Below are 115343 nucleotides of genomic sequence, written 5' to 3' on the forward strand. Positions count from 1 at the left end.
TACGCCAACCCCCCCCACCGCTCCCATCCTCGGTCATCAGCGCCTTGGCAGCCGCCCACGCGGCTTCGACGCCCGCGTGTCCGCCGCCGATGACGATGACGTCGTACGACTGCCGCATGGACGGGTACGATAGGCGAATCCGGCCGATTTCACCCGAAAACCGAGCGGTTCGAGGGTGACGCGATGGCCCGCACCGGGCCGATGGATCGCGCTCGGCGGAATGAGCCGGTCGCCGCGCCATGCCGGGCGATCTTCCCTCAGGGCCTGCATCGGGAGGCGTGCGCCACGGTTGGCCGGGATTCACCCATCGCATGAGTGAAGCCCGGCGTCCTGACCGCTACAACCGCTCGCCCCCTGCTTCACTCTCCGGCTTCGTGGCCCTGGGCTTGCCGCCCGCCACGGGGGCGACGGGCGTCGGCTCGGGCCGATCCACGGTCAGATGGCCATCGCGAGCGTCGCGGTTGACCCGGCCCAGCATGGCGGGCAGTTCGATGCCCGCCTGCTGCGCCAGTTCGTGCAGGCGCGGCAGCGAGCCGATCATGCCCGCGAGGAAGTCGCTGGTGGCGTTGCGCCCGTTGCCGCCCGTACCCTGGTCCCAGACGGTGATCTTGTCGATCTTGAGGTTCTGGATGGCCTTGACCTGCTCGGCGACGAGTTCGGGCAGCTGCTCGATGAGCAGCAGCGTGGGGCCGACCTGCGGGTTGCTGCCGCACGCCTCGATGAGCTTTCGGTAGCCCTCGGCCTTGGCCTCGAGCACCTTCTGCGTGCCGGCGGCCTCGGCCTCGAACTTGAGCAGGATGGCGTCGGCCTCACCCTTGGCCTCGATGCGTCGCTTCTCGGCCTCGGCGGCGGCGGCGATTTCGATGCGCTTCTTCTCCACTTCCTGCGGGGCGATTTCTTCCTTCGCCAGACGCGCCAACTCGCGGTCGCGTTCGGCCAGCAGGATGGCCTCATGCGCCTTGGCGGCGGCGACCTCGGCGCGGCGGCGGGCCTCGGCCTGCACTTCGCCCAGCTTGGCGTTGGACTCCGCCATGGTGGCGCGGCTGGTGTTCTCGCCCGTCACGGCGGCGGCCTCCGCCTCGGCCACGCGCACGCGCTGCTCCTGCTCCGCCTTCTTCTTGGCGGCGACGGTCTCGGCCTCGCGTTCGGCGATGGTGATCTCCCGGTCGCGCTTGGCCGCCGCCTCGCCCTTCACGGCTTCGGCCTCCAGCGCCGCCACCGCCACGCGCTGCTGCTGCTCGGCCTTCTTCTGACCTTGCACCGCCGTGGCGGTTTCGTTGGCCACGCCGATGGTCTTTTCGCGGACCGCGATGGCCTCGCCGGTGGCGCCGTCACGCTCCTGCTGGGCCACCTCGACCTTGGCGCGATTGATGGCCTCCGCCGCGGCGCGCTTGCCGATCGCCACGATGTAGCCCGACTCGTCGGTGATGTCGCGCACGTTGACGTTGATCAGCTCCAGCCCGATCTTGTTCACTTCCTGGGCTACGTTCTCGTTGATCAGGGCCATGAACTTCTCGCGGTCCTTGTTGATCTCCTCGATCGACAGGGTCGCGATGACCAGGCGCAGCTGGCCCAGAATGATGTCCTGCGCCTGGTCGCGGATCTTCCGCTCATCCAGCCCCAGCAGACGCTCGGCGGCGTTGTTCATCAGCACCGGGTCGGTGGAGATGCCCACCGTGAACGTGGACGGCACGTTGACGCGGATGTTGTTGAGCGACAGCGCGCCTTCCAGCGGAATGTCGATGACCATGGGATCCAGCGACAGGTAGGCGTAGTCCTGGATGAGCGGCCACACGAACGTGCCGCCGCCGTGCAGGCACTTGGCGGCCTTCTGACCGCCCACGCGACCGTACACCACCAGGATCCGGTTGCTGGGGCAGCGCCGGTAGCGGCTGGCGACCATGGCGACCACCAGGAAGACCACCAGCAGCACGGCCACGATGCCGCCCAGCCACCACAGTGCGTTGCCGCCGCCCGTCAGAGTCGCCAGCGTGAGATGCATGACCGTCCTCCCATCGTTCTCGTTCGTGACTTCCGCATTGATCGTGATCGCCCGCGCCGCTCAGACCCGCATCACCGTCAGCGTGTGATCCTCGTTCACTTTCACGATGCGCACGCGCGTCCTGCTGGGCAGCGGCTCACCCTCGGAGAAGGCGTTGTAGATGCGCTGCCTGTCCGAGAGAACCACCTTCACCTGCCCCGTCCCTTCGCGGTTGCCGGGGATGGAGGCGTAGACCTCGCCTTCAACCCCGACGGCGTCCTGCAGGTTCACGTTGCCGCTGCTCTGAAGGTCGTAGACCAGCTTCAGCAGCCAGGTGAGCAGCCACACCATGCCCACGCCACCGGCCACCGCGACCAGGATGCTGCTGGTCATCTCCCACCCCGCGCCGAGCAGGGCCCCGACCCCCCCCCAGCCGAATCCCATCACGAACGCCGCGATCGACTGAACCGACAGAAACTTGAAGACCTGCGTCGAGTCGTGGGCGTGGCCCGGATCGATCCCGTCCGCGCCATCGGCGTCGAGCTCGTCGCCACCGATGCCGGCGAACATCAGCACCAGCCGGAAGGCGAAGAACAGCGTGCCCGCGACAGCGGGAACGGAGAACAGCAGTGCGTTTCCGCTGAAGAGCTGGTCGAGCATGATGACGACCCCCTTTCCTTCACAACGGCGGATCGCCCCAGGGGTGGGTCAACCGACGGCGGGACCGATCCCGCAGTCGGTATGTTATAAGGGATTTTGCGGCCCCTCGCATGTCCCGACCGGGCGTTTCGGGGACGGGCGAGGGAGAAGGAGTGCTGGGTGCTGGGTGCTGGGTGCTGGGTGCTGGGTGCTGGGTGCTGGGTGCTGGGTGCTGGGTGCTGGGTGCTGGGTTCCGGGTTCCGGGTGCCGGGTGCCGAGTCCAACTCCACCATCCTCTTCATCCGTGTCCATCTGTGGACTTTTCGGTCACGCCAAGCCATTGCGCGAAGAACGCCGTCTGCTTCTGCTTGGCATCCGCCGCCTTACGGCCGAACCCGATGTGCTCGTAGGGCGCGCCGGTGTGTTCGTAGATGATGGTCTCGATCAGGCCCGGATTGCGGTACCGCGCCCGCAGGACGTCGAGGAACGCCGCCTGCCGCTCGTACTTCACCCATTCGTCGCCACGGGCGTGGATCGCCTGCAAGGGAATCTCGCGCCAGCGGTCAAGGTTGCGGATGGGCTCCAGTTGGCGGATGGTTGCCGGCACGCGATGCTCGAACTGCGCCCGCGTGGAATCGTCGGCCCACATGCCCGTGGTCGCCTCCACGCCGGCGCAGCAGCAGGGATGATCCCGCGTCAGCCGCGCCAGCGCGACCATTCCACCCAGGGACATGCCGCCGATGCCCAGGCGCGACAGGTCGAAGGCGTCGAACTTTCTCAGGGCGTCCACTACCTCGTCGAACTCCTCGACCATCTGGTGGATGACCTCCCATGCCGTTTCCGGCCCCTGGAGCCGCTGCTCGAAGCGCTCGCCGTGACCCGGCAGGTCGATGGCGCACGCGGCGATGCCCGCCCGCATCCACCGCAGATAGCGCCCGGGGTCGAGTTCCTTGTTCACGGTTCGGCCGTGGAACCACAACACGAGCGGCGGCGGCGCCTCGGCGCTGTCAGACCACGCGGGATGCACCAGCAGCGCGGGTACGCGGGAGGCGCCCAGCCGCTCCCACCGCGCATGGGGACGAAGGGATGATGGCAGGATCTCGCCGAGTTCGGGCATTCCCAAGTCTACCCGGTGACCGGGGCAGCATGGATCAGTCGACTCCATCCTCCACAACCACACTCTGCTGGAATCAGATCATCGCCTCGCGACGATCGGAAGAGGGCAACTATCATTTCCGCTCGGATGCGGCATCAAGACGCCGCTGGTGAAGCAGCTCACGCCATGTTGCCACTCTCTTTCGAATCACAACGCCCTGCGTTCCGTCGAACAGGTCGACTTCCTCGAGGTACCGCTCAAGATCAGGGCGATATGCGAATCGCGCCTGAAAGAACTCGAACTCGCGGTGCGGCTGATAGGTTCCCATGCCGCCCGCGATGAGCGGCGGCTTCGTCTTGCGGAATGCGCTGAGACGTGGACCGTCGTCCGCGTGCCAGATCACCGGAAGAGCCAAGGCAGGCGAATCCTGGTGCACCCCCGCCTCCAATCCCTCGGCACCGGTCGCATCCCATCCAAAGAGACCGGCAACGTAGACTTGACTCCGATTCATCTCCGCCTGCAGTGACTCGCGGTCGACATCCGAGGGGATCTCGAACATCACTCGCAGCAGGAGCAGCGGCTTCGTATAGGGGTGTTTCACGGGTTCGCCGAGCCCGAGCCCGGGGAACTGATTCATGTACACCACAAGCGTCCGGCTGACGTCCTCTGGCGGCAGTTGCTGGAATGCAGCTGCGAGTCGGATGATCGTCTGCCACTCCGCGCGCTCAGAGGGTCCGGTGTCCGTCCACGCGGGAAGATCCGCAATGAGTGACGCAAGCTGCCGATACTCTTCCCACGTCCGAGGGCGCAGTGATTCCGTTCTGTTCGTATCCTGAGAGTTCACATGCTGCTCCTCGTGGGTGAGCGGCGCCGGTGGCGGCGCCGCAATTGCGTGATCCCCGCTATGCCCCGACTCGTTCTCACACGCCCCAAGCGGGAGGAATGCTGTGACGGCAACCATCGTTGCCAGAAACCGGCATTCGCGGCCATCCGTTAGGCAGTGCATGTGCATGACCTCGTCCACAGACTCGGATCGACGCCGCAGCAATTCCACGACGCAGTCGCTGTCCGCGTTCTCGTCGCACGGTAGTTGGCCCACCAGGTTGGGACGCTTGCGTAAACACGATGCGGAAACGTGCCCGAAGACACACCGTGGGAAGAGACGCAAGGACAATTCGTAAACGACTGCGGGATCGGGATGTTGCCTGTCGGCGCTCCGTCGAAAGGGTTCTTGCTGTTCGGAAAGTCATCGAGACAGAATTATCTCAAGACTGCGGTTCGTGACACGACACCTCGAGTACCAACTCCACAGATCGGGCTGATGAAACAGTCGCACTGCGTCCAGCGATTGATGACGGTTGGGTCATTGAGCACTTGCTCGAAGAAGGTCATGGAGGAAGGAGACGGCAGCGGTTCATCAGCCGGACAATCGTCGCAGGACGCATCAAGCGTGACCTTCTGCACCCAAATGCCTTCAAGGTCCGGGCAGGGGTCGGTTCCGATCAGATATGCCTGCCGGCAGCACTTCTGATACCCGCACGCGCTGCACTCGTCGGGAACGTCCTGACCGGATTCGTCAACACAAGGGATCAGGGCAATGGATAGGGTCATCTCACAATCCTCGCAGACTGATCGTATGCAACGCTGGCGCGGATCGACGCCACGCCGCTGCGTAGCATGAAATCCTCCAGCGGGGGAACGCGCATGGCCGGCGGACCGATCGGACCGATTCTTCTCCTGACCGCGTTGTGCCTCGTCGGAGGCGCGGTGCTGTTCGTGCTGGGCTTCCGTGGGCGGCGGCTGAACGACCATCCCGTCTGCCGCAAGTGCAGGTTCGACCTGTTCGGGCTTCCCAACGACGCCGCACGCTGCCCGGAGTGCGGGCGCGACATCACAACGCGACGGTCGACTCGCGTCGGCGTGCGGAAACGCCGCCCCGTGATGCTGACGCTGGGCGTGCTGCTGCTCGTTGTCGGACTCGGCCTCGGCGGCGTGTTCACATGGAGCCGCGCGCGGAACGTGGACTGGAACCCATACAAGCCCACGTGGCTGCTGCTGTGGGAGACTGGCACGAGCAACGCGGCACGGCTGGATGGCGTCATCAACGAACTTCACGCCCGCTGGTCGCGCGGCGAACTGAGCGACGGCGCGGTGCGCACGCTCATCGCCGACGGGCTGGCGCGGCAGGGCGACCCCAATGCCGCGTGGCCCGTCCAGTGGAGCAATCTGATCGAAGACGCGATCCTGCAGGGCAAGGTGTCGAAGGAGGACACGTTGCTTTACTTCCAGCAGGCGGTGAAAGCGACCATCGACTGGCGGCAGCGTCTTTACTCGGGCACATCATGGCCGGTGCGAGTGTCGATGAGCGAAGACCGGGCGGGCGACGGCTCCAGCAGTCAGAGTCAGTTATGGCTGCGGCGGCAGATCAAGACCCTCCGGGTCGGCGACGTGGACCTGGCCTCCGCCATGCGCGGCAGCATCAGCGGCGGAACCTTCAGCCGCGGTGGACGTTCCGCCTCGTCCATCGCGATGCCGCTGTCGCTTCCCGACGGCACGTACGAAGTGGACGCGAGGTGGACGCTCACGATCGTGCTGCGCGGGAATGATCTGGCCTCGGCGCCCGTCATCGCCGAGTGGGAGGTGCATCAGACCGGTCTGCTGGAGATCGTCCCGCCGGACGTACCACTGATCGCTCTGAGCACCAATGACCGTGATCGACAGATCATGTCTTCATCCATCGAGCGGATTCGACTGCGCCTCATCACCTCACCAAGCGGGCGGACGGGATTGTCCGGCACGCTCGAAATGAGGCCCTGCCCCGTGGCCATCGCGGCTGATGTGGTCGCGCGCATCGGCGATCGCGAATGGGTGATCGGGCGAATCGCACACACCGGCGTGACGAGCCATCAGTTCTTGCTGGGCCAGGCGAACCGGCTGACCGACTTCCCCGATGACGCCACGCACGTCACGATCATCCTGCGCCCCAGCATCGAGGCCGCCATGACCGACCCGGTCATCAACACCATCTGGGCCGAACCGATCGACGTTCCCACTGTCGAAATCGAACGGATCAGGACACGCGACCCGGGCGAAGGCGGCTGAACGACCGGGATGATCCACCGATCAGCGCCGAGCCGCGCGAAGCGGGCCAGTTGCTCCGCCAGTCGCGGTCAATCCGCACGCGGGCATTGGACAACCGCCCGTACATTGTGAAAGATTGCACGGATTGACCCGCCGCCTCCCCCCAGCGGTTGCAGGGGGGTGGAGGCGGGCCTATCTTCTCCGCCAGCACGCTCGACGTACCGACCCCGACTGCCCGTTCCCGGCTTCCGTTCGAACCCTCGCCCGATCAACCCCTCTGGATGGTGTGGATGGACCACCTGCTCGTGTTTCTTGGCTGCGGCATCGGCGCGGCGGGCACGTACCTGATGCTCGCCCGCCAGGAGCGGGCCGCGCGGGTCACGGGCGGGCTGGTGGCGGCCGGGGGCCTGGCGTGGCTGCTGAGCATGATCCTCGGACTGGCGGCGTCTGGCGAACAGCGCCCCGCCGTGGTGTTCTACGTCTTCGCGTTCATCGCGGTGGCGGCGGCCGGGCGGATGATCACCCACCACCGGCCTGTCTATTCCGCCCTGTACTTCGTGCTGGTGGTCATCAGTTCCGCGGCCATCTTCCTGCTGCTCGAGGCCGAGTTCATGGCCTTCGCGCTGGTGATCGTGTACGCCGGAGCCATCCTCATCACCTACCTCTTCGTCATCATGCTGGCCCAGCAGGCCCCCACCGAGGGCCAGTCTCGCGAGCAGGCGGCGGAGTACGACCGTCTGCCCCGCGAACCGCTGGCGGCGGTGGGCGTGGGCTTTCTGATGATGGCCCTCATCGGGCAGGTGATCTTCGACCGGGGCAACTTCGAGCCGGGGGCGTCCGCTCTCCCGCCCCCCGCCTCCCGGGCCAGCCGGCTCGCCGAGATGGTGGACGAGGTGACGCTCATGCCCGCCAAGCAGGAGCGCTTCGTCGAGGCGTTTCGCGCCGCACTGCCCGATCTGCCCGCGGGGACGCGCCTGGGGCGCATCGACCTCGAATCGGTCGAGTTCATCCAGCCGCCCAGCGACCGCGTGCGGCGGGTGACCTTTGAAGAAGCAGGGCTGTCGCTGGCGGATGTTGAATCGCTGCTCACGACCAACCTCGAACGTGTGGGCCTGGCGCTGGTGCATCGCTTCCCCGTCTCGCTGGAGCTGGCGGGCGTGATCCTGCTCATGGCCATGTTCGGCGCCGTGGTGCTGGCCCGCAAGCAGATCGAACTTGGAGAGGACGAGAAGCGCGAGGCCGCCGGCATGAGGCGGCTGACCGTGGACCCCGATGACGTCCGGCCCGGTCCGGCGGGAGGTGGGGCATGATCCACCCGCTGCTGGCGGACGGCGCGTTCGGGCCTTCGACGCTCGGGGCGTACCTGATCCTCGCCGCCGCGCTCTTCGCGCTGGGGCTGATCGGCTTCCTAGTCCGCCGCAACATGATCATCATGTTCCTCTGCACGGAACTGATGTTCCAGGCGGCGGCGATTGCGTTTATCGCGTTCGACCGCTACCACGGCGGGGTGTCGGGGCAGGTGTTCGTGATCTTCATCCTCACCATCGCCGCGGCGGAGGCGGCGCTGGCCCTGGCGCTCGTCGTCCTGCTCTATCGCCGTAAACCCACGCTCGACGCCGACGCGTGGGCGGAGTTGAGCGGGTAGGCGAGGCATCAGGCAGTCGGCGCGAGACACTCGACCCACCCTACGACTCTGCACCCAGCACTCAGCACTCCTCCCTTGACGCACGCACTTCTCCAACCTGAACTCGCCTCCTTGCTGCTCTGCACGCTCTCCGAGCAGGAAGTGGGCGCGCCGGCGGCGGGTCCGTGGTGGGCGCGGCTCATCATCTACCTGCCCGCCGCGTCAGCCCTGCTGTGCGGCCTGTGCGCGGCGGTGAAGGTGCGCAACAAGCTGCCCGCGATCATCACGTCCCTGTTCCTCGGGGCGTCGTTCGTGCTGACGTTCCTGCTGTTCCGGCAATACCAGCCGGGGCAGCCGATGCCGATCCACCTGTTCGACTGGTTCGACCTGCGCTGGGCCGAGGGTCCGGGCGGTTCGTTCACGGCCAACTTCGCGCTCTATGTCGATTCGCTCACGCTGCTGTGGATGCTGTTCGTGACGGGGCTGGGCACGCTGATCGCCATCTACGCCAGCGAGTACATGGAGCCGGACGTGAAGGGCGCGGGCTATGCGCGCTTCTTCGCGGGCGTGAGCGTGTTTCTCTTCGCCATGTCCTGCCTGGTGATGGGCGACAACCTCGTCCTGCTCTACCTGGGATGGGAAGGCGTGGGGCTCGCGTCGTACCTGCTGATCGGCTACTACTACCAGAAGCCCAGCGCGGTGGCCGCCGCCAAGAAGGCGTTCATCATGAACCGCATCGGCGACCTGGGGCTGGCGCTGGCGGTGTATTTCATCTGGTTCAACTTCGGCACGGTGGAGTACGCGGCGCTCTTCGAGATCATCGAGCGGGGCGGGTTCGACGCGGGCAAGGGCGGCTGGTCGGTCCACGTGATCCCCTATCTGCTCATGCTGGGCGCCTTCGGCAAGAGTGCGCAGCTGCCGCTCTACGTCTGGCTGCCCGACGCCATGGAAGGCCCCACCCCGGTTTCCGCGCTCATCCACGCGGCGACCATGGTGACGGCCGGCGTCTACCTGCTGGCCCGCATGTTCCCGGTGATGATGCTGGAGCCGCACTCGCTCACGGTGGTGGCCTGGGTGGGCGGACTGACCGCCCTGCTGGCGGCGACCATCGGCATGGCGCAGTACGACATCAAGCGCATCATGGCCTACTCCACGGTGTCGCAGCTGGGGTACATGTTCGTGGGCATCGGCGTGATGACCACGTTCGGGGCGGCGTATCACGTCTTCACGCACGCATTCTTCAAGGCGGTGCTGTTCCTCACCTGTGGTGCAATCATGCACGGCTTCGCGGGTCAGCTCGACCTGCGGAAACTGTCGGGTCTGCGACGCATGCCGGGGTGGAAGGTCACCTCCTACACCATGCTCATCGGGTGCCTATGCCTGGCGGGCTTCCCCTTCACCAGCGGGTTCTTCTCCAAGGACGCCATTCTCGCCGAGGCGTTCGTGAATCATCATGCCGCGCTCGGGTGGATTCTGCTCTTCACCGCCGGACTGACGGCGTACTACACCTTCCGCGTGTGGTTCAGGGTGTGCGCCGGGCCGGTCCACTACGAGATGGGTGATGAGCATCATGGCGATGACCACGGGCATGGCCATGATGGTGATCATCATGATGACCACCGGCGGGACGCCGGCGCCGCTGGACATGGGCTTGGGCATGGCCACGGACACGAACCGCATCCGCCACGTCTGGCCATCAACTCGGTGCTGCTGATCATCACCATCGGCGCGATTCTGGCCGCCATCCCCTACTACCTGCCCAACCAAGCCGAGGGCGTCAAGGGCGGCTGGGTGGCGGACATGATCCATGACTCCTCAGCCAGGGGCGGCCTGCCGGGCGGTGGGCACGCGCACGAGCCGTCGATCCACCACGGGCTGATCTTCGGCGCCGACCCGCATCAGGCCATGTACTTCGTGAGCGGGGCGATCGGCCTGGTCGGAATCGCCTTCGCCGCATGGTTCCACCTGATCAACCGCAAGGCGGCTGACTCCCTGCGAGCCAGATTGCTCGCCAGTCCGCTGCGCTGGCTGCCCAAGGCGATGGAGAACAAGTGGTATGTGGATGAGGTCTACATCGCCTTCATCCGGCTGCCGCTCTGGATTCTGGGTCACGCCCTCTCGCTCTTCGACAAAGTCATCATCGACACGCTGCTGGTGGATGGCATCGGCTCGATCCCCAGGCGGCTCGGCGAAATCTTCCGCCCGCTGCAGAACGGCGTGCTGCATGACTACGCCCGCACCATGGCCGGCGCGGCCGGGCTGGTGATCCTCTTCGTGTGGCTGATGAAGTCCGGGTTGCTGGGCTTCCTGACTCGAACCGCGGAAACCGCCGTGGCGCTGCTGCCGGGAGGGATCGGCTGATGCACTGGCTGCCCGGACTGCTGCTGATTCCGCTGGCCACCGCGATCGCGGTGGTGGTCGCCCCGGCGCGGCAGGCGAAGTGGATCGCCCTCGTCGGCACGCTGGTGACGTTCGTGTGGAATCTGCTGGCGGCGGTCGCCTTCCAGTGGGGCGGCACGGGACTGGATGGCAACCTCAACGTCAGCATCCCGTGGCTGCCGGAGTGGGGCATCACGCTCAACATGGGCGTCGATTCGGTGGCCATCCTGCTCATCCTGCTCACCACGCTGCTCATGCCGCTGTGCGTGTACGGCTCGTTTACCGCGGTCACCAGCCGCGAGAAGGAGTACTACGGGTGGCTCATGGCCATCGAGACGGCCATGATCGGCGTCTTCCTCGCCCGCGACCTGATCTTCTTCTACACGTGTTTCGAGTTCACGCTCGTCCCCATGTACTTCCTGATCGCCATCTACGGCGGCGGCAACCGGGCGGCGGCATGCACCAAGTTTTTCCTGTACACCTTCACGGGTTCGCTCATTACGCTGGCGGGCCTGATCTACGTGGCGTGGCATCACGCCCGTGCGGAAGGCGCGTGGACGTTCGACATCGCCGCGCTGACGGAAACGGCCCGATCGCTGGCGGATGTGCCGGTGACGATTCACTACGTGATCGGCTCGGTGGACACGACCGCCCAGCACCTGGTGCTCTTTGCGCTGCTGGCGGGCTTCGCGGTGAAGGTGCCGCTCTTCCCGGTGCATACCTGGCTGCCGCTGGCCCATACCGAGGCGCCGACGGCGGGATCGGTCATCCTGGCCGGCGTGCTGCTGAAGCTGGGCACGTACGGGCTGTACCGCTTCGCGCTTCCGATGGCGCCGACGGCGGTGGTTGAATGGGCGCCGTTCATCGCGGTGCTGTCGATCATCGGCATCCTCTACGCGGCGCTCATCTGCTGGGTGCAGGATGACGTGAAGAAACTCATCGCCTACTCCTCGGTGAGCCACCTGGGTTTCTGCGTGATGGGGCTGGTCGCACTCAACCCGCTCGGCGTGCAGGGGTCAGTGCTGTACATGATCAACCACGGGCTTTCAACGGGCGCGCTGTTCTTCTGCGTGGGCATGATCTACGAGCGCTTCCATACCCGCGACATGGACCAGATGTCCGGTCTGGCCCGCCGCATGCCGGTGTGGGGCTTCTTCATGGTGTTCTTCACGCTCGCCTCGGTGGGTCTGCCGGGGCTGAATGGTTTCGTGAGCGAGTTCCTGTGCCTGATCGCGGCCTTCGTCGCCACGCCGGAGAATCCGACCCACCCCGGCGTCCTCGGACCGTGGTACGCGGCGATCGCGGGCGTCGGCATGATCTTTGCCGCCATGTACCTGCTCATCATGCTGGGCAAGGTGGTGTTCGGGCAGGTTCGCGTGCCCGGAGGCGGTCACCATGGGCACCATGACGATGAGCACGCCCTGCCGACCGACCTGACCCCCCGAGAGATCGGCGTGCTGGCGCCGCTGGCGATTCTCTGCCTGGTGCTGGGGCTGTATCCGCGCCCGGTGACGGACGCCATCGCCGGTTCGGTCAACGAGACGCTCGCCGCCTACCCCATGACCGTGCGGGAACTGGCGGATCGGAACGACAACCCGGCGGCGGTTCTACCACCGACCGACCACCAGATCGCCAAGTCACCAGATCATCCAATTCCCGCGGAGTCGCCCGTCGATGGTTGAGAAACTCTGGTTCCTCATCCCGGAGATGGTGCTCTTCGCCGCGGCGGTGGTGGTGAGTGTGACCGGCCTGTCGCGCTCCAAGCGGGTGCGCGACCTGTCGCCCGCGATCGTCATCGCCGCGCTGGTTGCCGCGGGTGGGCTGGCGTGGTGGCTGTACGCCGACGCCCAGCGCCTGGGCGAGGCGGGCTTCCTGATGCCCATGCTGGGCCGGTCGGTGAAGACCATGGTCTGCGCGGTCGGTGTGCTGCTGGCGCTGCTTTCGATCGGGCTGGTTGATCGCAATCTTGAATCCGCCTTCGCCACGGGCCGGGCGGGGTTCGACCCCATTCGCGTCACGCGGGGCGAGTTTTACGCGTTCTTCCTGCTTTCGCTGACGGGCGTGATGCTCACGTCCGGCGCCAATGACCTGATCTGGCTCTTCCTGGCGCTCGAGCTGACCTCGCTGCCCACCTACGTCATGGTCGCCACGGCGCGCTCCGGGCGGCTGTCGCAGGAGGCCGCGGTCAAGTACTTCTTCCTCGGCGCCATGGCGGCGGCGATGATGCTCTTCGGCTTCGCCCTGCTCTACGGCTCCACCGGCTCGATCGTGCTGACCGACATCCGCGAGGCGTTCCTCGAGCAGGCGTTCCACGGCGACGTGAACGCCCTTGGGCTGATCGGCATGGTCATCGCGCTGCTGGGCGTGTGCTTCAAGATCGCCGCGGTGCCCATGCACTTCTACGCGGCCGACGTGTACGAGGGCGCGGCCTCTCCGGTGACCGCCTTCCTGGCCTTCGTGCCCAAGACCGCGGGTATGGTGACGTTCATCATGCTCGTGGCCACGCTGGGGCGCGAGTGGCACGTGGACGGGGCCGACGCGCTCCCCCCCACCATCGCCATGGCAATCTTCATGATCGCCGTGCTCACCATGACGATGGGCAACGTGCTGGCCCTGATGCAGCGCTCGGTGAAGCGCGTGCTCGCGTACTCCTCCGTCGCCCACACCGGCTACATGCTCATCGGCGTGCTGGCGGGGCCGACGTACGGCTACACCGCGGTGCTGTTCTACCTGCTGGTGTATGGCGTGATGAACACGGCGGCGTTCGCCGTGCTCGCGGCGCTGGAGCGCGGCGGCGAGGAAGTCAACGACATGGCCGACCTGGCCGGGCTGGCGCGGCGGCATCCGCTGCTCGCGGGCGTGCTGTGCGTGTCGTCGCTCTCGCTGCTGGGCTTCCCGCCCCTGTTCGGATTCGTGGGGAAACTCTACCTGTTCACCGCGGGCATTGAGGCCGGCCAGTTGTGGCTGGTCATCATCGCCTGCCTGAACAGCGCGGCCAGCGCGTGGTACTACCTGAAGATCGCGGGGCTGCCGATCCTGGCCCAGCCGACGCCTCAGTCCGAGGCCGTCACCCCCGGCCCGAGCCGCTGGCCGCTGGCGGCGGGCGTGATCGGCGGGGCGGCGATCGTGACGCTGTGGCTCGTCTCCAGCCGCCTGGCGGAGACCATGCACGGGGCGTTTGACGTGCGCGAGGCGGTTTCGGCGGCGATGACGCCGGGCGAGCATGTGAGCGGACTGTAGATTAACCGTCGTTCATTCGCTCCACCCGCATCAGCCACACCGCCAGCAGTTTCGCCCGCTCGACGAGTGATGGAATTTCCATGAACTCGTCAGTGCGGTGCAGGTTGCCGCCGCGCACGCCCAGCGTGTCGAGCGTGGGCAGCCCGGCGTCCTGCAGGATGTTGCCGTCGCAGACGCCGCCGGTTCTGGCGAAGGGGAGTTCCTGTCCGAGATCCGTCGCCGCGGCGCGCAGGTCGAGCGCCAGTTGCTCCACCTGCGGGGTGAAGGGCTTGGCGGGGCGAGCCCAGGCGCGTCGGACTTCGACGCGGGGCATGGCGTCCGGCGACGTGGCCAGCGCGTCGATCGCCTTGGCCAGCATCTCCCCCGCCTCGGGCGTGGCGAAACGCACGTTGCCCCAGCACGCGGCGTGATCGGCGACCACGTTGGTGGCCTTGCCGCCCTGCAGCGGACCGACGTTGACGATCATCCCCGCGTCGGGCCTGGAGAGTTTGTCGAGCTGTGCGATGATCTCCGCCAGCCGGTGCACCGCGCTCACGCCGTTGGCGAAGTCGCGCCCCACGTGGGCGGAGCGACCGAACACGTCGATGCGGAACTGGCCGGAGCCCATGCGCTCGATGGCCAGCGCCCCGCCGGGCAGGGCGGGCTCCAGGGCCACGCCGACGTCGTGCTTGCCCGCCAGGTCGCGCAGCGCGTGCTCGCTCTGAAACGAACCGGTCTCCTCATCGGAGTTGAGGATGAACGACCACGGCAGCTCGACGCCGCAATGATGCAGCGACTCCAGCGCGGCGACGCCGACCTCGATGCCGCCCTTCATATCCGCCGCGCCGGGGCCAGCGGCGCGCACGCCGTCGGGGAGAGGTGTGAGCCGCTGGAAATCGCCGTGCGGGTCGTGAACGGTGTCCAGATGACCGGCGAGCAGGATGCGGGGGTGCTGTCCGGCCTTGTCGCCGCGGCTGTCCCGATCGCCGGACGACTTCTTTCCGCCGCCCGGGGCGTGGGTGGCGATCAGGATCGGATGCACCGCGTTGCTCTCGTCGCGCGCCCCGGGCAGGCGCATCCAGTCGGGGCGCGCCTGTCCGGGCCGCTGCTCGATCTTCGCACCCAGCGCGGCGAGGCGCGTGGCGAGCATCTTGCGATACAGATCAAGACCGGCCACGTGATCGCGCCCGGTGGGAATCATCACGCAGGTGTCAAGGTTGGCGTAGATTTCGGCGGCGCGGGACTCGATGTGCTCGCAGACGCGGCGTTCAAGGTCGTTCAGGGGCATGAAGCAAGTGTACGTTTCCGGACCGGGTCATGCATGGCTCCGTTCACCGCTCGGGCTTGCAATCATCCGGTCCGCGCCGCGGTCACCGCTTCACGCGATACATCACGTACACGCAGCCGTTGCGGAACGGTCGGCACTCGATCAGTTCCAGGTTGATCTGCCGCGACACGGAATGGAAGAGCGGGACGCCCAAGCCCAGCAGCACGGGATGGATGTTGAAGCCGATCTCGTCAATCAGGTCGGCCTCAAAGAGCGACCGGGCCAGTTGGCCGCCGCCCATGAGGCAGATGTCCTGCCCGGGCTGCTGCTTCAAGTCGCGGACGAAGGCGGCAGCGTCGGTGCGGATGACCTTGACGCCGTCCACCCCGGCTTCGGGCAGAGTGCTTGAGAAGACGAAGCAGGAGATCCCGGCATAGCCGCCGGCCTGACCGCTCTTCACCGCGACTTCCCAGGTCTTGCGGCCCATGATGACGGTGTCGATGGTCTTCCAGTAGGTCGCCATCACCTCGGCGGCCTCATCGCACCACATCAGCCAGTCCACGGCGTGATCCGGACGGGCGATGAAGTTGTCGAGCGAGTTCGCGCCGCCGAACGTGACCTTGCGCATGGGCATCCTCCCGCGTCGGCGGAGGATACCACGGGCAGCCCCGCGCCGACGTGGAACTCATGTCACGGCGCGGGCGGCGGATTGCCGGAGCCCATCACCCGAAGCAGAAATTCCTCGTACTTGCGGTAGCGGTTGAGGGTCTTCACGTCGCCGCCCAGTCCGTGCCCGCCGGTGGGGTCGAGGAAGAGCTCAACCAGCGTCTCCTTGCCGGCCCGCAGCAGTTCGCGGTACACGCGCACGGTGTCCTGGTAGAGGACGTTGGAGTCCTCCATGCCGTGGATGAGGAGCAACCGGCCCTTGAGGTTCTTGGCCAGCGGGAGCAGGGAGTATTTCTTCAGGTCCGCGGTGCCCTGGCCGGTCTCGCCGATGGTGCCCTGGGAGTACCACGAGTTGTAGTTCTCCCACTCCGTGGGGCCGGCCCCGGCGATGCCGCACGCAAAGACATCCGGCTCGGTGTACATGCACATCTGGGTCTGGAACCCGCCGAACGACCAGCCGTGCATGCCCACGCGCTTGGGGTCCACGCCATAGTTCTCGATGAGGAACTTGACGCCATCGACCAGATCCTCGACCTGCGGCTTGCCGACCTGCTCGAAGTTGGCCTTCTCGAAGACGCCCGCGTAGCCCGACACGCCGCGCGGGTCGATGGTGACGGTGAGGTAGCCGTGCTTCTTGGCCATGTACATGCCGAAGAAGTAGCCGGCGGAGTCGTATGAACCGTCGACCACCTGCTTGCGGGTGCCCAGCGGTCCGCCATACACGTAGATGAGCAGCGGGCGCTTGTCATCCCTGGTCCAGCCGTCGGGCTTGAACATGTGGCCGTGAATCTCGTGCCCGTGCCGGTTTCGGTAGGTGAAGAACTCGGGTGAGACGGCGGTCAGTTCGCGGGCCTTGTCCGGGTGCGACTCGGTGAGCTGCTTCTGCTCACCCTTGGCGGCGTCGAGGTAGTACAGCTCGCGAAGCGTGCCGTAGCGGTTGTAGGTGGCGAGCGCCTTGGCGCCGTCATTGCTGACGGCGGCGCCGGCGTACGTGCCGTTCTCCTTCGAGAGCCGCGTCATGACGCGCTCGTCGAGATCGACCACGTACACGTCCTCCTGCGTCGGGTGCTCCTTCGTGGCGGTCACGAAGAGTTTGCGGTGGTCCTTCGAGATGCCGAAGGGGTAGGTTTCGAATCGGCCGAAGGTGATCTGCTCCAACGACTCGTAGACGGGATCAAGGATGTGGAGCTGGCGGAAGCCCGACTGCTCCGTGAGGAACACCATGCGCTGGCTGTCCCACAGGTAGTAGGGATGGATCATGACGGGCGTGTTGGGTCCGCCGTTGTGGAAGAAGCGGTAGACCATTTTCGCGGGCGGAAACGTCACGGGCTGCGCCGGCGCGGCCTCGCCAGCCCCGCGACCGCGGCGCTGATCCTGCGGCTCACCGCCGTCACCGCTCTGCGCGGCGCTGGGCGCCTCCCCCTCGGACTTGGCGTTCGCGGGCTTCTTCTCCTCGACGGGGAAGGACGCCTCGAACACCTCGACCAGTCCGGTCTTCTGCGTGAACACTGCGAAGCCGACCTTGCTGGAATCCGGGGCCCATTCCGGCACCTGCAGGATGTCGCGCGGACCGGTGCCCGTGTGCGTGTACACCTTGCCCAGCCGCAGATCCTCGCGCACCACGTCGCGCATGTCGTAGAGGTAGATGCTCGTCTCCGTGGGCTGCAGCGGGTCATCCGACACATGGCGCGGCACCTGGCGCACTTCCGCGAAGCGGTCCCGGTAGGTGATGATGTTCACGGTGCGGCTGGGCGCCGGGCCGGTGCTGCGCCGCGTCAGGAAGACCATGCGCGTACCGTCCGGGCTGAGTTCGAACCCGCTCATGGTCTCGCCCCCCGGCAGCGCCGGGTCGAGCTGCTCAACGAAACTGCTGCCCCACACCACCTTCATGATGGCGTCCCCCGACATGTAGGCGTAGCCCGAGCCATCAGGCAGATACTGCACCGAGCGCTCGGACTGCTTGGTCTTGGTCAGCCGGGTGATCTGTTTCGTCGGCACGTCGTACCGGTAGAGGTCGCCGCCCGAGGTGAAGATGAACTCCGGCGCGGTGGGAGACCACACGAACGACTGGATGCCCGCGTAGCGCGGAGCGCGTTCATCCTCGGCGTCCTTCTCACCCACCCAGTCGCCGAGGATGATCTGCTTCTCCTCCTGCTTGCCTTCGGTCTTGCCGTCATCCCCGCTTGCACCGGACCTGGCGCTCCCGCCGGACCGACGCCCACCATCCTGCGGCTCGGGGCTGACGAGCAGCGCCGGCTCCAGGGGCGCCTGCTTGCGCGTGCCGGTCATTTCCAGCACCACGCCGATGCCGTCGATGGTGATCTTGCCCGAAATGCCGCCGTTCTGAATGGTCGCATCCAGTGCGGCGCCCATGCCTGTCTCGGCGTTGGAGAAGCGGCCTGTCAGTTTGCCGGTGGCGGCGTCGAACTTGCCGCCCACCAGGTCGTGCGACTGCCCCATCACCGCGATCGAGCCGCTGACCTCGCCCCCGGCGCGCAGTTGAACGGAAAGCGTGTATGTGACGCCTTCCGGCGGAAGGCCCATGTCGGCCCCGCCGGTGATGCGACCCTCCCACGTGCCGGTCACGGGGTCCGGTCCGGTCGCCGCGCCGGTGTCGCCGCTCTTCGCATCGACCTTCGTTTCACCCTTGGCGTCCCCCTCGGTCTTCTTCTGGCCGACGCCCTCCTTCTTCGCCTTCTCCTCTCGGTCGGCCTTGACCTTGCGCGTCTCCTCCTGGAACTCGGCCATCACCGAGACGGACGTAAGCCGGGTCACCTCGCCGGTGGTGGTGTCAAGCAGCCACAGGTCGCTGCCGTGCCGTCGCTCGATGTACGGCCGGTAGAGATAGGCCGCATATCGCCCGTCGGCGGAAAAGGCCATGTTCGAGGCGCTGGGGCCGAAGAAACTTCGCTCGGGGAACAGATCCTCGAGCTTCAGTTCCTTCTTCTCCTCCTTCTTCTCCTGGGTCGCCGCCTGGACGGTCTTGGCGGCGTCATCCTGAGCCATCAGAACCGTGGGCGACAGAATCGACAGGGTCAGCACAAGCAGGGGCAGCGTTCGACGTACCACGCGTCTCTCTCCGTTCCGATGTTCCGATGATCATGCAGGCAACCACCCCAGGTCGCCCACACCACGCACACAGCGTAACGCACGTGGTACCGGCGACGAAGGGCTTCGTTTCTCTTTCGGACGGTTTGGCACGCCGGTGAAGGGAAATGTCCGGTAAACACCCTGTAGACGACCCTTCGAGCCCCTCGAGTGTCCCACGTCTCTGAGAGCCCCTGCGTGTGCCACGGCTCTGAGAGCCGTGCGCGCGGCCCGTGATGCCCGATCGTTCGTGCCCCCACGACCGAACGCACGACTGTCGTCGTCATCTCCAGGGTTGTTAGGTTCCGGAGTGCGTGATCTCACGGCCGACACGGCCGTGGCACACCCGACGCACGGCCGTGGCACACGGGTTATCGCGGCCAGACACCCTCGAACACCGTTACCGCCGGGCCGGTCTTGAAGACGTGGTTCGACCCCTCATCCCAGCGCAACCGCAGATCACCCCCCGGAAGATGGGCAAGAAGCTCCCGATCGGTCCGACCCGTCAGCACACCCGCCACGCATACCGCGCACGCCCCTGTGCCGCATGCCTGGGTGATTCCGCTCCCCCGCTCCCACGTGCGCATGGTGACTTCCGCGGGTGTGTGAACCTGGACAAAGTGGACGTTGACCCGCCTGGGAAAGACCGTCGCGTGCTCAATCACCGGCCCGATCGACGCCAGCGGCACGGCGGCCGCGTCGTCGCAGTAGAAAACGACGTGCGGATTGCCCATCGACACCGTCGTCATGCGCGGATCGAGTCCGCACGTGCGAACCCACGCATCGCCCCCGTCGATGGACCACGACCACAGCCCATCGGACGAGTGGTTGACCACCTTCGACGCACCCCGCACATCAACGGGCACTCGCGACGGCTCCAGGATCGGCTCACCCATGTCCACCGTGGCGGCGATCACCCGATCGCTCGCATCGGTGGTGAAATCGATCGACAGCACCCCCGCCCCGGTCTGCACGCGGATGGGTTTCGCCTTCGTCAGTCCCCGGTCATGCGCGAACTTGGCGACGCAGCGGATGCCATTGCCGCACATCTCCGACTCGCTGCCGTCGGCGTTGAACATGCGCATGCGCACGTGGGCGTCCACGCCGCCATCGGGCGGCATGATGACGATCAGCCCGTCCGCCCCGATGCCGGTGTGTCGATGGCTGATCTCGCGCGACAGGGCGGGCAGGTCATACGCCGCCATCTCGCGCTGCTGTGCGAATCCATCGACATAGATGTAGTCGTTGGCCGCGCCATGCATCTTGACGAAGCGGAAGGACATGCTCGATTCTCACCAGGGAAGGGCGTCATCGTAGCCCCGGGTTGATCGTTCGCTTGCGTTGTCAAACCCGCCCGAAGGCCCGTTGCGCCAGGTGTCGTACGCCGCCACGGCGATCGACGCCGCCAGCACGATGGCGGCCGCCAGCTTGATGCGCCGCACCACGCGGTCGATGGGCGGCGAGCGCAGAGGCGAACCGGCCAGACGGCGCAGGTTCCGCTGACGCCAGGCGATCGATCCGTGCCGCCAGCTGGATCGCCTGGGATTGATGCCGTGCAGCAGCGACACGGTGCGCAGCGCCTGAGCCATCACGGTCACGGCTTCGGAGGTGATGACGGCGCCTTCATCATGTTCGCCCCGCGCCTCGCGCAGGCCGCTCAGGTGCTGGGCGGCGAAGGCGTCGGCCTGTCCCTCGAAGCGGCGGCTGATCCAGCCGAATCCCACAAAGGCCAGCAGCACGACGCCCGCCATCACGCCGTGCAGCAGCCAGCCGCCGTTTGACGCGTCCACCGCCCGCAGCGCAAAGTCCAGCACCAGCGACGGGGCCAGAATGAGCGCGAAGAGGCAGGCGATGAGCCAGGGCAGGTGGTGACGACGCGCGTGGCCCACCTCGTGGGCCATCACCGCGATCACCTCGGCGGGGCGCATGGCCTGCAGAAGGGCGTCGGTGAGAATGACGTACCGCAACGGACCGATCAGCCCCATCACCGCGCCGTTGATCATCGAGCCGTGCGTGTCCCACAGCAGCACATCGCGCACGCCCACTCGATGGTCGCGGCAGACCTGCAGCAGGGCCTGCCGCACATCGGGGTCGGGCATGGGCCTGAGCCCCAGCACCACGCGGGCCAGCAGCGGGGCGAAAAGGAACACGACCGCCGCGCCCCCCAGCGTGAGCACGTCGCGCTGCCATTGATGGCGGCTGGAATCCGGTCCCACGCCGTAGAGCGCATCCACCACGTCGCCGATGGTGATGATGATGAGCAGCGGAACGAGGATGAACAGGATGTTGACGCGCCACTGAAGGAGCAGGTAATCCCATCGGCTTCGTGGGCGTGGAACGGCCCGCCCGGACGCCGCGGCGTCGAGCGTGATGGCGTCGCGCAGACGCCGCGCCATCGGTTCGTGCAGCAGCCAGAGGAGCGTCAGCCCCGCGAGAGGCGGAAGAATCGCCAGCACAAGGTCGAGGAGAATGACATTCCCGCCGAAGCAGTCCTGTGCGGCGCCCATCCATCCGAACACCTGCACCGACGCCCCGTGAACGATGAGCACCCCCCACTGCCCGCCCGCGAGGGCGCGGTCGGCCAGGTCCACCCATTTCAGCCGTCCCTCCTGGTCGAAGCGGGCGGCGCAGCGCCGCATCACCAGCGCGAACCACGCCGCCACCAGCGCCATACCGCCCCAGGCGAACGCCGCCGCCCCCCACCCCCGCGCCAGCGCGGCGGTATCGGGGTCCAGCACATATCCCGCCTCCGCCGCGTGCGCCAGACCGACAATCAGAATGGCGTACAACTGCAGCATCAGCCAGGATCAGAAGAACGGCCCCGGTCCGGTTGTCCTCAATCGGCCCGCTTGATCTCGCCCAGGTCAACGACCACGCGATCATGCCTGTAGAAGTCCACGTTCATGGTCCGGCGATCGACCGATGTGAACACCAGGCAGTTGGCCCGCACGTTCTGCGCGTAGTCGAGGTCGCCCAGCCCCGGCCCGGCGTACTGCGCGTTGTCGTGACGCTGCACGTGGAAGTGGAAGTGGAACACGGCGCCGTAGCCCGCCTCGATCATCGCGGGCGAAGACTCAAAGCGGTTGTCGTGGTAACGCACCCGCGGGATGAACTCGATCACCTCGAAGCGGTGCTTCTCGTCCAGCCGGATCAGGCCGCCGTACTCGGTGGACTTGTCCGCCCGATCACGCTCGGCGTAGTCGAACAGGTGGTTCACCACCTCCGGCACGCTGAGGGCGCGCATGGCCAGCAGCATCGCGGCCAGATCACCCCACGTGAGCTTGTCGCGATGATCGTTGAGATACTGATCGTTGGTGCCGATGTACCCCTCGTACGCGCCCGGACGGTTGCCACCCATGTGCCGCTTGCGGCCTCGTAGGACGCCGTCCACGCGCTGGTACAGATCGTCGCGCGAGGCGGTGAGCAGCTCCGGCTCGTGCTTCGACGCGGCGACCAGAATCGGCAGGTCGCGGAGCTCGATCGTCGCCCGCGACGCGGGCGGCAGCGCGCGGATGACCGAGGCCGCCTCGGTCCAGAACGTCGCCCACGCCGGCTGGCGCAGCGTGCGCACCCACAGTATCTCCTCGTAGTTGGCGGGCACGATGCCCAGCTCCGTCGCGCCGGCCTTCAGGTCGATGAGCATCGCGTCCTGGCTCGATTCATCCACCGACTGAAGCAGCTGCGTCAGCCGCTCGCGCTGGCCCAGTCGATGAAGCAGCGTCCACGCCGCGCGGCGGAAGCCCTGCAGCGCCACCGTGTTGCTCTCCACCAGCATCTGGAAGACCTGGTCGATGACGCGGTCGCGTCCATACAGGCGCGCCAGCGCCAGGTACTCGGGTCGGTCGGTCTCGCTGTCCACCCAGCCGGGCATGGGGATGGCCCAGGCCCGCACCAGCGCCTGGGAGAGATCGGTCCAGCCGCGCTCCGCGATGATTTCGCAGAGGCGACGCCGCCACTGCAGAGCGTCCAGACGGGGCAACCGCAATCCGATCGTCTCGAAGAGGCCCGCCTTGTCACGCTGCTCCAGCAGGTTGAGGGCCGCCTCGCGCACTTCCGGGGTGTAGCCGGGACGGTACATCATCCCGCGCAGCACCTGACGCTCCTCCTCGGTCAGGTCGCGGCCCTTGAGCGACTCAATGGCGCCCATGTACCGACGGGGCGTCTGCTCGGGCGTGTTGAGTTCCTTGACCGGGTCGTCCACCGCCAGCGGGGTGGAGCACCCGGCGCAGCACGCGAGCATGAGGACAAGCGGAAGGAGCGCCGCACGAAACGGAGAAACGAATCGCATGGGGAGCAAGTGTAGGTGACTGGCTTCGCCGGGTCCGACGAAGCGCCCACGTGGGCTATCATTGATCGAGGCGGTCCGCAACCCATTCGTGGGATTCACACGCCGGGAGCTCGACATGGCCAAGGCGATCGACATGCAGACAGGCACGCTCGAGGATCGAGTGGCGGCCGTCATCGACCTAATCCGACCGGCGGTCCAGGCCGACGGGGGCGATGTCGAATTCGTGGGCGTCACCCCGGAACGGATGGTGCAGGTGCGGTTCCACGGGGCATGCGTGGGCTGCCCTTCAAGCACGCTGACCCTCCAGTCAGGGATCGAGCGGTCGCTCCGGGATCGAATCCCCGAAGTTCGTGGCGTGCAAGCCGTTGACTGACAACAAGTTGCGCCAGAATTGTTTTTGTTCGTGCTCTCCCAAGGACGCTCAACGTCGGGCCCCTTGGTGGGGAGTGACCCGTGAATGCGGCGCGGATGAACCCCGCCATCGCTTTCGGCATCCAATCGGCGAGGGGTCGTTCTTCGCCCCCGTGGCCGTTTGCCCTGATGGGCGGCTTTTTTCTCGCCAGCGATCACGCCGATCGGTTACAATCCCTCGGGCTTGAGTCTGGTGGGCCGTGCGCGGTCGCGCACGGAAACGGACAGGAGGTCCGCGATGCTGGTGGTGTCACGCAAAGAAGGGGAAGAGGTCGTGATCGGCGATCCGAGCAATCCGCTCGGCATCGTGCGCGTGGCGTCGGTGAAAGGCGAACGGGTGCGCCTGGCGTTCAGTTTTCCAAGGCACGTTCAGGTCTTTCGACGTGAACTGGCCGACGAAATCCTGAGCGGCACGCATGTGAACCCGGTTGTCGGCACGATCAAGCCGAACACGAGCGCTGGTGCTGGTTGATTGATCGCGGACGCGTGCTTCTCGCGCGAGGGTGATCGTGCGCGCCGAGCGACGGACGCCGACGTAAAAAGCCCGCGCCGCCTGGTGGCGGGCGACGCGGGCGATGCGGGAAGTGGTCGAAAGGCCTTCGGCTCGCGGCAACGAGCCGAAGGACAGCTTGGAGTCCGTGGAGCGGGGCCCCGATCCACGTTTCCTGGAGGTGTGGGCCATCCCTGCCCGCCTCCACCCCGCGAACTACCGGGTCATCCCTGACCCACGAATGCCCGGTCGCTGAGCGTCTTCCGGCGTTGCGCGCTCCGGCTGGCTGCCCGCCCGTCCCTGGGCGATCTTCGTCCGTGATGGGCCATCCACCCTTCCCTGAGCGGCGCCCGGCAACCAACGCTCACCGACCGACCCAAAGGCAGGTGATCCGAGCCCGGATCACGTGCCGTCTTTCCCTCCTCCGTTCATGTGCCGCCGCTCCCGCATCGCCATGCGGGCGCGGAGCATGACTTCCGCCTGTCTGGCGCGGCGCTCCGCCCGGTCGCGCTGCCACGACTCGGGGTCGCGCAGCTCCAGGTGATCGCGCATCCCGATGATCATCACGCTCGAACCCAGCCCCGCGTCCGCCAGCAACTCCTCCGGCACGCGCACGCGACCCGCGCTGTCGATCTCGACCAGGCGCGCCAGGGGAAACGTGGCTTCCGCGAAGGCCAACTCGTCCTCGCCGGGCACCAGCGACTGCTCCAGATCCGCCGCCATCGTCTCGAAGGTCTTCTCCGGCCAGAGCCAGAGCGAGCCGTTCGGACCGGGCACCACGTAGAACGTGGGCGGGAGTTTCTCGCGCTCCAGACGCGAACGCACCTCGGCGGGAATCGCCAGACGCTGCTTCGAGTCGATGGTGTGGAGGAACTCGCCGGTGAAGAGCACGCATGGACGCCCCAAGAGGTGACGAGCCACACTTTACCCCACTATGCCCCACAATGCAACACCATCGCCCAATCAACACCTCAGATTCGACACATTTCCTCATGTCCGTCATGGCGATCGACCGAAAACCCGCATCCCAGGCCCGTTGCAGCGCGGTTTGATCGCCGCCCCAATCGGGCGAGATTGGGTCTCTTCAGAACTCATCCACAGGTTGTCAACAGTCAGAATCGTCCTGACAACTGGGTTGCGCCTCACCGCGACGCTGTCAGGCATGGTGGCACAACGCCATCACCTGTTCGGTAAGACGTTGGTCAAACACCGATTCGCTGAATCGCTCTGCTGACTGGCGACAGGCCGCGGACTCCCATGAGCGCGCCTCGAACTGCCGAAGCGCCCCGCCGAGCGCCTCGACCGTCTGCGACTCGAAGAACACGCCGCACTCCTCCGCCACTGTTTCGAGCGCGCCCCCCGCCGCGTAGGCGATCACCGGGCAGCCGCACGCCTGCGCTTCCACCGCGATGATGCCGAAGTCCTCCATCTGCGGCTGGATCAGGGCGCGGGCCCGGCGATACAAGTCGCGCAGCGAGGCGTCATCGACGCGCCCCAGAAACTCGATCGTTCCAGGCGGCGCGCCGTGCTCACGCATCGTTCGCCGCGCCAGCCGCTCGAGCGCGCCGCGCTGAGATCCGCTTCCCGCGATTCGCAGGCGTGCCCGCCGTGCTGTGCAGGCGCGAATCGCCAGGTCCACGCGCTTGTAGGGCTCCAGGGCGCCGACGAGCAGATGCCAATCCTCTCGCGGGACGGCGGGGTCGGGCGTGAAGAACGTCGTCCGCACCGGCGGAGGCGCCACGACCGCCTCGCGCTCCCAGCAGCGCTCGATGCGTTTCGCCGTGTGCTGGCTGTTGGCGAGAAACCGCGTGACGCGCGAGCAGACGGCGCGATCCCACCGCTGAAAGCGCCGCCTGATCATCCGCAGCCCGGCGGCGCGCAGACCGCCCAGGGCCCCGTGGCGATAGTCTTCCAGCTGATCCCATGCGTAGCGTGCGGGCGAGTGGCAGTAGCACAGGTGAGGAATCGGCTCGCCATCCGGTCGCGTCGGCGGAATGATCGCCTTCATCACCGCGGAGCTGGTGGAGATGAGCAGGTCGCACCCGTCTGGGTGCTCCGGTCCGCGCACGCGCAGCCGCTCAACCGCCCACGGCATGATCGGGAAGCACCACCGCCGCAGCCGCCCCGACGCCCCCGGAATCCGCTGCAGCGGCGACGTGATGACGCGGCAGGCGGCGATCGCGTCCGTGAGAAACCGACCATCGTTGACCAGCGTGTAGAGGGTGGTCGGTCCGTACAGGCGCGCCAGGGCGTCAAGCACCCACTCCCCGCCGCGCAGACCGACGAGCCAGTCGTGGGCGAGATGGATGCGGGGGCCGGGCACGCCGGGAGCGTAGCACACCCACTCGTGAGTACGGGTATCGCGCCGCGTCTCGATGCATCTCTGCAACGTGGTCCACCACGTCCGACCCCGCCCCTACCATCCCCCGCCATGACCTCCCTCTCACCACGAGCGGCGGACGCATCCGCTTCGCGCCCGGGCGATGCCCCGCGGTCGCCGGTTTCCGTCAGCCCGGCTCCCGGCGTCCGCCCCGTCAACGCCTCCAACCGTTTCGGCTGGGACTACCAGCGCGAGGCCGCGTCGTTCGGCCCGCCGGTGGCGCCGATCATCGACATCCACTCGCACGTCAACGGTCGCCGGGCCGCCGCGCTGTTGCTGCGGGCCTGCGACCTGTACGGCGTGCAGACCGTCTACTCGATGACGATGTACGAGGAGGCGGACGTGGTGCGCGAGGTGTTCGGCGATCGCATCCGCTTCATTGCCGTACCCGACTACTGGGCCAAGGAGAACCGACGCCACGCCCTGGCCGATGGATATATCCGCCGCATCGAGGAATGGCACGCCAAGGGCGCGCGGGTCGCCAAGCTGTGGGCCGCGCCCCGGTCGATCGACACCGCCCGCGAGCTGGGCGACCCCACGCTCTTCCGGCTCGACGCCCCATCGCGGATTGCCGCCGTGGAGACCGCCGTGGGGCTGGGCATGTCAATCATGGTTCACGTGGCCGACCCGGACACCTGGTTCGCCACCAAGTACGCCGATGCGTCGATCTACGGCACGAAGGAGTCGCAGTACGATCCCTTCGAGCGGCTGCTGGATCGCTTCCGCTCCACCACGTTCATCGCCGCTCACATGGCCGGCACGCCGGAGAATCTGGCGTTTCTCTCAGCGCTGCTGGATCGCCACCCCAACCTCGTCATTGACACCAGCGCCTGCAAGTGGCAGGTGCGCGAATGGTCAAAGCACCGGCAGGAGGAGATGCTGGGGTTCCTGCTGCGATACCGCACGCGCATTCTGTACGGGTCCGACATCGTGACCACTGACGACCATCTCACCAGCGAGGGCGACAAGAGCAACGAAATGCAGCGCAAGGCAGGCAGCGAGCAGGAGGCCTTCGACCTCTACGCCAGCCGCTACTGGTGCTACCGCGCCATGCTGGAGACGGACTACGAAGGCGAGTCGCCCGTGGCCGACCCGGACCTGGCGATGGTGGAGCCGGATCGCTTCAGCAACATGAGCGCGCCCCGGCTGGTGGGCCGGGCGCTGCCGCCCGAGCTGCTGCGCCAGATCTACCACGACAACGCACGCCGTCTGTTCGGCTGACGCAGTCGAATCACGCTCACGCATCGAGAACCTCGCGGCATGATCCGATGGATCGACGGACATCTCGACCTGGCGTACCTGGCGGCCCAGGGACGCGACCTGACCCGCCCCTGCCGCGACGCCGCCACGGGGTGCGTGTCACTGCCCGACCTGCGCGAGGGGAGCGTCGAACTCTGCTTCGGGACCATCTTCCTCGACGTGGCGCGGGGGGGCCGCCCCGGATGCCTGGCCAGCGAAGACGTGGACGCCGTGGAGCGCGAGGCCCTGCGGCAGATCGTCATCTACGAGGAACTCGAACGTCAGGGCCACCTCCGGATCGTGCGTGACGCCGCCGACCTGCCCGCCATCACCCCTCCGACGGCTGACGCGTCGCCCCTTTCAGACGACGCACCGCTCCGCATGGTCATCCTGATGGAAGGCGCCGACCCGATTCGATCACCGGAGCACGTGCCGCACTGGCACGAGCGCGGCGTGCGCCTGGTGGGGATGACCTGGGCTTTCGGTTCACGGTACGCGGGCGGCAACGCGGCGCCAGGGCCGCTCACCGGGGCGGGGCGGGAACTGGTTCACGCCCTGGATGACGCGGGCATCATTCACGATCTCTCGCACCTGGCCGACGAAGCGATGGACGAGGTTCTCGACCTGGCGCGAGGCGCGGTGGCGGCGTCGCATTCCAACGCACGGGCGCTGATGCACGTGGAGAATCAGCCCCCCAACCAGCGGCACCTGCGCGATGAGTCAATCCGGGCCATCGCCTCGCGCGGCGGGGTGATTGGGCTCAACCTGTTCTCAAAGTTCCTGGCCAACGACCGCCGTGCAACGGTCGATGACGCCGTCGCCCACGTGGAGCACATCGCCGAAGTCATGGGCACAAGGCGGGGCGTCGCGCTGGGCTCCGACGCGGACGGCGGATTCCCCCCCACCGACCTGCCGATCGGGCTGGACCATCCACGCGCCTGGCGGGCCCTGCCCGCGGCGCTGGCGGCGCGGGGCTGGTCGCCCGACGATCTGCACGGCTTCCAGCGCGGCAACTGGGTGTGCTTTCTGCGCCGCGCCTGGCGGTGATTGAGCCATGACTGGCGATCGAAGGTCTACGCGAACAGACCGTCAAGCAGTTCGACGACGCCCTTGCCCTGCGTGGCGATGGTTTCGTGGATGGCGCGCCCGTCAGCGATGTCCAGCAGCTCGCGCTTGAGCTTGTTCTCGCCCGCGAAGTCCGCCTTGTTGATGACGAAGAGGTCGGCGATCTCCAGCAGACCCGCCTTGTCCATCTGCACCGAGTCGCCCATGCCGGGCACCACCACCACCGCGGTGCGATCCACGTAGTTGCGGATGGCCACATCGTTCTGCCCGGCGCCCACGGTTTCAATGATGAGCTTGTCGAAACCCGCGCCGCCGATCAGCTCCACGATGTCCGGCAGCGTGCGGTAGTCCTCGCCCACGATGGCCAGCGAGCGGTAGAAGATCTTCTCGTCCACGGTGTTGAAGTCCACGCGGAGACGATCGCCCAGCAGGGCGCCGCCCGTGATGGGGCTCATGGGGTCGAAGGCGACGACGGCCACGCGCTCGCCCCGGCGCACCGCCTCGGTGGCCATGGAAGCCACCAGGGTGCTCTTGCCCGCGCCGGGCGCGCCGGTGAGGCCGACCACCTGCCCGGGGCGGCGACGCGGGACATCGCCGGGCGCCTTGCCCGCGTGGGCGAAGGAGATCGCCCGCGCCAGCGTCGCGTGAGGATGGTCCGACTTCAGCGCGCCGTAGGGCTTCGTCGCCTCACGCACGCTCTGGATGATCTCATCCATCGACGTGCCGGTATGGAACACCTGGTTGACGCCGGACTCGAGCAGCGGCTGCACGTCCTCCTGGGGAATGATCCCCCCCACGTTGACCACCATGTCAGGCCGGCCCACCCTGCGGCACTCGTCCAGCAGGCGCGGCACCAGCACCATGTGCGAGTTGCTCATCATCGAGCAGGCGATCAGGTCGCAGTCCTCGTCGCGGGCTGAAATGGCCAGCGAACGGGGCGTCTGCCACAGCCCGGAATAAATGACGTGGACGCCCGAATCGCGCATGGCGCGGGCGATGAGCTTCACGCCCCGGTCGTGCCCATCCAGACCCATCTTGCCCAGCAGCACGCGCGGACGATGGGGCAGATCGGCGCAGCGATCCTTCTTCTCGATCGAAGTGGTCGGTTCGGTGGTGGGAACTGGCATGAACGGATTGATCCGGGCTGAAAAAGGGCTCGACCCGACATTCGCCGGCCCGAGCAGAAGCGGCGTCAATGGTAGACGACTGGGCGTGAAATGCGCCGAACGATCGTGGGGACAATGCGACCGAGACGCGATTCACGCGACTCGCCCGGCACGAGCGCGAACACACCCTCGGCGAACGCCCGGTCGGCGCCGGTTAGAATCGCCACCCCGAACCCACTCGCGGCGATTCCCCATGCAGCCATCCGGTCTCTGGCAAGTTTTCATCGATACCGGCGGCACCTTCACCGACTGCGTAGCGATCGATCCATCGGGGGAGACCCATCGGGCCAAGGTGCTCAGCTCGGGCGAGCTGCGCGCCGCCGTGTCGCGGGTGCTGACGAGCAACCGTGTTCGATTGAGCGAGCACGCCCCGTGGCCCGATGACTTCATCACCGGCTTCGAGGTGCGGCGGACCTCTTCGGGGCGCTCACCAGCGCATGGCGTCGACGGTTCCACCGCCAACGGCGATCCCCCACCGCGCGTCCTGACGTACCGCGCCGTCGATCAGGAGGTGACATTCGACCGGCCTCCCGTTCCGCCCCTCAGCCCCGGGGAGGTGATCGCCCTTGCGTCCGATGAGGAAACGCCCGTGCTGGCGGCGCGCCTGGTGACTGGAACGTCAGCGCGGAGCGCCTTGCCGCCCATCGAGCTGCGTCTGGCCACCACGCGGGCCACCAACGCCCTGCTGCAGCGGATCGGTCCTCCGGTGGCGTTCTTCGTGACGCGCGGGTTCGCCGACCTGCTCATCATCCGCGATCAGACGCGACCGGACCTGTTCGCCCGGCGCATCGAGCGTCCGCCCCCGCTGTATTCCCGCGTGATCGAGGTGGATGAGCGGCTGGACGCCTCCGGTCGGGTGATCGATCCGCTGGACGCCGCGTCGCTGGAGAACGCGGCGCGACAGGTGCTGGACCGCGGCGTGCGCCACGCGGCGGTGGCGCTCCTCCACGCCTACCTCCATCCCGCGCACGAGCGGCAGGCCGCGTCGATCCTGCGGCGGATGGGCTTCGAGCACGTGTCCACGTCCGCCGAGCTGTCGCCGCTCATCCGCATCGTGCCTCGGGCGGAGACCGCCGTGGTCAACGCCTTCACGTCACCGGCGATCGATGCATACCTGGAGCGCCTCTGGGCCGCCATGCCGGGGGCGACGATCCGCGTGATGACCAGCGCGGGCGGACTGGCGCGGGCTTCAGGCATCCGCGCCAAGGACTGCCTGCTCAGTGGACCCGCCGGGGGCGTGCTCGGCGCCGCCGAAGCGGGACGGCGCTCCGGATTCCGGCGCGTGATCGGGTTCGACATGGGCGGGACCAGCACCGACGTCTGCCGCGTCGATGAATCGCCGGAGTACCGTTTCGAGCACCAGGTCGGCGCGGGGCGCATCCAGGCCCCGGCGCTGGCGATCGAAACGGTCGCCGCGGGCGGAGGGTCGGTCTGCGCCTTCCGGCACGGGCGCCTGGAAGTCGGACCCCGCAGTGCCGGGGCTTCGCCGGGACCGGCGTGCTACGGACGGGGCGGACCACTCACCATCACCGACGTGAATCTGCTGCTGGGCCGGATCGTCCCCGAACGATTCGAGATTCCGCTCGATCCGAGCGCGGCGAAGCACGCCCTGTCGGACGTGCTGGCCGCGATCGAACGCGAAACCGGCCGACGCCCGGACCGTGACGTGGTGCTGGAGGCGTTTCTGGCCCTGGCGGACCAGCGGATGGCGGACGCCATGGCGCGTATCTCCATCCGCCGGGGGTTCGACGTTTCTGATTACGCGCTCGTGTCCTTCGGCGGCGCCGGGGGACAGCATTGCTGCCGTGTGGCCGAGCGGCTGGGCATCTCGACGGTGCTCATGCCGCGCGACGCCTCGCTGCTCAGCGCGGTGGGGCTGGGGGCGGCGTCCATCGAGCGCTTCGCCCAGCGGCAGGTGCTCCAGCCGCTCTCCGAGTTCCTCGGTCGCTTCGACGCGCTGCGCCACGAACTGGCGCGCGAGTGTTGCGCCCTGCTGACCGAGGAACTCGGCGCCGAGCCCGAGCGCGACGACATCTCCGAGCAGCGCCTCGTGGACGTTCGGCTGCTGGGGCAGGAGGCGACCATCACGCTGGAAGCAACCGAGGCCGCAGAAATTCAGCCACGGTTCGAGCGGGCGTATCACGCGCTGTACGGCCACGCGCCGGAGGGCAAGCCGATCGAAGTGGAGTCGATGCGCGTGATCATGCGAGTGCGTCGAAGGGCAGGCCAGACGCCTGCCCCACCAGCACCGAGGCGAACAGGCGAGTCGCCTGGGCCGGCGGCGGCTCCAGCGAGCCGCGACCGTGAGGGGGTGGCGCCCGCCACGCACAGGCATCGCGTCTGGGTCGGCGGCGCGTGGCGCGAGTCAGCGCGGCATGAGCGCGAAGCACTGATCCCGGGGACCATGCTACGTGGTCCCGCGGTCATTACCGGCGCCTCCAGCACGTTCATCATCGAGCCGGGCTGGTCGGCATTCGTCGATCCGTCGGACTGCCTGGTGCTGCGGCGTGAAGCGGACCATGACGCACCAACCCGACGCGCGGAGTCCGGGACGTCACCGCCGCCCGCGCGCCACGAACTGGCCGAGCGCGACCTGTTCATCAACCGGCTCACCTCCATCGCGGGCGAGATGGGCGATCTGCTGGAGCGCACCGCGATCTCGGTGAACGTGAAGGAGCGCCGCGACTTCTCCTGCGCCCTGCTGGATGGCGAAGGTCGTCTGCTGGTCAACGCGCCGCACATTCCCGTGCATCTTGGCGCGCTGGGGCTGTGCGTGCGGGCCGTCCGAGCCGCCCTGCCGATCGGGGCGGGCGACGTCATCATCACCAACCACCCCGCGTTCGGCGGTTCGCACCTGCCTGACGTGAGCATCATCACGCCGGTGTACGCGCCGGATCATCAACTCATCGGCTTCGCGGCGGCGCGGGCGCATCACGCGGAGATCGGCGGATCACGCCCCGGCTCGATGCCGCCCGACGCGCGAACGCTCGCGGAGGAGGGAGTCGTCATTCCCCCCATGCACCTCGTGAAGGGCGGCGAGCCCCGCTTCGACCGCGTCGAGCGGCTGCTTCGCGCCGACCCGTTCCCCAGCCGCGCGGTCTCCGACAATCTCGCCGACCTGCGCGCCCAGGTGGCGGCGACGCGTCGAGGCGCCGACGCCCTGGCCGCGCTGGTTCGGGAGCGCGGCGTCGACTTCGTCCGCCGGCAGATGGACGCCCTGCGCCGTCACGCATCCGAGCAGGCCCGCAAGGCCATCGCCACGCTGCCCGCGGCGCGGTTTGAGGCGGAGGAGTCGCTGGATGACGGATCACCTCTGCGCGTGGTCATCGACCGCGACGAGGATCGGCTCCGCATCGACTTCTCCGGCTCCGCCGCGGTGCATCCCGGCAATCTCAACGCCACGCCGGCCATTGTTCACAGCGTGGTGCTCTACGTGCTGCGCCTGCTGGTCGGCGAGGCCCTGCCGCTCAACGAGGGCATGCTGGAAACGGTGTCGATTCACGTCCCGCCGGGGCTGCTGAATCCGCCGTTCGATCTTTCCGATGCGACCCGTTGCCCGGCGGTCGTGGGCGGAAACACGGAAGTCAGCCAGCGGCTCACCGATACGCTCATCAAGGCGCTGGGGCTGATGGCCGCCGGACAGGGCACCATGAACAACCTGCTTTTCGGCGACGATCGCGTGTCGTACTATGAAACGATCTGCGGCGGCTCCGGCGCCGGGCCTGGATGGGATGGCGCCGACGCCGTGCAGACACACATGACCAACACCCGGCTGACCGACCCGGAAGTGCTGGAGCATCGCTTCCCGGTCATGCTGGAGCGATTCGTCATCCGGCGCGGCTCCGGCGGACGCGGCCGATGGCGCGGCGGGGACGGCGTGGTCCGGGAACTGCGCTTCCTGCGGCCCATGGCGGTCTCGGTGCTCACCCAGCGACGGGCCAGCGGACCCTTCGGAATGGAAGGCGGTTCACGCGGAGCGCCGGGGTTTCAGCGGATTGTGCGGTCCGATGGCGACGTGGTCGAACTCCGCTCCGTCGATGGCGCATCGGTGGACGCCGGTGATCGCCTCATCATCGAGACGCCGGGAGGCGGCGGGTGGGGACGGGCGACGGATGGGTGAATCCCCGATGCCGCGTGGAATCCAGTGACGCCCGACGTGTCCTTCCGTCAAGCAGGGGGAGAGTTGTCGTACGCGCGGGAAAACAACATGGAATCTCGGCAACTGCCCTTGCTTGCGTGCGTATCCGTGTCAGGGTAGGGTTGGAGACAACCGGAGAAAGGATCATGTCACGGCTGACACACGCCCCGGCCGCCGATTCGCGGTTTTCAACCGTCCGGCTGGCCGCGCCGCAGGACGCGACGCTCTCGAGCGGCCTGCTGCACCTGCTGAACGACGCCCGTGCCGCGCTGGCGCGGCGCGTGTCGGGCATTCAGATCGATCTTTCAGGCGTGCGCGTCATGAACGGTCGCCTGCTCGCCACCATCATGCTGATCGTGCGCGAATCCCGTGCCGCCGGAGCGCTGCTGCGGCTGTCCGGCGCGACGGCGCAGTTCAGACGCTGGGCCTCGACCTTCGGCTTGCTGGAGACGCTGGAACGCCAGGGGCTGATCGAGGCGTGATCGTTCAGGTCCGGAACGGCGGGCTGGCGTAATCGGCCCGATACTCGATCCGATCAATCGACAACGCTCGCCCCGACGACTCCGATACGCGCACCACGGCGCCGCACATCATGGCGCCATGCTCCGCGACGCCGTAGGGCATGTGGAGCGCGGTGGTCATGTGCCGAAGAACCGCATCGGTCTCCCGTCCGATAATGGAGTCGTAGGGTCCGCACATCCCGACGTCGGTGATGAACGCCGTCCCCCCCGGCAGCACCCGTGCGTCGGCGGTGGGCACGTGCGTGTGCGTTCCCAGCACGGCGGCCGCGCGACCCTTCAGATAGGCGGCGAGCGCAACCTTCTCGCTGGTCGTCTCCATGTGGGCCTCAACCAGGACGATCGGATTCGGCTCGGGCAACTCGGCGAGCACCTCGTCCACGCACTGAAACGGGTCATTGGCGGGAAGCGGCATGTAGATGCGCCCCAGCACGGTCATCACGTACACCGAACGGGAGAAACCGGGCGGCGGCGCCAGGCGAATCCAGCGCTTTCCCGGCGATTTCCGGGCCAGATTGGCGGGGCGAAGCACGGGCGCGTCCGGCTGCTCCAGCAGCGGCACGATGCTGTGATCGCGGTAGCAGTGGTCGCCCAGCGTGACGGCGTGGATGCCCGCGGCCCGCAGATGACCGAGGATCGAAGGTGAAAGCCCCGATCCGCTGCGGGCGTTCTCGCCGTTGGCGATGATGAGGTGCGGCGCATGATCCCGCTTCAGCGAAGCCATCTGCTGCTCCACCACCCGGCGCCCGGGACGCCCCACGATGTCGCCCAGGAACGCGATGCACAGGTCGGCCATGAAGGGAAACTCCTGATTTCGCAACCGACCCGGTGAAATGAGCGGATGAATTCCTGACGGGGAGAGGTTATACTCTTCACGGGATGGCGGGCCGATGAGCCCGCGCGAGTCCGCCTCGAAGCGGACGCTTGAGGAATCCCGTCCAACACGCCCGGCACGCACCGACACGGTCGCCCGCGATCGTCGGGGCGTCGGTGCATGGGGCCGAAGGACGCCGACTGATCGAGCGGAATGATCCGCGCCGCGCGCGGGCCCACGGCCCCTCAGCGTCGGGATGGAGACCAGAATGCAGGGAACGATCTCGTTCAAGGCCGGCGATCGCGTCCGCCATGAGAATCGCCCGGAATGGGGCATCGGCGTGGTGCAGCAGGTCGCCCCGGTGTCGGTGGGCGGCAAGCCGTCGCAGCGACTGGTGATCCGCTTCGGCAACGCCGGCCTCAAGACGCTCTCCACCATCGGCGCCGCCCTGGCGCCCGTGGACGCCCCGTCGGAGAACGGCACGCCGGTCGCCAGCCCCTCCGGGGCCGCCGCTGCGACATCCGCCGCCCCCGCCTCGACCGAGTCGCCCGCGGAGGGCGGCTGGCTCGCCTCGATCAGCAAGCGGAAGCCGGAGGAGGCCTTCATGGGCATTCCCGCTTCGGCGAACGATCCATTCCTGCCGCTCGGGGCCCGGCTCAAGGCCACGCTCAACCTGTGGCGCTTCGAGCCGGTGGGACGCAGTCTCATTGACTGGGCGGTGGCGCAGACCGGACTGAGCGATCCGCTCAGCCGACACACAAGGCACGAACTGGAGCAGTACTTCGACCGCTGGGCGTTCGTGCGGCAGAAACACCTGGCCCGGCTGCTGGAGGAGGCGAGGTTCGATCACGGCCTCGTGGAGGCGGCGCTGGCGTCGGCTCCTCCCGCGGCGCGCAAGGCGGTGGCGCGCTTCAACGCCTCGCGTTGATTTTCTGCAACATCCCGCATGGTTGGAACGAACGGCTGTGAGTGCGTGTCCCAGAAAATGGGCACGCGGGGCGTCGACGGCGCGTTCATCGCGTCGCCGGCACGCCAACGCACTTCGGGGCGCGACGATTGTTCCTCTTCCCTCCGGTCAACCCCACACATGCGTCCTCGGACGCCAAGACACGGAGACGGGACATGGACGAGCAGCTCTTCCAGACGAAGTTCGCCGAACTCATGGGACGCATCAAGGAACTGCCGGAGGCCGACCGCGCCCGACTGGAGCGGCTCGCCGCCGAGACCCAGCAGCGCCGCGAGCGACTCCACGCCTCGATCAACGAACTGCAGGAATCGCTCGATCACCTGCGGCTGACCGTGAAGTACCTCGTCTTCGACCTCGAAGCCACGCGCCGCGAGAACACCTATCTGCGCCGGATGCTCGAGCAGGCCAACCGCGACGCCAACCGGGGCCGGCGTCACGCCGACGACGGCGCCGCCGAGGACGCCGACTGAAGATCTCCTTGAGTTCCAGACCGAACGCCATCGGCAGCCCACCCTCCGATCAACGCCCGGAGGGTGGGGTGTTTTTGGACGGTGGTTGACGGCTGCCAGCCGACGGCAGCGCCGGCGCCCGCCTCACCCTGCCTACCGTTTCGCCATGCCTGCCGAGCGTCCCCGCACCATCCTGCTGCTGGATTCCAACCGATCCGAGGTGCGCGACCGCGTGCAGGAGGTGCGCGGCCTCATCGACCCGCACGCCGACGTGCTGGGCGTCTACGACACCGCACGGGGATCGGATCAGTCGCTGCCCGAGACGGCCCGGCTGGCCGTGGTGCTGGGAGGCGACGGCACCCTGCTCTCCCAGGCGAGGCGGCTTCTTGACCGCGGCCTGCCCCTGGTGGGCGTGAACTTCGGACGGCTCGGCTTCCTGGCGGAGTTCGACCTCGACTCGCTGCGCGAGCACGTCGGAATGATCTTCGGCCCCTCGCCTCCCACGCGCGAGTGCATGGTGCTGCGCGCCACAGTGCGGGACCGATCCGGCGCCGTCAAGTCTGTGCGCACCGCCATCAACGACTGCATCGTCACCGCCGGACCGCCCTACCGGATGATCGAACTGGGGCTGTCGATCAACGGCGACGAAGGCCCCGTGCTCACCGGCGACGTCGTGATGGTGTCCACGCCGACGGGCTCGACGGCGTACAACGTCTCCTCCGGCGGACCGATCGTCGAGCCGGGCGTGGAGGCGATGATCATCACGCCGCTCTCGCCCCACTCGCTGGCGTTCCGCCCGATCGTGCTCAGCGCCGCGACGCGGCTGCGGGTGGAGATCCGCCGCCCCAACCCCGGCACGCCGCTGGTGCTGGACGGGCAGGAGCAGGTGCCGCTGAGCGCCGGCGACGTGGTGACGATCGACCGTCATGAACGACGCGCGCGGTTCATCACCAACCCTTCGATGAGCTACTGGCGCATCCTGCTGGACAAGATGCGCTGGGCCGCGCCGCCCTCATACCGCGACCGCGGCGCGTGAGCCGCGCGGCGGGGCGTCAGGCCGGCAGTACGTCGCCGAAGCACGTCTTCACCGCCCGGGCCGCGTCGATGAGCGGATCGTCGGGCGACACCAGCCGCTGTTTGTGCGCCGCGGTGAGCAGGTCCACGTCGTCCAGTTCGCCGCCGCGCATCACCACCATGCGCCCGGTCGCCCCGCGCATGAGCAGCTGCATGGCGTGAACGCCGAAGCGGGTGGCCAGCACGCGGTCGGCGGGGATGGGCGGCCCGCCCCGCTGCGTGTGGCCCAGGACGGTGACGCGCGTCTCGATGCCGGTGCGCTGCTCGATGGCGTCCGCCGTCCACTTGCCGATTCCGCCCAGGCGGATGGGATCGTGGCTGCGGGCGTCGACGCGCTGCACCACCACCTCCCCCCCGCGTGGCCTGGCGCCTTCGGCGCAGGCCACGATCGAGAACCCGCGCCCGCGCTGGCGCCGCGACTGCACGAATGCGCAGATGACATCCAGATCGAAGGGAATCTCGGGCAGCAGGATCACGTCCGACCCCGAAGCCACGCCCGCATGCAGCGTGAGCCACCCCGCGTTGCGACCCATGAGTTCGCACACCATGACGCGATGATGACTGGCGGCGGTGGAATGGAGCCGGTCCAGCGCCTCGGCCGCCGTGTCCACCGCGGTCATGAAGCCGAACGTGATGTCGGTTCCGACGATGTCGTTGTCGATGGTCTTGGGCACGCCGACGACGTTGACGCCCGCCTCGACGAATGGCGCGGCGCAGCTCATGGTGCCGTCCCCTCCGATGACGACCAGAGCGTCGATGGCGTGCCGCCGGATGGTGTCGAGGCAGACCGCCACCTTGTTCTCGAATCGCGGTGCTCCGGAGGCGTCCTCGCCCACGTGGACTCGGGACGGATTGCACCGGTTGTTGGTGCCGAGAATGGTGCCGCCCCGTCCGAGAATGCCCGACACGTGCAGCGCGGAGAGCTCGCCCAGGCGATCCTCCAGCAGTCCCTGGAACCCATCCTCGATGCCGAAGACGCGCAGCCCATGGCGGTAGATGGCCGTCTTGGCGACGGCCCGGATCACGGCGTTGAGTCCCGGACAGTCACCCCCGCCGGTCAGAATCCCGATTCGTTTCATGCGAGTCGAATCCGTCAGGCGATGATGCGGGAACACTCAGCCGCGCGCCGCGGCGGAGCTAGGCGGCGCGCCACGTCTCCCCCGGTTTGAGTCGCACGACCTGCGTTCCCCTGGGCGCGAACTTCGACGGGTCGATCTCGATGATCGGAAACGTGTTGTAATGGATCGGGATCGTCACCTTCGGCTGAATGAACCGCTCCACCGCGATCGTGGCCAGCTCCGGTCCCATCGTGAACCGATCGCCGATGGGGATGCACAGGACGTCCGGCTTGTAGATTTCCGCCAGCAGCTTCATGTCGCTGAAGAGCCCCGTGTCGCCGGTGTGGTAGATGGTGTGTCCGCCCAGGTGGATCATCGCGCCCATCGGCATGCCGAAGTAGCGACCCTCGTTGGATGAGGAGTGGAACGCCTGGGTGAAGGCGATCCAGCCCGCGCCGTTGGGCAGCGCCAGTCGCCCGCCGATGTTCATGGGCTCGCAGGTCACGCCCTGGGGTCCGGCCCACTCGTAGAACTCCCACGAGGCATACACCGTGGCCTTGGTGCGCTTGGCGATCGCCACCGAATCACCGATGTGGTCGCCGTGCCCGTGCGTGATCACGACGGCCTGACAGGTCACCTGCTCCGGCTTCATGGTGGCGACGGGGTTGCCGGTCAGGAACGGGTCCACCGCGACAGTGGTCGTGCCGTCGGACATCAAAAAGCCGGAGTGGCCCAGGAACGTGAGTGAAACTGACATGACGTGCTCCGTGCGGGCGGCCTGATGGATGATGCACGCATCGTAGCGTGCGGCGCCGGGGATGGGCGACCTCGACCGGCGCCGGCGGCGCGGGCGTCTCGCCTGTGATCGTGCGATGGACCCGCGGAACGCGATTCCATTCAGCCCCGCGCCGGCTCCCGCATCGCGACGGAGCCCGTCGCCGGGTCCGCCTGAGCCGCTGCCGCGTCCGGTTCCGATCCCGCGCCTTCATTCTTCTTCACCGGGTTCTTCTTCACGCCGGGGATTCGCAGCTCCTTCGCCTGCGGCAGGTCATCCAGGGATGAGAGTCCGAAGACGCGCAGGAACTCGCGCGTGGTGCCGTAGAGCATGGGACGGCCGATCTCCTCGGCCCGGCCCACGATCGTCACCAGGCGCCGCTCCATGAGCGTGCGGACCACCTCGCCTGACGCCACGCCGCGGATGGCCTCGATCTCCGTGCGCAGCACCGGCTGGCGGTAGGCGATGATGGCGAGCGTCTCCATCGCGGCGGGGGTGAGCCGCGACTGCAGGCGCGACTGATGCAGCCGGTGCAGCACCGGGCCGAACTGCGGCTGCGTCAGCATCTGCCGCCCGCCCGCCACGGCTTCGATGCGGAAGGTGCGGCCCGTTTCGACGTAGCTTGCATTGAGCGACTCGATCGCCTCGCGGATGGCCTTCGTCCCGCCCGCTTCGAGCGTGACGCCCAGCAGTTCGGCGATCTTGCCGTCCGTCAGCGGACGATCCGTGGACAGCAGCAGCGCCTCGACGCGCTGCGTCAGCGGGTACTCGGCGCAGGGTACGACGCCGCGCTCGAGAGCGGCGACCGGCTCCGCGGCGTCGCGCTCATCCGCCTCGCGTGGGTCATGCAGTTCAGCGGTGTTCATGCAATGGATAGGGTATCACCGACGCACCACCGATGGCAGTGGCGAGGGTTGAACCATTCGAGCGCGGGCGTCAGATGGTCGCCCCGGCCGGCGCGGCAGGACGGGCCAGATCGACGCCCTCGCGCGTGACGACGGACCTGGGCGTGATGGTGTAGTCCGTGAGCAGGTTGGCGCCGTCGGGCATGACCTGCACGCCGCGCACCCGCATGATGAGCAGGGTGTCGGGGTTGACGAAGACCTCGTACATGGCGCGGAAGTCCCCGCTCAGTCCGTCGCCGGAGCGCAGTTCGAGCCGGATGAGTTCTTCGTCGCGCACGGTGACCGTCTCGGCCTTGACGGGCGTGAAGCCCTCCTGCACGCCGGATCGGAAGCGTTCGAGCGGCTTGTCCTCGAATCGCAGCGTCAGGTGCGGCGCCATCCACAGATCGAGGCGGCGTTTGATCTCCTCCGCCGCCGGCGTGCCGCGCAGCAGATGGCCCAGTCCGCTGCCTCGGCGCACCTGCTCGCCCGGCGTGATCACGTGCAGCGCGCCCTGATCGGTGATGGCGCACTGTACGTGCGTCTCCTCACGAACCGCGGCGGCGCCGTCACGGGCCGTTACCTGCTCGATCAGCACGGAATCTTCGTACACGGAGATGTCGCGATACCGACGGACCACCTGATCGAAGAACAAGCCCGGATCGATCGCGGCCCGATCCTCGCCCTCGACCACCGCCAGATGGCGTGTAATGGGCCTGGGATCGTCGCCGGACCGCGACGAGGCGGAGCCGCAGACCAACGTCGAGCCGGTCAACAGGGCTGCGATGGCGGTCTGAACCATGAACACACTCCGGCGGCTGTTACCCCCATGAGGACGCGGTTGACGGGATCACCCGCCGCGTTGTCGCCCGACCAGGCAATCCTACCACGTCCGGGAGTGGTTCGGAACCGCTCGACCGGGATTGTTCGTGTCGCAATCGGGTTGATCGCCGTGACCGGCCGCCTGCCAGCTTGGCAGTCGATGGGATGGTCCGATGGCGACGTGTCAGACGCGGAGATCGGTCCGAAGGCGGCTTGGCATCCATAAGTCCAATCCATTTATGAGCTTGTACGAAATTCTGACACCTTGCGGAGTGGCGCGCCCTTTGTCTGTTGGAGAAACGATGCAGGTCTGTCTCCGCGCCGATGGGGCGCACGAGACCAAGGCCTGTTCCGAGTCATGAACCGCATTTCTCGTTCGAGAGCCGCGACCGGGGAAACTGGTCGATCCTGCAGGAGATGACGCATGGCGGTGAAGGAACTGGCGTTTGACGTGGAAGCCCGCAAGGCGCTGCTGGCGGGCGTGGAGAAGCTTGCCGCAGCCGTCAAGAGCACCCTTGGGCCCCGTGGGCGCAGTGCGGTGCTCGACAAGTCATGGGGCGGACCCACCGTGACCAAGGACGGCGTCACCGTGGCGGAGGAGATTGAACTCCGCGACAAGGTCGAGAACATGGGCGCCCAGCTGGTCAAGCAGGCGGCGACCAAGACCAGCGATGACGCCGGCGACGGCACCACCACCGCCACCGTGCTCGCCGAGGCCCTCTACAAGGCCGGACTGCGTCACATCACCGCCGGCGTGGAGGCCAACGCCCTGGTGCGAGGCATGCGCCTGGCCGTCGACGCCGTCGTCGAGGACATCCGAAAGCAGTCCAAGCCCATCAACGTCAGCAAGAAGGACGAGATCGCCAACGTCGCCTCGATCTCAGCCAACAACGATCAGGCGATCGGGTCGATCATGGCCGACGCCTTCATGAAGGTCGGCAAGGACGGGGTCATCACCGTCGAGGAAGGCAAGGGGCTGGAGACGATCGTGGAGGTGGTCGAGGGCATGCAGTTCGACCGCGGGTATCTCAGCCCCAACTTCGTCACCAACGCCGAGGCCATGAAGGTCGAGCTTGAGAAGTGCCTGGTGCTGGTGCATGAGGACAAGATCGACTCGCTCACCAAGCTGGTTCCCTTCCTGGAGAAGGTGCTGGAAGCCAAGAAGCCGGTGCTGGTCATCGCCGAGGACGTGACGGGCGAGGCCCTCTCGACGCTGGTGATCAACAAGCTGCGCGGCGCGATCAACGTCTGCGCCGTCAAGGCGCCGGGCTATGGCGATCGCCGCAAGGCCATGCTGCAGGACATCGCGGTGCTCACGGGCGGCACGGCGGTGATGAAGGACCTGGGCCTGGAACTGGACAAGATCACCATCAGCCAGCTGGGCATGGCCAAGAAGGTGGAGGTGACGGGAGATACCTGCACCATCATCGAGGGCGCGGGATCGACGAAGGAGATTCAGGCCCGCATCGAGCAGATCCGCCGCGAGATCGAGGTGACCGATTCCGACTACGACCGCGAGAAGCTGCAGGAACGGCTGGCCAAACTGGCCGGCGGCGTGGCCCAGATCAAGGTCGGCGCGGGCAGCGAGGCGGAACTGAAGGAGAAGAAGGCCCGCGTGGAGGACGCACTGCACGCCGTGCGCGCCGCGGTGGCAGAGGGCATCGTGCCGGGAGGCGGGGTGTCGTTCATCCGCGCCGCCGCCGCGCTCGACAAGGTGCGGGCCAGCGTGCGCGGCGATGAGAAGTTCGGCGTGGACGTGGTGGCGGACGCCCTCAAGGTGCCGCTGCAGACCATCGCCGACAACGCAGGTGAAAAGGGTTCCGTCGTCGTCGCCAGGGTCGCGGAGATGAAGGGCCCCAAGGGCTTCAACGCCCTGACGCTCGAATACAGCGACCTGCTCAAGGACGGCGTGATCACCCCCGCCAAGGTAGACCGCACCGCCCTGCAGAACGCCGCCAGCGTGGCCTCGCTGCTGCTGACCACCGACTGCATCATCACCGAGGCGCCGAAGGAGAAGGACGACGACCACGGTCATGACCATCACCATCACGGCGGCGGCGGAATGGGCGGCATGCCGGGCATGGGCGGGATGGGGTTCTGAGCGACGCTTCCCGCTCGGCGCGTCTGCTCGCATCACAAACTCACTGAACAGATCAACACCGAACAACGACTCACGGAGAGATTCACATGTCCGTCCGACCCCTTGAAGATCGCGTTCTCATCAAGCCCCTCGACCCCGAGACGAAGACCGCCTCGGGCATCTACCTGCCCGAAACCGCCAAGGAGCGGCCCGTCCAGGGTAAGGTTGTCGCCGTCGGCCCGGGCAAGCTGCTCGACAACGGCGAGCGCATCAAGCCCAGCGTCAAGAAGGGCGACACTGTCGTCTTCTCCAAGTACGGCGGGACCGAGATCGAAATCAAGGATGTCAAGCACCTGATCATGCGCGAGAGCGAACTGCTCGGGCTGATCGAGGGTTGACATCGGGCTGTCGGCTCTTGGCCGTCGGCTGGCGGCAACGCCGCAGCCGGCCCAGCGCCGCTCCCTGACATCGCGTCGCGCTCCGTCCCTTCGTTCGCCTGCTGTCTTCACGATCTTTCGCCGACAGCCGCTAGCCGAGAACACCACCATGTCCACCAAGCAGATGAAGTTCGATTCCGCCGCCCGCCTCGAGTTCAAGCGCGGCGTGGACCGCCTGGCTCTCGCCGTGGCCTCCACGCTCGGGCCGACCGGGCGCAACGTCGTGATCCAGAAGTCCTACGGCGGACCGGGCGTCACCAAGGACGGCGTCAGCGTCGCCAAGGAGATCGAGTTCCCCGAGCCGTTCGAGAACATGGGCGCCAAGATGGTCCACCAGGTCGCCAAGAAGACGGGCGACGTGGCGGGCGACGGCACGACCACGGCGACCATTCTCGCCGCCGCCATCTTCAACGACGGGCTCAAGCACGTCACCGTGGGCGCCAACGGCGTGGCGGTGCAGCGCGGCATCAATGAGGCCGCCAAGGTCGCGGCCGAGGCCATCAACGCCCTGGCGAAGAAGTGCAAGGGTCGGGCGGACTTGGAGAAGGTCGCCACCGTGAGCGCCAACCACGACCGAGAGATCGGCGCCATCATCGCCGAGGCCATCGACAAGGTCCGCGCGGACGGCGTGGTGGAGATCGAGGAAGGCAAGACCGCCGACACCACGCTGGAGTACGTCGAGGGCATGGCCTTCGACAAGGGGTTCCTTTCCCCCTACTTCATGACCGACCCCAAGAAGGCCGAGTGCGTGCTGGAGGACGTGCAGATCCTCATCCACGAGAAGAAAATCTCCAACCTGGCGGACCTGATCCCGCTGCTCAACAAGGTGGTGACGGGCGGCAAACCGCTGCTCATCATCGCCGAGGAAGTGGAGAACGAAGCCCTCACCGCGCTGGTGGTCAACCGCCTGCGCGGCGTGCTGCAGGTCTGCGCCGTGAAGGCCCCCGGATTCGGCGACCGTCGCAAGGCCATGCTGGGCGACATCGCGGTGCTCACGGGGGGCACGTTCTTCGCTGAGGATCTGGGACGCAACCTCGCCGACATCGATCCGAGCGAACTGGGCCGGGCCAAGAAGGTCATCGTCAACAAGGACAGCACCACGATCATCAACGGCGCGGGCAAGAAGAAGGACATCGAGGCCCGGGCCGCGCAGATCAAGGCCCAGCACGAGCGCTCCACCAGCGACTACGACCGCGAGAAGCTCATGGAGCGGCTGGCCAAGCTCACGGGCGGCGTCGCCATCGTCAACGTGGGCGCCGCCACCGAAACCGCCATGAAGGAGCGCAAGGATCGCGTGGAGGACGCCCTGCACGCCACCCGAGCCGCGGCCAAGGAGGGCTACGTGCCCGGCGGCGGCGTGACCTTCATCCGCGCCATCGACGCCGTTGAGAAGGCGAGCGCCAAGGCCAAGGGCGATGAGCGGATTGGCTACGGCATCGTGGCCCGGGCGCTGGAATCACCCCTGTGGTGGATCGCCCGCAACTCGGGCGTGGACGGCGACCTGGTGGTCGAGAAGGTCAAGTCCGCCAAGGGCGCGGTGGGCTACAACGCCGCGACGGGCGAGTACGTGGACCTGATCGACGCCGGCATCATCGACCCGGCGCTCGTGGCCCGCAACGCCCTGCTCAACGCGGCGTCGGTGGCGGGTCTGATGCTCACGACCGATGTCGTCATCACCGACCTGAAGGATGAGACCGAGCCGGTGGAAGGGGCCGTTGCGTGACGGCTCGCTCGTGCGACACTGACGTTTGAACCAGGAAAGCCCACGGGCACAGCGCCGTGGGCTTTCGTCCGAATGGGAGTGGACCCAACGTGCCCGCCACGCGCGACTACTACGAGATTCTCGGGCTGGAGAAGAACGCCTCCGCCGAGGATGTCAAGCGCGCCTATCGCCGGCTGGCGATGAAGCATCATCCGGATCGCAACCCCGGCGACAAGGAGGCCGAGGCCAGATTCAAGGAGGCCTCCGAGGCCTACGAGGTTCTTTCCGACCCTGAAAAACGCGCTCGCTACGACCAGTACGGGCACGCGGGGCTGCGCGGCACGCCCGGACACGACTTCTCCTCCATGCATGCCGAGGACATCTTCTCGATGTTCAACGACATCTTCGCCGGCATGGGATTCGGCGGAGGCGGCGGGCGCAGCGGACGATCGCGGCGCGGCGGCGTACCCCGCGGCTACGACCTGGAGACCGAGGTCGAGATCACGCTCGAGGAAGTCCTTGACGGCGCCGAGCGCGAGGTCGAGTTCAAGCGGCTCGATGTCTGCCAGACCTGCTCCGGCACGGGAGGCAAGCCGGGCCTCGAACCCATCACCTGCCCCACCTGCCGGGGACAGGGTCAGGTGGCCCGCGCTCAACTGGGCGGGATGTTCCAGATGGTCACCACCTGTCCGCAGTGCGGCGGGCGCGGGCGGCTCATCACCGAGAAATGCGCCGACTGCCGCGGCGCGGGGCGTGTGAGCGTCAAGCGCAAACTGGCGGTGCGCATTCCGCCGGGCATTCACGACGGACAGGCGGTGCGCGTGCAGGGCGAGGGGGAGCCCCCGCCGCCGGAGATGAGCCCCGACGGCAAGGGCGTGCGAGGCGACCTGCACGTGGTCGTTCGCGTGCAGCCGCACCGGATCTTCCAGCGAGACGGCAACAACCTCGTGCTGCCGTTGCCGGTGGCCTTCACGCAGGCCGCGCTCGGCGCGGAGATCGAAGTGCCCACGCTGAAGGAGCCCGCCAAGTTCACCATTCCGCCCGGCACGCCGCACGGCAAGATGTTCCGCCTCGAGGGCCGCGGTCTGCCCGACCTGCGATCACGCAAGCCCGGCGACCTGGTGGTGGTGGCGCAGATCGTCGTGCCCCGCAAGCTTACCGACCAGCAGCGGAAGCTGCTGGAGCAGCTGGCCCAGACGGAGAACCTCGCTGTGGGCACGGACCAACCCTCGTGGTGGGATCGCGTGAAGGACGCCTTCACGGGCGGATGAGGAGCAACAGACCAGGCGGTTCGGCGCTTCAAGGGGCGCCGTTCAGCGAACGCCCGGACCGCTCAGTCGTATGACGGAGTGACGCCCTGACTTGCCTGCCCTTCTGAAGTGAAGGCCGAACACTGATACCCGGTGAACGACAACCATCCGACCGCCATGACCGAGACCCGCAACGACATGCCGACTGAACACGAAACCGCCGCTGAAGCAGCCCGGCTCGAGGCCGAAGCCGAAGCCAGCGCCGCCGGCGCCGAAACCGCGGCGATCATCGACCGACTGCAGCAGGAGCGTGACGACGCCATCGCGGCCCGTCAGCGGGCGCTGGCCGACTTCGCCAACTATCAGCGACGCTCGCGTGAGAACGAACAGCGTGAGCGCTTCAACGGCGTGGTCGCGGTTCTGCGAACCCTGCTGCCGGTGCTCGATCACTTCGAGATCGCCGTGAGCCAGGACGCTTCCAGACTCACCGTCGAGCAGTTGCTGGGGGGCGTGAAGATGGTCCAAGCCGAACTCATCAAGGCCCTCGAGACGCACGGCGTGCAGAAGATCGAGGCCAGACGAGGCGAAGAGTTCGACCCCTACCGCCACGAGGCCGTGCTTCGCCAGCCCGCAGCGGACGTGAAGCCCAACCACGTGGTCTCATGCCTCCAGTCCGGCGTGATGGTCGGCGACATGGTGCTGCGTCCCGCCAAGGTGGCCGTGGCGCCGGAGGGCGAGTAGACCCCGCCGCCTCTCCGGATCACATTCATGAACCGGACTCGACCTTGCTGCAGCGGCTCAACCGGCCGCGCAGGGTTCTTCGTCTGGAGATAGACCACACACCCGGCGCAGGAACTCGCTCACTCGTCCCGCGACACCGGGGCCAAGCGGCGAGTCGGTCTTGTCATCGCGGCTCGCCGGAAGCCGCAGGATCGGAACAGGGGCGTTCGAGGTCCGTCCGCGTTCCCCGGCTTCCCCGGCTTCCCCAACGCCCAGTGCTCGCAGGGTGAGCATGACCAGCGGGCGAAACAACCATCGCGGCAGCCCGTGAGCCGCCAGGCGTTCCTGCACCACGGTCCTCTGCGTCGGGTGTTCTCCAACCAGTACGGCGGCTGTGATGCGTCGACGCACCAACGCATCTGCGATGGCCTCCGTCGCGATGCCTCCGCCTTCGCCCAGCGCGATCAGCACAACCCGATCCGCCTCGACATGTTCGAGCAGGCGGCGGAGGTGATCGCCTTCACCCGCGCCGCACCGGGCGATGCCGGCAGCCCAGCCATGTCCCGGACGGTCATAGAGGATCACGCGCTTCGCAACGCTCGCCCACGCGGGCAGGTCCGCCAGCAGCGGAATCCGCGATTCACCGTGATCGTGGACCAGGACGATCGTCGGTCCCGAGCCGCCGCCCTGTCCCATCACGTCCCAAACAGGAAGGGTTCGACGCTCGCCGATCGTTGCTTCCCAGGAAGTGAACGGCAGGCCGCACTCACCCGGGTCGCTGGGCAGCCCGCGGGCGATGGCCCACGACTCGGTGAGGCGGCGGGGGCGGACGATCTCCGTCGCCACCAGCCCCGTCACCACGACGACGACCAGCAGCCCCGCAACGCCGAAGAACAGCAGCACGCCCAGCACGGGCGCAGTGTACGCAAGCATGACCCGGATCAACCCCCGCACCGCGTGGACGTTGTCGCCGTGCTGGCCGGAATCTCGGTCATGCGCGCCCGATCCTCATATACACTTCGCCTCGCAACGCAACCCAGTTCGCCGTCCGACATCCCGATTCATCCGTGTTCATCCGTGGACTGTCCGCATCCATGACCCGCGAGATTCACGATCACTACTTCCACCAGGCCAAGCGCGACGGCTATCTTTCGCGCGCCGCCTACAAACTGATCGAGATCGACGACAAGCGGCGTCTGCTCAAGCCCGGCGACCGGGTGCTCGACTGCGGGGCGGCCCCCGGCAGTTGGATGCAGGTGGCCGCCCGGCGCGTGGGGGGGCGCGGCGTGGTGGTGGGCATCGACCTGCAGCCGATCCTGTTCGGCACGCGCGCTGAGCCGCAGGGGGGCGGTCCCAGCGGCGGCGGGAGCAACACCCGCACCGTGCAGGGCGACTTCACCGCCATCGACCCGGCGGAACTGCTCCGGCTGGCAGGAGCGGAAGGGCGCGGCTTCGACGTGATCCTTTCCGACATGGCCCCCAACACCACCGGCGACCCGCGCGGCGATCACCATCGCTCGGTGCGGCTCTGTCACGCACTCCTCGACCGCTGCCCCGCGCTGCTGAGGCCCGGCGGCAGCGTGGTGATGAAGGTGTTCGAGGGGGCCGACTACCGCGAACTTCTCGACCGCACCAAGGGTCTGTTCGATGACTGCCGCGGCTTCAAGCCCAAGGCGTCGCGCAGCGAGTCGGTGGAGATCTACATCTTGGCGCAGGGGTACCGGGCCGGCTCCACTGCCGGGCCGGACAGGGCGGATGAGCAGGCACTGCCTCGTCCGCGTCAGCGCCCCGGCGCGGGATGGGGCGCGCAGCGCTGAGGGGGCGAGAACCCTCACGGCACATGGGCGATTCGCATCACCCGGATTCTGCGCCCTGAAGCGCAGGTTCTGCGCGCCCGGGCGCGGCGCGGGACCAGCCGATCGGCGGATTCTCCCGTCATCCGCGGAGCTCGCGGCTTGGCCCTCGGTCGGGCTCGCGCGGCGCGTGGATTGCTCAGGACTCTACTGGTTCCCAGGAGATGACGCATGAACATCAAGGCCGCCTCACTGACCGAATACGCCAAGCACCTGCTGGGCAACCAGCCCCGGACATCGGCGACGGCCCCCGCCGCCGACGTGGCGCCGACCACGCCCACGACCGGCTCCTGGCCCGTGGGCGGCATGCCCACGGTCGCCAGTACGGCAGGAGTCGTTGACCCGACGCTGCTGCCGCCCATCCGGTCCATCGACCGGGCGGCCATCGACGACATCGTGCGTTCCGGCGCCTTCACCGACCTGGCGGCGCGGCTCGAGCCGCTCTTCAAGGAAGTCGGTGAAAGAACCGTTCAGCACCTGCTGCAAACGCGCGACGCCGACGGCGACGGGCTCCTCTCGCAGCACGAACTGCGGGCGACCGACGATCGCTTCGCCGCCATCGACGCCGACGGCGACGGGTTGGTCTCCGCCGATGAACTTCGAGCGAATCTGAAGCAGGGCCTGGCGCGGGCGATGACGACCGATCCCACGCTGGATGCGGCCCTCTTCGCCAAGCAGTGGATCAGCGCGTTCGACCTGAACGGCGATCAGGCGGTCGATGCCGCCGAGGCGAAACTCCCGCCGGGCATCGTCGGACAGATCGACGCCGACCGCGACGGCCGCCTCACCGCCGCCGAGATTCAGGCCGACGTGGAGCGTCGCGGTCCCGCCATCGGCCGCCGACAACGGCTGGAGGAGCTGGTGAAGCACATCGGCGCGAAACTGGACGCGGCGGGATTCACCCATCAACCGCCGGTGAACATCCGCGACGTGGTGAACGCCTTCGGACTGGACAGGGCGGGCGCGAACTTCGTGCTTCGCGCCCTGGGTGACCGCTACCCGCAGGGGCTGGGCGTGCGCACAGTGGCGTAGACGCCGCCCGGTGCGGCCGCTCTGTTCTCCTGCTCCTCCGTTCTCCTGACCTCCTTCGGCCCCCCGCGCGCGGTATCCTGCCGCGCTCATGCCTTCCCATGTCACGCATCTTGAAGCGGCGATCGACGGAACCCGGTTCCCCGCGCGCACGCCGCAGACCACGCACGAAGGCCGCCCGTTGTGGGTGCGCTACGACCTTGAAGCCGTCGGCCGCGCTGTGAAGCGCGGCGACCTCGCCTTGCGTGAATCAACCCTGTGGCGCTACCGCGAGTTTCTGCCCGTCGAACGCGATGAGGACATCGTGTCGCTGGGCGAGACCATGACGCCGCTGCTTCGATGCGATCGGCTGGCGAAGGTAATGGGCGTCGAACACCTGTTCGTCAAGGATGAATCGCGGCTGCCCACCGGGTCGTTCAAAGCCCGCGGCATGGCGATGGCCGTCAGCATGGCCAGGGCGCTGGGCGTGAAGCGAATCGCCCTGCCCACGGCGGGCAACGCGGGCGGGGCGGCGGCGGCCTACGCGGCCCGGGCGGGCATCGAGTGCTTCGTCTTCATGCCCAACGACACGCCCATCGTCAACCGGCTCGAAGCCGCGCTGCACGGGGCGAGGGTGTTCCTCGTCAACGGGCTGATCCACGACTGCGGCCGCCTCGTGGGCGAAGGCCGCGACGCGATGGGCTGGTTCGACTTCAGCACACTCAAGGAGCCCTACCGCCTCGAAGGCAAGAAGACGATGGGGCTGGAACTGGCCGAGCAGTTCAACTGGCGCCTTCCAGAGGTCGTGCTCTACCCCACGGGCGGCGGAACGGGGCTGATCGGCATGTGGAAAGCGTGGCAGGAACTGGCGGCGGTCGGCTGGCTGAAAGGTGAACGACTCCCGCGCCTCCATGCCTGCCAGTCCTCCGGATGCGCGCCGATTCCCGCCGCGTTCGATGCGGGCGAGCGCTTCGCCCCGCCCCCCGCGAACCCGCACACACTCGCCTCCGGGCTGCGCGTGCCCAGGGCGGTGGGAGACTTCATGATCCTCGACGCCGTGCGCGCCAGCGGCGGCCGGGCCGTGGCGGCGGATGAGTCGCGGCTCATCGAGTGGATGCGGCTGGGCTGCGAACTGGAGGGTGTCGCCCTCTGCCCCGAATCCGCCGCGGGGCTGGATGTGCTGGAGCAGGGGCTGCGCGCGGGGTGGGTTCGGCCTGACGAGCGCATCGTGCTGTTCAACACCGGCGCGGTGCAGAAGTATGTCGAGGTGATGGACCGGGGCGTCGAGTTCGTGTCACTGGATTGTCACAAGCCGGTGGATTGGGCGAAGGTGGCGGGTTGATTCGGCGGCATCGAAGGTACACTGCAGGGCATGTGGTGGTATGTCCTCTTCGGACTGGGGCTGTTGGCCGGATTCGGACTGGCATTTCGTGGCTGGCGCGGGCGTCGGCTCGATGACCACCCCCTTTGCCGCACGTGCCGATACGACCTGTCAGGTACGCCCGCGCTGCCGGAGCGCTGCCCGGAATGCGGCCGCGCGCTGGGCGGGAAAAAGCCGATCCGAATCGGGAACCGCAGACGATCGTCAACGCTCGTTGTCCTCGGCGTCGCGGGTGTCGTCGGTTCAGGCGCGGCGATTGGACTCCGAGCCGAGCGTGATCTTCGCAACGTGGACTGGATGGCCATCAAGCCGGTGTGGTGGCTCACACTTGAAGCCCGTCACGGCGGCCTGCTCACGGCGGATGATGCGCTGAAGGAACTCTGGAAGCGGTGGGACAGCGGCGCGCTGAGCGAGTCGCAGATGGCGTCGCTCGTTGAACTCGCATTGACGATGCAGGCCGATCGTACCACCAAGTGGAACTCCCGCTGGGGCGACCTGATCTACCTGGCGCTCGAGGACGGTCGGCTTGCACCGGAGCAGCTGCAGCGCTTCCTGCGGCAAGCGCCGGGCCTTCAACTGGCCGAGGTCAGGCGTGTCCGCACCGGCGGAATCATGCCGCTGCGCATGTCGTATGACCCGCGCGTCGGAAGAACCATCCGGCGCACCTGGCACTCCGTGGATCAGCAGTCATGGCTTGAGTCACTCCGGCTGGGTGACACGACGCTCTACGAAGTCCTTGAAACGAGCCCAAGGTGGCGTGTAGTGGGCGAGATTTCCATGCCAGGGGTTGGATATGGCGTGCGAATCAAGCAACCCCCGGGCGAGTATGAGCTGGCAGCGCGATTTCGTGTCCGGGCCAAGCACTACCCGAATGGCCGACCGAGTTTCCCCATTGGATTCGATCCGCCTTACGAGGAATGGACCGAGGAGATCTGGTGGCGAGTGACCGTAGTCGCCGCCGATCAGCCCCTCGTCACGCCAACCCGTGACGCCAACCTCGCGTCGGCCATGCAACGGGCAATCACCATCGGTCCGCTCACGCGCGGTCTTCAGGCCCGGCGTCCGAGTCTGCGCGGCACGCTGAACGTGACCGATGCGCCGACCAACTTCGCGTTCCGCGCCTGGCTTCGCGCCGGTGACCGGGAATGGCCGATGAGCACGATCATCATCCACCAGGGAAAGAGCGAACCGTTGAACCTGGCCGCATTCAACCTGGATGATCTGCCCGGGGACGTGCAGACCGTGGACATGGTGCTCAAGCCCGACCTGTACACAGCGGATGCGTCCTTCGAGCCGGGAAGTGCGGCGCTGGACGTGGAGATTCTGATTCCCGGCGTGCCGGTCAAGTCCGGTGAAGCAACAACAGGGTTCGTGCCGACCGGTGGACGTTGATTCGCAGCGGACTCAGCCGGCGCGGCCCATCCGCCACATCCACCGCGCGTAATGCAGGATCGCCCGGCGTTTCTCGCCCGCGGGCGGCTCGCCTCGCCCAAAGGCGGTTTCGTGACGCCAGCGCCAGTACGGGCCGCTGAAGCGGAACTTGGTCTGCCAGCCCAGCCGCAGCAGCGAACACAGCCCGCCGAGCGTTTCGCCGAGTGCGTTGAAGAACCGTCGCATTGCATGATGGTACGCGAACGCGGAACGGCTGTCGGCTATCGGCTGTCGGCAGAACGCGCTCGATCCGCGCCCGTCCGCTTCTCCCGCGGGTTCGCGCTCGTCCGCCTGCTCTCCTCTTTCCTTCCCCGCACTTGCTCAAGGCGCGCGGGTTGGTGTACACTCAACGCGGATGGATCATGCTCGCTCCGGTCGACTCGGCGCGGCAGCTTCTCATCCACGCGATGTCGCGGCTCCCGCGATCGCGAAGTGGACAGACGCCGATCGATGCTCCGACCCGATCGGCGTCTGTTGTTTTTGACGCATTCGATCGGCCGGCAATCACGCCGGGCTGATCGGATGGAGCGAGGATGATCCACCCGGCTTCGCCGCCGTTTCCAGGCGCTGGGCCCGCTGAATACTTGCTGAACGCACCGGCAACCCGCGATTCACCCGGCGCGGTATGATGCCGACACAATCGTCGCGGAGCGCCGATGACCCGGAACGACCCGAACGCCAGCAGCGCCATGGACGGCTCCAACCACCGCAAGCACTTCGTGCTCGACACCAGCGTTCTGCTGCACAACCCCAACGCCATCTTCAAGTTCCAGGAGCACGAGGTCATCATCCCCCTGGCGGTGATCGAGGAGCTCGACGCCTTCAAGCTCAGCAACGATGAGCGGGGCCGCAACGCCCGCGAAGTCATCCGGCACATCGACCAGTGGCGCACCAAGGGCACGCTGACCGAGGGGGTGGTATGGAACGCGCAGGGCGGGATGATCCGCATCCACGCCGAGTCCGCCCCGGCGCCCCCCCACCTCGATCCCACCAAGCCGGGCAACCGAATCCTCGGCGTGGCCCACGCGCTGGCCAGGTCGGGGCGGCGCACCATCTTCGTCTCCAACGACATCAACGCCCGCGTGAAGTGCGACGCGCTGGGCATCCGGGCCGAGGACTTCCTCGCCGAAAAGGTTGACGCCGCCTGGCTCTACGGCGGGTGGGATGAGATCACCATTCCCGGCCCGCTGATCGACGAACTCTACGACGAGCGGCAACTGCCGTGGGACAAGGTCGCTCCCCTCGCGCATCGCACCCTGCCGGACGGGACGACCGAGGCGATCGAGGTGATGCCCAACCACTACCTGGTGCTGCACGACGCGGATGATCCGTCGCACACCGGGCTGTCGCGCGTGCTGGGCGACACCGATCACCTGATTCCCATCTCCGGCCCGCGCAGGCCCGTCTTCGGCATCCTGCCCCGCAACGTGCAGCAGACCATGGCGCTGGACCTGCTGCTGGATGACGAAGTGAAGCTGGTCACGCTGCTGGGCAGCGCGGGCACGGGCAAGACGCTGCTCGCCGTGGCCGCGGGCATGACCAAGGTGTTTCAGGAGGAGCGCTTCGACAAACTCCTCGCCGCCCGGCCCATCATGCCGCTGGGGCGCGACATCGGCTACCTGCCGGGCGACAAGGACCAGAAGCTCTCGCTTTGGATGCAGCCGATCTTCGACAACCTGGCCTACCTGCTCTCCACGCGAGGCACGCACCTCAACGAGGCGGAAAGCCGCTCCACCGAGCAGCGCATCGAGATGCTGCTCGATCAGGGCAAGCTGGTCATCGAGCCGCTCACCTACATCCGCGGGCGGTCGATCCCCCGCCAGTTCATGATCGTGGATGAGGTGCAGAACCTCTCGCCGCACGAGGTGAAGACCATCGTCTCGCGCGTGGGCGACGGCACCAAGATCATCCTGACCGGCGACATCAACCAGATCGACAACCCGTACCTCGACGCTTCCTCCAACGGGCTGTCGTACGTGGTGGAGCACATGAAGGCCCAGCCGCTCTGCGGACACATCACCCTGCGCAAGAGCGAGCGGAGCGAGCTGGCCTCGCTGGCGGCGGAACTGCTGTAGGCGTTACCATGGAGTCGTGACTCCCTCCTCCCGATCGTCGCCATCATCCCCGCCTTCCGACGCCGGACCGCTCCTTCGCGTGGTGCTGGCTGGCGCGCTCGGCGCGTTCGCCCTGCTGGGACTGGCGATCTGGAGCACGATGCGTCATGGCCGCCCCAGCGCCGCGCCCACGGCCGCGGCGCTGGAGCAGGCGGCGCGGGACGCGCGATCCGGCGCGGCGGCGGCCGTCACGGAGGCGCCGACATTGATTCCCGTCGCGGTTGAGGGGCCGTCCCCACGCTGGATCTGGCTGCCTGTCGAGGCGGCGCCAGGCCAGCGGGCGGCGTTTCGACGGGTGGTCACCTTCGCCGGACCGCCCAGGCGCGTCGAGCTTCGCTGGAGCGCGGATGACGAGGCCGCCGTGCTGGCCGACGGCGCTCAGCGCGCCTCCAGCGACGCCTGGGAGACGCCGGGCGTGGCGGACCTGACCAGCGACGCGGCGGACGGACAGTTGGAGGTCATCATTGCCGTGCGCAACCGGGGCGGGCCGGCGGGACTGGCGGCCGTCATCGACATCGTCGAACAGGACGGCTCAACGCGGCGCATCGTCACCGACGCCGCATGGAGCGCGGCCGCACCGGACGCCACGGAACCAGCCGCGTCTCCCGCCCGCGAGATCGCCGACTATGGCGCGGCTCCCTGGGGCGAGGTGGTCGGACTGCTGCACGAGGACATCAACCGGCACATCGCCGTGGTCGAGGGCTTCACGGTCGAACTGGTCTACCGCGTGCCTCGCTCGCAGGGGTCGTGGGTGTCGCTGGCGACGGATGACAAGGGGCGGCTGATCGCCAGCGACCAGCAGGCGGGTCTGTTCCGCATCACGCCCGCCCCGATCGGGGGCGACGCCTCGGCGACGCGCGTCGAAGCCCTCGATCTGCCGCTCGGCGCCGCCCAGGGGCTGCTCTGCGTGGACAACGCGCTGTACGTGGTGTGCAACGAGGGGCGGGCTCAGGGCCCCGGACTCTACGTGGCGCACGACCGCGACGGCGATGACGTGTACGAGGAGTGGCGGCTCATCCGCGCCTTCGAGGGCGGCGGCGAGCACGGCCCGCACGGCGTGATCCAAGGGCCGGACGGCCTGCTCTACGTCGTGGGCGGCAACCACACGAAGATTCCCGCGCCGGAGCGATCCGCCGCACCGCGCGTGTGGGATGAGGATCTGCTCCTCCCCCGATTGTGGGACGCGGGGGGACACGCAGTGGGGATTCTCGCACCGGGCGGTTGGGTCTGCCGGACATCGCTGGAAGGCGAAACGTGGGAGCTCTTCTCGATCGGTTTTCGCAACGCCTACGACTTGGCGTTCAATGAGGACGGGGAGCTCTTCACCTACGACGCCGACATGGAGTGGGACATGGGCGCGCCGTGGTATCGCCCCACCCGCATCTGCCACGTCACCAGCGGGTCGGAGTTCGGCTGGCGCAGCGGCACGGGCAAGTGGCCCGCGGAGTTTCCCGACAACCTGCCCCCGGTCATCGACATGGGCCCCGGCTCACCCACGGGCGTGGTGTTCGGCGCCAACGCGGCGTTTCCGGAGCGTTACCGAACCGCGCTCTTCGCGCTGGACTGGACATTCGGCACCATCCACGCCATTCATCTCGAGCCGGCAGGCGCCACGTACTCGGCGAGGCGGGAGACATTCCTCACGGGGCGCCCCCTGCCGCTGGCGGACGTGGTCATCAACCCCTTTGACGGGGCCATGTACTTCGTGGTGGGCGGGCGGGGCGTGCCTTCGGCCATCTACCGCGTGCGCGCCGCGGAGCGCGACGAATCCGCCGACCGCGCGTCCCGTGAGCAGCCGTCCGACGAGCGGCGCGAGACCGAACTCCGCACGTTGCGCCGCGAACTGGAGGGCTTCCACGCCGCCGACGCGCCGGAGGCCGCCATCGACCTGATCTGGCGCAACGCGGGGCACGCGGATCGCTTCGTGCGCTTCGCCGCCCGCACCGCGCTGGAGCACCAGCCGGCCACGCGCTGGGCGGAGCGCGTGGGGGTCGAACCGGACGCGCGTCGGCGCATCCACGGCGCGATCGCGCTGGCCCGAGTGGGCGGGGCCGAACATCGGAGCATCGTCATCGACGCGCTGCGCGGGCTGACGTGGAAGGGTCTGGAATCGTCCCTGCGGCTGGACTGGCTTCGCGCCTGGCAACTGGCGTTCATTCGGATGGGCAAGCCGAGCGCCGCCGAGGCGAGCCGATTGGCGGCGATCTTCGAGCCGCTCTACCCGGCGGGAGACGACCTGCTGGACCGCGCCTTGTGCGACCTGCTGGTCTACCTCGATTCGCCCCGCGTCGTCGCGCGGACCATTCCGCTGATGGAGACGACGGATCGAAGAACGCATGAACCGATCGACCGCGACCTGCTCTCGCGCAGCGATGCCTACGGCCAGGTGATTCTGCGCATGGCCAGCGCCCCGCCGCAGCGGCAGCAGGTGCATTACGCGCTCGCCCTGCGCAACGCGACCGTCGGTTGGACGCCCGACCTGCGTGAGCGGTACTTCCGCTGGTTCGACACGGCGAGGCGCACCAGCGGCGGGCTGAGTTTCTCCGGCTTCCTTGAGATGATCCGGCGCGACGCCCTGTCGCGCGTGCCGCCATCCGAGAGAGCCATCTATGAGACGATCGGAACCGCGCAGGATCCCCTGCTGGCGGGCGACATCCCTCAGCCGCGCGGACCGGGGCGGCAGTGGACCGTGGACGACCTCGTCGCCATGATCTCGAAGGAGGGGTTGACCGACCGCGATTACGACAACGGGGCGCGCATGTACGCCGCCGCCCGCTGCACCGATTGCCACCGCTTCGCGGGCCTGGGACGCGGGGGGGCGGGCGGGCCGGACCTGACGGCCCTGAGCACGCGATTCTCGGTGCGCGACCTGGCCGAGGCCATCATCGAACCAAGCCGCACCATCTCCGACCAGTACCAGATGACCGAGTTCGCGCTCGAAGGCGGTGGACTGGTCATCGGGCGCATCATGGATGAGCGCGACGGCGTGCTGCGCATCATGCAGTCGATGCTCGTGCCGGACCTGACGGTGGACGTAGAGGCCGCGACCATCACGGAGCGCCGCCCCTCCGCCGTGTCGCCCATGATGCCCGCCCTGCTTGATCGCCTCAACGCCGAGGAGGTGAAGGATCTGCTCGCGTATCTGCTTTCCGAGGGCGATTCGCGCAACCCGATGTTCCGACAGCCGGGCGCATCCGGCGGCGCGACGAGCGGCGCGGACGCCGACGGATTCGTGCCCCTGTTCGACGGCCGCACCCTCGATGGCTGGGAAGGCGACCTGCGTTTCTGGAAGGTGGAGAACGGCGAGATCGTCGGCCGCGCCACCGCCGCCAACCCGCTTCTGGCCAACACGTTTCTCATCTGGCGGGGCAGCCGCACCGCAGGACGCGCCACCGTGGGCGACTTCGAGCTTCGCGCCGAAGTGCGGCTTCTCGGCAACAACAACTCCGGCATCCAGTACCGGGCGCGGCAGGTGGGCGACTTCGGGCTGCACGGCTACCAGTGCGACATCCACCCCCAGCCGGACTACACCGCCATGCTGTACGAGGAGGGCGGCCGGGGCATCGTCGCCACGCGCCCCAGCGCGATCCGCATCGCGGCGGATGGCTCAAAGTCGCCCTTGGATGGGGCCGCCCTCGGCGGGAGCGCGCCCATCGCCCTCGACCAGTGGCGCGAGTACACCATCCGGGCGGCCGGCAACCGGCTGGAGCACCGCATCGACGGCGAGGTCACGGTCATCGTGATCGACGAACAGCAGGGCCGCGCCGCGGCGGACGGCCTGATCGGCCTGCAACTGCATTCGGGCGGCGCGTATGAAGTGCGGTTTCGCAACATCCGGCTCAAGCGCCTCGAGAGCGGGCCATGACGACGATCTACGAAGCGGCTTCGCAGGGGAACATTGATGAGGTTCGACGCCTGCTGGCGAGCGGCACGCCCGTGGATGAGCCGGGCGAGTACGAGCAGACCGCGCTGATGGCCGCCGCCGCGGGCGGTTTCACCGAGATTGTCCGAATCCTGTTGGCAGCCGGGGCGGACCCCCGACGCGAGAACTCGCTCGCCCTCGACTTCGCGGTGCGGCTGGGTGAGCCGACCAGCGTTCAACTTCTGCTGGGCGCCGGCGCGGACCCCAATCGTGCCGCGCCGCAGGCACCCGATGATGACGACGACTCCGACGATGACAGCGTGGACCCGCCGCCGCTCGCGGATGCGCTGCAGCGAGGTGAGGCGGAGATCGTGCGCCTGCTGATCGAGGCGGGCGCGCGCGTGGATGTGGTCCATCAGGGGCGCGGGCTGCTGGCGTTCGCCATCACGGCGAACAACGTGGCGCTCTTCGAGGATTTGGCGAAACGCGGCGCCAGCATAGCGGGAGCGGTGCATGCCGTAGCCGATTCAGGTCACGTGGGGTTTCTCGACCGGCTGATCGAAATGGGCGCGACGCTGGAGGCGCCGCCGGGTGCTGATTCGGTCATGGTCACGGCCGCCGCTTCGAACCACGCCGCCGTGCTTCAACGCCTGATCGAACTCGGCGCGCCGCTGGAGGAGGTGGGGAATCTCGATCGAACCGCGCTGGGCATCGCCGTGTTCCTGGGGCACGTGAAGTGCGCCAAGGCGCTGCTGGAGGCGGGGGCCATTCAAACGGCGGACGATGGGCTGCCGTTGCTTCTTTGCGCCATCGACTCGGGCCGGCCCGAGCTTGTGCGGCTGCTGCTGAGCCACGGGGCCGATGCCGACGATCCGGGTGATGGATGCTGCACACCGCTGCTGCACGCTATCCGGGGCGGCCGAGTGAAGTCGGCGGAGGTGCTCATCGACCACGGCGCGGATGTCAACCGGCGGCACGATGGCCCGTGCCGGTCCACGCACGCGCACCCGGTGCCCGCGGGCGCCACGCCGCTCATCGCGGCGGCGAGATTCAAGCGCGGAGAACTGGTCGAGCGCCTGCTTGCGGCCGGCGCGGAGGCGTCGCTCACCGACGCTCGCGGGCGGTCGGCGGCGGACCACGCCGCGCGTCGGGGCGACGTGGCCATGATGAACCGGCTGGTGGCGGCGGGCGCTCCGCTGACGACGGATGAGCGCACCAGGCACAACGCCGCGCTGCTCACGTCGCTCCGCCACGCCGATGCGGCCGGCGCACTGGCCGCGCTTGGGCGCGGTGCCGACGCCAACGCTGCCGATCGGGACGGGCGCAGCGCGCTCATCGCGGCGGCCCGCGGGGGCATGGTCGAGGTGGTGGAGGCGCTGCTCGCGGCAGGCGCGGACCCCAATCACGTGGCGAAGTGGGGCGAGTCGCCCCTGCGCGTCTCGGCCCTGCGGCGCAATTCCCGCATCGTTCGCTCGCTGCTCGCCGCCGGCGCGGATGTGAACGCCTGGCAGGTTCCGGGATCGATCCCCGCTGACGAGCGGAACACGGTGTTCATCAGCGGTGAGTCCGCCCTGCACGACGCTGCGGCATGGGGCTCGACGGATGTGCTCGAAGCGTTGCTGGAGGCGGGCGCGGACGTGAACTTCGCCGGCGACGCCGACGTAACGCCGCTGGTGGCGGCGGTGAACCATCGTCGCATGGATTCGGCGCGGCTGCTCCTGGCGGCGGGCGCGGTCGTGCGGCCCCAGGACGAGTTGTGGATCGCGCCGTACCGCTTCGCGGAGCGGGCCGAACAGCCCGCTTTTCAGGCCGCGGCACGCCAGGTGGCGGGAGCGATCGGCGTCGCCGGCGAGCCGATCCCCAACCTTCCCGGCGCGCTGGGTTTTCGACTCTCGCTGAACGATGGAGACGCTCCGGGCTCGCCCCCGCGCCTCGACACCGTGGAAGGCGCACGCGAGTGGGGGCGGCGCTTCGCGAAGGACTACGCCGCCCTCGATGAGCGCGCGACGGCGATGGTGCGGGCGCTCGCCGAGCCGGTCGAGCGCGCCGGCTTCCTGCTGCTCGATGGAGGCAAGCCGCTGGGGTGCGGGCCCATGGTGCAGTTCGTGGTGCTGCTGCCCACCGGCGACAAGTTCGAGGCCATGGCGGCGTTCGGCGTGCGCGGCAACGACGATGAACTTCGCACGGATGACATCATCCGCTGGTTCAGAGCCCTGGAGCGGGAGGAGCCGTTCCACCTGAAGGGGCTTCGGTTTGACACCGTCATCATCGAGTTCCTTCAGATCGTGAAACGCCCCGATGACCTGGCGCGCCGGATGTGCGAGTTCTGTTCCGACCTGATGTCCGGCGCGGAGGGAGATCGGGTTGAGGCCGTGGCCAAGGCGCTCAGGTCCGGCAGGCGCATCGAGTTCTGGTGGGATTGACCGGCCGCGGTGACCGCACCGGCATCGAGAGGAACGGTGATGTGCGGGCACGCGGCCATCACCGACAACCATCGTCACCGGCGCTACGATTGCCCGCACCGACGCCGCAATGCATGCGGCCCATCGGTGGGGTGGCCGAGTGGTTGAAGGCGCCGGTCTTGAAAACCGGTAGGGGGCTCGTCTCCCTCGCAGGTTCGAATCCTGTCCCCACCGCTTCGATTTCGCCGACTCGAATGCCTCTCCCATGCTCGCCTGGCTCAACGGACAGTTCATCGACCTCGCCGACGCCCGCATCAGCGCGTTCGATGCCGGGTTCCAGCATGGCGTGGGGCTGTTCGAGACCATGCTCGCCCGCGACGGCGCGGTGCTCGGGCTGGAGAAGCACCTGGCCCGTCTGGAAGAGTCGGCCCGGACGCTGCGGCTGACCGAGCGGCTGCACGTCGATGCCCTGGCCGATGCGGTCAAGCTCGCCCTGGAGCGCAATCAACTGACTGACGCCCGCATTCGGCTCACGCTGTCGGGCGGTGACCTCAACCTGCTTCGGGGCTCTTCCGGCGCCGGACATGCATCCTCGGACACGGCCCAGAAACCCGCGCCACGACACGACCCGACGATCCTCATCCACATCCAGCCGATCACGCGCTATCCCGAGGCGTTTTTCGAGCAGGGGGTCACCGTCACCATCGCCGATTCGCGCCTCAACCCGCTCGACCCCTTCCAGGGCCACAAGACGCTCAACTACTGGCCTCGGCTGAGCGCCCTGCAGCAGGCCGCCGCCGCCGGAGCCGCCGAGTCGCTCTGGTTCAGCGTGAGCAATCATCTCTGCGGCGGCTCGGTGAGCAACATCTTCCTCGTGAAGGACGGCCTGCTGATGACACCCATCGCCCGGGGCGAGGAGCAGGAGGTCGGCGTGGGCACGGGCGCGACCATTCCCTCGCCCGTGCTGCCCGGCGTCACACGCGCCATGCTGCTGGAAGCGGCGGAGGAACTGGGGCTGCAGTACATCCGCCGCATGCTCGACTATGACGATCTGCGCGAGGCGGATGAGGTCTTTCTGACCAACTCGTCCTGGGGCGTGCTGCCCGTGGTGCGGGTGGAGCAGGCGCGCATCGGCCAGGGCGACGTCGGCCCTGTCACGAAGGGGCTGCGGCAGGCGTGGCTGGACTGGTGAACGTCCGAGCCGCGTTCGCCGACTTGGCGGAAATGACGTATAATCAGAAGTAGACTGTACGTCAGGAGTACGCCGTGGCTCAGACCAAACTCACGCTCCGCCTGGATGCCGACCTGATCAGCCGGGCCAAGGCATCCGCCGCCAAGCAGGGCAAGTCGCTCTCGCAGATTGTGGCGGACTACTTCGCCGCGCTGGTGGGCTCACCACGCCGCCCGCGACGGAAGCGCCCGGATCGCGATGCGCTGCCCCCCAACACGCGGCATCTCTGCGGGCTGCTCGAAGGAGAGATGCTGGACCGATCGGCGTACCTGCGGCATCTTGAGGAGAAGCACCGCTGACGCTCTTCATCGACACGGATGTCCTGCTGGACCTGATCCTGGCGCGCGAGGCGTTTGTGGCGGACGCGGCGGCGCTCCTGGCGTTGGTGGAGTATGGGCGGGCCGAGGCGGTCATCGGAGCTGGGGCGGTGACGACGATTCACTATCTTGTCCGCCGTGCGCTGGGAGGCGGCGCGGCGAATGAGGCGGTGGATCGCCTGCTCCGCATCGCCCGCACCGCACCCGTGACGCACGCCGTGCTGCAGGCCGCGCTGCAACTGAAGTGGAGCGACTTCGAGGACGCCGTGGCCCACGAGGCGGCGGTGGCGGCGGGAGCGCAGGTGCTCGTCACCCGCAACGCGCGACACTTCCGCGAGGCGGCGCTGCCGATCTGCTCGCCGCGCGAGGCGATTGGGATGATTGAGGGGCGGAGTGGTGGCGGCAGCGGGTGAATCGTGTGTTCAGCGCGGGATGACGCTTGCGGCTGGGCGATGGCATCACCCGTTTCGCCTGCCCGCGTCGTCACCCGGTTCCTCAGTCATTTGGTTCATTGATCCGTCGATGCCTCGGTGCCTTGATCCCTCGATGCCCTCACGCTCCCGATTCCACCCGCACTCCGGGCAGCCGTGCGCGAGGTCGTGGCGGAGGTCGTAGGCGCAGTGGGGGCAGTGGCCGCGGGCGCGCCGGCGATGCGTTCGGACGGCTCGCCAGTTCAGGAGTGGGAACCACAGCACTCCGAAGATCGCACTGTTTCCCACCAATCCCCACCAGATCGGTCGAAGCGGGAGCTCGCGGCCTGCTTGGTGTCCATAGAACATCTTCGTCGGGTCGAGCCCGACGTCGATGCCGTCGTCCGGCCCGCTCGATACCCACACACCCGAAGTTCGGACATCGCGAATCGGCCCACTCCACAAGGCGTACAGCGGCCAGCCGCGGCGATCCGCCATCTCGACGACCAAATCGCATCCCGGGTGCGCAAACTCAGGTGGTTCGGAGTAGAAGCCGGTCCAGTGCGGAATCAGTTGCTCGGGAACGAATCGGTCGGCTCGGACTCTGTTGACACCGGCCATGCGCTGGCGGTACGAGATGACCAGTGAGGCAGTCGGGCGATCCTGCGTCGCGCCGATCCAGCTGCGCCCCGGAGCTTCCAGCACAATGGCCCGCCGGGATGTGTCAGGATTGACGCTCAGATCGACCAAGAGCGTGCTTCCCCACGCCACCGCGATGGTCGTCACCACCCCCAGAATCAAGCAAGCGATGATGCGCCGCAACCAGCGTCCCATGCCACGATGATACGGGAAAGCAGGTCAAACCCACCGGATCACCGGGTATCATCAGCCGCATACACTTCGTGAAGTCTGTCACGATGTGGGGGAAGGGGTGAGGGGTGAGCCACCCGGAGGAAGGCACTGGGCACGAGGCATCAGGCACTGGGCAGATTGACTACTCGCGCAGCACACAGCACTCGGCACCTCGCACGCAGTACTCCTCCGATGGTGGGCCTCGAAGCATCGGCCCACCCTACAAGAACCCACGAAACTCGGAGTTCGGAACTCCACTCAGTCCTCAGTCCTCAGTCCTGACGCCCCAGCACTCAGCACCCAGCACCCAGCACTTCCCCGCCCCGCGGACCCTCCCATGCCCTTCACGCTCAAGAAAGATCAGGCCGCCTACGGCATCGACATCGAGTCCACGGAGTATCTGCGCGAGCACGTGGATGCCCCGGATCGGTGGGTGCTCAACTTCGGGCCGCAGCATCCCGCCACGCACACCACGCTGCGGCTGGTGCTGGAGCTGGACGGCGAGCGCATCGCCCGCTGCACGCCGCACATCGGCTACCTGCATTCGGGCTTCGAGAAGCTGGGCGAGCACCACAACTACAACCAGTACGTCTGCACCATCAGCCGGATGGACTATATCTCGCCGATCGCCAACGACATCGCGTGGCATCACGCGGTGGAGACGCTGTTCGGCATCGACCTGACGCCCCGCTGCAAGGTGCTGCGGACGATCATGGCCGAACTGGGCCGCATCCAGAACCATCTGCTGTGCGTGGGGGCGGCGGCGCTGGACCTGGGGGCCTTCACCGGCTTCCTGTACGGCTTCAACGAGCGCGAGAACATCTACGACATCGTGGACTACATTTCCGGCCAGCGCTTCCACCCCGACTGGACGCGCGTGGGCGGGCTGATGCGCGACCTGCCCGATCAGGCGACCTTCCAGAAGATGGTCCGCAACGTCATTGACAAGCGCCTGCCCAAGGCCATCACCGACATCGAGACGCTGCTGAACACCAACCGCATCTTTCTCGATCGCACGCGCGGCGTGGGCACGATCTCACGCGAGGAGGCGGTCGCCTGGTCGCTCACCGGCCCGATCGCCCGGGCCTCGGGCGTCAAGCGCGACCTGCGCAAGGATGAGCCGTATCTGTGCTACAAGGACAACTGGGATGGACAGGGGGCCAAGGCGGTGCAGTTCAAGGTGCCCGTATCCAACGAGGGCGACTCCCTGGCCCGCTACCTCGTCCGCGTCGAGGAGATCAAGCAGTCGATGCACATCATCGACCAACTGATCGACGCCATCCCCGACGGTCCCGTGGACGCCTACGCCGACGGCAAGACGCGGCTGCCCGAGAAGGCGGACGTGTACGGCTCGATCGAGGCGCTCATCCAGCACTTCGAACTGGTCATGACCAACCGCGGCTGGGACACGCCCGTGGCCGAGTGCTACGCGGCCCAGGAAACGGCCAACGGCGAGCTGGGGTACTACATCGTCGCCGACGGCACCAAGTGCCCGTGGCGGGTGTCCGTGAGGCCGCCCTCGTTCATCCACTTCCAGGTGCTCCCCAAGTTGATCGAGGGGCACCAGCTGGCGGACGTGGTCGCGGTGCTGGGGTCGCTGAATATCATCGCGGCGGAGTTGGATCGGTGAGGTGAGGGGAGAAGGCATTGGGCACTCGGCATCAGGCACGAGTGCGTCATGAAACCGTTGTGTTCCGGAGTTCCCACCCCAGTGCCTAGTGCCCAGTGCCTAGTGCCTATCGCGAAGCAAACCCATGGCCTGGATCGTCAAACCCAGTGCGACAATGACCATCGAGCGGCGGAAGGAGCCCTACCTGACGCCGCAGATGAAACAGCGCTTCACCGAGGTCATCCTGCCTCGATACGAAACGAAGCTCGGCGCCCTCATGCCCATCCTGCATGAGGTGCAGCACCACTACGGCTGCATCCCTCACCAGGCGCAGGAGGAGATCGCCGCGTTCCTGGAGATCACGCCTGGCGACGTGCTCGACACCGTGTCGTTCTACGAGGAGTACCACATCGAGCCGCGCGGCAGGTACACCATCGGCGTGTGCCAGTCGATCGCCTGTGATGTCTGCAGCCCCAGTTGCGGCGAGATCATTGATCACCTTCGTGAGAAACTCGGCATCGAACCTCACGAGACGACGGAGGATGGAAAGTTCACGCTGCTGGCGATGGAATGCCTCGGCTCCTGCGGCACCGCGCCGGTGGCGCTGGTGAACGAAGATCTGCACGAGGGGCTGACGATCGAGAAGCTGGATGCGATCATCGACTCGCTGGCGGCGGAAGACGACAAACCACAGAGGCACTGAAGGGAAGAGAGCAGGAGAACAGGAAAACAGGAGAACAGGAATGGAACCACGGATGAACACAGATGCACACGGATGAGGGGCGCGGCGAACGGACCTCTTCTTATCCGTGTTCATCTGTGTTCATCCGTGGTTCCTTCTCCGGGTTTTCTCTGTGTCGTCAGTGCCTCTGTGGTGAATCCTCCGATCATGTCCAAGTCCAAGTCCATCTCGCGTTCGCTGGGCGAGTTTCTCGGTCACATCTTTCGCGGCGTGCGTACGAAGGTGGATGACAAGGGCCGCGTCATTCCGCCGGAGCAGGTGAAGCGAACGGAGGTCCGCCGCACCGTGGAGGAGGAGAAGCAGGGCGAGCACGTCATCCTGCGGCGGACGACGATCGAGGAAGTGGAAGTGCGGAGATCCGACGCCGGATCGGCGTGAACCGTACCCGATGCCGCGTCACGTCGTTTGAATCACCTGGAGCACACCCATCGGCGCGAGATGCCGATCCGTTGACCAGCACGTCCGGTCGTGCCGTCGGTGCATCAGGTCCAGCCCACGGCTTCGACAGGCGTGAGCCGCGGATGGTTCAGGGTGGGACGCCTGTCGCGAACCGGGTTCACGCAGGCATCGTCGGAGTTGCGCCGCAGGCGGCGCACCTCACGCGAGATGTTGACGCGGTGACCGGGCGGCGACTGCCTCCGGAGCACGAATCTCCTACACTTTCCCCATGCCCATGAACGCTCCCGTTCTGACCCAGCGCATCCCCACCTGGCCCTTCGCCGACCCCAAGGGTCGGCACATCGTCTCCTATGACGAGTACATCAAGACCGGCGGCTATCAGGCCCTCGAAAAGGCCCTGAGCATGGACCCAGCGGCCATCGTCGATGAGGTCAAGAAGTCGCAGCTCCGCGGGCGCGGCGGGGCGGGTTTCCCCTGCGGACTCAAGTGGACCTTCCTGCCCAAGCCCGACGGCGGCCGCCGCTACCTCGCCATCAACTGCGATGAGGCCGAACCGGGCACGTTCAAGGATCGCCTGCTCATCGACTTCGACCCCCATCTCGTCCTCGAAGGCATCGCCATCGCCTGCTACGCCTGCCGCCTGGATACGGCGTACTTCTTCATCCGCGGCGAGTACCACCACCAGGCCAAGGTGGTCGAGAACGCCATCCGCGAGGCGTATGACAAGGGCATCTTCGGGAAGAAAGGCCTGATGAACGGCAAGAGCGACTTCGCCGTGGAGTGCTACGTGCACCGCAGCGCGGGGGCGTACATCTGCGGCGAGGAGACCGGCCTGCTCGAAGCCATCGAGGGCAAGCGCGGCTGGCCGCGCGTCAAGCCGCCCTTCCCGGCGGTGAAGGGGCTCTTCCAGCGGCCCACCATCATCAACAACGTCGAGACGCTGGCGTACGTGCCCTTCATCGTGCAGAACGGGGCCGACGCGTTCAGCAAGATGGGCTGCGTCTCGCGCTACCCCAACAGCGCGCCGAGCTTCGGGTCCAAACTCATGGGCATGTCGGGCCACGTCAACCGGCCTGGCGTCTACGAGCTTGACCTGGGCATCACCCTGCGCGACTTCGTGGAGAAGCACTGCGGCGGGATGCGCGGCGGCAAGAGGTTCAAGGGTGCGATTCCCGGCGGCGTCTCCATGGGCGTGCTGGGAACGGACCAGTACGACGCTCCGCTCGACTTCGACATCGGCCGCGAATACCAGGTGCTGGGGCTGGGCACCGCCTGCCCCACGGTGTTCGATGAGGACACCGACATGGTCGCCGTGTGCCGCAACATCGTGCGGTTCTTCAAGAACGAGTCGTGCGGTCAGTGCACCCCCTGCCGCGAGGGCGCGGGCTGGCTGTTCAAACTCATCACTCGCATCGAGCGGGGCGACGCCACCAGCAAGGATCTCGACCTGCTGCTGGAGATCGCCGGTTCGATGGGCACCATGCCCGGCACCACGATCTGCGGACTGGCCGATGGCAACAACTGGGCGGTGCGGACGATCGTCAACAAGTTCCGGGCGGAGTTCGAAGCCCGGTGCCGGCGCCAGTTCGTGCCCGTGGGCGTGCCGGTGACGGTGGGCGCTTCGTAATTACGCCGCCAGCCCGTAATCCTCGTCCGTCTCCCAGCCCTCCTCGGCGGCCTCCTTGGGCCACTGGGGCTTGGCGCGGTGATGGACCCTGATGACGCTCGATACCTGCCGCGCGAAGATCGGACGCAGCGTGTCGATGATCATCGCCAGATCCTCGGCGAACGGGTTGCGCCGATCGCGGAAGAGCACCATCACCGCCAGGCAGTCGTCCCCCTGCTTGCAGTGAAAGGCCACCACGTCGCACTCGGTGAGAAACGCCGCGTCGGTTCCCAGCCAGTCGGCCAGTTCGGCGGCGTCGTCGAAGCGCACAATCTCGCTCTCCTGCTCCATCTGCGGGCAGATGACGCGGCAGAAGTGGTCGAGCAGCACATCGGCGCTCTCGCGCGGACAGTTGTAGTTCACGTACGCGCCCAGCGAGTACTCGCCGTGCGGGTCGGGCAGAAACACTGCCGCGTTGGTCGGCCCGGTCTTGCTGAGCAGGTACTCCATGGTGGTGCGAAGCAGCCCTTCCAGCTCCAGCTCCTGTCCCAGCAGGGTGCGGAACTCGCTGGCCATGGCCACCTCGTTGAGCTGCTCGGCGATGTCCTCGTAGGCGTTGGCGAGATCCTGGCAGAGCACCTCGACCTGCTTCGACGACTCCACCTTGGCGGCGTTGAGTTTGCGGCACATGTCGCGCAGGCGGATGAGCCGTCGCTCGTCGCGTCCGCATTCACGCGACTTGAGCACCGCGCAGGCCACGCCATAGGAGATGGACTCGTCGTCGGCTGGCAGGGGGATGACATCCACCGCGCCAAGCCGAAGCGCCTCGAGGGCCAGGTCGAATGACGTCGTCTCGGTCAACAGCACCATGCGGGTGCGGAACTGGCAGCGATGCAGGTGGCGGGCAAGCCGCAGACCGTCGCCGCTCCACGCCTGGGCGTGAATGACGGCGGCGTCGAAGGTGTCCGTCGCCAGCGCCCGGCGCGCCCGCTCATCGGTGTCGGCCAGCGTGACGGCGTGCCCGGCGCGCTTGAGCGCCTCGCACCACGCGCTTCGATCAGGCGAATCTGGCGCGGCCACCAGCACGCGGGCCGGTCCCTCGGGCGTCGTCGGCTCGGTGTCCAGTTCGTTCAGGAAGTTCGGATCGTCGGGGAGCATGCGGTCGGTCACCCTCGCGGTGGTTGATCGTCGCGGGTGATCGACGCGGCCCTCCCGAGGCGCTACGCGGCCTCGCGGTAGGCGGCGTTCCTCCCTCGCCACCCGCTCAGCGCGATGGTGGCGACGGCCCCTCCGTGGGCGCCGTTCTTCAGCGTGAGCGACCCGCCGTTGATCTCCACCAGGCGACGGGCCCGCGCAAGACCCAGGCCCGGCTGCCGACCGGAGGGCTTCTCGCTGAAGAAGGGATCGAACGCGTGGACCAGCGCCGTCTGGCTCAGGCCCGGACCCGAATCGATCACCTGGATCATCAATCGGTCATCGAGCGGGTCGATTTGAACGCGCACTTCGATTCCCGTGCCCGGTCGCGCTTCGTGCGCGTTCTGGATCAACTCGCGCAGCGCCGCGCCCAGCTGCACCCGGTCAATGCGCACGGGGGGGATGCCGTCGTCAATCGACACGCGCACCCCCGGCGCGGGCTTGAGCCGCGCCCGCAGGTCACGCATCACGTCGTTCACAAGGTCCACCAGCGACACGGTTTGCGGCTTTGGCTGGGGCGGCTCGGCGTACAGACGCAGCGATGTGATCAGGTCCGAAAGCCGATGCGAGGCCCGCACAATCTCATCCGCCCCCGAACGCACCCGCGGGTCCAGCGACTCCTGCTGCATCAGCTGCGCGCGCCCGGAAATGACCGTGAGCGGGTTGTTCATCTCGTGGGCGGCTCCGGCGGCCATCTCCCCCACCGCCTTCATCGCCTTGTGCTGCGCGATCGTCTCCTGCGCCGCCACGAGTTCGCGGTGCGCCTCGACCAGGCGCTCGCTGGCGGCGGAGGCACGCTCGGCCAGCGCGGCGGCGGCGATCGCGGCGCCCCATGCGTGACGCAGCACCTCCAGCGACGGCGCATCGACCGTCCCGCCGAAGTCCTTCTCCCGAAGCAGCATCGCCGACACGTCCGCCGAACACGCCAGCCGCAGGCCGTGCCCGCGAGCGATCTCGGGCGGCAGGGCCAGCGTATCCAGCCACGGGGCCACCACGTTCAGCCGGCCATGGGTCGGTTCGCCCCAGGCGATCGGGCTCTCCACGTCCACCGCGACCGTGCGCTCCAGCGCCGCCTGATTCGAGAAGCAGAAGATCTCCGCCCGACCCGCCGGCGCGCCGCTCGGCGCGGCGGGGGCCGGGCCCGCGCCCCCCGGCAGGTGAACCACCACGCTCATGCCGTCGCCGAACACGGACGAAGCGGACCGGGCCACCGCCTCCACCGTCGTGGTCAGCGAGGCGCCGGGCATGGCGCCATCGAACAGCACCTGGCAGGCGCGCAGGGCGCGGGTTCGGATCTGTCCCGCCACGCTGTGACGCTGCGCCGACTGACGCACGCGCGACAACATGGTGTTGGCCCGCTCGATCGTGGCCCGCAGCAGGTCGCGGCTGGTCGTCTCACCCAGCCCGATCAGCACCGCCCGTTCGCTCACCTGCTCGTGCAGCGTGTCAGACACGCGCTCGACAAGTCGCGGCTCCAGCCCGATCGAGCCCGCCACCGACGCCAGGTCTTCCACCTGCGGACCGTGGCCGGCGTGAGCCAGCAGCAGCCGACGGGCGATCAGGTCGGCCAGCGTCACCAGCCGCACCAGATCCCGGTGCTCGCTGGCGGGCACCGCGTCGAACGGGCGGCTGTTGAGCCAGATCGACTCGACCATCCGCTCCGGCAGTTGCCAGTGGTCGGCCAGGTGCTTGCCCACGGTGTGAGAGTCGATGCCGATCACCCGGCGGCATGCCTGGTCGATGTCGAGGCCGTGCTGGTCGGCCAGTTCGCAGCAGGTGTCGAACGACCGGGGCAGCACCGCGTGCAGGGCGAGCTGCCCCAGATCGTGCAGCAGTCCGGCAAGAAACGCCTCGCCGGGGTCGATGGACTCTCGATACGACGAACCGCGCACCAGGGCTTCGCAGGCGATGCCCACCGCCAGGCAGTGCTGCCAGAAGGCGAGCCGGTCGAAGGCGCCGTCCGCGCTGCGAGTCTCCCCGCCACGACTGGCCACGCCGTCGAGCAGTTCGAACACTTCCACCGCGAGCGCGGCGGACCGAACCTCGTCAAACCCCAGCAGCACCACCGCCCGCTCGATGGTCAGATCCTTCACCGCCACGCCCCGGCTGGCGGCGCGGCAGAGCTTCAGCACTTTCGCGCTTAGCGAAGGGTCGGACGCGACCAGGCGCACCACGTCGCTGGCGCTGGACTCATCGCTGGAGGTCACCTCCAGCAGACGCACCGCCACGGACGACAGCGTGGGCAGTTGATCCACCTGCTGGAGGATCAGCTGCAGCCGTCGTCGCGGATCAAAGGTTCCGGCGGTGCTGGTCATGGGTCACACCGGAGAAGTGCTGAGTGATGCAGAGGGTGGGTCGATGCTTCGAGGCCCACCAGCGAACAACGGAGTGCTGAGGGTGGTCAATGGTCGGCCTTGACGTCTGACCTCTCTTCAGCCGCCATCGGCGCGTCGCGCCCAGTTCCAGACGCCTTCGCCTGGTTGCTGGTGGCTGTTCCCTCACACCTTCCCTCACACACCCGCCAGTTCGCACACGCGTTGCTTGAGGGCCGCCACGTCGAAGGGCTTCTTGATGAACTCGTCGGCGCCCAGCTTGAGCATGGCGTCGATCTCCTGCTGGTTGATCACGCCCGAGACGATGATGATGCGCGTGCCCGCCAGCTCATCGCGCGAGCGGATGCGCTCGCACACCACGTTGCCGTTGATGTCGGGCAGCATGTAGTCCAGCAGCACCACGTCAGGGCGGAACTGCTCGGTGAGCAGACCGGCGTCATAGCCGTTGCCCGCGGTCCGCAGCTCGAAGCGGTCGTCGCTGGAGAAGATTTCCTGGTAGAGGGTGATGATCTCCGGGTCATCATCGACCACGAGGATGCGCTTGGTGCCTTCCTCGAGCAGGGTGGTGGGAATGTCGTTGGCCCGCATGAAGCGGATCAGTTCGGCCCGCGGGATGCGCCGGAAACGCGACCCCGGCACCCGGAAGCCCTGCAGACGCCCGGCATCGAAGCAGCGGATGATCGTCTGCTGCGAGACCTTGCAGACCTCCGCCGCCTCGCCCGTGGTGAAGACCTGCTTGGCGCTCCAGCCGTTGCTCGACTTGTGATTGGCCATATCGACTCTCCTCCTCCTCACCTATCCGAGGATCGCGGCAAACTGGCTTCACTGAACTTCCCAGATTGCCTGACTTGTGATCGACCCCCCAATGACCCAACTTCACAGGTGAACGTTTCACCACCCCCTCTCAGATTGCCCAGATTGAAAAGATGATGCGGATTCCGCCTCAGGCAAGTGATATCGGGCGTGGCGGAGGGGTGAGGAACGAGCCACCAGCCATCAGGGGAGGCGTTGGGCATGAGGCGCTGGGCACTCGGTGCGGAACACAAGGCATCGGGCTGTCGGGAATATGCACCAATGGCGGCTGGAGAGAGGTCAGCCGTCAGCGGTCAAGACCGAACACCGACGACCGACAACCGATCACCGAACACCGTCAGCACTTCGTCCTCTCCACAACGCCACCGCCTCCGGCTCACGGGCGTAGAGCGGCATCACCGCAGCCGGGTCCACCGCAACGCCCGGGTCGCGTGACCACATCCGCTGTGCCACGTGCAGGCACGCCGCGGGGTCGAACGTGGGCGGGAGAACGGGCACACCCGCCTGCTCGCACCGGGCGCGAATGCCGGCGGGCAGGTGCTCGTCCCCGACCAACAGATGAACACCAGTGAGGTCGATGGTTGTTTCAGTCACCGCGCCGGGTGTTCCGGTCATCATCCAGTGGTCATCGCCGCCGCGCCCGAAGCGCGTCACCCAGCACGATTCGCGCTTGGACGCCAGGGCCACGAGGATTGGCCCATGCCCATCGATGCGATCGGCCACTACCACCGCGGTTGGGACGGGAATGACGCCGACCCCTCTGACCTCGGCGATCATCCGCGCGGTGGTGATGCCGATGCGAAGTCCGGTAAATCCCCCCGGCCCGATGGAAACCGCCACCGCCGCCACATCCTCGAACGTACGCCCCGCCGAAGCCATCAGCCGGTCGATGGCGGGGATGAGGTCATCGGAGTGCCTCCCGCCGGGTTGGAGCGATTCCGTGTGGATATCGCCGCTGGAACCCTGCACGGCCACCCCGCCCTGGCGCTGGGATGTTTCGATGGCGAGGATGAAGGGCGACGGCATCGCCAAGTGTATGAACGCGTTGCGGCAGCGGGATGATTACCCCGCGTTGGCCGCCGTCTCCGCCTCCGCCGCGCGGGCGGCGCGCTTGTCATCCGGCCGCGCTGCCTCCAGCGCGCGGCCATGCACGCCCTCGGCTGCGGCGGCCAGCGCATCGCAGAGTTTGCGGATGGCGGGCACATCGGGGAACTCCTCCACCAGCCCGGAGAGTTTCTCGGAGATCGCCGCCCCGTTGGTGCGGTAGAGTCGCTTGAAGGCCTCCTTCACCGCCTCGATGTGCTCGGGCGGATAGCCGCGACGGCTCATGGCGATGGCGTTGATGGCCCGCACCTCGGCGGGGTTGCCTTCGACGATCATGAAGGGCGGCACATCCTTGGTGATGCGGGCCAGCCCGCCCACGAAGGCACAGGCGCCCACCGTGGCGAAGTGATGCACCCCCGCCCCGCCTCCGATGTTGGCGCCTTCCTCGATGTGAACGTGACCCGCCAGCATCACCTGGTTGGCGATGACGCAGTGGCTCTCGATGACGCAGTCGTGGGCCACATGGGCGGCGACCATGATCAGGTTGTCATCGCCCACGCGCGTGATGCCGCCCCCGTTGCCCGTGCCCCGGTGAATGGTGACGTGTTCGCGGATCTGGTTGTTGTCGCCGATGGCGCACAGGGCCCGCTCGCCCCGGTACTTCTTGTCCTGCGGGTCGGCCCCGATGACGGAGTAGGGGTAGATGATGTTGTCGCGCCCGATGGTCGTGTCGCGCTGCACCGTGACGTGGTTCATCAGCACGGTGCCGTCGGCGATCTCCACCCCCGGCCCGACCACGCAATAGGGACCGACCGCGACGGAGGGAGCCAGTCGCGCGCCGGGGTCGATGATCGCCGTGGGATGAATGTTCGCCATGCCTGTCTGCTCCGGGCCGGGGCGTCTGTCGCCCGGGCCGGGACACTCACGTGGTCAATCCTGCTCGGCATCGACCATCATGAACTTGATCTGCGCCTCGGCCGCCAACTGGCTGCCGACGAAGGCCTTGCACTTGACATTGCCGGTCCGCGCGCCGGCTCGCACCGATTCCGCCTCGAGCACCAGCTGGTCCCCCGGCACCACCGGCTTGCGGAGTTTCACCTTGTCCAGCGAGAGCAGCACCGCGATCTTGCCGGTGTGCTCGAGTTTCTTGGAAAGCAGCAGTCCGCCCAGCTGGGCCATGGCCTCGACGATGAGCACGCCCGGCATCAGCGGCGTGCCGGGGTAGTGGCCCTGGAAGAACGGCTCGTTGATCGACACGTTCTTCACGCCGATGGCCTTGCGGTCGCCCTCCACGTGCAGCACCCGGTCCACCAGCAGCATGGGGTAGCGATGGGGCATGATGCGTTGAATGGAGCGGATGTCCATCTCGCGCCCGCGGGTGAGCAGTTCGCGCGACTGCTTCGCCTCGATCTGCTCCAGAATCTTCAGGCCCATCTGGTGATTGAGCGAGTGCCCGGACTTGTACGCCACGAAGCGGGCGATGACCTCGCACCCGACGAGGTACAGGTCGCCCAGCATGTCCACGATCTTGTGGCGCACCGGCTCATTGTCGAAGCGGTAGGCGTTGTCGATCGGACCTTCCTCGCCGATCACCAGCACGTCCGCCGGGGAGAGGTGGCGGCACATGCCGCGCTCCCACAGGGCCTTGGCCTCCTCCACCAGCGAGAAGGTGCGGGCGGTGCAGATCTCCCGACGGTACTCATCGCCCGCGAGCGTGAATGACTGCGTCTGGCGCTTGATGCGGTTGTTGTGCCCCCCGTAGTCGAGGTCGAAGAGGCAGCGGAACTCCTGCCCGTCGTGCGGCAGGGCGGCGAGCATGGCGTCGCCCTCCTGCACCACGATGGGCTCGGTGAGGCGCCACACGCGGCGCGGAGCGTCCTGCTCGACGAGGCCCACCTCGAGAATCGGGTCCACGAAGGGCTTGGCCGAGCCGTCGCCGCAGGGAAGCTCCGGCCCGTGCAACTGGATGAGGGCATTGTCGATGCGAAGCCCGGCCAGGGCGCTCAAGCAGTGCTCCACCGTCTCGATGACCACGGAGCCGGATTTGAGAGCCGTCCGCCGCGCCCGCGGGGTGACGAAACGCACCGAGGCGGGAATCTGCACGGGCGGGCTCACGTCCGTCCGCTCGAAGACGATCCCGTGATGGGCCGGGGCGGGCAGAATCGTGCAGGTGGCGTCCTCACCCAGCAGCAGACCCTTGCCGGTCACGGTCACCGGCGCGGCCAACGTATGCTGGCGCGCAACGGTCGCGAGGGAGGTGGGGTGCTTCTCAACGGCCTGCAACATGCTGGTTCCCGGGTCGGCGGCGGCGGGGTGAAATGTCCGGCGGGGCTCCATCCCCATCGAGGCGCGCGACGTGACCCATGTACCGTCGTCCGGTTTCAATCCCCCGCCCCCAAAAATAGGCGTGAAGTCGCTCCGACGCTACTCCTCGAGGTCATCGAGGCGGGTCTCGACCTGATCCATCCACACCCGCAGCCGACGCACCAGGGCAACCTGCTTCAGCGCCTCGCGGTGGGGTTGCGCGGGGATGCCGAACACCGTCTCCCCCGGCGCGACGTCTGAAATCACCCCTGCATAACCCGCCAGACGTGCCCCTCGACCGATTCTGACGTGCTCCGCAACACCTGATCCCCCACCAAGTTGCGCTCCATCTTCAATGGTGACTGAACCCGCCAGCGCCACCTGGGCGGCAATCACGCAGCACCGGCCAATGCGGCAGTTGTGCCCAACCTGCACCAGGTTGTCGATCTTGGTGCCCGATCCGATGATCGTGGAGCCGAACTTGCCTCGATCCACGCATGAATTGGCGCCGATCTCCACCCCATCTTCGATGATCACGTCTCCAACGTGCGGAATCTTCACGAGCGTTCGCTTATCCTCGGACGGCCGATAACCGAAACCGTCCGTCCCGATCGCCACCCCGCTGTGAAGGATGCAGTTGGCGCCCACGCGGCATCGGTCGCGCACAACCACGTTGGGATAGAGCACCGACTCCTCCCCCACCGCCGCTCCGGCGCCCAGCCAGACACCAGCGTGCAGCACCGCAGCGCGGCCGATCGTGGCGCCCGGGCCGATCGTCACATGCGGGCCGATGAACGCAGCGGGGTCGATCCTGGCCCCCGGGTCGATGACCGCGGTCGGGTGAACCCCCGGCTCGGGCTTCCAGGGCGGGGTGCTGAACCGCTCCAGCAGCCGGGCCATGGCCAGTTCGGCGTTGGGAACCAGGATCAGGGCACGATTGGCCGGGTCGTGTCCCGCCACCTCCAGCGAATGGGTGACCACCGCCGCCCCGGCCCGCGACGCCCCCCATCGGGCGGCGTGCTTGTCATCCGCGATGAACGTGACTTCATCCGGCCCGGCGTCCGCCAGCGCGTTCAGTCCGCGAATGGGCAGATCAGCCCGACCGACGACTTCGCCGCCGAGCCATTCGGCGAGCGCGGCCGCCGTGTCAATGGGCCGATTCATCCCGCTGCACATGTTTTGTCGCACCTGCAAGCCGCACGAGGCGCAATCGGCGCGATCACCCGCCTCCCGCGTTGAACTCGTTGTTCATCTTGGTGAGCACCTCGCCCGTGATGTCCAGCGCCGGGTTGGTGTAGAGCAGGCGACGGGCGGAAATCTGCTGCTGCACCGACTGCTCGGTGCCGCGCACCAGCGGCTTGATGGAGTCGTTGAGCATGACGATGTCGTAGCCGTGCTGCTGGGCATAGGCCGCCAATGATCGCTTGACGCTGTTGTAGACCTTCTCCAGCACCAGGGCCTTCTCACGGTCGATGCGGCGGAGCTGGAACTCCTTCCACGCCTGGTACTCGATGGTGGCGTTGACGAGCGCCTCCTCGATCTGCGTCAGCCGGGGCGAGTCCTTGGGCGTCAGGTCGAACTCCTCCTGCATCTGCTTGAGCTTGTTGAAGCGGCTCTCGTTCTCCACGTCCATCTGCTTGCCGACGTTCTGAAGCCGGCCCTGTTCGGCGCTCAGCTCCCGAAGATTCTCGAAGATCTTCTCCAGATCCACCGTGGCCACGGCGACCGGCTTGGGGGCGACGTTGCGCACGGCGGAAGCCCCGTAGCCCAGGAACAGCGTCGCGGACAGCGCGGCGGCGAGGATCAGGGCGTTGGTGAGGCGGCTCGACTTCTTCATGTCAGAGGTTCCTTGACGGATCGGTGTCGCGCCGCGAACCCCGCGGACGCTTCCGGAAAGACCATCGCCATGCCGGACGATTCCACCCGCCGGTCGGCGACCGCTCATTGTACGGGTTCCGGGCGATCCGGTCGCCCACTGGTCACGCCGCAGCATCGGTCCCTGATGCAATGACAACGCGGAAGGGTCTGGGCCCTTCCGCGCTGCGTGCGATCATGGTTGTCAGACGAAAGCCGATTCAGGCCCGGAAGCAGCCCAGCAGCTTCTTCCGCATGGGCAGGGCGCCCGCCAGCCCGGCCAGCGCCAGGAACACCGGCGCGGGCAAGGGAACGATGGGCGGCTCATCGAACAGGGCGAAGGCCATGTTGTCACGGGTGACCGTGTTGAAGGACTGCCACCCGAATCCGAAGTTGGCGAAGACCTGATTGTTGGCCGCCGCCGCGTTCTCCCACACGAAGCCCCACGGACCCGTCGGGCTGTTCAGGTTCGCCGACACGGAGATGCCATACATCGTGTTGGCGTCGAGGGCGACTGCGTTGGTGAACGTCACGGAATACCGCCAGACGTTGCCATCCGCCTGGATCGACACGTCGCCGATGGCGAAGGTTTCGTCGAGCAACGAGTCGCCGGGCGTGCTGCCGGCCCCGTTGAGCTTGAAGATCTCGATGTTGAACGACAGGATGTTCTGCGTGGCGTGCCGGTTGCCGAAACTGAACGAGTCGTGCTCGTCGTCGCTCCAGCCCCAGAAGGTCATGGCGGCGACGGAAGTCGCGCTGGCCAGCGAGAAATCATCGCCGATGCGCTGCTTACTGGTGCCGCCCAGGTGAAGCCCGTTGAGCGACGAGTAGTATCCGATCCCCTGCCCGCCGCTGGTGCCTCCGGGCTGCGAGAACACCGTTCCCGCCGAGGCCGACGCGCCGACCGCCGCGGCCGCGACCAGCGCGGCCCCCAACCGAACGAATGACATGGCTCTTTCTCCTCTTCCGTTTGTTCCGGGGTCGCCCCCGACTCTCCCATGGGCGGTGCGCCACCGCCCCGCTCCACGAATAGCACGGGTTTGGGCGGATCAAACGGAGAAAGACGCAAAACGCGCAAGAATCGCCATTCCGGACTCAGTTGATCGAGTTCCCGGACCGTCGATTGGATCGCCTTCCGCCACGCACCTTCCCAACTTACCAATGACGCGCGATACGATGGCTGCAATGCGTTGTCGCCGATCGCGTCCATCCAGTCGCATGGCTCTTCACGGCTCGCGGGTCGTTGCTCTGGCGCTGCTGGGAACGATCCTGAGCGGCTGCGACCGCGGGGCTGACAATCGCGCCGGAACCCGCGACGGACCCGCACCCGGCGCGTCCGGGGCGAAGCCGTCTCCCTGGGTGGGCGATGGTTCGCGTGAAGCCCTGCTGCTGGTTGATCCCGAACAGGACGCCGCCCTGCGCGAGGCGCTCGACGCCGCCAGCCGCCAGGCGCGCGACACCGCCGCGGAAGCGCGTGAACTGTGGCGTCAGGCCCGACCGGATGAGCGGGAGCGCTGGCTCATCAAGTGGGCCGCGCCGGTGCTGGATGAACTGGGCCAGCCCACCGGCCGCGTGGAGCACGTGTGGGTGCGTCCGCTGGCGTGGTCACCCTTCCGCGTCGAGGGTGTTCTGGCCTCCATCCCGCGGGGCCGCATCGGTCACGAGGCGGGCGATCTCGTCGGCTTCCCCATCGAGGAGCTGAGCGACTGGGTCTTCAAGATCGAGGGCCGCATCGACGGTCCGCGCCGAGGCGGCTTCACGGTGGAGGTGCTGGAGAAGCACGTCGGCGCGCCGGGCGGGCTGAACCGCGGGAGTGGTGCATCGTCATCCGGCTCGAAGTGACTTGGATGACCGAACCGACGCGGCGCCCGCCGCAGCCCCGACTGCATGGCTTCAGAGAACCCCCGGCTCAAGCCCCGGGCTACACTGAGTTGGAACGACCGCCGCGTGGGGTTCTCTTGGCCCGTGCGGCGAACCAGTCACCCAAAACCGATCACCGACGATCGACCACCCCCACCCCGACCCGATCACGAGCCATAACCCCATGTCCGCCACCGCTTCACCCGCCTCCAAGCCGTCCGCCTCCGCCGACACCCGCGGCCTCGCCGGCCAGACCGTGGGCGACACCCAGATCTGCGCCGTCACGCAGACGGAACTGATCTACCGCGGTTACGAGATCGCCGACCTGGCCGCCAACGCCACGTTCGAGGAAGTCGCCTTCCTGCTGCTCGTGGGCCACAAACCCAGCGCGGCGGATCTGAAGGCCTTCAACGCGGAACTCATCGCCGAGCGCGCCGTGGACCAGGGCGTGCTGGACGTGGTCGGCCGCATCGCCAAAAACCCGAACGTTCACCCCATGGCCATCCTGCGTACGGGCGTGTCGCTGCTCTCCCACGTCGATCCGGAAGTCGAGGACAACAGCCCCGAGGCGGAACTCCGCAAGGCCAAGCGACTGCTGGCCAAGATTCCCACCATCATCGGGTACGGGCAGATGTCGCGCGATGGCAAGACCCCGGTGAAGCCCGACCCGTCACTCAATCACGCCGCCAACCTGCTCTGGTGCATGACGGGCGTGAAGCCCGCCGAACTGGACGCCAAGGTGATGGACGTGTCGCTCATCCTCTACGCCGAGCACGACTTCAACGCCAGCACCTTCGCCTGCCGCGTCATCGCCAGCACCGAGAGCGACATGCACGGCGCGGTGTGCGGCGGCATCAGCGCCCTCAAGGGTCCGCTGCACGGCGGGGCCAACGAGATGGCCATGGAGATGCTCAAGGAGATCGACGGCTGGATCAGCGCGGGCAAGGGAAGCGTGCGCGACTTCATGCACCACGCCTTCGCCACCAAGCGCAAACTCATGGGCTTCGGCCACCGCGTCTACAAGAACGGCGACCACCGCGCCGGCATCCTGCGCGGCTGGGGGCTGAAACTCACCGAGAAGAAGCCCCACTGCCAGAAGTGGTTCGACATCGGCGACGAGGTGCAGGCGATCATGCTCAAGGAGAAGAACATCCACCCCAACGTGGATTTCCCCTGCGGCATGACGTACTTCACCATGGGCATCCCCGTGCCGCAGTACACGCCGATCTTCGTGGCCAGCCGCATCACCGGCTGGTGCGCCCACATCATGGAGCAGCACGCCAACAACCGCATCATCCGCCCGCTGGCCAACTACACGGGGCCGGGACTGATGAAGTGGAAGGGGTAAGCCGGTCCCGCAGTGGAAATCTCTCCCCGTTCAAAACCCTCTCCCCCCCTGGGAGAGGGGCAGGGTGAGGGCGGCTTCGGGTCGCGCGAGCGCGGCAATGAAAACCCCCTCGCGGGGAGGGGGTGAGTTCGGTTGAGTTGTGATGGTCGGCGTCAGCGCTGCCGTTCTGCGAGGAGTTCGGCGACGAGGGGTTCGGCCTTCCCCATACAGAACTGAAACCCATCACTATCATCGTGGAGCCACAGCATCCTAATTCCGGACACTGTCCGGCGCGTCAGGACGGTAATCAATGGAGGCCTCAACAGGCATCCCGTACAACTCCGGGTGCTGGTACTTTCCCTTTTCTGCTCCGATCTTCATTTCTTCAACTGGGCGCGGATATGCACGTACAAACGGATCATTGCGCAATCCGGTTACCGTCCAGGACACCCGACCATTGCTGGGGCCGCCTGCGATCCTAAATGTGTTCCCACGCACCTCGTCTGACACATGCAGTTCCGGAGCCGGTGCACCGATCGCGGTCAGTTGGTAGTGAAAGTCTCGATTCACAGCTTCAAAATAGCGTGGCAGCGCGACGACGGCACATCCCTCACCATCGAGTGTCACAGTTCCTCGATACAGATTGATGACATCTGGAGATTCCACCGCCGAGTGACGCAAATACATATTCGCCGGGTCAAGTGGATGATCGATTCGAAAATCCTTTGTACCACTCGCTGCAAAGTTGCCCGTTGAGTACACCCCGAAACCTGAACTGAGGCTTTGAGTGCGCCCACGCACACCATAGCCCACACCACTGCTGGCTGTATGATTCCCGTCCACACCACGACCCTGTGACGAGTACCCACTGACTCCAAATGAGTTGGCGCCACTTTGGAAATTCACGCCGACAACAGCCGTTCCGCCTGAAAGCTGCGTTTCCGCACTAATCGCGAACGGATGGGTTTCCGTCCAGACGGTTAGCCGCGAATTCTCCGGAGTCTCGCGACCGATTACAGTGCGCTGCAACTCGCCTGTAGTAATCCACACATCACCTGCATTCGCATTTACAATATCAGCTCCATTCGCAACCCAGAATGACCCGCCTCCACCAGTTAGATCATCCTGCGGAATCCAGCCGCTCTGCGCCGCGCTCCACTTCAGCACCTTGCCATCCGTCGCGTCTTGCTGGGCCAAGCGGAACTGCGAGCCGTTCACCAACTGCAGTGCCTGACCTGCCGTATAGGCAGTGCTGATCGTCGTGTTATCGGGGAACACGATTCCGCCACTGAGTAACTTGATCTGACCATTCACGGTCAATGGATGGGTCGGGAACTGGACCCCAATGCCGACGCGGAAGGAAGATGAAGTGCCGTAGTAAATGTCGTCGGGGTTTCCGCCCCCACTCGCCCGCCAAAACCCCGATTGCGCCGCTGTGGATTGAAGAGTTCCGTCAGGAAAGCGGAACCCGCCGGTCGTGGATTGGATGACACCCTTGACGCTGAGTTTCTCGGCGGGGGTGGTCTCCCCGATACCCACGTTCCTGCCGAAGTAAACGAGTCCAGTCGGCGCGTAGATCGCGTAGTCAGATGTGCCGGTCTGCTGGACCAGCAGAGCATATCGCTTGGCGCCGCTATTGCGGACATGGAGTTGGCTGTTCGCATTCGGCGTACTCAGCCCAACGCCGACTCGATCAAGGGTCCATATCCTGCCGCTTGCGAAGTTCCACCCCGGCGCATCCGGCTCACTCATCTCCCCCTCACCGCCCGATCCGCCGCCCCCGACACCGCCGCCAGTTCCGCCGCCGAAGCCGCCGCCTGGCAGTCCGGGGTTGTTGGGCTGTGCGGGGCGTCCGGCGCCCGAACCGCCGCCTCCTGTTGAACCGCCCGAACCCGCGCCGTCCTCTCGGTTGTCACCTTCGCCTTCGCCCAGGTCGCGCTCCATCTCATCGAGCGCGTCGCGGTCCACCTTCATGGCCTGGCGCGTGCCGGCCGCCCCCACCTCACCCGCGCCAAGCGACCAACCCGCCGAGGGAATGAACCGCCGCGGCGAGAGCACCGTGCCGTTGACCGACACTTCCATCCACGCGCCATCCGCCACCAGCGACGGGTCGGCGACGGCGAAGTCCAGCCCCACGATCACCTCGCCGTTCACCACGTCCCACTGCTCGGCGACGACAGCCGAGCCGATCTGCTCAATGCCCGTCGGCGTGCCGTACAGCCGGAACTCCAGGTCGGCCTTGCCGGAGAAAGGCACGCCCTTCCACGACAGGTCGCCCCGGTAGATCAGCACCTGATCGGTCATCACCGGGGAATCCGAGCGCGAAGCCAGTCCTTCCCCAGACGCGAGGGGAGCCGCATGGCGAGCCGGCGGGTCGGCGGCTTGAGCGAAGGGGGACAGGGCCAGTGCTCCGCCCGGCTGCAACAACATTCCGCAAGACGCCACGATGATAAGATTTGCGCGCTTCATTCGATTCTCTCCACTTCCCCAGAGTTCGTGATGCAACGGTCACACCCCACGAGGGGCGCGGCGGGCCGGGGTATGGGGCCGATGCGCCAGACGCCTCTGTCTGGCGAGCCGGCCCTTGCGGCCCTTCCCCGAATATGCGACAATGCGAAGGCCATCCCGACAGGCCTTTTTGAGGAATTTGACGCACTGAATATGAATGGCCGACCGGCGGCAGACGGGATGGGCGAAGGCGAATCGGCTGTACCGCCGCGGCAGTCAGGGGGTCGAGCGTGTCGGGGGAAGTGACGCAGATGCTGTCCGATGCCTGCCGCGGCGACCGCGAGGCGGTCGAGCGCCTGCTGCCGCTCGTCTACGAGGAGTTGCATCGACTGGCCGAGGGGGCCATGCGCCGCGAGCGGCCCGACCACACCCTGCAGCCCACCGCGCTGGCCAACGATGCGTTTCTGAAACTGGTGGGCCAGGAACGCTCCGACTGGAAGTGCCGCGCCCAGTTCTTCGCGGTGGCGGCCACGGTGATGCGCCGCATCCTCGTCGATCACGCCAGGAGCCACGGGCGGCTGAAGCGGGGCGGCGCGTGCGGCACCGTTTCACTGTCGAGCGATCACGATGGACCCGCCATCAGCCCGGCGGCGGACATCCTCGACCTGGATGAAGCGCTGAAAAAACTGTCGGAAATCGACCCCCAGAAGTCGCGTATCGTGGAGATGCGCCACTTCGCGGGCATGACCAACCGCGAGATCGCGGAAGTACTCGGCGTCGTGGAACGCACGGTGGAGCGGGGGTGGCAGTTCGCCCGCTCCTGGCTTCTCGCCTGGCTGAAGGCGGGGGAGACAAGGGGATGAACCGATGGAGGGCGCGACTCAATCCGATCGCTGGGAACGGGTGCAGGAGTTGTTCCACGCCGCCTGTGAGCGCGCGCCGCGCGATCGGGGCGAGTATCTCGATGGGGCCTGCGGCTCGGACCCGGCGCTGCGCGCCGAGGTGGAGGCGCTGCTCGCCACGCACGACTCGACCTCCGACGGGTTGCTGGATGCGCCGCTCGTGGATGTCGCCGTCAAGAGTCGCCTGGCATCGGGGCCGCCGACGCTCGTCGGCCGCCGCATCGGCCACTACCTCGTCCGCTCCGTCATCGCCTCGGGCGGCATGGGCACCGTGTACTCCGCCGAGCAGGACAGCCCCCGCCGCACCGTGGCGCTGAAGGTGATGCGGCAGTCGGCCCTGAGCCGCTCCGCCCTGCGGCGGTTCCGCGACGAGGCGGAGATCCTCGCGCGGCTGCGCCATCCCAACATCGCGCAGGTGTATGAGGCGGGCGTGCATGATGACGGCGCGGGCGGGCTGCCCTACTTCGTCATGGAGTTCATCCCAGACGCCCGCACCTTGACGGAGTACGCCCGGACCGCCGAGTTGAACACGCGGGCGCGGCTGGACCTGTTCGCCAGAGTGTGCGATGCGGTGCATCACGGGCACCAGAAGGGCATCATCCACCGCGACCTCAAGCCGGGCAACATCCTCGTGGATGGAGAGGGCGCCCCCAAGGTGATCGACTTCGGCGTGGCTCGGTCCACTGACGCCGACGTCACCGTGACCACGCAGCGCACCGACATGGGGCAGTTGATCGGCACCATGCAGTACATGAGCCCGGAGCAGTGCGACGGCGACGCCCGCGAGATCGACACGCGCAGCGACGTGTACGCCCTGGGCGTGGTGCTGTACGAACTGCTGTCAGAGCGGCTGCCCTACAACGCGGGCAGCACGACCATCGTTCAGGCGGTGATGACCATTCGCGAGACGACGCCGCCCCCCCTTTCGACGCTGCGGCGCGAGTTCCGGGGCGACATCGAGACCATCGTGTCGAGAGCGATGGCGAAGGACCGGGCCAAGCGATACCAGTCGGCGGCGGAACTGGCGGCGGACATCCGTCGTCACCTGCGGGGCGAGCCGATCGAGGCCCGCCGCCCGGGTCGCTGGGCTCGGGCGGTCCGCTGGGTGGCCCGCCGGCCGCTGCGCTCGGCGGCGGCGCTGGCGATGGTGATCGTGGGGTCGAGCGTGGGGCTGTCGTACGGAACGGTGTGGTGGTTGAACGGGAGGGCCGCACTGGTCGTTGCTGTGCCGTCACAGCAAGTCATTCGAGTTGTCAGCGTGACGGGCAAAGTGATTCACCAGCTCGACATTCACTCGCCATATGGCCGCATGGACTGGAACACCGGCACGATTCGTTCATCAGAGAGCGGCGGCAGAGGCAATCTGGCGTTCGTTTGCGGCGATGAGGGTTTCGCAGCGGTGGAGCACGACGAGTCGTTGCTGATCTACGACCTTCATGGTTCGTGGACGAATCCGAGTGCGGCCCGTCAGGTCCGGGATGACGAGATTCCCAAGTTCCCGTTCCCCAATCAACGGCCAATGGATGAGGTGAAGGGAAGCAATTTCACGCTTCGATGCGCCATGGCGGTCGATGTCTTTCCGGACGAAGAGAACCCCGGCACGGAGATTCTCGCCGTTCACCTGGAGGGCAAGGAAGGCGTAGTTGTACTTCGGCTGTACGACCTCGACCTGAATGTGCTCTGGGAAGCATGGCACTGGGGCCACATCAACCACGGCGTGGTGTGGGACGCGGAGCGACGCTGCCTCTATCTTGCCGGCCTCAACGTCGAGTGTTTCTCGATCGAGCGCGGCGTCAGCGGCTTGGTCCGACATCCGCCCGTCGTCTTCGCGATCGAACCCAAATTGGGTGAGCCGATGGGGCAATGGATTCGGACACCAGACATCCATGGAACGATCTTGCCGCGGTGGTATCGAACCATCGGACCCGTCGAACTCTGGAGCCAGATCGAGGACATTCGAGTTATTGAGCGGAATCGAGATGATCCAAGCGCGATTGCGGCGCGTGTCCTCTTGGACCTCGATAACCACATTCAAGGAAAACTTGTTCGACTCGGGTCATTGAGTCTGGCGTTGGGCGCCCAAGGCGCCAAGGTCGATGCGACCATCGCGAACAACCAGTATATCGAGTCGCAGCAGCGTCTTGCCGCTCCGAGTTCCGAGGTCTTTGAGCTGGTTGATCTGCCGCCTATCCAGAAGTGGAACGATGACCGTCCGGGACCGAAGTACCCATCGGCACCGCCCTACTCACCCGATCGTTGGGAGTGACAGCGTAGGTATCTCGCGCGTCAACAGACAATGAGGACAATCGGCCAATATGCGGCAACAAAGAGCGGGTGAAGGGACTTGAACCCTCGACATTCACGTTGGCAACGTGACGCTCTACCACTGAGCTACACCCGCCTGAACACCCCGGCGGGATGGCCGGGGTGGGGAGTATAGCACCGGGCCAACAGGCGGCAAGATGGGTTCTCGTCGTTGTCGATGCCCGGTTCTCGGTTGCCGGTTGTCCCCTCTGGCGTCGCACTGATTGGATGAGATCGCACGAATGGCGCCCGACCGCGACATGACCCGCCGACGCCCCCGTAACGACGCCGTGAGAATCGGGTTACCGGGCGTCCGAGGCGATCGAACGGGAAACCGCCGATCGGATGGCGTCGGCGAGCACGGTCGCATCGGGCACGCCCCCCGGGTACAGCCGGCACATCATGGTCGGCTCGATGGGCGCGGGCATCCCGAAGAGGTCGTTCCCGTTCACCAGCACGGTGGGCGTGGGCCAGCCGCGCCGCAGGTCGGACTCGGGCAGCGTCTCCTGGTCGGTGTCCGCGAAGGTCCAGCCCTCGCCGATGGACTCGAGGGCGGCCCGAAGTCGTTCACGCATGATGGGCGTGTTGGGGCAGTCCTGGAAGCCGAGGAGTTCGATCGTGGGCTGAGCAACGGTCATGGCGGATGAACGCCCGGTGGACGCCCGGGGCGACGCGGCACATCCGGCGATCGCCAGCAGCGTCAGGAAGGCCGCCGCAAATCCACCCACTCCCGGTCGAGCAGGATCAAGCACGGGATAACGGGAATTCCATGTCATCATGTCCGCCTCCGGCGACTATGAATGCTGCCCGACGAGGATGCAGTACCCATCGGGGTCGGCGACGCGGAGTTCACCACCCGGCATGTAATCCGGGTGCGTGATGGTGAAGACGACGCATCGCCCGTTGTTCGGCCCCCGGGCGCCGCAGAATGGGCCTCCATCGTGCAACCCCTGCGCCAGCAGGCGGGTCCGAAGCCCCGCCACGTCAGCACTGTACATGTAGAAAAGCACCGCCTGCTGCTCGGGAACAGGATCGGGCGACGCCTGGGCGAACATGATCTCGGCGGGACCATTGCCGTCAGGCGCCTTGCCGGTCGCGGCGGACGCCCAGAAGGCCCTCCCCCTGTCGTCCCGCATGACATGGCGAGGCGCGAAACCGAGCAGGCCGTAGAAACGCAACGACGCCTCGACATCGTGGACGTGGACAAAGGGCACCAGGCGATGGACGCGGGCATCGGAGAAGGGTGCGGACATGCCCGAATCATATGGATCACGCGAATACCGCACGACCTGATCCAGGTGAACCCTTCTCACGGCGGATGGCTGACAGCCGAGAACCACCTTACCGCAGAAACACGAACTCCTTCACGTTGAACAGCGCGTGACACAGGTCGGCCCAGGATCGTTCGCGGGCGGAGACCAGCTGCCTGTCATCCCGACCCTGATGCTCCTGAACCTGCCGGGCGAGAAAGCCCAGCGCGGCGTCCTTCTCCGGAATCGTGGGCGATCGTCCGAAGGCCTCGCGGTAGGCCCGCTCGATGAGGGCTTCATCGGTTCCCAACGACGCATCCGCCAGCAGACGCCTCGCCCACGCGCCCGCCTGCTCGACGACGAAGGGGTCGTTCATCAGGATCAGCGCCTGTGCCGGCACGTTGGAGACGTTGCGCCGGCCGACCGTGGAGTGCGGCACCGGGGTGTCGAACGTGAGCATGAAGGGCGAAAGGAAGTTGCGGCGGACCTCCTGGTAGATGCTCCGCCGCCCCGCGCCGTCCAGCGGACCGCTGCGACCGGGACGGCCGCGCCCGTCCATGAAGGGCGTCAGGTGAATCGGCACGGGCGGGCCGAACATGGTCGCGTCGAGGCGGCCCGAGACCGCCAGCATGGCGTCGCGGATCGCCTCGCCTTGCAGTCGCCGCAGGTTGGCGCGGTGGTAGAGCGCGTTGGTGGGGTCGGCTTGCTCCGCGGCCGAGTCCGTCGGGTCGGTCGCCATGCGATAAGTACTTGTGAGCACGAGTCGGCGGATCAGGCCCTTGATGCTCCAGCGGTTCTCCGTGGCGAACCAGTGGGCGAGGTGGTCGAGCAGCTCGGGGTGCGTGGGCGGCTGGCCCAGCCCGCCGAAGTCATCGGGGGTGGGCACAAGCCCCGCGCCGAACAGGTGCAGCCACACGCGGTTGACCGCCACGCGCGAAGGCAGCGGGTTCGATGAATCGAGCAGGCGATTCGCCAGTTCGAGGCGTCCGCTGCCGCTCTGGATGCGCGGCTGATCGTCGCCTGCGAGCGCGGTCAGGAACCGGCGCGGCGCGATCTCGCCCAGCGTGCGGTGGCTGCCGCGGATGAAGATGTATTCGTCGGTCGAGGTGAGGTCCGTCACCGCCAGCACGCGCATGGGGGCGGGGATGTCGCGGCCCGCTTCCACGAAGCGCTGATGGGCTTCGAGCAGCACGCGTCGGGCATCGGTCCAACCCGGTCGGTCCTCGGGTCTGCGAGGGTCGAACGCCAGCGCCGGAGGCGGAAGCATGGCGGCGTTGAGCAGGTCCAGATCGAAGAGGAGGTTGAAAACGGCGTGATCGTGGCCATCCCCACGGCTGGACAAGGCGCTGCGGACCGCGGTCGCCAGGTGTTCGTGCATCACCCTGGCGAGATCCTCGAGCGACGCGGCGGGCGTATCGCGCATGGGCCGCGGCGCCAAGTTCCACGGCGGGGCGTCGTCATCGGAGAACCAGACCTCATCCACCGCGATCCATCCGGGGCCGTCGTCGATGATCTCGATGTGCGCCTGCCGCCCAAGGTAGTTGCCTGTGAACACGCGGTGATGATGCCACTGGTCATCGTCGGGCGTGTTGATGTCGGCGGTCATGCCTTCAAAGAGCAGGGCGTTGAACTCATCGAGAAAGTACCCCTCGACAATGACGCGGACGCGGGCGCCCTGACCGCGCAACCGGAAATGAATGTTGCGATGCGAAATCGTGAAGACGCCCGATCGAAGCGTCCCCTGCAGACCGCGGGCCAGCGCCCCCGAGTCGGGGACGTTCCTGGGCGCGAGGCGGAGGCGTCCCGCAACAGGTTGCAGTTGATCGCCACGGAGCGGCCCCACGCCGAACGCCCAGCCGGTCGAGCTCCAGCGGAAGAACGGCAGGGACTTGAAATCGTCGAACAGGTGGGCCTGCTCGCGCCGCGCCTGCGCCTCGGCCTCGCTTCGCCGCCAATGGTCGGCCCGCTCTCGCATGGCCCGATCGATGGACGCGGCGTCGCCACCCTCGGGGCGCATGGCGATGGAGGTCCATGCGTTCAGCGGATGCCGCGCCTCTGACGCCGCCGGGCTGCGCACCACGTCCACCCACCGCCCCAGCAGAGCGGCATCGACCTCGAACTCCGCCGCCACGGCTTCCACGGGCCGGCGCAGCGGCGGCAGCGCCTGTGGTGAATCGGAGAACACGATGTGGTCGACGCCGATCTGCCCCCAGCCGCCCGACTCACGATCCACCACCTGAATCCGCGCCGCCTTCCCCGCCAGGTCGCGCACCTCCCACGTCTCGCGGTGGAAACGGTTGCTGTTGCGCCCCGTCGCGGTGCGCACGACCTTGCCATCGACCAGCAGGTTGATGCACGTCTTGCCCGCGTGGTTTCCGCCGTCGATCAGGAAGTGGATGAACGGCTTCTCGATGATGAACTCGCGGCTGGTGAGGGTGCCGTGGTGCACGTCCGCCTGGCGCACATCCTCGCCGTTGCGGGTGTTGTGGGTGTTGACGAAGAATCGGCCCTGCGCGCCCACGTCGCCCTGGTACCTGGCGAGCGTGTCCTGCGTCCACGGACCGGGGCCGAACGCAGTACCTTCGACCTCCCACCCTTCATATGTACCGTGTTCGAAGTCCTCGAACACGATGTCCGTCGCGGGGATCGGTGGATCGGTCGGCTTCGGTTCGCCGGAGAGCACTTCGCGCGAAGCGAGGAGCAGGCGATCAATCGGCGTCTCGCGGACGCGATCCGGCGTGGGAAGCGCATCGCGCAGAACTCGGTGAGATGCGTCGGCGGCCCAGAGGACGCCGAACATCGCCTGCCCGATCCTCCCCCCGGGGTCGAGGTACGCTTCCTGCCGGTGCGTCGAACGCATGAACCCCGCCAGCGCGTAGTAGTCGCGCGTGGGGATCGGGTCGAACTTGTGATCGTGGCAGCGGGCGCACGACACTGTCAGCCCGAGGAACGACTTGCTCAGCACATCAATCTGGTTGTCGATCCGCTCGGCGGTGTCCAGCCGAACATCCACCGGGCCGTGCGTGCCCTGCGAGAGATACCACCATCCCGTGCCGATGATGGACTCGTTGGAGCCCTCGGTCGGGTGCGTGCGAGGCGGATTCATCAGGTCGCCCGCCAGATGCTCGCGGACGAACTGGTCATAGGGCACGTCGGCGTTGAGGGCGCGGATCACGTAGTCCCGGTACTGCCAGGCATGGCGGATGGGATAGTCGAACTCGTGGCCGTGCGTCTCGGCGTAGCGCATCAGGTCCAGCCAGTGCCGCGCCCAGCGCTCGCCGAAGCGCGGCGAAGCGAGCAGCCGATCGACCACGCGCTCGTACGCATCGGGCGAGGCGTCGTTGACGAACGCTTCAACTTCCTCCACCGTGGGCGGCAGCCCTGTCAGGTCAAAGGTGATGCGGCGGATGAGCGTGCGCTTGTCCGCCTCGTCGCCGGGGACGAGTTTCGCATCCTCCAGCGCTCGCAGGATGAACCGATCGACAGGATCGCGGGGCCAATGCTGGTTGCGCACAGCCGGGGCGGGATGATTGATGATCGGCTCGAACGACCAGTGCCGCGCGTACGTCGCGCCCTGCTCGATCCAGCGGCGCAGCAGGTCCACCTCGCGCGGGGTCAGCGCATCGCGTCCTTCGGGCGGCATGCGCAGACCAGGGTCGCGCTCGGTGACGCGGCGGATCAGTTCACTGGCCTGCGGCTCACCGGGAACGATCACCGGTGGACGATCGCCGCGCGGGCTGACCGCGCCGTCGCGCTCATCCAGCCGCAGGTCGGCCTTGCGGGAACTGGGGTCCGGTCCGTGGCACAGGGCGCAATGCTGCGTCAGGATCGGGCGGATGTCGCGGTTGAAATCCACCAGCGCGGGCGTGGGCGGGTTGGTGTGGACGGCGTCGTCGGGTTTGGCGGGGGAGTCCGGGGGGTCGGGGGAGGCGGGCAGGAGCGCAGGAGAAAGGGAGGACAGAATGGGAGGTTCCGCCGATCCAGCGGGACTCCGAGTTCCGCCCGTCGCAGGGACCAGCGTGATCGTCGCCACGCCGCACGCGCCGATCAGCGCCGCGAGCGCGATGCATCGCGCGATCCCGCCGCCGCGTAGTTCATGCCGCCGTCGATCCATGCCTTCAATATACCGATTGGTCGTTCGATTCCGAGCGGTTGATGCTGGCATTCCCGCCGCATTTCGACGACGATGCTGCCCCCTTTTCCATGGAGGGACTCCGTTCCATGACCATGCCTCGACTGCTCGCCACCCTGCTTCTTGTGGTTTCGCAAGGTTTCCTCGGCTTCACGCACACCGGCGTCGTCCACCCTCCGCAGGAGCACCTGAAGGATGGCGAACCCTTCCGCGTGCTGGTGTTCTCCAGGACCGCCGGTTTTCGACACGATTCGATTCCCGACGGCGTGCAGGCCATCCGGCAGCTCGGCGAGCAGCATGGCTTCCACGTTGAACACACGGAGGATTCGTCGCACTTCACCGACGAGAACCTGAAGAACTACGCGGTCGTCGTCTTTCTCAGCACCACCGGCGACGTGTTGAACGACGAGCAGGAGCGGGCCTTCGAGCGGTTCATTCAGCAGGGACACGGCTACGTGGGCATTCACGCCGCCGCCGACACCGAGTATGACTGGCCGTGGTACGGGCAGCTGGTGGGCGCGTACTTCAAGGGTCACCCGGCGATTCAGCCCGCCACGATCCAGGTCGCCGACCCGGCGCATCCTTCCACGCGCGGACTCGATCGATTCTGGAAACGGACGGACGAGTGGTACACCTACCGCGCCAACCCGCGCGGCAGCGTCCACGTGCTGATGACGCTGGACGAGCGCACCTACCAGGGCGGCGGCATGGGCGCGGATCACCCCATTGCATGGTGTCACGAGTTCGACGGAGGCCGCGCCTGGTATACCGGGCTGGGCCACACCCGGGAATCCTACCGCGAGCGGGAGTTTCTCGATCACATCCTTGGCGGCATCCGCTGGGCGGCGGGCGTCGAGCCGGGCGACGCGGGCGGCTCCATCCCATCCCACTTCGAGAAAGTCGTCCTCGACGCCAATACCACCGACCCGATGGAACTGGCCGTGGCCAGCGACGGACGCGTGGTCTTCGTCGAGCGAGGCGGCGTGATCAAGGTGTGGGATCCCGCGCTCAAGGGTACGGTGCAGGCGGGGTACATCCCCGTCTCCACGTCGCTGGAAGACGGCCTGCTGGGCGTCACGCTCGATCCGTCGTTCGATGAAACGGGGTGGATCTACGTGTACTACTCCCCCGCCGGGGATGAACCGGTGCAGCACCTGTCGCGCCTGACGCTGACGCGCGAGAACACCATCGTCCCGGACAGCGAGCGGATTCTGCTGAAGGTGCCCACCCAGCGCGAGGAGTGCTGCCACAGCGGCGGGTCGCTGGCCTTCGGGCCGGACGGCACGCTTTACATTTCCACCGGCGACAACACCAACCCCTTTGCGTCCGACGGCTACGCCCCCATCGACACCCGCGACGGGCGCCACCCGTGGGACGCGCAGAAGTCGTCGGCCAACGCCAACGACCTGCGCGGCAAGATTCTGCGCATCCGCCCGCTTCCGGACGGCACGTACGAGATACCCGACGGCAACCTCTTTCCCAAGGACGGCTCGCAGGGGCGGCCCGAAATCTACGTGATGGGCTGCCGCAACCCGTTCCGCATTTCGATCGACCCTCGAACGGGCTTCCTGTACTGGGGTGATGTCGGCCCCGACGCCAGCGCCCCGCGCGCCCAGCGCGGTCCGGCGGGGCACGACGAATGGAACCAGGCCCGCGGGCCGGGCAACTTCGGCTGGCCGCACTTCGTGGGTCCGAACCTGGCGTATCACCAGTACGACTTCGCCACCAACGCGGTCGGCGAACCATTCGACCCGGCGCGGCCTGTCAACACCAGCCCGTTCAACACCGGACCGCAGGAACTGCCCCCGGCGGTTCCTGCATGGATCTGGTACACCTACGGCGAATCGGCCGAGTGGCCGGAACTGGGCGCGGGCGGGCGCTGCGCCATGGCGGGGCCGGTCTACCACTACAACCCGGATCGTGCCACCGAGGCGTCGCTCCCCGCCTCCTTCGACAACACGCTGTTCATCTATGAGTGGGCGCGCAACTGGATCATGGCGGTGCATCTGGATGACTCCGGAAACATCGTCAAGATGAACCGCTTCATGCCGGACACGCCCTTCATCCGTCCGCATGAACTGGAACTGGGGCCGGACGGCTGCCTCTACCTGATCGAGTGGGGCACCGGCTTCGGCGGCGGCAACGATGACGCGGTCATCTCCCGGCTCGAATACTGCCCCGGCGGACTGCGACCGCCCAGAGTCGAGGCGAGAGCCCTGCCCGCATCGGGTCAGACGCCGCTGACCGTGGCTTTCACGAGCAAGGGAAGCGCCGCACGGAACGAGGAATCGATCCTCCACTTCGCATGGGACTTCGATGGTGACGGAACGATCGACGCCACGTCGCCGAATCCAATGCACACGTACCAGACCGCGGGGAACTACCACGCGCGGCTGAAGGTGACCGACGCGTACGGACGAAGCGCCATCACCAACATCCCCGTGTCCGTCGGCAACACCGCGCCGCGAGTCGACATCGTCTGGCCGCCCAATGGGGGTGTCTTCACGTTCGGCGACGAGATCGAGTACGAGATTCAGGTCTCGGACCGCGAGGATCAGGCCATCGACACCTCGCGCCTCGTGGTGCAACCCGCCCTCGGGCATGACACGCACGCCCATCCCTTCGAGCAGCACCGTGCGACCACGGGCCGCTTTCAGACGCTCCTCGACGACGGCCACGGCGGAGACGCCGACCTCTTCCAGGTGCTCAGCGCGGCGTACACGGACGGCGGGGCGCCGGGCGTCAAGCCCATCACGTCGCGCGACACCGTGATCCTGCAGCCCCGCCGCAAGCAGGCCCAGTTCGCCGGCGCGCTGCATGGGGCGACAAAAGACACCTCCACCGACGCTCAGGGCGGCGGACAGGTCGTCGTCTTCAACGCGCCCGGCGCGGCGGCGGTGTACGAGCCGGTCAACTTCCACCGCGTCAACGCCATGAACCTGCGCGTGGCGGCCACGGGCGGCGGAGGCACGCTGGAGCTCCGTCTCGGTACGCGCGATGGCATGATGATCGCCGCCACCACCATCGCCTCGCAGGACATGATGCGGCTGACCAGGGGGCCGCACCCCATTCGCATCGAGCACTTCGAGAACGAAGGCGGCGCGGGGCTGATCCTGCGCATCGCGGGCGAGAACATGCCCAAGCAGGTCGTGCCCGAGGACATGTTCACCCACGATGAAACCCGGCAGCCGGGATTGCGCGTGGACTACTACGCGCTCGAGGCGGTCAGCGCGCTGCCGGACTTCACCCGGCTCAGACCCTACAGGAGCGAGATCGCGCCGTACGTGGATTTCCCCTCCACGGACGGTGAGTTCGCCGGGTCGGGCCTGAGCAACCGCGTCGGATCGGTGTTCACGGGCTTCATCAACATCCCCGCGGACGGGGCGTACCAGTTCTTCCTGGAATCCGACGACGGATCGCGCCTGACCATCAACGGCGAAACCATCATCACCAATGACGGCATCCACGCCATGGTCGAACGCTCCGGCGCGGAGAAGTGGATCGACGTGCGCGTGCCCATCGCCGACCCCGGCGGGTCGCATGCGCTATGGATCATCTTCCGTCCCGCGCGCGACGGTGCGGCGGTGAAACTCAACTGGATCGAGTTCGAGGGGGACGGCGTACGAGTGCGGTGATCGGGACGCGGAGCGTCGGGCATCGGGCACTGGGCCGTGAACAGTGGGGCGGGCGTCTCGCCTGCCGATCGTCCGCCGGGCCTCAGCGGCCGGATGGACGACGCCAACAGGGAACACGGAAACGATGCCAGCCGGGCTCAATCCCGCCTGTTCCGCATTGACAAACCTCGAATCTCGGGCAGGATGGAAGGGCGGTCGGCCATGGCCTCGTCAAGGTCGCGGTATCGGCCTCACGAAGGGAGAGAGCATGAGCCGGACCACCGCGTTCGCCACGGTATCGCGCGCCCGACGCATCGCCGAGTTCTGCGAGCGGCACAACCTGCCGACCCGCGTTGGATTGGAGATCGCCGCCCAGCGGGCCGAGGCCGCGGCGGAGGCCAGGCAAGCGGGCGTGTCGCCCTTCTCACGGCGTGACTTCCTGCGCGCGGGCACGATCGTCGCCGCGGCCGCCGGGGCCTCGTGGATCAGCGCACCCGCACGGGCTCTGACGGCGGGCCATCCCCGGCGCGGACGGCCGCGCATCGCCATCATCGGCGGCGGACTGGCCGGGCTGGTCTGCGCCGACCGACTGCGCGCCAAGGGGCACGCCGCGACCATCTACGAGGCCGCCGATCGCCTCGGCGGACGCTGCTGGTCGCTGCGGGGCTTCTTTCCCGGCCAGACCGCTGAGCGCGGCGGCGAGTTCATCGACACCACGCACCAGACCATGCGCCAGTACGCCGTGGAGTTCGGACTGGCGCGCGAGGACGTCACGCGCAACCCCGGCGAAGTCTTCTACTTCTTCGGCGGACAGCGCCACGGCGAGGAAGCGGTCGTCGATGAGTACCGCGTGCTGGTGCGCCGCATGCGCCCCGACCTGCGGGCCAGCTCCGGCTCGCCGACTTTCTACTCGCACAACCAGGCGGACATCGTGCTCGACCACACCGACCTGGCCACGTATCTCGCCACGCGCGGGGCGGGGCTGCCGCTCATTCAGGCCGTGCTCGACGAAGCGTACGTGGCGGAGTACGGACTGGAGACGCACGAGCAGTCGTGCCTGAACATGCTGCTGTTTCTGCATCTGGACCGTCGCCGCCGCTTTGCGCCGTTCGGCGTGTTCAGCGATGAACGGTTCCACCTCGTCGATGGCAACGACGCCATCGTGCAGAACATCGCGGCCCGACTGCCGGGGCCGATTGAGACGGGTATGCGCCTGGTCGGCCTGCGGCGCAACGCGCTGGGCGAGTTCGAGATGACCTTCGACGGGGTCGGTCAGCCGCGCGTCGCCGACGCGGTGGTGCTCACCATTCCCTTCACCGTGCTCCGCGAGGTGGACCTGCATCCGTCGCTGGGGCTTTCGGCGGAGAAACTCCACGCCATCAACACGCTGGGGTACGGCACGAACGCCAAGACCATGATCGGCTTCACCGCCCGTCCGTGGCGCGACGCAGGGAGCAACGGATCGGCCTACAGCGACCTGCCGGACGTGCAGACGTTCTGGGAGACGAACGCCAGCCGCGCAGCGGCTGGCCGGGCGGTGCTGACCGACTACGCGGGCGGCGACCGCGGGCGCGACCTGCTCTCGCGCTCCGTGCAGCACCAGGTGTCGGACTCGCTGATCGATCTGGACGTGGTCTTCCCCGGCGCGCAGGCGGCGGCCCGCGTCGAGTCCGGACAGTACGTGGCTCACCGTGAGCACTGGCCGAGCAACCCGCTGGCGCGGGGCGGCTACACCTGCTACACCCCCGGCCAGTTCACAGGGCTGGCGGGATTGGAAGGTGAGCAGGCCGGGCCGCTCAAGTTCGCGGGCGAGCACGCGGATTCGTTCTACGACTGGCAGGGCTTCATGGAAGGCGCGTGCCTGTCGGGAGCGCGGGCGGCGGGAGAGATCCTGGCGGACATCCGCGCACGGCGGTTGTAAACACGCGGACCGTGGAGCAGCAGGCGTCCCGCCTGCCAGAACAAGCAGTGGAGCAGGCGTCCCGCCTGCCGATCATCCGACCGGCCCCCTTGGCCGGCCGGTCAATGCCAACTCCGGCGCCAGCGCTCATCTGGGGCCATCGTCATTTCACCGCACGCCCGCGTCTCCCAGCCCGTTCCACAGTCCGTTGTCCTTCACGCCGTCACGGTTGGAATCATCCATGTCCTTGAGCGTCATGGTCCGCGCGTGTCCGCCGATGAAGAGCACCCCCACATGGCCGTTGGCGCGTTCGGCGGGGAACGACCGCCAGATATAGGTATTCGCGTCACCGTTCGGCTCGTCCGTGCCCCCAGGGTAATACGCGCCGGTGGCGCTGCCCCGCGCCGAGCCCAGCGGCGGATCGATCACGTACACCCCCTCGCTTCCGGCCCCGGGCCGGTTCGTGGCGACGCCGCCCCGCGACCCGGCGGTGTCGGCAAGGACGATGGTGCGTTCGGCGTCCTTGATCTGCCCAACCGCGTTGGCATGGAACGTCGGGATGAAACGCGAGTTGCCCAGGTACTGGTAGTTGTATCCGTAGCCGCCGAAGCGCTTCACGTCATCGGTGCCGGCGGTGTGGGCGAACACCTTGCCGAAGGTCTTCATTCCGTTCTCATCGAGGAATGGGCTGATGAAGACCTGGGTGTCGTTGGTGTACTTGTAGAGGTGATCGGGCCAGCGCGTGCGCGGATTGGCGTAGGCGGGGTGGTTGGGGTCGGACGACGAGGAATGCATGGGGAAGAAGCCGTCGTGCTGGTTCTGGTACGCGACGAGCGCCATGCCGATCTGCCTCAGGTTGCTGAGGTTGGCGGCGCTCATCGACGCGACGCGCGCGGTCCCAAGGACGGGCAGCAACAGGCCCATCAGCAGCGCAACGATGCCGATGACCACGATCAGCTCGATGAGCGTGAAACCGCGAGCCGCGGGACAAGCGGAAGGGCCGGAAAAACTGGCTGGAATGCAGGTGCCGGGGCGAACGAAGTCAGTCGAGCGGCTGAGCACGGCGGTCTCTCCTCGTCGTGTGAGAAAGGTCATTATTGAGAATGAGTCTCAGTTGCGACTATGGTACCGAATACGTCGAGGTCGTCAAGGGGTTGAGCGCCGAGCGCCCAAGGCCCTGCGCCGAGCGTCTGATCTGTCGGTCATTGACTGCCTCCACATCCCCCACCGCTTCCGGCTAGCATCGCTCGCCCACGCGCGGCGATTCGCGCCATGTTCTCACCCCACCGCTTCGTGCTCTGACCCGCAAGGAGTCAACCCATGCCCACCGTCACGCCCGCCTACGCCGCCCGGTCCGCCACGTCGCCGCTCGCGCCGTTCTCGATCACGCGGCGCGATCCCGGCCCGCGGGATGTGCAGATGGACATCCTCTACTGCGGCGTCTGCCACAGCGACCTGCACATCGCCCGCGACGAATGGAAGATGACGATCTACCCCGTGGTGCCGGGGCACGAGATCATCGGCCGCGTGACGCGCGTGGGCGGCGAGGTGAAGGGCTTCAAGCCGGGCGATACGGTGGGCGTGGGGTGCCTCGTCGATTCCTGCCGCACCTGCCCCAGTTGCCGCGACGGACTGGAGAACTACTGCGAAGGCGAGATGATCCTGACCTACAACTCGCCCGACAAGCACGGCGCGGGCCCGGTGACGTACGGCGGATACTCGACGGGCATCACGGTGGACGAGCGATTCGTACTGCGCGTGTCGAGCAAGTTGGACCCGGCGGGCGCCGCCCCGCTCCTCTGCGCGGGCATCACCACGTATTCTCCCTTGCGGCACTGGAAGGTGGGCAAGGGCAAGCGCGTGGGCATCGTGGGGCTGGGCGGGCTGGGCCACATGGGCGTCAAGTTCGCCCATGCGATGGGCGCGCAGGTGGCGCTCTTCACCACCTCGCCCGGCAAGGCGGCGGACGCGAAGCGGCTGGGCGCGCACGAAGTCATCATCTCGCGCGACGCGGACGCGATGGCCAAGCAGCAGGGTTCGTTCGACTTCATCCTCAACACCGTCGCCGCCCCGCACGACCTCAACCCGTTCGTGAACGCGCTCAAGCGCGACGGCACCATGTGCCTGGTGGGCGCGCCGGATCACCCGCATCCGCCCATCGAGGTGATGCCGCTCATCTTCAAGCGGCGCCGCGTGGTCGGCTCGCTCATCGGCGGGCTGAAGGAAACGCAGGAGATGCTCGATTTCTGCGCCCAGCACGGCATCGTCTCGGACATCGAGACCATCCCCATGCAGCAGATCAACACGGCCTACGAGCGCATGCTCAAGAGCGACGTGAAGTACCGCTTCGTGATCGATATGGCGTCGCTGCGGGCGTGAGGGCCGCGTTCTTTCCGCGCGCCGCTGTGGCAAAACCCATGCCATTGTTGTGTCATTTCTTGATGCTTTTTTTTCTACACACAACGATCGGTTGAGCGATTAGCATGACGGCACTGGCCAACCCGACACAGACACAGAGACAGAGAAAGGAGTCCTTCATGATTCGGTTCCTGACAACTGCAATCCTTTCATTCGTCGCCGTCTGTGGATTCGTCCTGGTGACAGCGCCAAACCGCGCAGCCGTTTCACAGCTCGTGATGATCGGAGGCAACGATCCGCAGGGCATTGGTGGCAACTGTACCGGCACAGTTGTGAGGAACTGCAACTACCCGGGTGATGACGGTGAATGCCCGCACGATGCATCCTACTGCGTCCTGACGTCACCCAGCAACAAGGAGTGTCGGCAGATCTTGACGCTGCATCCGTGCATGAATTTTGAAGGGTGCGCCGTGCGCAAGGAAGTCGATTGCTTCGCTCCATGAAGTGCGTCATGGCGAGATTCACGCTCCAGTTCGCGGCGTGTGTCCTCTTGGCACACGCTGGTACCATTCGTGTTGCCGCCCAAGATCGACAGATCGACGCGACGCCGGGGGTTGTGCCGACAGTCCACGAGATCATCAACCTGCTGGATCGAGGGCGCGGATGGACGAACGCATTCTCAATGAGAATGCACTTTGATCTGATCTCGGATGCTCGCACCGGGCTGATCGCCGTGCTTGTGTCGGTGCCATGGCCCGCCGGAGCGTATGCCCTTCCGCTGCAAACACCGGGCGACCGCGCTGATTCATTGCGTGAGGCATCGGAGAGATTGAGCCGGATTCACGTCGAGAACCATCTGGCGATCAGCTCGTACCTGCGTGACTCCGCGCGAATACCTGACGACGAACTGCGACGAATCGAGGCGCAGTCCGCAAGGTGGCTGGCCCAGCTGCGCCGCGAGATCAATGCCGGGGGCGGCATCCTCCCGGCGCGTGAAGGGACCGTCGAGCCCAGTGCGGTCGCCGTCGAAGTCAGCCGGATGAGCACCGCCGCCGAGATGCAGGTGTTCGCGTCGTTGCTGTCCCTGCGATCCGGCAACTCAGCCCGTGCTGGCGACGGGTTGCTCACCGCATCAAAACTCATGCGCGGCCTCGGCCAGACTCAGTCCGCCTACGCGTCCGGCGGCGCCCAGGGCGTCGCACGGTTGATCGCCGGCGCGCTGAAGGAGCCGGCGATGATCGCCGGCTGCCCTCCGGGGCAACTGGTCCTCCTGAAGGAGCGATTCGGCGCTCTTCCTGCGGTTGACCCCTTCGGACGGCTGGATGCATTCCGTTCCGAGGGTCGCGAGTGGATGGAATGGGCGTCGGCCTGTCGCGCTGATCCTGAGGGGGCGGAGCTCCTCGACCGCTTCGGCGAATTCGTGCAACCGGCGTTGAAGGGAATGACCGCCCTGACCGATGGCGAGTTCGCGCTTGCCTCGCAAAGGGCCGAGGCGTTCTTCGATCGGGTCGGCGAGGCCGTCGCCGCCGAGTCCCCGCACGAGGCAAGGGCGATGCTGGAGCAGTTGCGCGACGAGGCGCGGACAGGAATGTGGGGTGAGTTCGCAGTATTGATGACAGATCCCCGTTCGTTCCCGGATCTGGCGGACATGCGCTTGCGTATCGATGAATCAGAGGCGCTCGTCAAAGGCGTCATCGAGTCACTCGACGAAGCGATCAAAGCGAATCCCGGCGAAAACGCCGCTGTTTTCTATCTTGAAGCCGCCGCGATCGCGACGGAAGCCGAGAATCAGGGGATGCCACTCAGCGTCTCGCGTGAGACGAACTACGCGAGAGATGTGCGGCGCCTCATGCAAGCGGGCTCAGAGTGTTCATGGTGCGACTTCAGTTCGGCGAAGGACGCCGCCGCCTCGATCGTGCCCGCGTATGCTCCCGGCCTCATGCTCTGCATTGAGTTCATCGCAGACTCGCTGGAGAAGTGCCCTGACGATCGTCCAGAAGAACGACAGGTGCTCGCGCTTCTCGCCGTGCGCGCCTCCCGCCATCTTGCGGATGACGCAACACTTGCCAGCGCCGCCTTGTCGGTGCGACTGCTCCAGATTGCGGTTCGTGGATTTGGATCGCTCGATCAGACAACATCCGGTGTCGAATTCGCGGCGGTGTTCCGCGAAGCACTGAATTCCGTCAATCGACTCGATCCATTCGGTTGGAATCGATCAGTGGAAGCACTGCGCATGGCGTTCAGAACTCAATGGGCTCGGCGCGCCAACGTATCGCCACTGATCGAGTGGACAACCATCGGCCGGTTCGCGCATCAGTCCGATCCGGTAATCGCCTGGTTGGGGTTGCTGGCCATCATGCTCGATGCGGACAAGGCAGCATCTCTGGAGAGATTGGCCGCACTCAACGTGGGCGAAGTCGAACTGGTCACGCTTCAAGAACTGCTCGAAGAGGCGGTCGCACTGATCGACCGCAATGATCAGGAAGCACTCTCGCAACTGACTTGGCCCGCGTTCGACCTGTTGTTTGCGAGTCGCAGCGTCCGGCACGAAACGTGGATGTCAGCAGACAAGATCAACAAACAAATGCTGGATGGTCAGTTGCTCCCTGAGTGACTCAACGAATCAGCGCCAACAGCCCCCTACCGCACCACGAACCGCACGTGATCGACCCAGGTGTCGAAGGTGAAGGCGAAGATCGGCACCACCACGATGTGGCGGATCTGCAGACGGACCCGCCCGTCCGCCGAACGCACGTACTTCGCCGCGTCCAGCCCGTTCACGTTGGTGATGACATCCGTCTGACCCACGGCGTAGCTGCCCACCTGCTCGAACAGGCTGGTGTTCCAGTTCTGCAGCATCACCCGCCCGATCCCCGTCTGGTGGCTGATGCGGGTCTCGATGCGCACATCCACCGTGGTGGGGTTCACCGCACTGGTCTGCCCTTCCACGCGCAGGAACATGCTGTGCAGATCGGTGAAGGTCTGCCCGAAGCCGCTCTTCACCCGCATGGCCGCATCATCCGAGGCGTGCAGATCCTGGAAGGTGCCCGAGATCAGCGTGCCCCGCGACACCACCGCGTTGATGACCGTGGTGTTGGCGCAGGCGAAGGTCTCCACGGTCACGGCGTCGATGGCCGCCTCCGTCACCGAGTCGTTGGGGTTGTCGGTGGCGCTGAAGCGGATTCGCATCTGGCTGGTGGGCGAAAGGAAGTCCTGCACCCGGAAGCGGTGCGCCTGCCAGCCGTCGAAGTGGCCCACGCTGTCGATGAGCGTCCAGGTCTGGCCGTCATCGTTGGACAGGTGCGTGTCCAGCCGGTCGATGTCGCGGTCATCGTTGGTGAACCAGCGGGCGTAGGAGATGAAGTGGTCGCCCTCGCCCGAGAGGTCGAAGCGCGGCGAGATGAGCCGCGTGGGCCCGCCATCCACGTCGCTGTTGCCGGCCCGGTTGCCGGTGAGGTAGCAGGCGCCGGAGCCGTCGAAGTCGGAGACCGGGTCGCCGCGGCTGCCGTCGCCGGCGGGCACGCCGCGCTCCCAGGCGCCGTCGGTCAGGTTCTCGTTGACCACGGTCCAGCCCTGGTCGGTCTGGAAGTCGTCGCTGAAGACCAGCCCCACCACGGCCCAGGCGTCGGCGGAGAAGAAGGAGCCGGGGGCGTTGAGGGGGTCGCGCACCACGGTGTTCTGGGTCGATTCCGCGCTCACGTAGTACTTCACCGTCGAGCCGCACGGCGCGGAAGGGAACGTCGCCTCGTAGAGGTGATCGCCCAGGTGCGTCATGGGGAACGGCTCGAACGATCCGCCGCCGCGATCGACATGAAGCACGGCGGAGTCGGCGCGCGGCGTCTCGCTCTCGCCGCTCACCTGCACGCGGAAGGTGGTTCCGCCCGCGGTGTCGATGATGCCAGGCCGCCCGTCGGGATAGGTGAACGACAGCGCCGGGAGCGATTCGAGGATGCTGAACCGCCCCACCCAGGTGCGCCAACTTGTCGTGCGGTACTCGTGGTGGTTCCAGAAGGCGGAGGGATCGGCGGGATCTTCTTCAATGCCGCTGTAGTCACCCCAGCGGCTGCCAGTTTCAGGCGAGGTGCTGACCTGCTGCATCACCGGTTCGCGGAGCGTGCCGGGCGTGTCCGTGGGAATCCGGAACGTGCGCTGCACGGAGATGTATTCCTGCGACGAGGAGCGGTTGAAGGCGATGGCCATGCGGCCCTGGGCGTCCACGTGGATGTCGGCGAACCAATTGTGAACCCCGGGTCCGAGATTCTGCGTCCCCCACTCGGCCAGCACGGGGTTCTGCCCGCTCGACGGCCAGCCGTTCATCTGCACGCGATACCAGCGGACGCGCGCGGTGGCGTCCTCGCCGATGGTGTGCGCGAGGTACAGCATGCCGTTGCGATAGACGCCATTCTTGATGCGCACGTCGATGGTGTCGGCCCGGTTGGTCGTGCCCAGTTGATCCGCGTCGGGCGGCTGGGCGAAGGCGGGCACCGTGAGGTTGAAGGTGTCTCGCACCGGGTTGGTGAGCGGCGTGCGGATCGAATCGATCTGGATGGTGGTGCTGGAGCCGGAGAATGCGGTGGCGAAGTACTGCGGGCGCGGGCCGGCGTCGTAGGCCTTCACCGTTCCGAGCGAGCGAACGTTGTTGCTCGTCCGCACGACGTTGGGCGTGGTGGGCAGTCCGTCGAGCAGATCGCTCTTGCGGAAAATGTGGATGTGGTTGCCGCGCGGCGTGTTGAAGTAGTCGCACGTCACGTACACCGCGTTCGTGCCCACCCCCAGGTTGGGGAAGTCGATGAAATCGCCCACCGACGTCATGTCGAAGCGGTACTTATGCCAGGTTCCATTGGGGTCGCTGTCGTCCGACACGGCGATGAGGATCAGGTCTTTCTGATCGTCGCTGTGCTCGGTGGCGGCGACGATGTAGCGGCCGCTGAACACGTCGTAGAGCGCCACGGGGTCGAAGACGAAGGAAGTCGCCCCCACCTCGCCCCAGAAACCGTTGCTGCCCGCGATGGGTTGGTCAAAGAGCAGCGTGCCGTCCTTGGTGAAGAACCGGATGCCACCGTTCACCACCACCACGATGTGATTCGGTCCGACCGCGATATCCGGATCGGGCGGCGTCCATCCCGTGGCCTGGAAGCCGATGAATCCAAAGTCGGGCCCCGGGTTGAGCGGGTTGACGTCCGGCGGATCGGGAATGAAGAAGGGATCGAATTCGGGCGGGACGGCTCCGGCGGTTGCAGCATCACGTGACGCCGCGCTCGCCAGCAGCGCCGGATCGATGGTCGGTTCGCCCGTGAGAGAAGACGCCTCTGGTCGATCGGCGTCGTTCAGCCGCGCCACCGCTAGAGGCCGCAGCGTCGAGAGCGCGACGCCCGTCGAATCGGCGCCGGTGTCGCCCTGCCAGGCGACGACGAGCGCGCCGTCGGCGGACCACAGCGCCCGACGGGCGGGCGAGGCGATGGTGAGGGTCTGACGCCCCTCGGTTCGCGCGTGAACGACCACGGGGCCGGCGGCGACGCGACCATCCGCCTCGAACACCACCGCCGCCACGTCGCTGGGGGTTGCGGGACTGCGGACCAGGGCCTGCGGATCGGGCTCTCCCTCGCGGTTGGCGAGGACGGCGAATCGGCCATCCGCCGCGCACGCCACCGCCACGCCGCTGAGCCATCCGTCATGGGCGAAATCCACGGTCGTTGTCGAGCCGATGGGTTCGCCGTCGGCCGCGAAACGCCGCAGGCGCACCTCGTACGCGGCCCGATCGGCGCGGCTCATCCACGCGATGACGAATCGCCCCGACGCATCGGCGTCGATCGACGGCTCCACGTCGAACGATTCCCCGGGGGACGCCACGACCAGAGGTTCGCCCAGCGGCGCACCGGTGCGGTCGAGTCGCCGGGCCATGATGCCGGCCGGGCGGCCCTGAGCATCGCGCTGCGCCCAGGCCACTACGAATCCACCATCCGGCAGCACCGCCGGAGCGGGCAGCCAGTGATGTCCTTCCCCGCTTCCGATCGTGATCTCATCCGAGACTGGTCGCCCGTCGGCGTCGAAGAGGCGCGCTGAGGCAATCTGACGATCGTCGCACACGCCCGTCCAGCAGACGATGGCCCGGTCGCCCGAAGTCGCCACGGCGGGGCGCAACTGGTCGCCCGCGGTGCGCTGGTTCACCAGCATCTCGTTCCCGAGCGGGCTGAACACGCCTTCCTTCACGGCGAATCGGCGCAGCACGATGCCCGCGCCATCGCCATCCTGCTCGAAGGACTGCCACGCCACCCACGCAACGCCCCGCGAATCAAACGCCGCAGCGGGAACCTCCTGGTTGTTAGGCGCGAACTGATTGAGATGGAGCTCGCCTTCGATGGCGCGCCCCTCGGCATCGATCAGTCGGCCGTAGATGCCGAACGTGCCGGCCTCCTGACGTCGACTGCCCCATGCCACGAGCGATCGTCCCGAGCCGTCGATCGCCACCGTCGGCGCTTCCTGAGCGTTGTAGGTGTAGACGTTGACGGGGACATCGACGCACCGCAAGGGATCGGTTGCAGGCGACTTCGGGTGTTCCCCCGCGCCAACCAAGGCCAGCGCCCCGGCCAGGAAGCCCGATGCCCCCAACGAAACCGACGCCACCTGCGACTGCTTCATGCCTCTCTCCTTTGGCCTTCACCCCCTTTCGAGCCGGGTGCTGGTACGGCGGAGCGTCCACAACGTTCCGCGTTCTGCGAACTTGGCCACGTGCCAGCCCGAACTGCTTCACACGCGGGCTGGAGTCTGAGGATCTCCAGCGGCTGACGACTTCTGCCTCTGTGAATGTGGATAACCCGTGGACAACCTGTAGCGCGTTTGTCAGCAACCCCACTTCACCGACCTATTCGATCTGATGTGGGTGATTCGGTGCTACACTCAATATCCAGTGGTTCGACCGCCCCGGAGGCGGAATCAGGGACGGTCGTCGCAACCTGTTCGAGGATGCTGTCATCATGAAGGTCATCTGCGATCGAAGCGCGCTGGCGGAGGCATTGGGCATTGTGTCCGGCGTGGTGGTGCCCCGGACGCCCAAGCCCGTCTACGCCTGCGTGAAGGTCTCCGCCCCCGAGCCGCGCGGGCGCGTGACGCTCATCGCCACCGACGGTGAGATTTCACTGACGCTCAACGTCGACCAGGTCAGCGTGGAAAAGCCCGGCGAAGGGTTGATTCCGGCGGACAAGTTCCTGCAGATCGTCCGCGCCTCGACCGACCCCACCATCACCATCGAGGTGAAGGACAGCACCGCCCATCTTCGCGGGACGGACTCGCATTTCACGGTCTACGGGTTCGACGCATCGGAGTTCCCGGCGGTGCGCCCCTTCGACGCCGAGAAGGCCGATTGTGAAGTTCACGCCGGCACCCTGCAGAAACTCGCCTCGCGCACGCTCTTCGCCACCGCCACCGAGAGCAGCCGCTACGCCATCAACGGCGTGCTCTTCGATCGCAAGGGGAAGAAACTGCGCCTGGTGGCGACGGACGGCCGCCGTCTGGCCGTGGCCTCGAGTTCCTGCACGCCGACGGCGGAAGGCAACGCCTCGTGCATCATCCCCAGCAAGGTGCTGCGGCTGGTGACGCGGCTGATCGACGATCCGGACGCCACGGTGCGCATCGCCATCGACGAGTCAACGATCCAGTTCGCCATCGGCGAGGGCGCGGACGCGGCGGTGCTGACGGGCAACCTGGTGGAAGGCGCGTTCCCACCCTTCGAGGACGTCATCCCCCGCGATCACGACAAGAAGATCACATTCTCCACCGCCACCCTGTCCAGCGCGGTGCAGCGGGCGGCCCTGCTCACTAACGAGGAATCCAAGGGCGTGCGCATGTCCTTCCGCACGGATGGACTGACGCTCACCAGCCGCGCGCCGGAAATGGGCGAGGCGCAGATCGAGGTGGATCTGGCCGACTACAAGGGCACGCCCATCGAGATCGGCTTCAACCCCGGCTTCCTGCTCGACGCCCTGAAAGTCGTGGACGAGAATCAGGTGATCGTGGAGCTCAAGGAGCCAAGCAAACCGGGCGTCATCAAGGCGGGCAGCGAGTTCACCTACGTGGTGATGCCCGTGAATCTGCAATAGCGGAAGGCGTCAAGGCGTCAGGGCATCGAGACGGCGGATGTTCGTTGGCGCGGGGCGGCGCGGGTTGGTGGTCATTTGCGCTCGCATCGGTTCTTCATGTTCTCGTCCCAGTTGCGGCCAGGAGAGGCGTAGCCCGTGCCTCTTCGATCCTCACCGCGACTGCCCTGACGTCGTGGCGGCCAGGCGCGTGGCCCGCGCCGCGTCGAGTGCCTCCATCACCTGCTGGGGCGTGTAGGCGTTGGCCTGCCACGGCTCATCCACGCCCGGCGTGTAGATGACCAGCAGGGGGATGCCCGTGCGGCCCAGGTCGCGCAGCATTCGCCAGCCGGGGGCCTCGGTGCTGGTCAGGTCCACGGTGAAGCTGACCACGTCCTTGCTCCCCAGCGCGGTGCGCACGGGGTCGCGGTTGAGCACCGAGGCCTTGAGAATCTTGCAGTTGATGCACCACTCGGCGGTGAAGTCGAGCACCACCACGTGACCCGCCTCTCGCGCCGCCTGAAAGGCGGCGGGTGTGAACTCGTTCCATACGCCCGTTGCGTAGGCGCCGCCGGAGTCGGCCCTGGCCTCCTCCATCGCCAGCCAGTTGAAGCGGGCCTTGGCCGTCGAGTCCAAGGCGTACAGCGTGGCGGCGGCCCCCAGCAGCACGCCCACCAGCAGAAACGAGAGTCGCGGAAGCGGCTTCTTCGAGATCTGGAACGTCCGCACGACCAGCCACAGCCCGGCGATGGAGACGAACACCGCCACCGCCCACCAGTGGAGCTGCCGGGCCATGTAGGGCTTCTCGCTGACCAGCGCGATCAGCCCCGCGCCGATGAAGTACGCCGCGGCGGCGATCAGCAGAAGCCCCATCACCTGCTTGACCAGTTCGCTGGCGGGGCCGGTGCGGGGGATCTTGTTCACCAGCCCCGGCCTGGCGGAAAGCACCAGGTACGGAGCCGCCATGCCGATGCCCAGCGATGTGAAGATCAGGATGATCGTCGCGGGCGGCAGCGTCGCCGAGCCCGCCAGCAGCGCGCCGGCCACGAAGCCGAAGCACGGCAGACCCAGCACCGCGGTCATGACGCCGAACATGAATGAACCGCCGGGGGAATCCGCCTTGGGGTTGATGGCGTAGACCGACTGGGGTAGTTGAATCATGAACAGCCCCATGATGCCCAGCCCCATGATGCCGATGAGCGCCCCGATGCCCAGCGTGAGCCACCAGATGCCGAACAGACGGGAGGGGTCGGCCAGCGTCGTGAAGAACGCCGCGGGCACACCGATGGCCACCCAGAAGGCCACCACGCCGAGGGCCATCCACAGCCCGAGGACAAGACTCTTCCCCGGCGAGCCCGCGTGCTGGCTGATCGTGAGAATCTTGATGGGAATGACGGGTAGCACGCAGGGCGTGAGGTTGAGGATGAATCCGCCCAGCACGGAGAAGAGCAGCAGCAGCACGGTGCCCAGCGCACCGGAGGTGTCCGGCAGTTCATAGCCGAAGAAGGTGGGGCGAGGGGTCGTCGCGGGCGGAGTCGTGCCGCCACCCTGTGTCGGCGCGGCGCCGGGCGTGTCATGTCCGGTGAGCGCGGGGGGTGCGATTGGTCCCGTGCCGTCATCCGTCGCGTTCGTACCGCCGGCTGATGGCGGCGCGGGTGAGCCGTGGCGCGGGATCGCCGCGAACAAGTCGCGCTTCCACGGCTCCAGATGTGATCCGGGTTCGCCCGCGGGTTCCGCGGCGACCACCAGCGTTCCCCGCACCACGGCTTCCTTGGGCATGTCGCAGACCAGCGGGTCGCAGGCCTGATACGTGATGCTCGCGGTGAAGGGATACTCACCCGGACTCGCTCCCGCCGGGGCGCGCACGGGAATGGCGACGAGGATCGTGCCCTCGTATCCCTTGACCTCCTGAACGAACTCGCCCTCGCCCGCGAGAAACGTGTGCGACTTCGGCCAGCGGATGTCGCCGGCTGTGAAGCCATCAGGGAGCGTGAGCGCGATGGAGGTGGCGATGAAACCGCCGGATTCATCGCCCGATCCCGCCCCGGCCTGAATGTGCCAAGTGGGGGCCATGTGAAGGATGACGCCCAGCGTCGCCTGGCCGCCTGGCGCGATCGATGGCTCGTGCCACGCCACGTCGGCCTTCACGCGCTCACCCGGCGCGAACGTGACCGTCGGGGGTGCGGAGGGCGGCGGGGCGCGATGCCGCGCCAGCGTCCGCTCGAACAGCCCGGAGAGCACGACCACGTCCACGCCCGGCACGTCGGAGCCGGGGGGCAGCACTTCCAGCGTGGCGCGAATCGCGCGCGTGGTGGGAAAGTCGCAGGTCGAGTCATCGCACGCCTGGTATTCGACGGTCAGGTCAAAGGAGTACTCGCCCGGCGACGCCGCCGCGGGAACGGTGATGGGCGTCAGGGCCGCGATCATGCCCTCGTACCCGGCCAGGGTCTGGGCGAACTCCCCCTCACCAAGCGTGAACTGAACCGCCTCGGGCCAGAGGGTCTTGCCGATCGACCACCCCGACGGGCCGGTGATCCTGATGGACGTGGGTATCGCCCCGGGACGTTCATCTCCCGATCCGACGCCCGCCTGAATGTGCCAGTGCGGCTCGATGTCGAACACCACGCCCAGATGAACGGTCATGCCCGGCGTGGCCTGGGCGGGGCTCCATGCGTGCGTGACAATCGCCCGATGCGAGCCGTCCGGCGCCTCCTGGGCCGCCGCGAACATCCCCGGCAGCGCGACGGCGACAAGGGTGGAAAGCGTCAGCAACAGTCGTCGCACAAACATGGGCATGGTGGTGTTCTCGGGGCCGAAACCGGCGGTGACGCAAAGTATATGAAGCGGGGGACGACCCCTCCGAACCGGATGAGCAGCCGGACGGCATGGCCTGACAATTCGAACAGGCGGATCGTGGGACGACTGACGCCCCGTGATGTGGGTTCAACGCCGCACGGACGACGGGTATTCCGATGCCGTCGGCGAACCCGCGTTTCAAGGGCGGCCGATCGGCGATCCGATGAGGGTGAGGCGGTGGAGGGAGACGACGTCAGCCGTGGGGCATCGGGAAGTTGGATTCCCGCGCCCAGCACCCAACACGCAGCACCTGGCACAGTCATGCCCGACACCATGCCCCAAGCTGACCTTGAGACGCTGCTCAGCGCGGTGGAATCGGGCGCGGTCGATGACGGGTCATCCGGACAGCAGATCTTCTCGCGTCATCGACGTTCGCTCGAAGATGTGGAGATCCGGACCTACGACTTCAAGCGGCCCGAGCGCATCAGCAAGGACCAGATTCGCGCGCTGATGACCCTGCATGACACGTTCGCCCGCTCGTTCGGGGCGGCCATGTCCGGCTACCTGCGCACGATCGTCGAAGTGAACGTGGCGCAGGTGGAGCAGATGACGTACTTCGAGTTCATCGACGCCCTGCCCAACCCCACCAGTTTCGCGGTGGTCAACGTCAAGGCGCTCGAGGGCATGATGTGCCTGGAGATCAGCCCGCTCATCATCTACCCGATCCTCGATCGGCTCATGGGAGGAACCAGCGCGGAGCTGTTCATCCCGCCGCGCCCGATGACGGTGATCGAGAGCCGCCTGATCCGACAGATCCTGGTGCGTGCCGTCGCGGCGCTCACCGAGGCGTGGTCGGACATCCACAGGACCGACTTCGCGCTGGGCGAGATCGAATCGAACCCCCAGTTGGTGCTGATCGTGCCGCCCAACGAGGTGGTGGTGGTGGTGCGGTTCGAGATCCGCATGGCCAAGCGCGCGGGCACGATGTCGCTGTGCATCCCCTTCAACGTGATCGAGCCGGTGATGCAGCAGTTGTCGGCCCAGTCGTGGTTCAACGCGGCGCGGGCCAGAAACCAGCCGACCTGGGAGCGGGCCATCGCCTCGCACCTGACCGACGCCGGACTGGAACTGACCGCCACGCTGGCGGAGACGACCATCACCCTGTCGGACCTGGAGCGGCTTGAGCCGGGCGACCTCATTCTCACCGAAAAGCCCGCCGAGGAGCCCATCGTGGTGTCCGTGGAAGGACGCCCCAAGTACCTCGCCCGTCTGGGTCAGGTCAAGGGCAAGCGGGCCGCGCAGATCGTGCGCCCCATCGAGCCGGGCGACCGGGTGTGACTCCCCCGCTCCTCGTCGCGTCATTCGCGGGCAATTCAATGTGCTGGACCTTCGATCCGACCGATCCTAGTATCTGATTCGATTCCGTGGACGTTTGTTCGCCATCGGATCCGAACCATGCACCGATGGCTTGAACGACGCGTCCGCGTCTGAGCACATGCCGGTCAGGGCCTCCGGAAGCCCGAATACTCCGGATGTGAAAGCGTTCTCCATGACATTCGCTGATCTCGGGCTCTCGGAGCCCATCCTGCGGGCTGTCGCCGCCGACGGCTACTCCTCGCCCACTCCCATCCAGGCGCAGGCCATTCCCCTGGTGCTGGCCGGACGCGACCTGTTCGGCTGCGCCCAGACGGGCACGGGCAAGACGGCGGCGTTCGCGCTGCCCATCCTGCACCGACTGACGGCGGCGCCGCGCCGTTCCGGCGCGGGCGCCTCGCCCGGTGCGCCGCGCGTGCTGGTGCTCGCCCCCACGCGCGAACTGGCCTCGCAGATCGCCGAGAGTTTCCGTGCCTACGGGCGACACCTGAGGCACCGCGTGGCGGTGATCTTCGGCGGCGTCAACCAGCACCACCAGGTCAAGGCGCTGCAGCGCGGCGTGGAGATCCTTGTCGCCACGCCGGGCCGGCTGCTCGACCTGATGGGACAGGGACACGTGGACCTGCGGACCGTCGAAGCGCTCGTCCTCGACGAGGCCGACCGCATGTTCGACATGGGGTTCATTCACGACATCCGCAAGGTCGTCGGGCGCCTCCCCCGCCAGCGCCAGACGCTGCTGTTCAGCGCCACCATGCCGCGGGAGATCCGCGCCCTGGCGGAGGCGATTCTGCGCGACCCCGCCTCGGTGCAGGTCACGCCGGTCGCCACTCCCGTCGAGACGATCGAGCAGTCGGTCTACCACGTGCCGCACAAGCGCAAGCCCGCGCTCCTCAAGCACCTGCTGCAACGGGGCGACGCCGGGCGCACCATCGTCTTCACCCGCACCAAGCACGGGGCAGACAAGGTCGTGCGCGAACTGGTTCGCTGCGGCATCCCCGCCGAGGCGATTCACGGCAACAAGAGCCAGAACGCCCGCACCCGCGCGCTGGAGCGATTCAAGAGCCAGTCGCCGCCCGTGCTGGTGGCCACCGACATCGCCTCGCGCGGGATCGACGTGGACGGCGTGACGCACGTCATCAACTTCGATGTGCCACACGAACCGGAAACCTACGTTCACCGCATCGGGCGCACCGCACGAGCCGGAGCGTCGGGCGTGGCGGTGTCGTTCTGCGACCACGCCGAGCGGTCGGACCTGGTGTCGATCGAGCGTCTCATTCGACGCACGATCGTGGTGCGGAACGATCATCCCGTCTACGACGAGGCCGAGATGACCTTCCACGCGGGTGAACGCCGCGCTCCGAGCGAGCGTCCCCGCCACGATCACCGCGGAGGCGGACGCCGCAGTGGTCCACCCCATCGCGGGGGCAACCGGCCCGAGGGATCGGGTCGGGCGGGTCACCGCGCCGCTCCTCGGTCGAGCAGCACGAACGGCGGCGCGGCGCGGTCGCATGACGCCGCCCGGTCGGAGGCGCCCGCGTCCGGCCCTGGGCGCTCACTCCATCGCAACGGACGCGGAGGGCCCCGTCGCGGCTGGCGGTGACGCGATGACGACGAACCTGAACTGACCGCGGTGCGAATGCGCCGGCTCACTCCGCCCTGGCGGATCGGCCCGCGTCGTCGCGTGATGACTGGTCATCACGTTGGTCGGACGCGCCGGGCGCCTCGCGTGGCTCGACCGCCTGCTCGCGCCGGCGCCTGGCGTCGGATCGGTTGATGTGCAGCATCATCAGCCCCATGCCCACGAGGAGGAGCACGTCCGCCACGTTGAACACCCAGGGGAAGAGCTCATCCGCCCCACCCGGCCAGGACCAGCCGAACGGCAGGTGACGATCCGGCAGCATGTGCAGGAAGTCGCGCACCGCGCCGTGCTGCCACCGGTCGTAGAGATTGCCCACGCCGCCCGCCAGAATCAGCCCCAGCGCCACATGGGCCAGACGGTGGCGATCCAGCGTCCACCGGGCGAAGAGCAGCATTCCCACGGCGATGGCGACGCCCGTGAACGCGATGAAGAAGCCGCGCTTCTGCTGGCCGATGCCGAACACCGCGCCGCGATTGATGACCAGGCGGAAGTTCAGCAGTCGCCCGGGGACCGCCGTCTTCGGCTCATGTCGCGGAATGGGGTTCCATTCGGGATGCGCCAGCAGATACTCGCGATCCCACGTCACCGGGACGCCCGCAATGGTGCGGAACGACCACGCCTTGGTCCAGAGGTCGGCGGTCAACCCGACGCCGAAGACAAGCAGCAGGGTGGCCCAGGCCGCGGGCGAATGAAACGCTCGACGGGGAGCGGGCGTCGGTGTGTCCGGCGAGGTGGTCACGTCACACCGCCTGGCCGCTCTCGATGAGCCGCACCGCCTCGATGGTGTACTTGGCCCACGGCTTGGCGTTGAGGCGCGCCTTGGGAATCGGCTTGCGCGTCAG

86 protein-coding genes and 2 tRNA genes (2 of these 88 running past the window's edge) are annotated in these 115343 nt (G+C 67.2%); 47 read left to right on the forward strand and 41 right to left on the reverse strand.

Features of this window, described 5'->3' with window-relative positions; genetic code table 11:
* The 6 genes from mnmG to HRU76_02565 form a co-directional block, all read right to left on the reverse strand.
* Positions 1-118, reverse strand: the beginning of a protein-coding gene (gene mnmG, locus HRU76_02540) for a tRNA uridine-5-carboxymethylaminomethyl(34) synthesis enzyme MnmG (GenBank protein ID QOJ16536.1). It extends 1973 nt beyond the left edge of the window; 118 of the gene's 2091 nt are visible here — the first part of the coding sequence; its start codon is at positions 116-118; its stop codon lies off the left edge, out of view.
* Between the two features lie 219 nt (positions 119-337).
* Positions 338-2002: a flotillin family protein gene (locus HRU76_02545; GenBank protein QOJ16537.1), complete on the reverse strand. Its 1665-nt coding sequence runs from the start codon at positions 2000-2002 to the stop codon at positions 338-340.
* A 60-nt stretch (positions 2003-2062) separates the two neighbouring features.
* Positions 2063-2641 carry an NfeD family protein gene (locus HRU76_02550; protein ID QOJ16538.1) on the reverse strand — a complete coding sequence of 193 codons (579 nt, stop codon included), beginning with the start codon at positions 2639-2641 and terminating at the stop codon, positions 2063-2065.
* 277 nt (positions 2642-2918) lie between these two features.
* Positions 2919-3737 carry an alpha/beta fold hydrolase gene (locus HRU76_02555; GenBank protein ID QOJ16539.1) on the reverse strand — a complete coding sequence of 273 codons (819 nt, stop codon included), beginning with the start codon at positions 3735-3737 and terminating at the stop codon, positions 2919-2921.
* Between the two features lie 112 nt (positions 3738-3849).
* On the reverse strand, positions 3850-4560 hold the full coding sequence (locus HRU76_02560) for a hypothetical protein (GenBank protein QOJ16540.1): 711 nt from the start codon (positions 4558-4560) through the stop codon (positions 3850-3852).
* Positions 4561-4976: 416 nt separating this feature from the next.
* Positions 4977-5327: a hypothetical protein gene (locus HRU76_02565; GenBank protein QOJ16541.1), complete on the reverse strand. Its 351-nt coding sequence runs from the start codon at positions 5325-5327 to the stop codon at positions 4977-4979.
* A gap of 93 nt (positions 5328-5420) precedes the next feature.
* On the opposite strand from HRU76_02565, the gene HRU76_02570 reads away from it, so the two are divergent.
* The 6 genes from HRU76_02570 to HRU76_02595 all read left to right on the forward strand — a co-directional run bounded on the left by HRU76_02570 (position 5421) and on the right by HRU76_02595 (position 14040).
* On the forward strand, positions 5421-6818 hold the full coding sequence (locus HRU76_02570) for a hypothetical protein (protein QOJ16542.1): 1398 nt from the start codon (positions 5421-5423) through the stop codon (positions 6816-6818).
* Positions 6819-7087: 269 nt separating this feature from the next.
* The gene (locus HRU76_02575; GenBank protein QOJ16543.1) at positions 7088-8107 is read left to right on the forward strand and encodes an NADH-quinone oxidoreductase subunit J; all 1020 of its coding nucleotides are present in this window, start codon (positions 7088-7090) and stop codon (positions 8105-8107) included.
* Entirely contained in the window at positions 8104-8442 is a 339-nt protein-coding gene (gene nuoK / locus HRU76_02580; GenBank protein QOJ16544.1) for an NADH-quinone oxidoreductase subunit NuoK, read from the forward strand. The genes HRU76_02575 and nuoK overlap by 4 nt, the downstream gene beginning before the upstream one ends.
* Before the next feature lie 75 nt (positions 8443-8517).
* The gene (nuoL, locus tag HRU76_02585) at positions 8518-10782 is read left to right on the forward strand and encodes an NADH-quinone oxidoreductase subunit L (GenBank protein QOJ16545.1); all 2265 of its coding nucleotides are present in this window, start codon (positions 8518-8520) and stop codon (positions 10780-10782) included.
* Positions 10782-12482, forward strand: a complete 1701-nt coding sequence (locus HRU76_02590; GenBank protein ID QOJ16546.1) for an NADH-quinone oxidoreductase subunit M — start codon at positions 10782-10784, stop codon at positions 12480-12482. Before nuoL ends, HRU76_02590 begins: the two co-directional genes overlap by 1 nt.
* The gene (locus HRU76_02595) at positions 12475-14040 is read left to right on the forward strand and encodes an NADH-quinone oxidoreductase subunit N (GenBank protein ID QOJ16547.1); all 1566 of its coding nucleotides are present in this window, start codon (positions 12475-12477) and stop codon (positions 14038-14040) included. Before HRU76_02590 ends, HRU76_02595 begins: the two co-directional genes overlap by 8 nt.
* A gap of 1 nt (position 14041) precedes the next feature.
* Here HRU76_02595 and HRU76_02600 read toward each other — a convergent pair whose 3' ends face one another.
* The 6 genes from HRU76_02600 to HRU76_02625 all read right to left on the reverse strand — a co-directional run bounded on the left by HRU76_02600 (position 14042) and on the right by HRU76_02625 (position 23327).
* Positions 14042-15307, reverse strand: a complete 1266-nt coding sequence (locus HRU76_02600) for a M20/M25/M40 family metallo-hydrolase (GenBank protein QOJ16548.1) — start codon at positions 15305-15307, stop codon at positions 14042-14044.
* Between the two features lie 82 nt (positions 15308-15389).
* Positions 15390-15914 (reverse strand): dihydrofolate reductase, encoded by a 525-nt coding sequence (locus HRU76_02605; GenBank protein ID QOJ16549.1) that lies wholly within the window; start codon positions 15912-15914, stop codon positions 15390-15392.
* Positions 15915-15976: 62 nt separating this feature from the next.
* On the reverse strand, positions 15977-19021 hold the full coding sequence (locus tag HRU76_02610; protein ID QOJ16550.1) for a S9 family peptidase: 3045 nt from the start codon (positions 19019-19021) through the stop codon (positions 15977-15979).
* 389 nt (positions 19022-19410) lie between these two features.
* Entirely contained in the window at positions 19411-20322 is a 912-nt protein-coding gene (locus HRU76_02615) for a diaminopimelate epimerase (GenBank protein QOJ16551.1), read from the reverse strand.
* Between the two features lie 9 nt (positions 20323-20331).
* Positions 20332-21837, reverse strand: coding sequence for a M48 family metalloprotease (locus HRU76_02620; protein QOJ16552.1), 1506 nt, complete (start codon positions 21835-21837; stop codon positions 20332-20334).
* 38 nt (positions 21838-21875) lie between these two features.
* Positions 21876-23327, reverse strand: a complete 1452-nt coding sequence (locus HRU76_02625) for a hypothetical protein (GenBank protein QOJ16553.1) — start codon at positions 23325-23327, stop codon at positions 21876-21878.
* A 133-nt stretch (positions 23328-23460) separates the two neighbouring features.
* On the opposite strand from HRU76_02625, the gene HRU76_02630 reads away from it, so the two are divergent.
* Positions 23461-23700, forward strand: coding sequence for a NifU family protein (locus HRU76_02630; GenBank protein ID QOJ19067.1), 240 nt, complete (start codon positions 23461-23463; stop codon positions 23698-23700).
* Between the two features lie 276 nt (positions 23701-23976).
* On the forward strand, positions 23977-24210 hold the full coding sequence (locus HRU76_02635; GenBank protein QOJ16554.1) for a carbon storage regulator: 234 nt from the start codon (positions 23977-23979) through the stop codon (positions 24208-24210).
* 420 nt (positions 24211-24630) lie between these two features.
* On the opposite strand, the gene HRU76_02640 is transcribed toward HRU76_02635, so the two are convergent.
* Positions 24631-25119, reverse strand: coding sequence for a hypothetical protein (locus tag HRU76_02640; GenBank protein QOJ16555.1), 489 nt, complete (start codon positions 25117-25119; stop codon positions 24631-24633).
* A gap of 265 nt (positions 25120-25384) precedes the next feature.
* The gene (locus HRU76_02645; GenBank protein QOJ16556.1) at positions 25385-26551 is read right to left on the reverse strand and encodes a glycosyltransferase; all 1167 of its coding nucleotides are present in this window, start codon (positions 26549-26551) and stop codon (positions 25385-25387) included.
* Positions 26552-26659: 108 nt separating this feature from the next.
* Here HRU76_02645 and HRU76_02650 point away from each other — a divergent pair, with 108 nt between their 5' ends.
* Positions 26660-27829, forward strand: a complete 1170-nt coding sequence (locus HRU76_02650; GenBank protein QOJ16557.1) for an amidohydrolase family protein — start codon at positions 26660-26662, stop codon at positions 27827-27829.
* Between the two features lie 39 nt (positions 27830-27868).
* Positions 27869-28894 (forward strand): membrane dipeptidase, encoded by a 1026-nt coding sequence (locus tag HRU76_02655; protein ID QOJ16558.1) that lies wholly within the window; start codon positions 27869-27871, stop codon positions 28892-28894.
* A 26-nt stretch (positions 28895-28920) separates the two neighbouring features.
* On the opposite strand, the gene HRU76_02660 is transcribed toward HRU76_02655, so the two are convergent.
* Positions 28921-30039, reverse strand: coding sequence for a cobalamin B12-binding domain-containing protein (locus HRU76_02660; GenBank protein QOJ16559.1), 1119 nt, complete (start codon positions 30037-30039; stop codon positions 28921-28923).
* A 232-nt stretch (positions 30040-30271) separates the two neighbouring features.
* Between HRU76_02660 and HRU76_02665 the strand changes: the two genes are divergently transcribed.
* Positions 30272-34198, forward strand: a complete 3927-nt coding sequence (locus HRU76_02665) for a hydantoinase B/oxoprolinase family protein (GenBank protein QOJ16560.1) — start codon at positions 30272-30274, stop codon at positions 34196-34198.
* Between the two features lie 164 nt (positions 34199-34362).
* On the forward strand, positions 34363-34698 hold the full coding sequence (locus HRU76_02670) for a hypothetical protein (GenBank protein ID QOJ16561.1): 336 nt from the start codon (positions 34363-34365) through the stop codon (positions 34696-34698).
* A 4-nt stretch (positions 34699-34702) separates the two neighbouring features.
* Here HRU76_02670 and HRU76_02675 read toward each other — a convergent pair whose 3' ends face one another.
* Positions 34703-35530 carry a YmdB family metallophosphoesterase gene (locus HRU76_02675; GenBank protein ID QOJ16562.1) on the reverse strand — a complete coding sequence of 276 codons (828 nt, stop codon included), beginning with the start codon at positions 35528-35530 and terminating at the stop codon, positions 34703-34705.
* 286 nt (positions 35531-35816) lie between these two features.
* Between HRU76_02675 and HRU76_02680 the strand changes: the two genes are divergently transcribed.
* The 3 genes from HRU76_02680 (at position 35817) to HRU76_02690 (ending at position 38000) form a co-directional block, all read left to right on the forward strand.
* Complete coding sequence (locus HRU76_02680) at positions 35817-36476, forward strand: DUF3553 domain-containing protein (GenBank protein QOJ16563.1); 660 nt, start codon at positions 35817-35819, stop codon at positions 36474-36476.
* Positions 36477-36670: 194 nt separating this feature from the next.
* A complete protein-coding gene (locus HRU76_02685) occupies positions 36671-36985 on the forward strand; it encodes a transcriptional regulator (protein QOJ16564.1) in 315 nt (104 codons plus the stop codon).
* 145 nt (positions 36986-37130) lie between these two features.
* Positions 37131-38000 carry an NAD(+)/NADH kinase gene (locus HRU76_02690; protein QOJ16565.1) on the forward strand — a complete coding sequence of 290 codons (870 nt, stop codon included), beginning with the start codon at positions 37131-37133 and terminating at the stop codon, positions 37998-38000.
* Between the two features lie 16 nt (positions 38001-38016).
* Here the strand turns inward: HRU76_02690 and HRU76_02695 are convergent, their stop codons facing one another.
* The 4 genes from HRU76_02695 to HRU76_02710 form a co-directional block, all read right to left on the reverse strand.
* Positions 38017-39117: a 6-phosphofructokinase gene (locus HRU76_02695; GenBank protein ID QOJ16566.1), complete on the reverse strand. Its 1101-nt coding sequence runs from the start codon at positions 39115-39117 to the stop codon at positions 38017-38019.
* 58 nt (positions 39118-39175) lie between these two features.
* Positions 39176-39853, reverse strand: coding sequence for a metal-dependent hydrolase (locus tag HRU76_02700; GenBank protein QOJ16567.1), 678 nt, complete (start codon positions 39851-39853; stop codon positions 39176-39178).
* Between the two features lie 140 nt (positions 39854-39993).
* Positions 39994-40737 carry an SMC-Scp complex subunit ScpB gene (gene scpB / locus HRU76_02705; GenBank protein ID QOJ16568.1) on the reverse strand — a complete coding sequence of 248 codons (744 nt, stop codon included), beginning with the start codon at positions 40735-40737 and terminating at the stop codon, positions 39994-39996.
* Positions 40738-40807: 70 nt separating this feature from the next.
* A complete protein-coding gene (locus HRU76_02710; GenBank protein ID QOJ16569.1) occupies positions 40808-41557 on the reverse strand; it encodes a hypothetical protein in 750 nt (249 codons plus the stop codon).
* Positions 41558-42001: 444 nt separating this feature from the next.
* Between HRU76_02710 and groL (HRU76_02715) the strand changes: the two genes are divergently transcribed.
* From groL (HRU76_02715) to HRU76_02735, 5 genes are all read left to right on the forward strand, one after another.
* Entirely contained in the window at positions 42002-43678 is a 1677-nt protein-coding gene (gene groL / locus HRU76_02715; GenBank protein QOJ16570.1) for a chaperonin GroEL, read from the forward strand.
* Positions 43679-43764: 86 nt separating this feature from the next.
* On the forward strand, positions 43765-44055 hold the full coding sequence (locus HRU76_02720) for a co-chaperone GroES (protein QOJ16571.1): 291 nt from the start codon (positions 43765-43767) through the stop codon (positions 44053-44055).
* Between the two features lie 148 nt (positions 44056-44203).
* Positions 44204-45817 carry a chaperonin GroEL gene (groL, locus tag HRU76_02725; protein QOJ16572.1) on the forward strand — a complete coding sequence of 538 codons (1614 nt, stop codon included), beginning with the start codon at positions 44204-44206 and terminating at the stop codon, positions 45815-45817.
* A gap of 89 nt (positions 45818-45906) precedes the next feature.
* Entirely contained in the window at positions 45907-47067 is a 1161-nt protein-coding gene (dnaJ, locus tag HRU76_02730; protein QOJ16573.1) for a molecular chaperone DnaJ, read from the forward strand.
* 156 nt (positions 47068-47223) lie between these two features.
* Positions 47224-47787 (forward strand): nucleotide exchange factor GrpE, encoded by a 564-nt coding sequence (locus HRU76_02735; protein QOJ16574.1) that lies wholly within the window; start codon positions 47224-47226, stop codon positions 47785-47787.
* A 57-nt stretch (positions 47788-47844) separates the two neighbouring features.
* Here the strand turns inward: HRU76_02735 and HRU76_02740 are convergent, their stop codons facing one another.
* Positions 47845-48699, reverse strand: a complete 855-nt coding sequence (locus tag HRU76_02740) for an alpha/beta hydrolase (GenBank protein QOJ16575.1) — start codon at positions 48697-48699, stop codon at positions 47845-47847.
* A 161-nt stretch (positions 48700-48860) separates the two neighbouring features.
* Between HRU76_02740 and HRU76_02745 the strand changes: the two genes are divergently transcribed.
* The 4 genes from HRU76_02745 to HRU76_02760 all read left to right on the forward strand — a co-directional run bounded on the left by HRU76_02745 (position 48861) and on the right by HRU76_02760 (position 53400).
* On the forward strand, positions 48861-49583 hold the full coding sequence (locus tag HRU76_02745) for an RlmE family RNA methyltransferase (GenBank protein QOJ19068.1): 723 nt from the start codon (positions 48861-48863) through the stop codon (positions 49581-49583).
* Positions 49584-49790: 207 nt separating this feature from the next.
* Positions 49791-50651, forward strand: a complete 861-nt coding sequence (locus HRU76_02750; GenBank protein QOJ16576.1) for a hypothetical protein — start codon at positions 49791-49793, stop codon at positions 50649-50651.
* A gap of 88 nt (positions 50652-50739) precedes the next feature.
* Positions 50740-51969: a threonine synthase gene (locus HRU76_02755; GenBank protein ID QOJ16577.1), complete on the forward strand. Its 1230-nt coding sequence runs from the start codon at positions 50740-50742 to the stop codon at positions 51967-51969.
* A 30-nt stretch (positions 51970-51999) separates the two neighbouring features.
* On the forward strand, positions 52000-53400 hold the full coding sequence (locus HRU76_02760) for a hypothetical protein (GenBank protein QOJ16578.1): 1401 nt from the start codon (positions 52000-52002) through the stop codon (positions 53398-53400).
* 12 nt (positions 53401-53412) lie between these two features.
* Here HRU76_02760 and HRU76_02765 read toward each other — a convergent pair whose 3' ends face one another.
* Positions 53413-53625 carry a hypothetical protein gene (locus tag HRU76_02765; GenBank protein QOJ16579.1) on the reverse strand — a complete coding sequence of 71 codons (213 nt, stop codon included), beginning with the start codon at positions 53623-53625 and terminating at the stop codon, positions 53413-53415.
* A 503-nt stretch (positions 53626-54128) separates the two neighbouring features.
* On the opposite strand from HRU76_02765, the gene HRU76_02770 reads away from it, so the two are divergent.
* The 11 genes from HRU76_02770 (at position 54129) to nuoF (ending at position 69004) form a co-directional block, all read left to right on the forward strand.
* On the forward strand, positions 54129-55514 hold the full coding sequence (locus HRU76_02770; protein ID QOJ19069.1) for a PhoH family protein: 1386 nt from the start codon (positions 54129-54131) through the stop codon (positions 55512-55514).
* Between the two features lie 16 nt (positions 55515-55530).
* A complete protein-coding gene (locus HRU76_02775) occupies positions 55531-59418 on the forward strand; it encodes a DUF1080 domain-containing protein (protein ID QOJ16580.1) in 3888 nt (1295 codons plus the stop codon).
* A complete protein-coding gene (locus HRU76_02780) occupies positions 59415-61838 on the forward strand; it encodes an ankyrin repeat domain-containing protein (GenBank protein ID QOJ16581.1) in 2424 nt (807 codons plus the stop codon). Before HRU76_02775 ends, HRU76_02780 begins: the two co-directional genes overlap by 4 nt.
* Before the next feature lie 125 nt (positions 61839-61963).
* A tRNA-Ser gene (locus HRU76_02785) sits at positions 61964-62051 on the forward strand.
* A 31-nt stretch (positions 62052-62082) separates the two neighbouring features.
* Positions 62083-63009, forward strand: a complete 927-nt coding sequence (locus HRU76_02790; GenBank protein ID QOJ16582.1) for an aminotransferase class IV — start codon at positions 62083-62085, stop codon at positions 63007-63009.
* A gap of 74 nt (positions 63010-63083) precedes the next feature.
* Complete coding sequence (locus HRU76_02795; GenBank protein ID QOJ16583.1) at positions 63084-63347, forward strand: antitoxin; 264 nt, start codon at positions 63084-63086, stop codon at positions 63345-63347.
* Positions 63344-63778 (forward strand): PIN domain-containing protein, encoded by a 435-nt coding sequence (locus tag HRU76_02800; protein ID QOJ19070.1) that lies wholly within the window; start codon positions 63344-63346, stop codon positions 63776-63778. The genes HRU76_02795 and HRU76_02800 overlap by 4 nt, the downstream gene beginning before the upstream one ends.
* 1186 nt (positions 63779-64964) lie before the next feature.
* Positions 64965-66257 carry an NADH-quinone oxidoreductase subunit D gene (locus tag HRU76_02805; GenBank protein ID QOJ16584.1) on the forward strand — a complete coding sequence of 431 codons (1293 nt, stop codon included), beginning with the start codon at positions 64965-64967 and terminating at the stop codon, positions 66255-66257.
* A 124-nt stretch (positions 66258-66381) separates the two neighbouring features.
* Positions 66382-66939 carry an NAD(P)H-dependent oxidoreductase subunit E gene (locus HRU76_02810; protein ID QOJ16585.1) on the forward strand — a complete coding sequence of 186 codons (558 nt, stop codon included), beginning with the start codon at positions 66382-66384 and terminating at the stop codon, positions 66937-66939.
* A 186-nt stretch (positions 66940-67125) separates the two neighbouring features.
* The gene (locus HRU76_02815) at positions 67126-67356 is read left to right on the forward strand and encodes a hypothetical protein (protein QOJ16586.1); all 231 of its coding nucleotides are present in this window, start codon (positions 67126-67128) and stop codon (positions 67354-67356) included.
* A gap of 295 nt (positions 67357-67651) precedes the next feature.
* Positions 67652-69004 (forward strand): NADH-quinone oxidoreductase subunit NuoF, encoded by a 1353-nt coding sequence (gene nuoF, locus HRU76_02820; GenBank protein QOJ19071.1) that lies wholly within the window; start codon positions 67652-67654, stop codon positions 69002-69004.
* Here the strand turns inward: nuoF and HRU76_02825 are convergent, their stop codons facing one another.
* The 9 genes from HRU76_02825 to HRU76_02865 all read right to left on the reverse strand — a co-directional run bounded on the left by HRU76_02825 (position 69005) and on the right by HRU76_02865 (position 79475).
* Entirely contained in the window at positions 69005-70141 is a 1137-nt protein-coding gene (locus HRU76_02825; protein QOJ16587.1) for a hypothetical protein, read from the reverse strand.
* A 62-nt stretch (positions 70142-70203) separates the two neighbouring features.
* Entirely contained in the window at positions 70204-72492 is a 2289-nt protein-coding gene (locus HRU76_02830; GenBank protein ID QOJ16588.1) for an HDOD domain-containing protein, read from the reverse strand.
* 195 nt (positions 72493-72687) lie between these two features.
* Positions 72688-73284 (reverse strand): response regulator, encoded by a 597-nt coding sequence (locus tag HRU76_02835; protein ID QOJ16589.1) that lies wholly within the window; start codon positions 73282-73284, stop codon positions 72688-72690.
* A gap of 363 nt (positions 73285-73647) precedes the next feature.
* Positions 73648-74349, reverse strand: coding sequence for a tRNA (adenosine(37)-N6)-threonylcarbamoyltransferase complex dimerization subunit type 1 TsaB (gene tsaB / locus HRU76_02840; GenBank protein QOJ16590.1), 702 nt, complete (start codon positions 74347-74349; stop codon positions 73648-73650).
* 36 nt (positions 74350-74385) lie between these two features.
* Positions 74386-75243, reverse strand: a complete 858-nt coding sequence (gene lpxA / locus HRU76_02845; protein QOJ16591.1) for an acyl-ACP--UDP-N-acetylglucosamine O-acyltransferase — start codon at positions 75241-75243, stop codon at positions 74386-74388.
* Between the two features lie 54 nt (positions 75244-75297).
* Positions 75298-76653: a UDP-3-O-[3-hydroxymyristoyl] N-acetylglucosamine deacetylase gene (lpxC, locus tag HRU76_02850; GenBank protein ID QOJ16592.1), complete on the reverse strand. Its 1356-nt coding sequence runs from the start codon at positions 76651-76653 to the stop codon at positions 75298-75300.
* Between the two features lie 138 nt (positions 76654-76791).
* Positions 76792-77835, reverse strand: coding sequence for a UDP-3-O-(3-hydroxymyristoyl)glucosamine N-acyltransferase (lpxD, locus tag HRU76_02855; protein QOJ16593.1), 1044 nt, complete (start codon positions 77833-77835; stop codon positions 76792-76794).
* 55 nt (positions 77836-77890) lie between these two features.
* The gene (locus HRU76_02860) at positions 77891-78508 is read right to left on the reverse strand and encodes an OmpH family outer membrane protein (GenBank protein ID QOJ16594.1); all 618 of its coding nucleotides are present in this window, start codon (positions 78506-78508) and stop codon (positions 77891-77893) included.
* A 238-nt stretch (positions 78509-78746) separates the two neighbouring features.
* Positions 78747-79475: a hypothetical protein gene (locus HRU76_02865; protein ID QOJ16595.1), complete on the reverse strand. Its 729-nt coding sequence runs from the start codon at positions 79473-79475 to the stop codon at positions 78747-78749.
* A gap of 268 nt (positions 79476-79743) precedes the next feature.
* Between HRU76_02865 and HRU76_02870 the strand changes: the two genes are divergently transcribed.
* Together HRU76_02870 and HRU76_02875 are read left to right on the forward strand one after the other, a co-directional pair.
* Positions 79744-80367 (forward strand): DUF2314 domain-containing protein, encoded by a 624-nt coding sequence (locus HRU76_02870; protein QOJ16596.1) that lies wholly within the window; start codon positions 79744-79746, stop codon positions 80365-80367.
* A gap of 202 nt (positions 80368-80569) precedes the next feature.
* Positions 80570-81733 (forward strand): citrate synthase, encoded by a 1164-nt coding sequence (locus HRU76_02875; GenBank protein QOJ16597.1) that lies wholly within the window; start codon positions 80570-80572, stop codon positions 81731-81733.
* Between the two features lie 249 nt (positions 81734-81982).
* On the opposite strand, the gene HRU76_02880 is transcribed toward HRU76_02875, so the two are convergent.
* Positions 81983-84181, reverse strand: coding sequence for a hypothetical protein (locus HRU76_02880; protein ID QOJ16598.1), 2199 nt, complete (start codon positions 84179-84181; stop codon positions 81983-81985).
* A 290-nt stretch (positions 84182-84471) separates the two neighbouring features.
* Here HRU76_02880 and HRU76_02885 point away from each other — a divergent pair, with 290 nt between their 5' ends.
* Complete coding sequence (locus tag HRU76_02885; GenBank protein ID QOJ19072.1) at positions 84472-85023, forward strand: sigma-70 family RNA polymerase sigma factor; 552 nt, start codon at positions 84472-84474, stop codon at positions 85021-85023.
* 4 nt (positions 85024-85027) lie between these two features.
* The gene (locus HRU76_02890) at positions 85028-87328 is read left to right on the forward strand and encodes a serine/threonine protein kinase (GenBank protein ID QOJ16599.1); all 2301 of its coding nucleotides are present in this window, start codon (positions 85028-85030) and stop codon (positions 87326-87328) included.
* Positions 87329-87391: 63 nt separating this feature from the next.
* On the opposite strand, the gene HRU76_02895 is transcribed toward HRU76_02890, so the two are convergent.
* The 4 genes from HRU76_02895 to HRU76_02910 all read right to left on the reverse strand — a co-directional run bounded on the left by HRU76_02895 (position 87392) and on the right by HRU76_02910 (position 92730).
* A tRNA-Gly gene (locus HRU76_02895) sits at positions 87392-87463 on the reverse strand.
* A gap of 205 nt (positions 87464-87668) precedes the next feature.
* Positions 87669-88145 carry a hypothetical protein gene (locus HRU76_02900; GenBank protein QOJ16600.1) on the reverse strand — a complete coding sequence of 159 codons (477 nt, stop codon included), beginning with the start codon at positions 88143-88145 and terminating at the stop codon, positions 87669-87671.
* Between the two features lie 15 nt (positions 88146-88160).
* The gene (locus tag HRU76_02905; GenBank protein ID QOJ16601.1) at positions 88161-88619 is read right to left on the reverse strand and encodes a hypothetical protein; all 459 of its coding nucleotides are present in this window, start codon (positions 88617-88619) and stop codon (positions 88161-88163) included.
* An 88-nt stretch (positions 88620-88707) separates the two neighbouring features.
* Positions 88708-92730, reverse strand: a complete 4023-nt coding sequence (locus HRU76_02910; protein ID QOJ16602.1) for a DUF1549 domain-containing protein — start codon at positions 92728-92730, stop codon at positions 88708-88710.
* Between the two features lie 107 nt (positions 92731-92837).
* On the opposite strand from HRU76_02910, the gene HRU76_02915 reads away from it, so the two are divergent.
* On the forward strand, positions 92838-96383 hold the full coding sequence (locus HRU76_02915) for a ThuA domain-containing protein (protein ID QOJ16603.1): 3546 nt from the start codon (positions 92838-92840) through the stop codon (positions 96381-96383).
* A 247-nt stretch (positions 96384-96630) separates the two neighbouring features.
* Complete coding sequence (locus HRU76_02920) at positions 96631-98283, forward strand: FAD-dependent oxidoreductase (GenBank protein ID QOJ16604.1); 1653 nt, start codon at positions 96631-96633, stop codon at positions 98281-98283.
* 147 nt (positions 98284-98430) lie between these two features.
* Here HRU76_02920 and HRU76_02925 read toward each other — a convergent pair whose 3' ends face one another.
* Positions 98431-99357 carry a type II secretion system protein gene (locus HRU76_02925; GenBank protein ID QOJ16605.1) on the reverse strand — a complete coding sequence of 309 codons (927 nt, stop codon included), beginning with the start codon at positions 99355-99357 and terminating at the stop codon, positions 98431-98433.
* A 225-nt stretch (positions 99358-99582) separates the two neighbouring features.
* On the opposite strand from HRU76_02925, the gene HRU76_02930 reads away from it, so the two are divergent.
* The 3 genes from HRU76_02930 (at position 99583) to HRU76_02940 (ending at position 103234) form a co-directional block, all read left to right on the forward strand.
* A complete protein-coding gene (locus HRU76_02930; GenBank protein ID QOJ16606.1) occupies positions 99583-100641 on the forward strand; it encodes an NAD(P)-dependent alcohol dehydrogenase in 1059 nt (352 codons plus the stop codon).
* 158 nt (positions 100642-100799) lie between these two features.
* Positions 100800-101123: a hypothetical protein gene (locus tag HRU76_02935; protein QOJ16607.1), complete on the forward strand. Its 324-nt coding sequence runs from the start codon at positions 100800-100802 to the stop codon at positions 101121-101123.
* A gap of 8 nt (positions 101124-101131) precedes the next feature.
* Positions 101132-103234: a hypothetical protein gene (locus tag HRU76_02940; protein ID QOJ16608.1), complete on the forward strand. Its 2103-nt coding sequence runs from the start codon at positions 101132-101134 to the stop codon at positions 103232-103234.
* 26 nt (positions 103235-103260) lie between these two features.
* Here the strand turns inward: HRU76_02940 and HRU76_02945 are convergent, their stop codons facing one another.
* Complete coding sequence (locus HRU76_02945) at positions 103261-107259, reverse strand: hypothetical protein (protein ID QOJ16609.1); 3999 nt, start codon at positions 107257-107259, stop codon at positions 103261-103263.
* A 335-nt stretch (positions 107260-107594) separates the two neighbouring features.
* On the opposite strand from HRU76_02945, the gene dnaN reads away from it, so the two are divergent.
* On the forward strand, positions 107595-108716 hold the full coding sequence (dnaN, locus tag HRU76_02950) for a DNA polymerase III subunit beta (protein QOJ16610.1): 1122 nt from the start codon (positions 107595-107597) through the stop codon (positions 108714-108716).
* A gap of 150 nt (positions 108717-108866) precedes the next feature.
* On the opposite strand, the gene HRU76_02955 is transcribed toward dnaN, so the two are convergent.
* Entirely contained in the window at positions 108867-111488 is a 2622-nt protein-coding gene (locus HRU76_02955) for a thioredoxin family protein (GenBank protein ID QOJ16611.1), read from the reverse strand.
* Positions 111489-111821: 333 nt separating this feature from the next.
* On the opposite strand from HRU76_02955, the gene fliM reads away from it, so the two are divergent.
* On the forward strand, positions 111822-112826 hold the full coding sequence (fliM, locus tag HRU76_02960; GenBank protein ID QOJ16612.1) for a flagellar motor switch protein FliM: 1005 nt from the start codon (positions 111822-111824) through the stop codon (positions 112824-112826).
* A 211-nt stretch (positions 112827-113037) separates the two neighbouring features.
* Positions 113038-114462: a DEAD/DEAH box helicase gene (locus HRU76_02965; GenBank protein QOJ16613.1), complete on the forward strand. Its 1425-nt coding sequence runs from the start codon at positions 113038-113040 to the stop codon at positions 114460-114462.
* A gap of 46 nt (positions 114463-114508) precedes the next feature.
* Here the strand turns inward: HRU76_02965 and HRU76_02970 are convergent, their stop codons facing one another.
* Positions 114509-115240 (reverse strand): signal peptidase II, encoded by a 732-nt coding sequence (locus HRU76_02970; GenBank protein ID QOJ16614.1) that lies wholly within the window; start codon positions 115238-115240, stop codon positions 114509-114511.
* Between the two features lies 1 nt (position 115241).
* On the reverse strand, positions 115242-115343 hold the end of the coding sequence (locus HRU76_02975) for a TraR/DksA family transcriptional regulator (GenBank protein QOJ16615.1). It continues 777 nt past the right edge of the window; 102 of the gene's 879 nt are visible here — the last part of the coding sequence; the start codon falls outside the window, past its right edge — the gene reads right to left on this strand; its stop codon occupies positions 115242-115244.

The sequence above is a fragment of the Phycisphaeraceae bacterium genome (genome assembly GCA_015709595.1).
In the GTDB taxonomy this organism is placed as follows: Bacteria; Planctomycetota; Phycisphaerae; order Phycisphaerales; family SM1A02; genus CAADGA01.

Bases quoted from the DNA above. Each gene is read 5' to 3' on its own strand.
- HRU76_02545 (QOJ16537.1), bottom strand. From the start codon at position 2,002: ATGCATCTCACGCTGGCGACTCTGACGGGCGGCGGCAACGCACTGTGG.
- HRU76_02550 (QOJ16538.1), bottom strand. From the start codon at position 2,641: ATGCTCGACCAGCTCTTCAGCGGAAACGCACTGCTGTTCTCCGTTCCC.
- HRU76_02555 (QOJ16539.1), bottom strand. From the start codon at position 3,737: ATGCCCGAACTCGGCGAGATCCTGCCATCATCCCTTCGTCCCCATGCG.
- HRU76_02565 (QOJ16541.1), bottom strand. From the start codon at position 5,327: ATGACCCTATCCATTGCCCTGATCCCTTGTGTTGACGAATCCGGTCAG.
- HRU76_02570 (QOJ16542.1), top strand. From the start codon at position 5,421: ATGGCCGGCGGACCGATCGGACCGATTCTTCTCCTGACCGCGTTGTGC.
- HRU76_02575 (QOJ16543.1), top strand. From the start codon at position 7,088: ATGGACCACCTGCTCGTGTTTCTTGGCTGCGGCATCGGCGCGGCGGGC.
- nuoK (QOJ16544.1), top strand. From the start codon at position 8,104: ATGATCCACCCGCTGCTGGCGGACGGCGCGTTCGGGCCTTCGACGCTC.
- HRU76_02590 (QOJ16546.1), top strand. From the start codon at position 10,782: ATGCACTGGCTGCCCGGACTGCTGCTGATTCCGCTGGCCACCGCGATC.
- HRU76_02595 (QOJ16547.1), top strand. From the start codon at position 12,475: ATGGTTGAGAAACTCTGGTTCCTCATCCCGGAGATGGTGCTCTTCGCC.
- HRU76_02600 (QOJ16548.1), bottom strand. From the start codon at position 15,307: ATGCCCCTGAACGACCTTGAACGCCGCGTCTGCGAGCACATCGAGTCC.
- HRU76_02605 (QOJ16549.1), bottom strand. From the start codon at position 15,914: ATGCGCAAGGTCACGTTCGGCGGCGCGAACTCGCTCGACAACTTCATC.
- HRU76_02615 (QOJ16551.1), bottom strand. From the start codon at position 20,322: ATGTCCTTCCGCTTCGTCAAGATGCATGGCGCGGCCAACGACTACATC.
- HRU76_02620 (QOJ16552.1), bottom strand. From the start codon at position 21,837: ATGCTGCAGTTGTACGCCATTCTGATTGTCGGTCTGGCGCACGCGGCG.
- HRU76_02625 (QOJ16553.1), bottom strand. From the start codon at position 23,327: ATGCGATTCGTTTCTCCGTTTCGTGCGGCGCTCCTTCCGCTTGTCCTC.
- HRU76_02630 (QOJ19067.1), top strand. From the start codon at position 23,461: ATGCAGACAGGCACGCTCGAGGATCGAGTGGCGGCCGTCATCGACCTA.
- HRU76_02635 (QOJ16554.1), top strand. From the start codon at position 23,977: ATGCTGGTGGTGTCACGCAAAGAAGGGGAAGAGGTCGTGATCGGCGAT.
- HRU76_02650 (QOJ16557.1), top strand. From the start codon at position 26,660: ATGACCTCCCTCTCACCACGAGCGGCGGACGCATCCGCTTCGCGCCCG.
- HRU76_02655 (QOJ16558.1), top strand. From the start codon at position 27,869: ATGATCCGATGGATCGACGGACATCTCGACCTGGCGTACCTGGCGGCC.
- HRU76_02660 (QOJ16559.1), bottom strand. From the start codon at position 30,039: ATGCCAGTTCCCACCACCGAACCGACCACTTCGATCGAGAAGAAGGAT.
- HRU76_02665 (QOJ16560.1), top strand. From the start codon at position 30,272: ATGCAGCCATCCGGTCTCTGGCAAGTTTTCATCGATACCGGCGGCACC.
- HRU76_02670 (QOJ16561.1), top strand. From the start codon at position 34,363: ATGTCACGGCTGACACACGCCCCGGCCGCCGATTCGCGGTTTTCAACC.
- HRU76_02675 (QOJ16562.1), bottom strand. From the start codon at position 35,530: ATGGCCGACCTGTGCATCGCGTTCCTGGGCGACATCGTGGGGCGTCCC.
- HRU76_02680 (QOJ16563.1), top strand. From the start codon at position 35,817: ATGCAGGGAACGATCTCGTTCAAGGCCGGCGATCGCGTCCGCCATGAG.
- HRU76_02685 (QOJ16564.1), top strand. From the start codon at position 36,671: ATGGACGAGCAGCTCTTCCAGACGAAGTTCGCCGAACTCATGGGACGC.
- HRU76_02690 (QOJ16565.1), top strand. From the start codon at position 37,131: ATGCCTGCCGAGCGTCCCCGCACCATCCTGCTGCTGGATTCCAACCGA.
- HRU76_02695 (QOJ16566.1), bottom strand. From the start codon at position 39,117: ATGAAACGAATCGGGATTCTGACCGGCGGGGGTGACTGTCCGGGACTC.
- HRU76_02700 (QOJ16567.1), bottom strand. From the start codon at position 39,853: ATGTCAGTTTCACTCACGTTCCTGGGCCACTCCGGCTTTTTGATGTCC.
- scpB (QOJ16568.1), bottom strand. From the start codon at position 40,737: ATGAACACCGCTGAACTGCATGACCCACGCGAGGCGGATGAGCGCGAC.
- HRU76_02710 (QOJ16569.1), bottom strand. From the start codon at position 41,557: ATGGTTCAGACCGCCATCGCAGCCCTGTTGACCGGCTCGACGTTGGTC.
- groL (QOJ16570.1), top strand. From the start codon at position 42,002: ATGGCGGTGAAGGAACTGGCGTTTGACGTGGAAGCCCGCAAGGCGCTG.
- HRU76_02720 (QOJ16571.1), top strand. From the start codon at position 43,765: ATGTCCGTCCGACCCCTTGAAGATCGCGTTCTCATCAAGCCCCTCGAC.
- groL (QOJ16572.1), top strand. From the start codon at position 44,204: ATGTCCACCAAGCAGATGAAGTTCGATTCCGCCGCCCGCCTCGAGTTC.
- HRU76_02735 (QOJ16574.1), top strand. From the start codon at position 47,224: ATGACCGAGACCCGCAACGACATGCCGACTGAACACGAAACCGCCGCT.
- HRU76_02740 (QOJ16575.1), bottom strand. From the start codon at position 48,699: ATGCTTGCGTACACTGCGCCCGTGCTGGGCGTGCTGCTGTTCTTCGGC.
- HRU76_02745 (QOJ19068.1), top strand. From the start codon at position 48,861: ATGACCCGCGAGATTCACGATCACTACTTCCACCAGGCCAAGCGCGAC.
- HRU76_02750 (QOJ16576.1), top strand. From the start codon at position 49,791: ATGAACATCAAGGCCGCCTCACTGACCGAATACGCCAAGCACCTGCTG.
- HRU76_02755 (QOJ16577.1), top strand. From the start codon at position 50,740: ATGCCTTCCCATGTCACGCATCTTGAAGCGGCGATCGACGGAACCCGG.
- HRU76_02760 (QOJ16578.1), top strand. From the start codon at position 52,000: ATGTGGTGGTATGTCCTCTTCGGACTGGGGCTGTTGGCCGGATTCGGA.
- HRU76_02765 (QOJ16579.1), bottom strand. From the start codon at position 53,625: ATGCGACGGTTCTTCAACGCACTCGGCGAAACGCTCGGCGGGCTGTGT.
- HRU76_02770 (QOJ19069.1), top strand. From the start codon at position 54,129: ATGGACGGCTCCAACCACCGCAAGCACTTCGTGCTCGACACCAGCGTT.
- HRU76_02780 (QOJ16581.1), top strand. From the start codon at position 59,415: ATGACGACGATCTACGAAGCGGCTTCGCAGGGGAACATTGATGAGGTT.
- HRU76_02790 (QOJ16582.1), top strand. From the start codon at position 62,083: ATGCTCGCCTGGCTCAACGGACAGTTCATCGACCTCGCCGACGCCCGC.
- HRU76_02805 (QOJ16584.1), top strand. From the start codon at position 64,965: ATGCCCTTCACGCTCAAGAAAGATCAGGCCGCCTACGGCATCGACATC.
- HRU76_02810 (QOJ16585.1), top strand. From the start codon at position 66,382: ATGGCCTGGATCGTCAAACCCAGTGCGACAATGACCATCGAGCGGCGG.
- HRU76_02815 (QOJ16586.1), top strand. From the start codon at position 67,126: ATGTCCAAGTCCAAGTCCATCTCGCGTTCGCTGGGCGAGTTTCTCGGT.
- nuoF (QOJ19071.1), top strand. From the start codon at position 67,652: ATGAACGCTCCCGTTCTGACCCAGCGCATCCCCACCTGGCCCTTCGCC.
- HRU76_02825 (QOJ16587.1), bottom strand. From the start codon at position 70,141: ATGCTCCCCGACGATCCGAACTTCCTGAACGAACTGGACACCGAGCCG.
- HRU76_02830 (QOJ16588.1), bottom strand. From the start codon at position 72,492: ATGACCAGCACCGCCGGAACCTTTGATCCGCGACGACGGCTGCAGCTG.
- HRU76_02835 (QOJ16589.1), bottom strand. From the start codon at position 73,284: ATGGCCAATCACAAGTCGAGCAACGGCTGGAGCGCCAAGCAGGTCTTC.
- tsaB (QOJ16590.1), bottom strand. From the start codon at position 74,349: ATGCCGTCGCCCTTCATCCTCGCCATCGAAACATCCCAGCGCCAGGGC.
- lpxA (QOJ16591.1), bottom strand. From the start codon at position 75,243: ATGGCGAACATTCATCCCACGGCGATCATCGACCCCGGCGCGCGACTG.
- lpxC (QOJ16592.1), bottom strand. From the start codon at position 76,653: ATGTTGCAGGCCGTTGAGAAGCACCCCACCTCCCTCGCGACCGTTGCG.
- lpxD (QOJ16593.1), bottom strand. From the start codon at position 77,835: ATGAATCGGCCCATTGACACGGCGGCCGCGCTCGCCGAATGGCTCGGC.
- HRU76_02860 (QOJ16594.1), bottom strand. From the start codon at position 78,508: ATGAAGAAGTCGAGCCGCCTCACCAACGCCCTGATCCTCGCCGCCGCG.
- HRU76_02865 (QOJ16595.1), bottom strand. From the start codon at position 79,475: ATGTCATTCGTTCGGTTGGGGGCCGCGCTGGTCGCGGCCGCGGCGGTC.
- HRU76_02870 (QOJ16596.1), top strand. From the start codon at position 79,744: ATGGCTCTTCACGGCTCGCGGGTCGTTGCTCTGGCGCTGCTGGGAACG.
- HRU76_02875 (QOJ16597.1), top strand. From the start codon at position 80,570: ATGTCCGCCACCGCTTCACCCGCCTCCAAGCCGTCCGCCTCCGCCGAC.
- HRU76_02880 (QOJ16598.1), bottom strand. From the start codon at position 84,181: ATGAAGCGCGCAAATCTTATCATCGTGGCGTCTTGCGGAATGTTGTTG.
- HRU76_02885 (QOJ19072.1), top strand. From the start codon at position 84,472: ATGCTGTCCGATGCCTGCCGCGGCGACCGCGAGGCGGTCGAGCGCCTG.
- HRU76_02890 (QOJ16599.1), top strand. From the start codon at position 85,028: ATGGAGGGCGCGACTCAATCCGATCGCTGGGAACGGGTGCAGGAGTTG.
- HRU76_02900 (QOJ16600.1), bottom strand. From the start codon at position 88,145: ATGATGACATGGAATTCCCGTTATCCCGTGCTTGATCCTGCTCGACCG.
- HRU76_02905 (QOJ16601.1), bottom strand. From the start codon at position 88,619: ATGTCCGCACCCTTCTCCGATGCCCGCGTCCATCGCCTGGTGCCCTTT.
- HRU76_02910 (QOJ16602.1), bottom strand. From the start codon at position 92,730: ATGGATCGACGGCGGCATGAACTACGCGGCGGCGGGATCGCGCGATGC.
- HRU76_02915 (QOJ16603.1), top strand. From the start codon at position 92,838: ATGACCATGCCTCGACTGCTCGCCACCCTGCTTCTTGTGGTTTCGCAA.
- HRU76_02920 (QOJ16604.1), top strand. From the start codon at position 96,631: ATGAGCCGGACCACCGCGTTCGCCACGGTATCGCGCGCCCGACGCATC.
- HRU76_02925 (QOJ16605.1), bottom strand. From the start codon at position 99,357: ATGACCTTTCTCACACGACGAGGAGAGACCGCCGTGCTCAGCCGCTCG.
- HRU76_02930 (QOJ16606.1), top strand. From the start codon at position 99,583: ATGCCCACCGTCACGCCCGCCTACGCCGCCCGGTCCGCCACGTCGCCG.
- HRU76_02935 (QOJ16607.1), top strand. From the start codon at position 100,800: ATGATTCGGTTCCTGACAACTGCAATCCTTTCATTCGTCGCCGTCTGT.
- HRU76_02940 (QOJ16608.1), top strand. From the start codon at position 101,132: ATGGCGAGATTCACGCTCCAGTTCGCGGCGTGTGTCCTCTTGGCACAC.
- HRU76_02945 (QOJ16609.1), bottom strand. From the start codon at position 107,259: ATGAAGCAGTCGCAGGTGGCGTCGGTTTCGTTGGGGGCATCGGGCTTC.
- dnaN (QOJ16610.1), top strand. From the start codon at position 107,595: ATGAAGGTCATCTGCGATCGAAGCGCGCTGGCGGAGGCATTGGGCATT.
- HRU76_02955 (QOJ16611.1), bottom strand. From the start codon at position 111,488: ATGCCCATGTTTGTGCGACGACTGTTGCTGACGCTTTCCACCCTTGTC.
- fliM (QOJ16612.1), top strand. From the start codon at position 111,822: ATGCCCCAAGCTGACCTTGAGACGCTGCTCAGCGCGGTGGAATCGGGC.
- HRU76_02965 (QOJ16613.1), top strand. From the start codon at position 113,038: ATGACATTCGCTGATCTCGGGCTCTCGGAGCCCATCCTGCGGGCTGTC.